73 protein-coding genes and 1 tRNA gene are annotated in these 84,791 nt (G+C 65.4%); 38 read left to right on the top strand and 36 right to left on the bottom strand.

Annotated elements, in window-relative coordinates; translation table 11 throughout:
* Positions 1-170: 170 nt before the first annotated feature.
* Entirely contained in the window at positions 171-1,634 is a 1,464-nt protein-coding gene (dacB, locus tag POF53_RS15105; RefSeq protein WP_498968331.1) for a D-alanyl-D-alanine carboxypeptidase/D-alanyl-D-alanine endopeptidase, read from the bottom strand.
* A gap of 186 nt (positions 1,635-1,820) precedes the next feature.
* Between dacB and POF53_RS15110 the strand changes: the two genes are divergently transcribed.
* A complete protein-coding gene (locus tag POF53_RS15110) occupies positions 1,821-2,165 on the top strand; it encodes a YggL family protein (RefSeq protein ID WP_050704800.1) in 345 nt (114 codons plus the stop codon).
* A 30-nt stretch (positions 2,166-2,195) separates the two neighbouring features.
* Here POF53_RS15110 and POF53_RS15115 read toward each other — a convergent pair whose 3' ends face one another.
* The 6 genes from POF53_RS15115 to POF53_RS15140 form a co-directional block, all read right to left on the bottom strand.
* Positions 2,196-5,825, bottom strand: a complete 3,630-nt coding sequence (locus POF53_RS15115) for a transporter substrate-binding domain-containing protein (RefSeq protein WP_498968333.1) — start codon at positions 5,823-5,825, stop codon at positions 2,196-2,198.
* A gap of 4 nt (positions 5,826-5,829) precedes the next feature.
* Positions 5,830-6,459 carry a response regulator gene (locus tag POF53_RS15120; RefSeq protein ID WP_498968335.1) on the bottom strand — a complete coding sequence of 210 codons (630 nt, stop codon included), beginning with the start codon at positions 6,457-6,459 and terminating at the stop codon, positions 5,830-5,832.
* Positions 6,460-7,242: 783 nt separating this feature from the next.
* Complete coding sequence (locus POF53_RS15125) at positions 7,243-8,574, bottom strand: deoxyguanosinetriphosphate triphosphohydrolase (protein ID WP_203647478.1); 1,332 nt, start codon at positions 8,572-8,574, stop codon at positions 7,243-7,245.
* A 78-nt stretch (positions 8,575-8,652) separates the two neighbouring features.
* Positions 8,653-8,982, bottom strand: coding sequence for a hypothetical protein (locus POF53_RS15130; protein ID WP_203647477.1), 330 nt, complete (start codon positions 8,980-8,982; stop codon positions 8,653-8,655).
* The gene (locus tag POF53_RS15135; RefSeq protein ID WP_203647476.1) at positions 8,979-9,353 is read right to left on the bottom strand and encodes a phage holin family protein; all 375 of its coding nucleotides are present in this window, start codon (positions 9,351-9,353) and stop codon (positions 8,979-8,981) included. Before POF53_RS15135 ends, POF53_RS15130 begins: the two co-directional genes overlap by 4 nt.
* A 9-nt stretch (positions 9,354-9,362) precedes the next feature.
* A complete protein-coding gene (locus POF53_RS15140; RefSeq protein WP_498968338.1) occupies positions 9,363-9,635 on the bottom strand; it encodes an ElaB/YgaM/YqjD family protein in 273 nt (90 codons plus the stop codon).
* Positions 9,636-9,999: 364 nt separating this feature from the next.
* Between POF53_RS15140 and POF53_RS15145 the strand changes: the two genes are divergently transcribed.
* The 4 genes from POF53_RS15145 (at position 10,000) to POF53_RS15160 (ending at position 12,808) form a co-directional block, all read left to right on the top strand.
* On the top strand, positions 10,000-11,187 hold the full coding sequence (locus tag POF53_RS15145; protein ID WP_498968389.1) for an ammonium transporter: 1,188 nt from the start codon (positions 10,000-10,002) through the stop codon (positions 11,185-11,187).
* Between the two features lie 72 nt (positions 11,188-11,259).
* Positions 11,260-11,496 (top strand): glutaredoxin family protein, encoded by a 237-nt coding sequence (locus POF53_RS15150; RefSeq protein ID WP_050704806.1) that lies wholly within the window; start codon positions 11,260-11,262, stop codon positions 11,494-11,496.
* Positions 11,497-11,564: 68 nt separating this feature from the next.
* The gene (locus tag POF53_RS15155; protein WP_203647475.1) at positions 11,565-11,873 is read left to right on the top strand and encodes a transcriptional regulator; all 309 of its coding nucleotides are present in this window, start codon (positions 11,565-11,567) and stop codon (positions 11,871-11,873) included.
* A gap of 20 nt (positions 11,874-11,893) precedes the next feature.
* Complete coding sequence (locus POF53_RS15160; RefSeq protein ID WP_498968340.1) at positions 11,894-12,808, top strand: pseudouridine synthase; 915 nt, start codon at positions 11,894-11,896, stop codon at positions 12,806-12,808.
* A gap of 224 nt (positions 12,809-13,032) precedes the next feature.
* On the opposite strand, the gene POF53_RS15165 is transcribed toward POF53_RS15160, so the two are convergent.
* The 3 genes from POF53_RS15165 to acnA all read right to left on the bottom strand — a co-directional run bounded on the left by POF53_RS15165 (position 13,033) and on the right by acnA (position 18,525).
* Complete coding sequence (locus tag POF53_RS15165) at positions 13,033-14,598, bottom strand: methyl-accepting chemotaxis protein (RefSeq protein ID WP_110738546.1); 1,566 nt, start codon at positions 14,596-14,598, stop codon at positions 13,033-13,035.
* Positions 14,599-14,798: 200 nt separating this feature from the next.
* Positions 14,799-15,575, bottom strand: coding sequence for a CPBP family intramembrane glutamic endopeptidase (locus POF53_RS15170; RefSeq protein ID WP_203647474.1), 777 nt, complete (start codon positions 15,573-15,575; stop codon positions 14,799-14,801).
* Positions 15,576-15,771: 196 nt separating this feature from the next.
* Positions 15,772-18,525 (bottom strand): aconitate hydratase AcnA, encoded by a 2,754-nt coding sequence (acnA, locus tag POF53_RS15175; protein WP_232856034.1) that lies wholly within the window; start codon positions 18,523-18,525, stop codon positions 15,772-15,774.
* Positions 18,526-18,744: 219 nt separating this feature from the next.
* Here acnA and rlmM point away from each other — a divergent pair, with 219 nt between their 5' ends.
* The 3 genes from rlmM to pdxB all read left to right on the top strand — a co-directional run bounded on the left by rlmM (position 18,745) and on the right by pdxB (position 21,452).
* Positions 18,745-19,809, top strand: a complete 1,065-nt coding sequence (gene rlmM / locus POF53_RS15180) for a 23S rRNA (cytidine(2498)-2'-O)-methyltransferase RlmM (RefSeq protein WP_232856035.1) — start codon at positions 18,745-18,747, stop codon at positions 19,807-19,809.
* Positions 19,810-20,019: 210 nt separating this feature from the next.
* Entirely contained in the window at positions 20,020-20,262 is a 243-nt protein-coding gene (tusA, locus tag POF53_RS15185) for a sulfurtransferase TusA (RefSeq protein ID WP_050704845.1), read from the top strand.
* Positions 20,263-20,309: 47 nt separating this feature from the next.
* Entirely contained in the window at positions 20,310-21,452 is a 1,143-nt protein-coding gene (pdxB, locus tag POF53_RS15190; protein WP_203647473.1) for a 4-phosphoerythronate dehydrogenase PdxB, read from the top strand.
* Positions 21,453-21,505: 53 nt separating this feature from the next.
* On the opposite strand, the gene POF53_RS15195 is transcribed toward pdxB, so the two are convergent.
* Positions 21,506-21,676, bottom strand: a complete 171-nt coding sequence (locus tag POF53_RS15195) for a PA1571 family protein (protein ID WP_203647472.1) — start codon at positions 21,674-21,676, stop codon at positions 21,506-21,508.
* Between the two features lie 248 nt (positions 21,677-21,924).
* Here POF53_RS15195 and POF53_RS15200 point away from each other — a divergent pair, with 248 nt between their 5' ends.
* From POF53_RS15200 to mqo, 3 genes are all read left to right on the top strand, one after another.
* Complete coding sequence (locus POF53_RS15200; protein WP_232856036.1) at positions 21,925-23,688, top strand: ABC transporter transmembrane domain-containing protein; 1,764 nt, start codon at positions 21,925-21,927, stop codon at positions 23,686-23,688.
* Positions 23,689-23,907: 219 nt separating this feature from the next.
* Positions 23,908-25,503 carry a methyl-accepting chemotaxis protein gene (locus POF53_RS15205; protein ID WP_498968345.1) on the top strand — a complete coding sequence of 532 codons (1,596 nt, stop codon included), beginning with the start codon at positions 23,908-23,910 and terminating at the stop codon, positions 25,501-25,503.
* A gap of 396 nt (positions 25,504-25,899) precedes the next feature.
* Positions 25,900-27,465 (top strand): malate dehydrogenase (quinone), encoded by a 1,566-nt coding sequence (mqo, locus tag POF53_RS15210; RefSeq protein ID WP_203647470.1) that lies wholly within the window; start codon positions 25,900-25,902, stop codon positions 27,463-27,465.
* A 236-nt stretch (positions 27,466-27,701) separates the two neighbouring features.
* On the opposite strand, the gene POF53_RS15215 is transcribed toward mqo, so the two are convergent.
* Positions 27,702-27,778, bottom strand: a tRNA-Pro gene (locus POF53_RS15215).
* Positions 27,779-27,859: 81 nt separating this feature from the next.
* Positions 27,860-28,081, bottom strand: coding sequence for a YgdI/YgdR family lipoprotein (locus tag POF53_RS15220; RefSeq protein WP_023632528.1), 222 nt, complete (start codon positions 28,079-28,081; stop codon positions 27,860-27,862).
* A gap of 170 nt (positions 28,082-28,251) precedes the next feature.
* Between POF53_RS15220 and moaB the strand changes: the two genes are divergently transcribed.
* On the top strand, positions 28,252-28,791 hold the full coding sequence (gene moaB, locus POF53_RS15225; RefSeq protein WP_046856412.1) for a molybdenum cofactor biosynthesis protein B: 540 nt from the start codon (positions 28,252-28,254) through the stop codon (positions 28,789-28,791).
* A 16-nt stretch (positions 28,792-28,807) separates the two neighbouring features.
* Positions 28,808-29,995, top strand: a complete 1,188-nt coding sequence (locus tag POF53_RS15230; protein WP_267967195.1) for a molybdopterin molybdotransferase MoeA — start codon at positions 28,808-28,810, stop codon at positions 29,993-29,995.
* On the opposite strand, the gene POF53_RS15235 is transcribed toward POF53_RS15230, so the two are convergent.
* Together POF53_RS15235 and POF53_RS15240 are read right to left on the bottom strand one after the other, a co-directional pair.
* On the bottom strand, positions 29,984-31,219 hold the full coding sequence (locus POF53_RS15235) for a glycosyltransferase family 4 protein (RefSeq protein ID WP_110738539.1): 1,236 nt from the start codon (positions 31,217-31,219) through the stop codon (positions 29,984-29,986). The two genes, POF53_RS15230 and POF53_RS15235, sit on opposite strands and share 12 nt — an antisense overlap.
* Before the next feature lie 63 nt (positions 31,220-31,282).
* Entirely contained in the window at positions 31,283-32,740 is a 1,458-nt protein-coding gene (locus POF53_RS15240; RefSeq protein ID WP_232856039.1) for a mannose-1-phosphate guanylyltransferase/mannose-6-phosphate isomerase, read from the bottom strand.
* Between the two features lie 266 nt (positions 32,741-33,006).
* On the opposite strand from POF53_RS15240, the gene yegS reads away from it, so the two are divergent.
* Positions 33,007-33,894 (top strand): lipid kinase YegS, encoded by an 888-nt coding sequence (gene yegS, locus POF53_RS15245; RefSeq protein ID WP_203647468.1) that lies wholly within the window; start codon positions 33,007-33,009, stop codon positions 33,892-33,894.
* Here yegS and POF53_RS15250 read toward each other — a convergent pair.
* The 3 genes from POF53_RS15250 to POF53_RS15260 all read right to left on the bottom strand — a co-directional run bounded on the left by POF53_RS15250 (position 33,878) and on the right by POF53_RS15260 (position 36,302).
* Positions 33,878-34,537 (bottom strand): response regulator, encoded by a 660-nt coding sequence (locus POF53_RS15250; RefSeq protein WP_203647467.1) that lies wholly within the window; start codon positions 34,535-34,537, stop codon positions 33,878-33,880. The genes yegS and POF53_RS15250 overlap by 17 nt on opposite strands.
* On the bottom strand, positions 34,527-35,423 hold the full coding sequence (locus tag POF53_RS15255) for a sensor histidine kinase (protein WP_110738535.1): 897 nt from the start codon (positions 35,421-35,423) through the stop codon (positions 34,527-34,529). Before POF53_RS15255 ends, POF53_RS15250 begins: the two co-directional genes overlap by 11 nt.
* Positions 35,424-35,801: 378 nt before the next feature.
* Entirely contained in the window at positions 35,802-36,302 is a 501-nt protein-coding gene (locus POF53_RS15260) for a histidine kinase (protein ID WP_110738562.1), read from the bottom strand.
* Positions 36,303-36,640: 338 nt separating this feature from the next.
* Here POF53_RS15260 and POF53_RS15265 point away from each other — a divergent pair, with 338 nt between their 5' ends.
* Positions 36,641-37,570 (top strand): chemotaxis protein CheV, encoded by a 930-nt coding sequence (locus POF53_RS15265; RefSeq protein WP_050704823.1) that lies wholly within the window; start codon positions 36,641-36,643, stop codon positions 37,568-37,570.
* Between the two features lie 40 nt (positions 37,571-37,610).
* A complete protein-coding gene (locus tag POF53_RS15270; RefSeq protein ID WP_232856040.1) occupies positions 37,611-38,414 on the top strand; it encodes an MOSC domain-containing protein in 804 nt (267 codons plus the stop codon).
* Between the two features lie 59 nt (positions 38,415-38,473).
* Here POF53_RS15270 and POF53_RS15275 read toward each other — a convergent pair whose 3' ends face one another.
* Positions 38,474-40,402, bottom strand: a complete 1,929-nt coding sequence (locus POF53_RS15275; protein WP_232856041.1) for a transglycosylase SLT domain-containing protein — start codon at positions 40,400-40,402, stop codon at positions 38,474-38,476.
* A gap of 207 nt (positions 40,403-40,609) precedes the next feature.
* On the opposite strand from POF53_RS15275, the gene POF53_RS15280 reads away from it, so the two are divergent.
* On the top strand, positions 40,610-42,541 hold the full coding sequence (locus POF53_RS15280) for an ATP-binding cassette domain-containing protein (protein ID WP_232856042.1): 1,932 nt from the start codon (positions 40,610-40,612) through the stop codon (positions 42,539-42,541).
* 82 nt (positions 42,542-42,623) lie between these two features.
* On the opposite strand, the gene POF53_RS15285 is transcribed toward POF53_RS15280, so the two are convergent.
* The gene (locus tag POF53_RS15285; protein WP_186733471.1) at positions 42,624-43,067 is read right to left on the bottom strand and encodes a universal stress protein; all 444 of its coding nucleotides are present in this window, start codon (positions 43,065-43,067) and stop codon (positions 42,624-42,626) included.
* 110 nt (positions 43,068-43,177) lie between these two features.
* Here POF53_RS15285 and POF53_RS15290 point away from each other — a divergent pair, with 110 nt between their 5' ends.
* From POF53_RS15290 to POF53_RS15320, 7 genes are all read left to right on the top strand, one after another.
* Positions 43,178-43,615: a hypothetical protein gene (locus tag POF53_RS15290; RefSeq protein ID WP_203647461.1), complete on the top strand. Its 438-nt coding sequence runs from the start codon at positions 43,178-43,180 to the stop codon at positions 43,613-43,615.
* Positions 43,616-44,088: 473 nt separating this feature from the next.
* The gene (fadB, locus tag POF53_RS15295) at positions 44,089-46,236 is read left to right on the top strand and encodes a fatty acid oxidation complex subunit alpha FadB (RefSeq protein ID WP_050704828.1); all 2,148 of its coding nucleotides are present in this window, start codon (positions 44,089-44,091) and stop codon (positions 46,234-46,236) included.
* Positions 46,237-46,267: 31 nt separating this feature from the next.
* Entirely contained in the window at positions 46,268-47,443 is a 1,176-nt protein-coding gene (gene fadA / locus POF53_RS15300; protein WP_232856043.1) for an acetyl-CoA C-acyltransferase FadA, read from the top strand.
* A gap of 78 nt (positions 47,444-47,521) precedes the next feature.
* Complete coding sequence (locus tag POF53_RS15305; RefSeq protein ID WP_050704830.1) at positions 47,522-47,773, top strand: DUF1653 domain-containing protein; 252 nt, start codon at positions 47,522-47,524, stop codon at positions 47,771-47,773.
* A 100-nt stretch (positions 47,774-47,873) separates the two neighbouring features.
* On the top strand, positions 47,874-50,483 hold the full coding sequence (topA, locus tag POF53_RS15310) for a type I DNA topoisomerase (RefSeq protein WP_254463442.1): 2,610 nt from the start codon (positions 47,874-47,876) through the stop codon (positions 50,481-50,483).
* 156 nt (positions 50,484-50,639) lie between these two features.
* Positions 50,640-51,161 (top strand): DUF6586 family protein, encoded by a 522-nt coding sequence (locus POF53_RS15315; RefSeq protein ID WP_498968353.1) that lies wholly within the window; start codon positions 50,640-50,642, stop codon positions 51,159-51,161.
* 51 nt (positions 51,162-51,212) lie between these two features.
* The gene (locus POF53_RS15320; protein ID WP_203647457.1) at positions 51,213-51,446 is read left to right on the top strand and encodes a hypothetical protein; all 234 of its coding nucleotides are present in this window, start codon (positions 51,213-51,215) and stop codon (positions 51,444-51,446) included.
* A 51-nt stretch (positions 51,447-51,497) separates the two neighbouring features.
* Here POF53_RS15320 and sulA read toward each other — a convergent pair whose 3' ends face one another.
* A complete protein-coding gene (sulA, locus tag POF53_RS15325) occupies positions 51,498-51,974 on the bottom strand; it encodes an SOS-induced cell division inhibitor SulA (RefSeq protein ID WP_203647456.1) in 477 nt (158 codons plus the stop codon).
* A gap of 13 nt (positions 51,975-51,987) precedes the next feature.
* Positions 51,988-52,596, bottom strand: a complete 609-nt coding sequence (gene lexA / locus POF53_RS15330; protein ID WP_234561506.1) for a transcriptional repressor LexA — start codon at positions 52,594-52,596, stop codon at positions 51,988-51,990.
* Positions 52,597-52,815: 219 nt separating this feature from the next.
* On the opposite strand from lexA, the gene POF53_RS15335 reads away from it, so the two are divergent.
* Positions 52,816-53,520 carry a TetR/AcrR family transcriptional regulator gene (locus tag POF53_RS15335; protein ID WP_203647455.1) on the top strand — a complete coding sequence of 235 codons (705 nt, stop codon included), beginning with the start codon at positions 52,816-52,818 and terminating at the stop codon, positions 53,518-53,520.
* A gap of 179 nt (positions 53,521-53,699) precedes the next feature.
* Complete coding sequence (nagZ, locus tag POF53_RS15340) at positions 53,700-54,710, top strand: beta-N-acetylhexosaminidase (protein WP_498968356.1); 1,011 nt, start codon at positions 53,700-53,702, stop codon at positions 54,708-54,710.
* Between the two features lie 120 nt (positions 54,711-54,830).
* Here the strand turns inward: nagZ and POF53_RS15345 are convergent, their stop codons facing one another.
* Genes POF53_RS15345 through mfd form a run of 3 tightly spaced genes read right to left on the bottom strand, consistent with a single transcriptional unit; the run spans position 54,831 to position 62,169 of the window.
* Positions 54,831-58,145, bottom strand: a complete 3,315-nt coding sequence (locus tag POF53_RS15345; protein WP_498968358.1) for a DEAD/DEAH box helicase — start codon at positions 58,143-58,145, stop codon at positions 54,831-54,833.
* 4 nt (positions 58,146-58,149) lie between these two features.
* Positions 58,150-58,710 (bottom strand): CsiV family protein, encoded by a 561-nt coding sequence (locus tag POF53_RS15350; RefSeq protein ID WP_203647454.1) that lies wholly within the window; start codon positions 58,708-58,710, stop codon positions 58,150-58,152.
* Between the two features lie 9 nt (positions 58,711-58,719).
* Positions 58,720-62,169: a transcription-repair coupling factor gene (gene mfd / locus POF53_RS15355; RefSeq protein ID WP_232856048.1), complete on the bottom strand. Its 3,450-nt coding sequence runs from the start codon at positions 62,167-62,169 to the stop codon at positions 58,720-58,722.
* A gap of 182 nt (positions 62,170-62,351) precedes the next feature.
* Here mfd and POF53_RS15360 point away from each other — a divergent pair, with 182 nt between their 5' ends.
* From POF53_RS15360 to sthA, 3 genes are all read left to right on the top strand, one after another.
* Positions 62,352-63,800 carry a glyceraldehyde-3-phosphate dehydrogenase gene (locus tag POF53_RS15360; protein WP_498968360.1) on the top strand — a complete coding sequence of 483 codons (1,449 nt, stop codon included), beginning with the start codon at positions 62,352-62,354 and terminating at the stop codon, positions 63,798-63,800.
* Positions 63,801-64,022: 222 nt separating this feature from the next.
* Positions 64,023-65,021: an FAD:protein FMN transferase gene (locus POF53_RS15365; protein ID WP_498968362.1), complete on the top strand. Its 999-nt coding sequence runs from the start codon at positions 64,023-64,025 to the stop codon at positions 65,019-65,021.
* 203 nt (positions 65,022-65,224) lie between these two features.
* A complete protein-coding gene (gene sthA, locus POF53_RS15370; protein WP_023631920.1) occupies positions 65,225-66,619 on the top strand; it encodes a Si-specific NAD(P)(+) transhydrogenase in 1,395 nt (464 codons plus the stop codon).
* Positions 66,620-66,667: 48 nt separating this feature from the next.
* Here sthA and POF53_RS15375 read toward each other — a convergent pair whose 3' ends face one another.
* Together POF53_RS15375 and POF53_RS15380 are read right to left on the bottom strand one after the other, a co-directional pair.
* Entirely contained in the window at positions 66,668-67,384 is a 717-nt protein-coding gene (locus POF53_RS15375; protein WP_203647451.1) for a glycerophosphodiester phosphodiesterase, read from the bottom strand.
* A 30-nt stretch (positions 67,385-67,414) separates the two neighbouring features.
* The gene (locus POF53_RS15380; RefSeq protein ID WP_203647450.1) at positions 67,415-67,999 is read right to left on the bottom strand and encodes a PilZ domain-containing protein; all 585 of its coding nucleotides are present in this window, start codon (positions 67,997-67,999) and stop codon (positions 67,415-67,417) included.
* A gap of 93 nt (positions 68,000-68,092) precedes the next feature.
* Here POF53_RS15380 and POF53_RS15385 point away from each other — a divergent pair, with 93 nt between their 5' ends.
* From POF53_RS15385 to POF53_RS15400, 4 genes are all read left to right on the top strand, one after another.
* A complete protein-coding gene (locus tag POF53_RS15385; protein ID WP_186733461.1) occupies positions 68,093-69,343 on the top strand; it encodes a lipoprotein-releasing ABC transporter permease subunit in 1,251 nt (416 codons plus the stop codon).
* A 7-nt stretch (positions 69,344-69,350) separates the two neighbouring features.
* Positions 69,351-70,034 carry a lipoprotein-releasing ABC transporter ATP-binding protein LolD gene (gene lolD / locus POF53_RS15390; protein WP_177330835.1) on the top strand — a complete coding sequence of 228 codons (684 nt, stop codon included), beginning with the start codon at positions 69,351-69,353 and terminating at the stop codon, positions 70,032-70,034.
* 61 nt (positions 70,035-70,095) lie between these two features.
* A complete protein-coding gene (locus tag POF53_RS15395; RefSeq protein WP_110738516.1) occupies positions 70,096-71,340 on the top strand; it encodes a lipoprotein-releasing ABC transporter permease subunit in 1,245 nt (414 codons plus the stop codon).
* 184 nt (positions 71,341-71,524) lie between these two features.
* Positions 71,525-71,980, top strand: coding sequence for an REP-associated tyrosine transposase (locus POF53_RS15400; protein ID WP_498968367.1), 456 nt, complete (start codon positions 71,525-71,527; stop codon positions 71,978-71,980).
* A gap of 132 nt (positions 71,981-72,112) precedes the next feature.
* Here the strand turns inward: POF53_RS15400 and POF53_RS15405 are convergent, their stop codons facing one another.
* Both POF53_RS15405 and POF53_RS15410 read right to left on the bottom strand, forming a co-directional pair.
* A complete protein-coding gene (locus POF53_RS15405) occupies positions 72,113-73,456 on the bottom strand; it encodes a heavy metal sensor histidine kinase (RefSeq protein ID WP_498968369.1) in 1,344 nt (447 codons plus the stop codon).
* A complete protein-coding gene (locus POF53_RS15410; protein WP_232856051.1) occupies positions 73,456-74,136 on the bottom strand; it encodes a heavy metal response regulator transcription factor in 681 nt (226 codons plus the stop codon). Before POF53_RS15410 ends, POF53_RS15405 begins: the two co-directional genes overlap by 1 nt.
* Positions 74,137-74,293: 157 nt before the next feature.
* Between POF53_RS15410 and POF53_RS15415 the strand changes: the two genes are divergently transcribed.
* Positions 74,294-74,809, top strand: coding sequence for a cupredoxin domain-containing protein (locus POF53_RS15415; RefSeq protein ID WP_498968371.1), 516 nt, complete (start codon positions 74,294-74,296; stop codon positions 74,807-74,809).
* A gap of 68 nt (positions 74,810-74,877) precedes the next feature.
* Entirely contained in the window at positions 74,878-75,708 is an 831-nt protein-coding gene (gene queF / locus POF53_RS15420) for an NADPH-dependent 7-cyano-7-deazaguanine reductase QueF (protein WP_498968373.1), read from the top strand.
* Between the two features lie 33 nt (positions 75,709-75,741).
* Here the strand turns inward: queF and POF53_RS15425 are convergent, their stop codons facing one another.
* Together POF53_RS15425 and pcrP are read right to left on the bottom strand one after the other, a co-directional pair.
* Entirely contained in the window at positions 75,742-76,005 is a 264-nt protein-coding gene (locus POF53_RS15425) for a DUF4404 family protein (protein ID WP_050704856.1), read from the bottom strand.
* Positions 76,006-76,128: 123 nt separating this feature from the next.
* Positions 76,129-76,680, bottom strand: a complete 552-nt coding sequence (gene pcrP, locus POF53_RS15430) for an HAD superfamily inactivated hydrolase PcrP (protein WP_498968375.1) — start codon at positions 76,678-76,680, stop codon at positions 76,129-76,131.
* A gap of 188 nt (positions 76,681-76,868) precedes the next feature.
* Here pcrP and POF53_RS15435 point away from each other — a divergent pair, with 188 nt between their 5' ends.
* Positions 76,869-77,576, top strand: coding sequence for an MlaA family lipoprotein (locus POF53_RS15435; protein ID WP_498968377.1), 708 nt, complete (start codon positions 76,869-76,871; stop codon positions 77,574-77,576).
* A 51-nt stretch (positions 77,577-77,627) separates the two neighbouring features.
* On the opposite strand, the gene POF53_RS15440 is transcribed toward POF53_RS15435, so the two are convergent.
* Entirely contained in the window at positions 77,628-77,927 is a 300-nt protein-coding gene (locus POF53_RS15440) for a PilZ domain-containing protein (protein WP_050704859.1), read from the bottom strand.
* Between the two features lie 269 nt (positions 77,928-78,196).
* Between POF53_RS15440 and rssB the strand changes: the two genes are divergently transcribed.
* Both rssB and rssC read left to right on the top strand, forming a co-directional pair.
* Complete coding sequence (rssB, locus tag POF53_RS15445; RefSeq protein WP_028692716.1) at positions 78,197-79,381, top strand: two-component system response regulator RssB; 1,185 nt, start codon at positions 78,197-78,199, stop codon at positions 79,379-79,381.
* A complete protein-coding gene (gene rssC, locus POF53_RS15450; RefSeq protein ID WP_023631332.1) occupies positions 79,378-79,860 on the top strand; it encodes an anti-sigma factor antagonist RssC in 483 nt (160 codons plus the stop codon). Before rssB ends, rssC begins: the two co-directional genes overlap by 4 nt.
* A 96-nt stretch (positions 79,861-79,956) precedes the next feature.
* Here rssC and POF53_RS15455 read toward each other — a convergent pair whose 3' ends face one another.
* The 4 genes from POF53_RS15455 to POF53_RS15470 form a co-directional block, all read right to left on the bottom strand.
* Positions 79,957-81,810 carry an alkaline phosphatase D family protein gene (locus tag POF53_RS15455; RefSeq protein ID WP_498968381.1) on the bottom strand — a complete coding sequence of 618 codons (1,854 nt, stop codon included), beginning with the start codon at positions 81,808-81,810 and terminating at the stop codon, positions 79,957-79,959.
* Between the two features lie 197 nt (positions 81,811-82,007).
* Positions 82,008-82,928, bottom strand: coding sequence for a transaldolase (gene tal / locus POF53_RS15460; protein WP_498968383.1), 921 nt, complete (start codon positions 82,926-82,928; stop codon positions 82,008-82,010).
* Positions 82,929-83,142: 214 nt separating this feature from the next.
* A complete protein-coding gene (dusA, locus tag POF53_RS15465) occupies positions 83,143-84,150 on the bottom strand; it encodes a tRNA dihydrouridine(20/20a) synthase DusA (RefSeq protein WP_498968385.1) in 1,008 nt (335 codons plus the stop codon).
* Positions 84,151-84,424: 274 nt separating this feature from the next.
* Positions 84,425-84,697, bottom strand: a complete 273-nt coding sequence (locus POF53_RS15470; RefSeq protein WP_498968387.1) for a DUF3077 domain-containing protein — start codon at positions 84,695-84,697, stop codon at positions 84,425-84,427.
* Positions 84,698-84,791 lie beyond the last annotated feature (94 nt).

Consider the following 84,791-nt stretch of genomic DNA (forward strand, 5'->3'; position numbering starts at 1 on the left):
TAGGGGCCGGATGAATGGAGCGAGCGGTTTTTGCCTACTTTTGCCCAAGAGCAAAAGTAGGTCGCCGTAAGGGCGAAAAGGTGACTATGCGTCACCATCGCCAATGAATGCGCTTACATCCATCAAAACCAACACCTTAAAGCCAAGCCCCAACCCCAACCCCACTCAAATCAAGGCATCACCCCAACAGTCCCATTCCCCACCTTGGGCTGGCGATAAAGATCCAGCAACACCTGGTCCAGCACCTGGGAAGCCCCCCAAGGCTTGGGATCATTGAGAATGGCCGCCACCGCCCAGGTGTGCCCGTTACTGTCCCGGCTGAACCCGGCAATCGCCCGCACGGTATTCAGGGTCCCGGTCTTGATGTGCCCTTCGCCCGTCATGGCCGTGCGCTTGAGCCGCTTGCGCATGGTGCCGTCCATCCCCACCAGCGGCATCGAGCTGATGAACTCCGCCGCGTAAGGGCTCTTCCAGGCCGCCTGCAACAGCGCCGCCATCTCGCGGGTGCTGACCCGCTCGGCGCGGGACAGCCCCGAGCCGTTCTCCATCACCAGGTGCGGCGAGGTGATGCCTTTCTTCGCCATCCACTGACGCACCACACGCTGGGCGGCACGGGCATCGTCGCCGTCGGCGTCGGTGCGGAACTGCGCGCCAAGGCTCAGGAACAGCTGCTGGGCCATGGTGTTGTTGCTGTACTTGTTGATGTCGCGGATCACTTCCACCAGGTCCGGCGAGAAGGCGCGGGCCAGCAGGCGGGCGCTCTTGGGCACGTTTTCGATGCGATCGCGACCCTGGATGCTGCCGCCCAGCTCGTTCCAGATCGCCCGCACGGCACCGGCCGCGTAGGTCGGGTGGTCCAGCAGCGACAGATAGGTCTGCGAGTTGCAGCCGTCGGCGAGCTGGCCACTGACCGTGACGCTGACACCGTCCGGCTGGACTACCGGGTTGTAGCGCACCTCGCCGGTGCACTGCTTGCCGGCCACGGCCTTGACCTGGTTGTCGATGCGGATGCTGGCGATCGGCGGCTCGACCGAGACGTTGACCTTGCCACCGTCGTTGCGGGCAACGAAGCGCAAAGCCTTGAGGTTGACCAGCAGCGAGTCCGGCTTGACCAGGAACGGCTTGTTCTCGTCGCCGCCGTCGTCATCGAACTGCGGCAAGTTGGGCTGCACGAAATGGCTACGGTCCAGGACCAGGTCGCCGGTCACGGTACGAACGCCATTGGCGCGCAGGTCGCGCATCAGCAGCCAGAGTTTCTCCATGTTCAGCTTGGGGTCGCCGCCACCCTTGAGGTACAGGTTGCCGTTAAGCACGCCGTTGCTCAGGGTGCCGTCGGTGTAGAACTCGGTTTTCCATTGGAAAGTGGGGCCCAGCAGTTCCAGCGCGGCGTAGGTGGTGACCAGCTTCATGGTCGAGGCCGGGTTGACCGACACATCGGCGTTGAACACGGTCGCCGTGCCCGGGCCGTCCAGCGGCAGCATGACCAGCGACAGGGCCGAATCCTGCAGCTTGTTGGTCTTGAGCGCCTGCTGCACCTTAGGTGGCAGGCTGGTGTTGACGGCGGCGGCCTGCACGGACAGCGACAGGGGCAGGAACAGGCCGGCGAGCAGCAGTGGGCGGAGCGTCTTGATCATAAATGGACAAACCCTGCAGGCGAGGGGAAAAGACAACGGGGCTGTAGGAAGTGATGGCCCCAGGACAAAATGTAGTGCGCATTATGCCCCAAGCAGCACGAGCATGGGCCTCATTCGACGGAAAAGCGCCGCTAGGCGCCGGAAACTGGTAAAGTGCCGCGCGTAATTAATTGAGAGGATTGTTTCATGGCTACCAACCGTTCCCGTCGCCTGCGCAAGAAACTGTGCGTGGACGAATTCCAGGAGCTGGGTTTCGAACTGAACCTGGGCTTCAAGGAAGACCTGTCCGATGAAGCCATCGATGCCTTCCTCGACGCCTTCCTGGCTGAAGCCATGGATGCCAACGGCCTGGACTACGTCGGTGGCGACGACTTCGGCCTGGTTTGCAAGGCCACCCGTGGTTCGGTCAACGAAGAACAGCGCGCCGCTGTCGAAGCCTGGCTCAAGGGCCGCAGCGAACTGACCAATATCGAAGTCAGCCCGCTGCTGGACGCCTGGTACCCGGAAAAACCGGTCAACCCGGCTTCCTGATGAATGGCGGCGGTACGCCTTGTACCGCCCTCATCCGACCTCGGCCAGGTGCTCCCGTTGCCTGGCCAGGGCTTTCTCCACGCGGCGCATGTGCCGCGCCAGCGCCTGACGGCGCCGTTTCAGTTCAGCCTGGGGCAAGTCCGTCACCTCCAGCGCCTCGCACGCCTCGATCAACGCCTGAGCATCCAGCATCCGTCCCGCGCTGAGGATCTTGTGTGCCTGTAATGCCAGCTCGCCGCCCTCGCGTTGCGGGTCGATGGCCATCAGCGCCTGCAGGTCCTGGCGCAGGCTCAGCAGCAGGGTGTCGAGGATGCGGTCGCGGTCGGCGAGGTTGTCGCCAACGATCGCCGACAGGCCATCGAGATCGAACCGCACGGCGGGCGTATGGTGCTCGTCTTCCTGGTAGGCAATCCGTGCAAGGGCCTTCAACCGCTGCCCCAGCACCTGCAGGCCGATGGGCTTGAGCAGGCAATCGTCCATGCCTGCATCCAGGCATTGCTGGCGCACCTCGGGCTGGGCGTTGGCGGTGTAGCCGAGGATGGTGCAGCGTGGCCGGTTGCGCAGTTGCTCCTCCATGCGCACGGTCCTGGCCAGTTCGAAGCCATTCATCAGCGGCATGTTGCAGTCGACGATGAGTATATCGAAGCAACCCTCGCGCCACTTGCGCAGCCCTTCGCGTCCATCTTCGGCGCTTTCCTGACCAAGGCCCAGGTAGTTCAGTTGCTGTGCCATCAGCAACAGGTTGGCTGGGTGGTCGTCGATCACCAGGATGCGCAGCTGCTGGTCCGGTTGCGGGATTTCCGTGGGTGATCGGGGCTGGGGCGTGACCGGATCGACGCATTGCAGCGGCATCACCAGACGGACCCGGGTACCGACGCCCTGCAGGCTCTGCAGGGTGAGCTCGCCGCCCATCATCGTGCACAGGTCGCGGCTGATGACCAGCCCTAACCCGGTGCCGGCCCTGGCGCCGTCGCTGTAGGGGTTGGCCTGCACGAAGGGGGAGAACAGGCGTTGCAGGTCTTGCTCGTGGATCCCGATACCGCTGTCGCGCACCTCCAGGTCGAGCGTCGGCATGGCAGATTCGCCATCGTTGCGCAACCTGGCGGTGATGCGCACTTGCCCCTGTTCGGTGAACTTGATCGCATTGCTCACCAGGTTCGACAGCACCTGCTTGAACCGTAGCGGATCGAGCATGGCGTGGCAGCGGGCCTCGGGAGCAATCACCACGTCCAGCACCAGGCCCTTGTGCCGGGCCAGGCCGTCGAATACGCGGCCGACCGACTCGACCAGGGCCGCAAGGTCGACTGCTTCGGGGACCAAGGACATCTGTCCGGACTCGATCCGGGCGATATCCAGGATGTCGCCGATCAGCCCCAGCAGGTCACTGGCCGAATGATGGGCGACCTCCAGCGCAGGGCGGTCCAGCTTGCCCTGGTCGGCGCGCTTGAGGGCCAGTTCCAGCATGCCGATGAGGGCGTTCATCGGCGTGCGGATCTCATGGCTGATGGTGGCCAGGAAGGTGCTCTTGGCCCGATTGGCGTCATCGGCCTGTTGCTTGGCCAGGCGCAGGTCCTGGACCAGATTGCGGCGCTCGCTGATATCGATCCAGCCACCGATGATGCCCTGCATCTCGCCCACCGAGTCGCGGTAGGGCAGGATCCAGTGATAGATCGTCAGCTCGCGGTCCCGCAGGCGCAGGGGGCGATCGAGGATCAAGGGTTTGCCCTGGGCCATCACCCGCTGGTAGTCGTCCTGGACCTGGCGGGTATAGTCGCAGTCGCTGAAGGGGGCCTCGTCCAGGCTCTTGCCCAGGACTTCCTCGAGACTGGCGCCGACGGCCTGCAGGTAGCTGTCGTTGCAGCTTTGCAGGCGTCCGTCACGGTCGCGAACATACATCGGATGAGGCGTGCCATTGAGCAGCGCACCCATGAATTCCAGTTGGTCGTTGAGCGCTCGTTCGGCCCGCTGACGCTGCTTGATCTGACGGCGCAGCCGGGCGTTCCACACCAGTGCGAGGACCAGCAGCACCGCAATGCCCCCCGCCACCTGAAGGATCAGCCGGCGGTAGCTGCGCCAGTAGGCGTCGTCACGCAGGCCATGGTCGCGCCAGCGGCTGTTGATCACCCCCAGTTCCTCCGGCGAAATGCTCAACAGAGCCTTGTCGAGGATCGCCGCCAGCTCGCTGGCCCCGGCGGCGGTCGCCATGGTGAAGGCTGCCGGTTCCGTGCCCACCGTGCTGCGGATCACCAGATTGTTGCTGGTGGCGAGCATGTGGTTGGCGTCGATCAGGGTGGCGATTGCCGCATCCACCGCGCCGCTGCCGAGCAGCACCATGGAGTAGTAGGTGCTTTCGGTGGCGACCTGGTGAATCCGTGGGTGACGTGCCGCGAGCAGGGCGGCCACGCTGCTGTCGCGTGGCACGGCGACGCGCTTGCCCTTGAGTTGCTTGAGGTTGCTGGGCTGGTCGTTGCCGGTGTGGCTGACCAGCACGTAGGCGCTTTCGAGGTAGGGCCGGCTGACCTGCAGCGGGCTGCCGCGACGGGCGTCGGTGGAGAGGCTGGCGATGATATCGGCGCGACCGGACTCGAGCTGGTCGACCATGTCGCCATCGCCGCTGGCGCGACGGATCTCGAAGCGCAGGCCGGTGCGCAGGCGGATGAGTTCTAGCAGGTCGGCGACGATGCCACGCAGGCGGTCATTGTTGTCGAAGAAGGTCAGGGGCGCGGCGGTGTCGTTGACCACCACGCGCATGATCGGATGTTCGCTCAGCCACTGTTCCTCGCGCGCCGACAACTGCAGCTTGCGATCGGTCAGCAGGCTACCGCTGCTGGCACTCCAGCGCTTGAAGATATCGTTGCGGGTGGTGTTGGGCTGGGCGTCGAGGGCGGCGTCCACCAGGGACTGGAGGGTGAGTGCGTCCTCGCGCATGGCGAAGCTGAAGCCCACGGCTTCGTGCTTGCCGAAATTGGCCATGCGCAGGTGCGGCAGGTGCCCCTGGCTGATCAGGTAGTGGGTGGAAATGGTATCGCCGATGAACACGTCGGCCTGCTCGAAGGCCACGGCATTCAGCGCCTGGGTGGACGATTCGAAGGTAAGCAGCTCGGCCTTGGGGTAGTTGGCGTGAATCTCCCCGGGCGGCAGGTAGTGATACAGCATGCTCAGGCGCATGCCCGTCAGGCCCGTGTCCAGCGCCCGGGTTTCATCCTCGCGGGTCACCAGCACCGGTTGGTCGATGGCGTAGGGCCGCGACAGCGCCAGGCCCTGGGTCACCGCTTCATAGCCGTTGGCGCTGCCCAGCAGGTCGATATGCCCGCTCTTGAGCGCCGCGACCGCCGCCGGCCGGCTGGGAAAGCGCTGCACCCGCACCGGCAGGCCCAGGGCGCTGCCGATCAGTCCGGCGTAGTCGGCCGTCAGCCCCTGGTACTCGCGCCCGCCCGTGGCGATGTCGAACGGCGGGTAGTCAGGGGCCGAGGTGCCCAGCACCAGTTCCCGGCGCTGCGCGAGCCAGTCGCGCTGGGCCGGTGTCAGGCTGGGCTGGACCGATGCCGGCGCTGAACGGCTGAGCAGGGTATAGGTTCGCCCCGTGTCGACGGTCACGCCGGCACCTTGCAGCGGCATGCCCAGGCACAGCAGCGATGTAACGATGCACCTCCACATCATGACCTCAGACCAGCGCGTTGCGTTTGGCGACGTCGATCAATTCCACCAAAGTGCTGGCGCGCAACTTGTGCATGAGACGTTTCTTGTAAGTGCTGACGGTCTTGTTGCTGAGAAACATGCCCTTGGCAATCTCCTTGTTGCTGCGCCCCTGGGCAAAAAGTTGCAGGACCATGAGTTCCCGATCATTGACCTGGCGGAACAGTTCCAGCTCCTGGTTGCTGCCCGTCGGCGGTGGATTGAGCGCCTGGCTGGGGAAATAGTTGTACCCGGACAGCACGGCCTTGATCGCGCTGAGCAGTTCGCTGAGGTCTTCCTGCTTGCACACGTACCCGGCCGCGCCGGAGTGCATGCAGCGCACGGCGAACAGTGCCGGCGATTGGGCTGTGAGCACCAGGACCTTCAGCGGGATGGCCATGGCCTGCAGGCGCGAGAGCATCTCCAGGCCGTCGAGCTTGGGAATGCTGATGTCGAGGATGACCAGGTCCGGCGGGGTCTCGCGGATCAACTGCATGGCGTCCACGCCGTTGTCCGATTCCCCGACCACCTTGTATCCCTGGTTTTCCAGCAACATCCGTATCGCCAAACGTATGACGGGATGGTCATCAACTATAAAGACTGAGTGCATATTCAACATTCCATGCGGCGCGTGAAGGCAGCCGGCACATTAGCTCAGTTGAATGTCGACGGGCAGGGAAGTGGCTGCCAAAACCGGGATATAGGAATTTACTTACAGTGTTGGCGAAACATTGCTACGAGTGATGTAGATATTGACAGGGATTTGTCAGGGTTTGATCGTTTTGGTGGGGTTGCGTAGTGAGCGTGTTTATTGGGAATCAATATTGCGTGGGAAATTTCATGCGTATTAAACGTCAGTCGTTTCAAGGACGTTTGGGCGCGAGGTTATTGATCGGGTGAGGGCCTCCAGGTGTCCGCCGCGATCCATGCAGCGCCTATGAGATCGAGCGCCGCCCGCGCGGCGCATCGCGGCACAAGGCTGCTCACACAGGCATAGCGCGTGGCTTGAGGGCCGCGCGGTCGCTGTGGGAGCGGCTTCAGCCGCGAACACCGGCGCAGCCGGTGCCAGGCACCGCGTCGTCTGCTTCGCGGGTAAACCCGCTCCCACAGGGATCGCGCCAGATTCTAGAAATTGAGCAAGACAGTTGCTCCCACATCTGTTTCGGGCCAATTATTCCTGTGAATGAGACGGCGCCCGCCTTGGTGCATGCCTCAAGTCCTGCGGGGCGGCATTGGTGTCCATGCTGAAATTGCGTCGGGCCAACAAGGCGGACCAGGTAATGGCACAGGATTGACTGGCCCGAAACAGATGTGGGAGCGGCCTTGCGTCGCGATGCGCCGCGCGGGCGGCGCTCGATCTCATAGGCGCCGAAAGCTTCGCGCCGAACACCCCGTCATCCCCTCACTTCGGACTGGACCGCCCGGTCATTTCCAGAGCCATTTCACTGGCGTAGCTGTCGGTCATCCCGGCGATGAAGTCGATCATGCGCAGGAAGGCGTCGTGCAGCGAACCATGCGGGTCGGGGGCGTTGTTGCCGATCAGGTCCAGCACCCGCCGGCTCTTGAACGACGGGGTACGCCCGCCATGCTGTTCCAGCGCCGCGCCACAGAAGGTATTGAGCAGGATCTCCAGGGTCGTGTAGGCGCCGATCTCGTGCAGGGTCTTGCGCTTGTCCTGGAAGATCTTCTTGCGCGCCATGTCCTTGGCCTGCAGTACGCAGCGTTGCGCCGGGCCATGCATGTGCTCGACCAGGTCACCCGCCAGGCTGCCGGCGAGCAGGGCCTGCTGCTGTTCGACGAAGGCCTGGGCGGCGGCATTGGTCAGGTGCTCGATGGCCTTGCCGCGCAGGATCGCCAGCTTGCGCCGACGTGATTCGCCGGGCCCTAGCAGGCGATAGGTTTCCGGCAGGTCATCGCCCACCAGGTCCAGCAGCAGCGCCTCGACCTCGGCGTATTGCAGCAGGTCCATCTCCAGCCCATCCTCGAGGTCGATCAGGGCGTAACAGATGTCGTCCGCGGCCTCCATCAGGTACACCAGGGGGTGACGGGCCCAGCGCTGGTGCTCCAGCTGCGGCAGGCCGAGCTTGCCGGCGATCTGCTCAAGCAGCCCCAGTTCGCTCTGGTAGCAGCCGAACTTGTGCTTCTTGTAGCCCAGGGCGTCGGCGTGGCGTGCCGCCCATGGGTACTTGAGGTAGGCGCCAAGGGTGGCATAGGTCAGGCGCATGCCGCCGTCGAACTGGTGGTATTCGAGCTGGGTGAGCACGCGAAAGCCCTGGGCATTGCCTTCGAAGTTGAGGAAATCGGTGCGTTGATCGTCGCTCATGTCGTCCAGCCAGCCGCGCCCGGCGGCCTGCTGGAACCAGTGACGGATGGCGTCCTCGCCGGAATGGCCGAACGGCGGGTTGCCGATGTCGTGGGCCAGGCAGGCCGATTGCACGATCATTCCCAGATCGCTGGGTTCGCACCAGTCCGGCAGTTGCTCGCGCAGGGTCTCGCCGACGCGCATGCCCAGCGAGCGGCCGACGCAGCTGACCTCCAGGGAGTGGGTCAGGCGGGTGTGGATATGGTCGTTGCTGGATACGGGGTGCACCTGGGTCTTGCGCCCCAGGCGGCGGAAGGCGCCGGAGAAGATGATGCGGTCGTGGTCCTTGTGGAACGGGCTGCGGCCGAGTTCCTCGGGGCTGTAGAGGGCCTTGCCCAGTCGTTCGCGGGTCAGCAGGGTGTGCCAGTCCAAGGCGTGATCTCCCATCGTAGAGTCGGGATAGCTTCCTGCGTCCGGCGCGCCCGCGCAAGCGTCGGACGCGCCTTGGCCTCAGGGGCGGCGGCTGTTGCCGAGGAACAGGCGGATCAGCGGTACCAGGCTGGTGCCCAGGCGCACCAGGCGCGCCAGGTTGCCGCTGCGCACGCCCTTGCCGGTGAGAAAACCCAGGGCGACGACGGCGCCGATACCCCACAGCGAGCCGTGCTTGACGCCCAGGCCCTCGCCGAACGAGCCGCCCATGCCGCGCAGGCGGCGGACCGGTTCGAGCAACTGGCCGGACTCGTGGCGGATTTCCTGGCGGTGCATTTCCATGCGCAGGCGCAGCAGCGCCTTGCGCAGCTCACGGGGGTTACGGGTGTTGGGCAGTTCGGGCAGGCTCATGGCAGCAGGCGCTCCCGATCCTTGGCCAACTCCTCGAGGGTGGCATTGAACGGCGAGGATTCATCGAACACCGCGGCTTTCAGGCGCAGGCCGCAGTACAGCGCGGCGAGTCCGTAGAACACGCACAGGCCGATGATCCCGGCCAGTCGGTAACTGTCCCACAGCAGCACCAGCACCAGGCCCGACAGCGCGGTCAGCAGCAGCAGGGCGAACACCAGGGCCAGACCTGCGAACAACAGCAGACTGAGGGTGCGGGCCTTCTGCTCCTGCAACTCGATGCCGAACAACTCGATATGGCTGTGCAGCAGGCCCAATATGGCCGCGCCCAGGCGCCGACCGGAGGCGCCCGTGCCGATGGCGTCGTTGTCCATGCCGGCTCCTCAGCGCTTGGCCAGCAGGCCGATCAGCAGGCCGACGCCGGCGGCGATGCCGATGGCCTGCCACGGGTTCTCCTGCACGTATTCCTCGGCGCTGCCAAGGGCCGCCTGGCCGCGAGCGCGCACCGAATCCTGGGTCAACTGCAGGGTCTCGCGGGCCTGCACCAGGCGTTCGTGGATCTGCTCGCGCAGTTCGTCGGCCTGGTCGCCGGCCAGGTTGGCGGTGTCGGCGAGCAGCTTCTCGGTATCGCGGACCAGAGCCTGGAAGTCAGCCATCAATATTTCCTGTGCAGTCTTTGCCGATTTGCTGGCCATGGATGGGCCTCTCCCTGTGGATGTGTGCTGGTTATTTCGAGTGATCGGTGGCGCGGAAGGTTCAGCGGGATGTGTTGGTACAGCGCTTGCTAAAAAGCGGTGCGTGTCCGCCGCGGCTTGCGCCGAAACCATGCGCCAGCGTTGCGGATACCGCTAAACCTTAACCCAATCCACGACAAACCCAAGAAAAAACCACGCAGGCGCCGCCCGGCTCACCGAAACGGGGCAGGGGCCTGGCACCGATCCGGTGCATGGATGCCGGTTCTTGAACTGTCCTGGTGCCTTTTTGCAGGTCTGCCACTTCATGGAAAACATGCACAGCGCGATGGACTCCCTGGTCCATGGCTCCAACACCTTGTTCATCCTCATGGGCGCGATCCTGGTCCTGGCCATGCACGCGGGGTTCGCCTTTCTCGAGGTCGGCACGGTGCGGCACAAGAACCAGGTCAACGCCCTGTCGAAGATCCTCAGTGACTTCGCCGTCTCGGCCCTGGTGTATTTTTTCATCGGCTACTGGATCGCTTATGGCGTGAGTTTCCTGCAACCGGCGGCGACGCTGGCCAGCGATCACGGCTATGCGCTGGTCAAGTGTTTCTTCCTGCTGACCTTCGCCGCGGCCATTCCGGCGATCATCTCCGGCGGTATCGCCGAGCGCGCGCGCTTTGCGCCGCAACTGTGCGCGACGGCGTTGATCGTGGCGTTCATCTACCCGTTCTTCGAAGGCGTGGTGTGGAATGGCAACTTTGGCCTGCAGGCCTGGTTGCAGGCGCGTTTCGGCGCGCCGTTCCATGATTTTGCCGGATCCGTGGTGGTACACGCCATGGGCGGCTGGCTGGCGCTGGCGGCGGTGTTGCTGCTCGGCGCGCGCCGTGGCCGCTACCGCGACGGACGCCTGGTGGCGTTCGCGCCGTCAAGCATTCCGTTCCTGGCGCTGGGCTCGTGGATCCTGATCATCGGCTGGTTCGGCTTCAACGTCATGAGCGCGCAGACCCTGCAGGGGGTGAGCGGGCTGGTGGCGATCAACTCGCTGATGGCCATGGTCGGCGGCACGCTGTCGGCCCTGCTGGCCGGGCGTAACGACCCGGGCTTTCTGCACAACGGCCCGTTGGCCGGCCTGGTGGCGGTGTGCGCGGGCTCCGACCTGATGCACCCGGTGGGCGCGCTGGTCACCGGGCTGGTGGCCGGTGGCCTGTTCGTCTGGTGCTTCACTGCCGCGCAGAACCGCTGGAAGATCGACGACGTGCTGGGGGTATGGCCCTTGCACGGCGTGTGTGGCATCTGGGGCGGCATTGCCTGCGGCGTGTTCGGCCAGGCGGCCCTGGGTGGCCTGGGCGGCGTCAGCCTGGTCAGCCAGCTGCTGGGGAGCCTGGCGGGTGTGCTGGTGGCGTTGGTCGGCGGTTTTGCCGTGTATGGCTTGATCAAGGCGCTGCATGGCCTGCGCCTGAGCCACGAGGAGGAGTTCCAGGGCGCGGACCTGGCCGTGCACCGGATCGGCGCCACCAGCCAGGATTGAGCCAGGTCAGGTGCGCGTTGGCGGGGACGGACCTAGAATGAGCATCCATTCATGCGAATTACGGATGTCTGCATGCTCCCTGAAACCCAGTTGTTCGGCACCGTGGGGTGCCACCTGTGTGAAGTGGCCGAGGCCGTGCTGATGCCGTTCGTCGAGCACGGCCTGCTGGTCGAGCTGGTCGATATCGCCGACAGCGAGGCGCTGTTCGAACGCTACGGGCTGAGCATCCCGGTGCTGCGCCGTTGCGATACCGGCGCCGAGCTGGGCTGGCCGTTCGATGCCGAGCAGGTGGTGGCCTTCCTCGGCTGAGTCGCGCATTGACGAGCGGGTGGCTCGCTCCGTATGCTGTATATAAATACAGTATCCGAGGTGAAGCCATGCTCAATGTCGAGCAACTCAAGTACAGCGTCAATCACATGGCTCCCGAGCGTGTGTGCGAGGCCGTGCTGGAATTGCGCCTCGACGGCATCGTCACCGACGAACGCACGCCGTTCGGCAAGGTGCATTTCAACACCTGCTTTGCCGAGATCGAGGCGCTGTTCCAGCGCGCCGGCTTTCACCGTCCGCTGGACGTGGTGGGCTATCAGGGCCTGAGCTACGCCCTCTACGATCCGGGGCGCTGGGACGCGGTGCAGGTGCTGCGCTGGCTCAAGGCGCGCTGCGAGCCGGCCAGCGAGGCTGGTTGAGGGGCAGGGGGTAGGAGATAATGTCCGCCCACGTAGAACCGAGCCCGATGATGACCACGCCTTTCGACCCCGCCCACCAGCAAGCCAGTACCGTATGCCTGCCTCCGGGGCCCTGGGCAAACGTGCTCGACTGCCTGTGCGATCACTTCAAGGGCATCGCGCGTGAGCAGTGGCTTGACCGCTTCGCCCGGGGCCGGGTGCTGAATGCCGACGGCCAGCCTATTGCGGCGGATACGCTCTATCGGCGGGGCATGCGCTTGCACTATTTCCGTGAAGTGCCCAACGAGAAGGTGATCCCGGTGCAGGAAGAAATCCTGCATGTCGACGAGCACCTGGTGGTGGCGGACAAGCCGCACTTCCTACCCGTCACGCCCACCGGCGAGTACGTCGAACAGACGCTGCTGCGCCGGCTCATCCGGCGCCTGGACAACCCGCACCTGGTGCCGCTGCACCGCATCGACCGGCACACCGCCGGGCTGGTGCTGTTTTCCGCCAACCCGCAAAGCCGTGGCGCCTATCAGCGCCTGTTCCCCGAGCGGCGCATCGACAAGCACTACCAGGCCATCGCAGCGGCCATGCCGCAGCATGACTACCCGCTGGTGCACCGCAGCCGTCTGGTGCATGGCGAGCCGTTCTTCCGCATGCATGAAGTGGAAGGGGCCGACAACAGCGAAACCCACGCCTGTGTGCTGGAGAAGAATGGCGAGCTGTGGCGCTATGGCCTGTCACCGGTCACCGGCAAGACCCATCAGTTGCGGGTGCATATGGCGGCGTTGGGCGCGGGGATCTGCAACGATCCTTTTTATCCGCAGCTGGTCAACGAACAGGATGATTACGCGCGGCCACTCAAGCTGCTGGCCCACAGCCTGCGCTTCGAGGATCCGTTGACGGGTGAGGTGCGTTATTTCGAAAGCCGCTTGGAGTTGGATTGGTAAAGGCCAGTCCCACATCTTCGCCCGGCGCTGTCTTGGGCAAATGTCTCAAGCTGGCGCGATTCCTGTGGGAGCGGGCTTGCCCGCGAACCGGCGCAGCCGGTGCCAGGCAGCGCGTCGCTTGCTTCGCAGGTAAACCCGCTCCCACAGGCATGGGGCATGGCTTGAGGACGGCACCGCCGCTGTAGGCGCCAGCACGGCTGGCGCCTACAGTCTGTCACCGCTGGTCAGCGGTTGAAGCGTTCCACCAGCGAGTACTGGGTACCTGCCGTGCTGGTCAGCTCTTCGCTGAGCAGCGCCGAGCGCTGGGCCTGGCCGGAGGTCTGGTCGGCCAGGTCGGCGATGGTGCTGATGTTGCGGCTGATCTCCTCGGCCACCGCGGACTGCTCCTCGGTGGCGGCGGCGATCTGGGTGGCCATGTCGGTGATATTGGCCACCGCCTCGCTGATACCCACCAGCGCCTGGTCGGCCTCCATCACCCGCTCGACGCCTTCCTGGGCCTGGCGATGACCGGTTTCCATGGTCTGCACCGCGTTGTTGGCGGTCTGTTGCAGCTTGGCGATCAGGGTGTGGATCTGCCCGGTGGATTCGGCGGTGCGCTGGGCCAACTGGCGAACCTCGTCGGCCACCACGGCAAAGCCGCGGCCCATCTCGCCGGCACGTGCCGCTTCGATGGCAGCGTTGAGCGCCAGCAGGTTGGTCTGGTCGGCAATGCCCTTGATCACATCGACCACGCCGCCGATCTCGTCGCTGTCCTTGGCCAGCTGGGTAACGGTCAGCCCGGTCTCGCCCACGGCGGCGGACAACCGCTCGATGGCGTCACGGGTCTCGCCGGCGATGTTGCGGCCCTGGCTGGTCAGGCGATTGGCTTCCTGGGTGGCGTCGGCGGTGCGCTGGACATGGTTGGCCACTTCCTGGGTGGTGGCGGCCATCTGGTTGACGGCGGCGGCGACCTGCTCGGTCTCCACCCGCTGGCGCTCCAGGCCCGAAGAGCTCTGGTGGGCCAAGGCGTCGGACTGGCGGGCCTGGTCGCTGAGCTGCTCGGCGCTGTCCTGCAGGCGGGTCAGGCAGGTCTTCATCCGTGCGTCCTGGCTGAGCATGGCCATTTCCAGGCGCGCCTGGACGCCGCGGCTGTCGGTGTACATCTGCGCGATCAGCGGGTCGGAGGTGGTCTGTTCGGCCAGGCGCAGCAGGCGCTTGAGGCCGCGCTGCTGCCAGCTCAGGCCGAGCAGGCCGAGCGGCACCGACAGGCCGGCGGCCAGGGCGAAGCCCCAGGAATGGCCGAGCCAGTTGCCGATCAGGAAGCCGATCTGGCTGACCAGGATGAACGGCAGCCAGTCCTGCAGCACCGGCAGCCACTTGTCGCGTTTCGGGATGGCCGAGCGGCCCTGGTTGATGCGCTGGTACAGCGCTTCGGCACGGCGGATCTGCTCGGCGGTGGGCTTGACCCGCACCGACTCGTAGCCGACCACCTGGTTGCTGTCGAAGATCGGCGTGACGTAGGCGTTGACCCAGTAATGGTCGCCCGACTTGCAGCGGTTCTTGACGATGCCCATCCACGGCAGGCCTTGCTTGAGGGTCTGCCACATGTGGGCGAACACGGCCGGTGGCACATCGGGGTGGCGCACCAGGTTGTGCGGCGCGCCCATCAGGTCCTCGCGGGAAAAACCGCTGATCTCGATGAAGGCATCGTTGCAGTAGGTGATCACGCCCTTGGCGTTGGTGGTGGAGATCAACCGCTGCTGGGCAGGGAAAGTCCGTTCTCTCTGGGTAATCGGCTGGTTGTTACGCATTGGCTGTTCAATCCGCAAGGCTTTCGACGGGTATCGGCAAGCCTCTGGTTTTATTGAATGAATATTTAACTGGCTTGATCTGGGGCAAGGTGCCATCAGTGCGGCTGAGCTAATGCAGCCCACCTGATCGCAGCCGTTGCCGCCAATATTGCAGTTTTCTTTATAAATGATGACGATCAGGTCTGATCATGACCGATTGTTCAATTCGGGGCCAGCATCGGGTAGCTGAAAGCGGCGAAGTGCGCCAGGTTGACGCAGGTGTGGCACAGCACCGCCGCCGCCAGCCCGCCATGGCGATAGGCCAGACCATACCCCACCCCGGCCAGGGTGGCCAGGTAGAACCATTGCCAGCCACCGGCCAGGTGGGCGAGGCCGAACAACAGCGCGGCCACCAGCAACGCCAGCCCTTCATGCCTGAACAGACGTTGCAGGCCGCCCTGGATATAGCCACGGAACAACAGTTCTTCGGTCAGGCTCACCAACAGCAGGTTGTTCAGCAGCCACAGCCAGGCCTGGTCGGGCCATTTCGGTGCCCAGGCGACCATGCCCAGTGCCCAGGCGCCGCCCAGGCAGGCGAGCAGGGTCAATGGCAGGGTCAGTGCCAGGCCGGGCAGCAGGCCGCGTGGGCGCAGCATCACCAGCCACGGGCAGGCCAGCAGCAACCACAGACCGATCAGAGGCTTGTCCAGGTTGAGGTACAGGGAGAAGGGCACGGCGCCGTCGCTGAGCACGGCCTTGTCGATCACTTTGGCGCTGTGGAAGCCGGGCAGCCAGTGCAGGGCCAGGGCGAGGGCGAGCAGGATGAACAGCAAGTGGCCGAGGCTTTGTTGCCAGCGTACCGGACGGCGGGCGAGCAGTGCGCTGCACAGCAGGGCGAGCAAGGCGGGCAGGGCGGCGAGGCCGAGGCTGCCGTAGGTCAGGGCGATTGCATAGCCGAGGGCGAGCAGGAGCAGGGCGATCCAGTGGGGAAGAGGCATGACATTTCCTTAGTGCCGGTGAATCCGAGGAGGGTAGGACTTACCCCATGGCCTTCAGGACACTTGGATGTTTACGCGCTTGGGCGGGTAATGCCGGGACCGCTTTGCGGTCCTTTCGCGGCACAAGGCCGCTCCTACAAGAGATCGCGTTCCCCTGTAGGAGCGGCCTTGTGCCGCGAAAGGGCTGCGAAGCCAACTATCGCCTGCTTTGCTCCGCGATCAATTGCCGCAGCACATAATGCAGGATCCCCCCTGACTTGAAGTACTCCACCTCATTGAGGGTATCGATCCGGCACAGCACTTCGATCTGCTCCTGGCGCCCGTCCTCGCGGGTGATGCGCACCTTCAGGCTCATGCCCGGGCGGATCTGCGCCCCGCCAAGGCCCAGCACATCGATGCGTTCCTTGCCGGTCAGCCCCAGGCGCTTGCGGTCGTCGCCGGCCTTGAACTGCAGCGGCAGCACGCCCATGCCCACCAGGTTTGAGCGGTGGATGCGCTCGAAACTCTCCGCCAGCACCGCCTTGACCCCCAGCAGGTTGGTGCCCTTGGCCGCCCAGTCGCGGCTGGAGCCGGTGCCGTATTCCTGCCCGGCGATCACCACCAGTGGCGTGCCGTCCTGCTGGTAGCGCATGGCGGCATCGTAGATCGACAGTTTTTCGCCCGTGGGTACGTACAGGGTGTTGCCGCCTTCCTCGCCACCGAGCATCTCGTTGCGGATGCGAATGTTGGCGAAGGTGCCGCGCATCATCACCTCATGGTTGCCGCGCCGTGAACCGTAGGAGTTGAAGTCCCGTGGTTCCACGCCCTTGCCGCGCAGGTAGCGGCCGGCCGGGCTGTCGGCCTTGATGTTGCCGGCCGGGGAGATATGGTCGGTGGTCACCGAGTCGCCGAGCAGGGCGAGGATGCGCGCGCCGTGGATATCGCCGATTTCCGGCAGTGGACCACCGATGTCGTCGAAGAACGGCGGGTGCTGGATATAGGTGGAGTCGTCCTGCCAGACATAGGTGGCCGCCTGGGGCACCTCGATGGCCTGCCACTGGGCGTCGCCGGCGAACACTTCGGCGTACTCCTTGTGGAACATGCCCGTGTCGACCTTGCGCACGGCCTCGGCGATTTCCTGCTGGCTTGGCCAGATATCGCGCAGGTACACGGGCTTGCCGTCCTTGCCGGTACCCAGGGCGTCCTTGGTCAGGTCCAGCCGCACGCTGCCGGCCAGGGCATAGGCCACTACCAGCGGCGGCGAGGCCAGCCAGTTGGTCTTGACCAGCGGGTGCACCCGGCCTTCGAAGTTGCGGTTGCCCGACAGCACCGAAGCGACGGTGAGGTCGGCGCTGCCGATGGCTTTCTCGATCGCCTCGTCCAGGGGGCCGGAGTTGCCGATGCAGGTGGTGCAGCCATAGCCAACCAGGTCGAAGCCAAGCTGGTCGAGGTAAGGTGTCAGGCCCGCGGCCTTGTAGTAGTCGGTGACCACCTTGGAACCTGGCGCCAGTGAGCTCTTGACCCAGGGTTTGCGGGTCAGGCCCTTCTCCACGGCTTTTTTCGCCACCAACCCGGCCGCCATCATCACGCTGGGGTTCGAGGTATTGGTGCAGGAGGTGATGGCGGCGATCACCACGGCGCCGTCGCGCAGGGTGTGAGTCTGGTTTTCGTGGGTGTAGTCGATCTCGCCGGCCTGGTCGGCATTGCCCACCGCCACACCGCCGCCTCCCTCGCTTTCCAGGCGGCCGACCTCCTTGGCCAGTGGTTTGGGCTGCAGCTCGATGAAGTGGTCGAAGGCCTGGGCGACCTGGCCCAGGGCGACCCGGTCCTGCGGGCGCTTGGGCCCGGCGAGGCTGGCTTCGACGTCGTTCATGTCCAGCGCCAGGGTATCGCTGAACAGCGGCTCCTGGCCCGGCAGGCGCCACAGGCCCTGGGCCTTGCTGTAGGCCTCGACCAGTTGCACGGCCTCCTCGGGGCGACCGGACAGGCGCAGGTAGTCCAGGGTTACCTGGTCCACCGGGAAGAAGCCGCAGGTGGCGCCGTACTCGGGAGCCATGTTGGCGATGGTGGCGCGGTCGGCCAGCGGCAGGTCGGCCAGGCCGTCACCATAGAACTCGACGAACTTGCCCACCACGCCCTTCTTGCGCAGCATCTGCGTCACCGTCAGCACCAGGTCGGTGGCGGTGATGCCCTCGCGCAGCTTGCCGGTGAGCTTGAAGCCGATCACCTCGGGGATCAGCATCGACACCGGCTGGCCGAGCATTGCCGCCTCGGCTTCGATGCCGCCCACGCCCCAGCCGAGCACGCCCAGGCCGTTGATCATGGTGGTGTGCGAGTCGGTGCCGACCAGGGTGTCGGGGAAGGCATAGGTGCGGCCGTCCGCTTCGCGGGTCCACACGGTGCGGCCCAGGTACTCGAGGTTGACCTGGTGGCAGATGCCGGTGCCCGGCGGTACCACGCGGAAGTTGTCGAAGGCGCTCTGGCCCCAGCGCAGGAAGGCGTAGCGCTCGCCGTTGCGTTGCATCTCGATGTCGACGTTCTGGGCGAAGGCATTGGGGCTGGCGTAGCGGTCGACCATTACCGAGTGGTCGATCACCAGGTCCACCGGCGACAACGGGTTGATCCGCTGCGGGTCGCCGCCGGCCTTGGCCATCGCAGCGCGCATGGCGGCCAGGTCGACCACCGCCGGTACGCCGGTGAAGTCCTGCATCAGCACCCGCGCCGGGCGGTACTGGATCTCGCGATCGGAGCGACGCTCCTGCAGCCACTGGGCCAGGGCGCGCAGGTCGTCGCCGGTGACGGTCTTGCCGTCTTCCCAGCGCAGCAGGTTTTCCAGCAGCACCTTCAGCGACATGGGCAGGCGTTGCAGGTCGCCGAGCTGGCGCGCGGCGTCGGGCAGGCTGAAATAGTGGTAGGCGCGGTCGGCCACCTGGAGGGTCTTGAGGGTTTTCAGGCTATCGAGCGAGGGCATTTACAACTCCTTGTGCTCCGGTGCCCGGCGACTGCGGGTCGCTCGCCGGTGTCACCGCTCTGGACCGGTCCGCACGGCACGGACCTGGCTGAACAGTCAGGTTAGACCGGTTTGTCCGCCCTGACCCTTTTCTGGACCGATGGGGCGTGTCGTCGGTTCCGATCTTCCTTTATCATTCGCCGCCCTGGCGCCGTCTGCGCCAGTGATGTGGAGTGAGAAATGAATACCCTGTTCATGCATTGCCGGCCCGGCTTCGAGGGCGAGGTCTGCGCCGAAATCAGCGAACACGCCGCCCACCTGGGCGTGGCCGGCTATGCCAAGGGCAAGCCGCAGAGTGCCTGTGCCGAGTTCGTCTGCAGCGAGGCGGACGGTGCCCAACGCATGATGCAGACGCTGCGCTTTTCGCAGCTGATCTTCCCGCGCCAGTGGGCCCGCGGCGCCTACGTCGAGCTGCCGGAGACCGACCGCATCAGCGTGCTGCTCGAGCACCTTGCCGCGCTGCCGGTGTGCGGCAGCCTTTGGCTGGAAGTGCTCGACAGCAACGACGGCAAGGAACTGTCGACCTTCTGCCGCAAGTTCGAAGTACCGCTGCGCAAGGCCCTGGAAAAGGCCGGACGGCTGGTGGACGACGCCCGGCGGCCGCGCCTGCTGCTGACCTTCATCAGTGGCCGGCGGGTGTTCCTGGGGCTGGCCGAGGCCGACAACTCGGCGCTGTGGCCGATGGGCATCCCGCGCCTGAAGTTCCCCCGCGAAGCCCCCAGCCGCTCGACCCTCAAGCTCGAGGAGGCGTGGCACCAGTTCATTCCCCGCGAGCAGTGGGACCAGCGCCTGAACGACGACATGACCGGCGTCGACCTGGGCGCCGCCCCCGGCGGCTGGACCTACCAGCTGGTCAAGCGCGGCATGCTGGTGACCGCCATCGACAACGGGCCGATGGCCGAAAGCCTGATGGACACTGGCCTGGTCACCCACCTGATGGCTGACGGCTTCACCTGGAAACCCCGCCAGACCGTGGACTGGATGGTCTGCGACATCGTCGAGAAGCCGGCGCGCACCGCCTCGCTGATCGAGACCTGGCTGGGCGAAGGACTGTGCCGCGAGGCAGTGGTCAACCTGAAGCTGCCGATGAAGCAGCGCCATGCCGAGGTGCGCAAGCTGCTCGAGCGCATCGAGGCCGGGTTCAAGGCGCGCAAGGTGAAGGTGTCGATCGCCTGCAAGCAGCTGTATCACGACCGCGAGGAAGTGACCTGCCACCTGCGCCGGTTGGACCTGAAACCGCGTTAAACGGGTTTGCCCGGCCACTGTAGGAGCGGCCTTGTGCCGCGAAAGGGCCGCAAAGCGGCCCCAGGATTTCAGCGTGAAAGCAGAAATTGCCGGGGCTGCTCTGCAGCCCTTTCGCGGCACAAGGCCGCTCCTACAGGGGGCTTCGGTTCTCAGCCCCTTGGAGCACCTCGACCGATGCGCCACAATGACGATCATTTTGCGGAGCCCTACATGACCGATTTCACCCACGACGCGATCCTCGACGCCACCGGCCTGAACTGCCCGGAGCCGGTGATGATGCTGCACAAGCACGTGCGCGAGCTGGCCGGCGGCGGCGTGCTCAAGGTGATCGCCACCGACCCGTCGACCCGTCGCGACATTCCCAAGTTCTGCATCTTCCTCGGCCACGAGTTGCTCGGCCAGCAGGAAGAGGCCGGCACCTACCTGTACTGGATCCGCAAGAAGGCCGACTGAGCCGGCTGCGATCGCGCTACACTGCGCTCCCCTGACAGGAGAGCACCATGCTGATAGTTGCCGACGAGAATATCCCGCTGCTCGATGCCTTCTTCGCCGGTTTCGGCGAGATCCGCCGCTACCCCGGCCGGGCCATCGACGCCGCCTGCGTCAAGGACGCCGACGTGCTGCTGGTGCGCTCGGTGACCCGCGTCGACCGGCAACTGCTCGAAGGCAGCCGGGTGCGCTTTGTCGGCACCTGCACCATCGGCACCGATCACCTCGACCTCGACTATTTCGCCCAGGCCGGTATCCACTGGAGCAGCGCGCCGGGCTGCAACGCCCGTGGCGTGGTGGACTACGTGCTGGGCAGCCTGCTGACCCTGGCCGAACTCGACGGCGTTGACCTGGCCAAGCGCGTCTATGGCGTGGTCGGCGCCGGCGAGGTCGGCGGGCGCCTGGTGCGGGTGCTGCATGGCCTGGGCTGGAAGGTGCTGGTGTGCGACCCGGTGCGCCAGGCCAGCGAGGGCGGCGACTTTGTCGACCTTCAGACGATCCTCGAGCAGTGCGACGTGATCAGCCTGCACACGCCGCTGCAACGCGGCGGCGATCACCCGACCTGGCACCTGCTCGACCAGCCGCGCCTGGCCCGCTTGCGTGCCGGCGCCTGGCTGATCAACGCCAGCCGCGGCCCGGTGGTGGACAACGCGGCCCTGCGCGAACTGCTGCTGGATCGCGAGGATCTGCACGCGGTGCTTGATGTGTGGGAGGGCGAGCCGCAGGTGGACCTGCAACTGGCCGACCTGTGCACCCTGGCCACGCCGCATATCGCCGGCTACAGCCTGGACGGCAAGCAGCGGGGCACGGCGCAGATCTACCAGGCCTTCTGCCGCTGGCGCGGGGAGCCCGAGCAGGTGCGCCTGGCCGACCTGTTGCCGGCGCCGGGTCTGGCGCAGATCGAGTTTGACCCGAGCGCGGATCCGGCGTGGGCATTGGCCACCCTGTGCCGGGCGGTCTACGACCCACGTCGCGACGATGCGGATTTTCGTCGCAGCCTGAGCGAAGAGCCGGCCGAACAGCGTGCAGCGTTCGACCTGCTGCGCAAGCACTACCCGGTAAGGCGCGAGATCGAGGGGCTGGCGGTACGTGTCCGTGGAGAGGCGCCGCAGCTGGTGCAACTGGTCAGCGCACTGGGGGCGGTGCTGGCCTGACGGCCAGCCAATAAAAACCCGGCGCAAGCGCCGGGTTGCACGCAATTCGGGGGTCAGGCCTTGCCGACTTTCTTGACCCGGCTGTCTTCCAGGTCCTTGCAGGCCTTCTGGATCATCTGCTCGGTGATCGGGACCTCGCGGCCCTGGGCATCGATGATCGAGCCGCAGACCTGAGGTTGCGGACGGTTCTGGTTCTTGGGCGTATCGGTGTGCTGCAAGCTCATATCCTGTCTCCTCTTTCAGGTTCAAGCTCAAGGTAGTGCTTCGCCGTGACTGGTCTGTGACAGTTTCTTCGGCGTCATGCCGGAACAGTCCAACAGAAAGCGCGACAAAGCTCCAGACACAGGTTAGAACGAATGAGCATAGTCACTGTTGTTCTGTTCGATCATGGGACGGCGACGGATTCCCAGGCGTTGCATGGGGCCGACGAGTGGTAGTCTTGGTCTAATCCGTGCAAAGAACGACTTTCGCCATGCCCGAGCCAATCTCTCCCCGCCAGCGCCGCGCCCTGCACCTGGGCTGGCATTTCGTGCGCCCCTATCGCCGCCAGGCGCTACTGGCCTTGCTGGCGCTGGTGGTCACCGCCGCCATCACCCTGTCCATGGGGCAGGGCATCCGCCTGTTGGTCGACCAGGGGTTCATGACCGGTTCGGCGCACCAGCTCAACCAGACCATCGGCCTGTTCCTGCTGCTGGTGGTGGCGCTGGCGGTGGGGACCTTTGCCCGTTTCTACCTGGTGTCGTGGATCGGCGAGCGCTGCGTGGCCGATATCCGCCGGGCGGTATTCGACCACCTGATCGGCCTGCACCCGGGATTTTTCGAGGACAACCGCAGCTCGGAAATCCAGTCGCGGCTGACCGCCGACACCACCTTGCTGCAGTCGGTGATCGGTTCGTCGCTGTCGATGTTCCTGCGCAACGCGCTGATGGTGCTGGGCGGGGTGATCCTGCTGTTCGTCACCAACCCCAAGCTGACCAGCATCGTGGTGCTGGCCTTGCCCCTGGTGCTGGCGCCGATCCTGCTGTTCGGGCGGCGCGTGCGCAGCCTGTCGCGGCAGAGCCAGGACCGGGTGGCCGACGTGGGCAGCTATGTCGCCGAGACCCTCGGTCAGATCAAGACGGTGCAGGCCTACAACCATCAAGGGCATGACCAGGCGCGCTTCGCCGAGACCGTGGAGGCGGCGTTCGGCGTGGCGCGCCGGCGCATCGCCCAGCGTGCCTGGCTGATCACCCTGGTGATCGTGCTGGTGCTCGGGGCGGTAGGGGTGATGCTCTGGGTCGGCGGCATGGACGTGATCGCCGGACGCATCTCCGGCGGCGAGCTGGCCGCCTTCGTGTTCTACAGCCTGATCGTCGGCAGCGCCTTCGGCACCCTGAGCGAGGTGATCGGCGAACTGCAGCGTGCCGCCGGTGCCGCCGAGCGCATCGCCGAGCTGCTGGCGGCGCAGACGGCTATCCTGGCGCCGGCACGACCGCAGGGGCTGGCGCAGGGCCGTGCCACGGGTGACATCCAGCTGTGCGACGTGCGCTTCGCCTACCCGTCACGCCCCACTGCCGCTGCCATCGATGGCCTGAGCCTGCACATCCGCCCGGGCGAGACCGTGGCCCTGGTCGGGCCGTCGGGGGCCGGCAAGTCGACCCTGTTCGACCTGCTGCTGCGCTTCTACGACCCGCAGGGCGGCGCGATTCTGCTCGACGGCCAACCGATCACCGGGCTGGAGCCGGCCGAGCTGCGTCGCCAGTTCGCCCTGGTGGCCCAGCAGCCGGCGCTGTTCCGTGGCACGGTCGAGGCCAACATCCGCTACGGTCGGCCCGAGGCCAGTCTGGCCGAGGTCGAGGCGGCGGCGCGCGGCGCCCATGCCCATGAGTTCATCGCCCAGTTGCCCCAGGGCTACCAGACGCTCCTGGGTGAAGGCGGCGTGGGTTTGTCCGGCGGCCAGCGCCAGCGCCTGGCGATCGCCCGGGCGTTGCTGGTGGATGCGCCGATCCTGCTGCTGGACGAGGCCACCAGCGCCCTGGACGCGCAGAGCGAGCACCTGATCCAGCAGGCGTTGCCGCAGTTGATGGCCGGGCGCACCACGCTGGTCATCGCCCACCGCCTGGCGACGGTGCAGCATGCCGACCGCATCGCGGTGATCGACAAAGGCCGACTGGCGGCAGTCGGCAGCCATCGACAATTGATCGAGCAAAGCCCACTCTACGCACGCCTGGCCGCGCTGCAATTCAACCCGGCCTGAGCGGCTTGGTTGTCGCTGTTTTGTAACAATTCTGTAGCAATTGCCTGAGACTATCTGCCTCGGCGGTTGCGCAGGTGCTCGCCCTGGCTGCCATCGCCCGATGGCGGCTTTTTTGGGGCCAGCGAACGAGGACAAGGATGCCTCCGTCGGCGGTGCCGTCGCGCGCCGTTTTCCCTCTTCCTTGTTCCGAGATCCGCAATCTTGCGTAAATCCCTCAGAGTGCAAATTCTCTCCCTGCTCGGTGGCAGCCTGGTGGCGATCCTGCTGATCGCCCTGGTGTGTTTCCAGTTCCTGTCGTCCAGCGTGCGCGGCTATGCCGAGCTGGTGGACGGGCCGTTGCGTGCCTCGCAACTGATCGACGAAGCCAACCTGCAGTTCAAGATCCAGGTGCAGGAGTGGAAGAACGTGCTGCTGCGCGGTCGCCAGCCGGCGGAGCTGGACAAGTACTGGCAGCAGTTCCAGAGCCGCGAGCAGCAGGTGCAGCAGTTGCTGGGGCAATTGATCGACAGCAGTGAGCCGGCGCTCAAGGCGCGCCTGGAGCAGCTCAAGGCCAGCCACCGGCAGCTGGGCTCGGCCTATGAGCAGGGACGCCAGGCGTTCCTGGCCGCCGGCGGCGACCCGGTGGCGGGCGACCTGGCGGTCAAGGGCGTGGACCGGGCCACCAGCGACCAGATGAGCGCGCTGGTGGAGCAGTTGCGCGCCGACGCCCACGGGCGTGCCGGCGCCATCAGCGCCAGCGCCGAGCGCACGGTGTGGCTGGGCGTGCTGGTGATGCTGGGCTCGGCCGTGCTGGTCGGGCTGTTCAGCCTGTGGCTGGTCAATCGCAGCCTGGTCGAGCCGATTCGCCAGCTGATCGACTATGTCGCCCAGCTCAGCCAGGGGCGTTTCGCCGCCCGCGTCGACAGCCGCCGCGAGGATGAACTGGGGCGCCTGGCGCTGGCCGCCAACACCCTGCGCGACTTCCTCGCTGACACCGTCGGCCGCCTCAAGGACAACGCCGAGGAGCTGGAAAGTGCCAGCGGCCGGCTGCGCAGCATCGCCGGCGACATGGCCCATGGCACCCACGACCAGTTCCAGCGCACCGACCAGGTCGCCACGGCCATGCACGAGATGTCGGCCACCGCCCAGGAAGTGGCGCGCCACGCCGCCGACGCCGCCCGCGCCGCGGACGAGGCCGACCACAGCGCCCAGGCCGGCGAGCAGGTCATGCAGCGGACCATCGATACCATTGCCGTGGTCAACCGCGAGATCGCCGGTACCGCGACGGTGATCCGTCACCTGGAACACGACAGCACGCGGATCGGCAAGGTGCTCGAAGTGATTCGCGGCATCGCCGAGCAGACCAACCTGCTGGCGCTCAACGCCGCCATCGAGGCCGCCCGTGCCGGCGAGGCCGGGCGTGGTTTTGCGGTGGTGGCCGACGAGGTGCGCAGCCTGGCCCAGCGCACCGCGGCGTCGATCGCCGAGATCCACCAGATCATCGAGGCGGTGCAATCGGGCGCGGTGGAGGCGGTCAAGGCCATCGAGAGCGGCCAGCAGCGCAGCGAGGAGGGCGCCGAGCAGGTGCAGCAGGCCGGGCAGATGCTGCAGCGCATCACCACGGCGGTTGAAGCGATCCGCGACATGAACCGGCAGATCGCCACCGCCGCAGAGGAACAGACCAGCGTCGCCGAGGACATCTCGCGCAACCTGGTCGAGATCACCCGCATCGCCACCGCCAACCAGGAGGCCGTGCAGCACACCGAGCAAGCCGGGCAGCGCCTGCATGGGTTGTCGGGCCAGTTGGGCGAAGTCACTTCCCGCCTCACTGCCTGACAAGCCTGCACGATCCCTGTGTAGGAGCGGCCTTGTGCCGCGAACGGGCCGCAAAGCGGCCCCGGCTATTTTCGCCATGGCGCTGATATCCTGGGGCTGCTGCGCAACCCTTTCGCGGCACGAGGCCGCTCCTACAGGCGTTCGGGGGAAAACCGCCATTCCTCAGGCAAAGTACCCATCCATTTGGCGGATTGCCGCCAACCCGCCCCTGCCAAGCCCACTGCGCCATTGGCCCAGGCCAACCTGGCACACTCCCTGCTTTACGGCGCTCCGGGCCACGGCCCGAGGCGATCGTGCCCCGATTTCGCAAGACTCCTGCTGACCAGAACAACAACATCCGGGCGTGCACGCCGGGGGCAACGACTGCCAGTCCTTCACTTCAATTGGATTGAGCTAATGAAAAAAATCCTGCTGACGCTCCTGTGCCTGAGCGTCATCGGCTGCTCCAAGCCCGCGGAGCCACAGAAGTCCGTCGATGTCCTGCTGATCGGCGGCGGCATCATGAGTGCGAGCCTGGGGACCTACCTCACCGAGCTGGAACCGAACTGGAAGGTCGACGTCTACGAGCGCATGGACCAGGTCGCCGAGGAAAGTTCCAACGCCTGGAACAACGCCGGCACCGGCCACTCGGCGTTCTGCGAGCTGAACTACACCAGCGTCGGCAAGGACGGCAGCATCGACATCAGCAAGGCGGTCAACGTCAACGAGCAGTTCGAGGTGTCCAAGCAGTTCTGGGCCTACCAGGTCGAGCAGGGCGTGCTGAGCAACCCGCGTTCGTTCATCAACAATGTGCCGCACATGAGCTTCGTCTGGGGTGACGACAACGTCGCCTTCCTGCACAAGCGCGTCGAGGCCCTGCAACACAGCTCGCTGTTCCGTGGCATGGAGATCACCGAGGACCACGAGCAGATCCGCAAGTGGGTGCCGCTGGTAATGGAAGGCCGTGATCCCGGGCAGAAAGTGGCCGCGACCCGCATGGCCATCGGCACCGACGTGAACTTCGGCGAGATCACCCGCCAGCTGTTCGCCTCCATGACCCGCAATCCCAATGTGCAGCTGCACCTGAGCCATGAAGTGCGCGACATCGTGCGCAACGACGATGGCAGCTGGAATGTGGTAGTGGCCGACCTGGCCAACGGCGGCAAGGCGTCTTCGGTCAAGGCCAGGTTCGTCTTCATCGGTGCCGGTGGCGGCGCGCTAAAGCTGCTGCAGAAGTCCGGTATTGCGGAAGCTGAAGGCTATGCAGGCTTCCCGGTCGGTGGCCAGTTCCTGATGACCGACAACGCTGACCTGGTTGCCCGCCACAAGGCCAAGCTGTACGGCAAGGCCTCGGTCGGCGCGCCGCCGATGTCGGTGCCGCACCTGGACACCCGGGTGATCGATGGCAAGGAAGTGCTGCTGTTCGGTCCGTTCGCGACCTTCTCCACCAAGTACCTCAAGCACGGCTCGCTGCTGGACATGTTCAGCTCGCTGACCACCCACAACATCAGCCCGATGATGCATGCCGGCATCGACAACATTGACCTGAGCACCTACCTGATGGGTCAGCTGATGCTCAGTTTCGATGACCGCATGGCGGCCCTGCGCGAGTACTTCCCCAACGCCAAGAACGAAGACTGGAAACTGCTCCAGGCCGGCCAGCGCGTGCAGGTGATCAAGAAGGATCCCGAGCACGGTGGCGTGCTGCAGTTCGGTACCGAAGTGGTGGCCGCCGAGGACGGCAGCATTGCCGCGCTGCTAGGCGCTTCGCCCGGCGCCTCGACCGCCGCGCCGATCATGCTGAGCGTGCTGGAGAAGACCTTCAAGGATCGGATCAAGAGTGCCGAGTGGCAAGCCAAGCTCAAGGAGATCGTGCCGACCTACGGCCAGAAGCTGAACAACGACCTCGAGCTGACCAACAAGACCCGTGAGTGGAGCAGTGCGCGCCTGCAACTGCTGTACGTGCCGGTGTTGCCGGAGTAACCGTGTGAGCTGAGCGTGGGAGCGGCGCCAGCCTGTAGGAGCGGCCTTGCGCCGCGAAAGGGCCGCAAAGCGGCCCTGGCGATCTTTGCAACAACGCTGAAATCCCGGGGCTGCTGTGCAGCCCTTTCGCGGCACAAGGCCGCTCCTACAGGGCCCAGTGTTGCCTGATGCAGGGCGCCACCTGGCCTTTTCGCAGGCAACAAAAAACCCGCTCGAAGCGGGTTTTTTGCGGGATATGGTCGGAGAGACAGGATTCGAACCTGCGGCCTTCTCGTCCCGAACGAGACGCGCTACCTGGCTGCGCTACACTCCGATGTCCAAAATGCTACTGCATCGCTTTTTTCAACGCAACCCCTTGTTGCAAAAAGGAGTTGCGCTAAAAAGCGGGACTGGATCACAGCTCCTTGACGGTGCGGATCTGGTCCTTGTTGATGCGCGTGCGCTTGCCGTCGAGCTGCTCGAATTCGTAGAAACCGGAATCGTCGTCATAGGATGGGGTGTCCACCGCCTGGATCTCGCGGCCGTCGTTCAGGGTGATGACGGTTGGCGAGGCGCAGCCGGCGAGGGCGCCCAGGCCCAGGGCAAGCAGGAAGGCGGGAAGGGTCCGTTGGATCATCGTGTTTCTCCAGTGCGATGGTGCTAGATGTCATTAAGACGCAGGGCGTCCACGCAAGTTCCTTGCACAGTGCAGCATAGCGCCATCGCGGCGGCATTGACCAAGAACAACGCCGCGGGCGGCCTGTGATATAACAGCGCACATTCCCAGTTACCCTGCGACGGACTCCCATGAAAGCCAAGGCAGATACCCCTTTCGTTGCGCTGAACATCGCCGTGCTGACGGTCAGCGACACCCGCACCTTTGACACCGACACCTCCGGCCAGCTGTTCGTCGATCGCCTGAGCGCCGCCGGCCACCGCTTGGCCGAGCGGGTGCTGCTCAAGGACGACCTGTACAAGATCCGCGCCCAGGTCGCGACCTGGATCGCCGACGACCAGGTGCAGGTGGTGCTGATCACCGGCGGCACCGGTTTCACCGGCCGCGACAGTACCCCGGAAGCCGTGGCGTGCCTGCTGGACAAGCAGGTCGAGGGCTTCGGCGAGCTGTTCCGGCAGATCTCGGTGGCCGATATCGGCACCTCCACCGTGCAGTCCCGCGCCCTGGCCGGGCTTGCCAACGGCACCCTGGTCTGCTGCCTGCCGGGCTCGACCAACGCCGTGCGCACCGGTTGGGACGGCATCCTTGCCGAGCAGCTGGACGCCCGTCATCGGCCGTGCAATTTCGTGCCGCACCTGAAGCAGGCGGCGGCCTGTGACAGCCGTGGCTGAGGTGGCCCGGCCCTTGATGCCGGTGGAAGAGGCCCTGGAGCGCCTGCTGGCGCTGGCCGACACGGCGCCCATCGCCGAGACCGAACAGGTACCGCTGGCCGAGGCCGAAGGGCGGGTCCTGGCCCATGAGCTGGTGGCTGGCCTCGACCTGCCGCCGTGGCCCAACAGCGCCATGGACGGCTACGCGCTGCGCCTGGCCGACTGTCAGGGCGAACCGCTGCGGGTGACCCAGCGCATCTTCGCCGGGCATGCACCACAGCCCCTGGAACCTGGCACCTGCGCACGGATCTTCACCGGCGCGCCGCTGCCGGAAGGTGCCGATTGCGTCGAGATGCAGGAAAACACCGAGGTGCTCGAGGATGGTCGGGTGCGTTTCCTCGAACCGCTGGCGCTGGCGCAGAACGTTCGCCCCAAGGGCCAGGAAACCCGTGTCGGCGAACAGGTGATGAGCGCCGGCACGCGGCTGGGCCCGATCCAGCTCGGGCTGGCCGCGACCCTGGGTTTCGGCACGCTCGAAGTGCGGCGTCGGCCCCGGGTGGCGGTGCTGTCGACCGGCGACGAACTGGTCGAGCCGGGCCTGGCCCTGGGCCCCGGGCAGATCTACAACAGCAACCGACGCCTGCTGGTCAGCTGGCTGCAACGCCTGGGCTGCACGGTGGTCGACGCCGGCATCCTCCCGGACGATCTCGAGCGCACCCGCCAGTGCCTGGGCGGGCTGGGCGATGTCGACCTGATCCTGTCCACCGGAGGCGTGTCGGTGGGCGAGGCCGATTTCCTCGGCCTGGCCCTGCGAGAGGCGGGCGAGCTGGCGCTGTGGAAGCTGGCGATCAAGCCGGGCAAGCCGCTGACCTTCGGCCATTACCAGGGGGTGCCGGTGATCGGCCTGCCGGGCAATCCGGCCTCGACCCTGGTCACCTTCGGCCTGCTGACCCGGCCCTACCTGCTGCGTCGAATGGGCGTGGCCCATGTCGCGCCGCTGCGCTTCAGCGTGCCGGCGGGTTTCGACTGGCCCAAGGCCGGAACGCGCCGCGAGTACCTGCGGGCACGCATCGAGGACGGTCGCGTGCGCATCTACAAGAACCAGAGCTCCGGCGTGCTGCGCAGCGCGGCATGGGCCGATGGCGTGGTGGAAGTGCTCGAAGGCACGACGCCGCAACAGGGCGATGCGGTGACGTTCATTCCGTTCAGCGAGCTACTTGGCTAGCACGCCGCCGGCGGCTGCGGCGCCGGCCGGCGCCAGCTGGGTCAGGCGCATGTGCACGTTCTCCAGCTGCTGGGCGGCGACGCTCCAGTCATGACGCTGGCGGGCGAACTGGCGCCCGGCCTCGCTGAGCTGGCACATGCGCCATGGTTGGTTGAGCAACTGGGTGACCAGCAGCGCCAGCTGGCCGCTGTCGTCGCTGCCCAGGTAGTGCTCGCCGTTGTTCATGGCCAGGCCCGAGGCGCCCTTGCTGGTGGTGATCACCGGCAACCCGGCGGCCATGGCTTCGAGGATCTTCACCTTGGAGCCGCCGGCGTGGCGCAGCGGCGCGAAGAACAGTGCCGAGCGCCGTTGCAGCTCGCGCAGATCGGGGCGATAGCCCACCCACTCGATACGCGGGTCGTTCCAGTGCAGCTTCCAGCTGGCCGGCAGGGCGTGGCCGGCAATGGCCAGGCGCACCGCCGGATTGCTCATCCACACCTGAGGCAGGATCTCTTCCAGCGCCCATTCGATGGCCTCCAGGTTGGCGCCGTACTCGAAATTGCCGACGAACAGCAGACGCTGGCTGTGCGGCGTGGGGCGAACCTCCTGGTAGTGGTCGCAGTCCACGCCATTGACCACCACGTTCACTGGGCGCCCGCTGATCTGGCCGATAAGCTCGGCATCATGGGCGCTGACCGCCACCACCTCGGTGGGCTGGCGCAGCACTCGCTGCTCCCAGCGCCGGTAGCGCCAGCGGTCGAAGGCGTTCAGCGGCCGTAGCCACAGGGGCAAGCGGTCGTGGCAGGCGGCGCCCATCACCGATTCCAGGTAGTGCTCGCTGAGCATGTAGGGCAGGCCACGGGCCTGCAAGGCCTTCTCGAACGGCTGGAAACTGTAGCTGTGCTCGATCTGGATCACGTCCCAGGGTTCGTCCAGCAACTGCTCGAAGCGGTGCCTCAGGCAGGGCGCCAGGCCATTGATGATGGCCCGCATGGGGTAGTCGATGATGGGCGAGGCCAGCAGGTTCAGCGGGCTGTGCAGCGCGCGCCGGGGCAGCACCACCAGGCGCTCCACCAGCGGCTCCAGGGCCTCGCGCGCCGCGTCGCTCAAGGGTACCTTGGACTGCACCAGCAAGGTGATCCGGTGGCCATGCTGCGCCAGGGCGCGCAGCAGGTGGTATTGCCGGGTCTTGCTGCCGCTGGTGGTGGGCCAGGGCAGGTAGGGCAGGGTCCAGAGTATGCGCATGAGCCCGAATCCTCGCGGTTGGCCGGGTGTCGGCCCTGGATGGCAAAACGCGCCCTCTGGCAGTCAAGCAGGTGCTGCTGCTGCCGGGGCGCGTCCATAGATATCAGTAAAGCGTACGATGTCGTCTTCGCCCAGGTATTCGCCGCTCTGCACCTCGATCATCACCAGGTCGATGACGCCGGGGTTGGTCAGGCGGTGGCTGCGTCCGGGCTTGATGAAGGTCGACTCGTTGGTGTCGAGCAGAAACTCCTCTTCACCGTTGGTCACGCAGGCCATGCCGCTGACCACGATCCAGTGCTCGCTGCGGTGATGGTGCATCTGCAGCGACAGCGATTCGCCGGGGCGGACCATGATGCGCTTGATCTTGAACCGTGGCCCTTCCTCGAGCACGGTGTACAGGCCCCAGGGGCGGGTCACGGTGCGGTGCAGGCGGTAGGCGTCGTGGCCCTGGCGCTTGAGTTGCTGGGCGATCACCTTGACCTCCTGGCTGCGCGCGGCATCGGCGATCAGCAGGGCGTCGGGGGTGTCGATGACGATCAGGTTGTCCAGGCCCACCGCGCCCACCAGCCGACGCGGCGAGTCGATGTAGCAGTTGCTCACGTCATGCAGCACGGTTTCGCCGTTGCAATGATTGCCCTGGCTGTCGGCCGGGCGCAGCTCGCGCACCGCTTCCCAACTGCCGATATCACTCCAGCCGATGGCGCAGGGCACCACGGCCACCTGGGTGGAGGGCTCCATGAGTGCGTAGTCGATGGAGATGTCGGGGGCCTGCGCGAAACTGTCGGCGTCGAGTTCCACCTGCTGGCCGCACGTCCCCTCCTTGAACAGGCTCTGCGCCAGGCAGTGGGTCACGGTGTGCAGCACCTCGGGGGCATGGGCCTGCAGCTCCTGCAGCACGGTGCCCGCGCGCAGGCAGAACATGCCGGCGTTCCACAGGTGCCGGCCTCCGTCCAGGTAGGCCTGGGCGGTGTCGGCGTCGGGCTTTTCGACGAAGCGGGCCACCCGATAGCCGTCGTTACCCAGTACCTCTCCTTGTTCGATGTAGCCGAAGCCGGTTTCGGCGCGGGTCGGCAGCAGGCCGAAGGTGGTCAGCCAACCTTTTCCGGCCAGGGCCATGGCCCGCTGGACGGCCGCCTCGAAGGCGCCCTGGTCCTGGATCAGGTGGTCGGCGGGCAGCACCAGCAGCAGGCTGTCCTCGCCATGCAGGCGGGCGCAGTGCAGCGCCGCGGCGGCGATCGCGGGGGCGGTGTTGCGGCCGAAAGGTTCGAGGATGAAGTCGAGGGCGATACGCTGGGTACTGACCTGGCGATACTCGTCCTGGGTACGGAACACCACTTCGCGGTTGGTCACCGTGAGCACCCGTTCGACGCCGGGCAGGCTGCTGGCGCGGCTGAAGGTCTTCTGCAGCAGGCTCATGCCATCGGGCAGGCGCATGAAGGGCTTGGGCATGGCCTCGCGGGAGACCGGCCACAATCGGGTACCGGCGCCGCCAGCGATGATGCAGGGAATCAGAACGCTCATAGTCACAGCCTCGAATCAGGGCGCCGGGGGCAGCGCAATGCAAGGAAATCACGACCTGTCAGGCGTCTGGCGGCACAAAGTCAATAAAATGACTTTTCGAGTCGGCTTCGTCCGTGATGGCCAAATATTTGTCAGATGATGCACCTGTGGCGGCCGGCTTTCAATGGTATTTGTGTGAGGCGGCGGTTTTTCGGCGTCGCCGGGAGCAATCTGCTCGTCGCAGTGGTCGAGATTGCGGTAGGGCATTTCTATTCGGGGAGAACGGCATGAGCGAGCGCAAGGCACTGTTGATCCTGCATGGCAAACAGGCCGGCAACGACGAGGTGCGAGCCGCGGTGGGCCAGCTGCGCGAGCGGGGCTGGACCCTGGACGTGCGGCTGACCTGGGAGGGCGGCGACGCCCAGCGCCTGGTCGGCGAGGCCCTGGCCGCAGGCTATGGCCAGGTGGTGGCCGGTGGTGGTGACGGCACCTTGCGTGACGTGGCCGAAGCGATGGGTCTGGCCGCGACCCAGGTCAGCCTGGCCCTGTTGCCGCTGGGCACCGCCAACGACTTCGCCAGGGCGGCCGGCGTGCCCCTCGAGCCGCAGGCGGCTCTTGACCTGCTGGAGGTGCCGGCGCGGCCGATCGACCTGGGGCGGGTGGGTGACCAGTTGTTCCTGAACATGGCCACCGGCGGCTTCGGCAGTCAGGTCACGGCCAACACCTCGGAAGACCTGAAGAAAGTGCTCGGCGCGGCGGCCTACCTGTTCACCGGCCTGTCACGCTTCAGCGAACTGCAGGCCGCCTCGGTGGAACTGCAGGGCCCCGGTTTCCAGTGGCAGGGCGAGTTGCTGGCGCTGGGCATCGGCAACGGCCGCCAGGCCGGCGGCGGGCACGTGCTGTGCCCGGAGGCGACGGTGGACGACGGCCTGTTGGACATCGGCATCCTGCCTGCGCCACAGGAGATGGCCGGCGCCCTGCGCGACCTGTTGGCCGGCGACGGGCTGTTCGTCCGTGCGCGGTTGCCATGGGTGGAAATCAAGGGCGCCCAGGGGCTGGACATGAACCTCGACGGCGAGCCGCTGCAGGCCGCCAGCCTGCGCTTCGAGGCCATGCCACGAGCGTTGCGCGTGCACCTGCCGACGGACTCGCCGCTGCTCAGTCGTCCAGGCTGATGATCTTCTCGCGCACGGCGAACAGCACCAGCCCTGCCACGTCGTAGATCTGCAGGCGCTTCATGATCTGCGAGCGGTGGGTCTCCACGGTCTTGATCGACAGGCCCAGGCCGGCGGCGATCTCCCGGGTCGACTTGCCGCGCACGATCAGGCGCAGGATCTCCAGCTGACGCCCCGTCAGGTTATGACCTTCGCTGCTCGGCTGGCGGCCGTTCTGCGCGCGTAGCAGGGCCTGGTTGATGACGGTGTGGGCGATGGCCGGGCTGAGGTAGCGTTCGTCGTTGCGCAGCGCGGTGAGCGCCTGTTCCAGCTCGGTGGCCGTGGTGTCCTTGAGCAGGTAGCCGTGGGCGCCGCTTTCCAGGGCGCGCATGATCATTTCCGGGTCGGTGTGCATCGACAGGATCAGGACCTTGCAGGTGCAACCGTTTGCGCGCAATTGCGTGAGCGCGTCGAGACCGCTGGTCGAACGCATGGAAATGTCCAGCAGGACGATGTCCGGCGCCAGGCGCAGGACGTGGTCCAGAAGCTGGCTGCCGTCGTCGGCCTCGCCGATCACGGTGTAACCGGGGATGTCCGATACCAGTGCCCTGACGCCTGCGCGAATCAGGGAGTGGTCGTCCACCAGCAGTAATCTACAGGTCATCGGGGGCAGGGGTCCTGGCGCGTTCTTGGCTGCGGGGTGGCCATGGAAAGAGGGCTTCGATCTGGGTGCCTTGGCCGGGCTGGCTGGTGATGGTCAGGCTGCCTCGCAGGGCGGTCACCCGCTCCTGCATGCCGGCCATGCCGCGCTGGCCGTAATCCGCGGGGGACTGGGCCGGCACGAAGCCGCCGCCGTCGTCGTGGATTGACAGGGCAAGGCCGGCCGAGGTGCGTTGCAGGCGAACCACCAGGTTGCGGGCACCGGCATGGCGCAACATGTTGGTGACCGCCTCCTGGGTGATGCGGAAGGCGGCCATGGCCACCTCTTCGCTGATGCCGCCCAGGCGCTGCTTGCATTCCAGGCTCCAGTGCACCTCGGTGTTTTCCAGGGTGCGCAGCAGATGCGCGCGCAGGCTCGCCTCCAGGCCCAGGCTGGCCAGCTGGCGCGGGTTGAGAATGGTGGAAACGTCGCGCACGTTGCTCAGGGTCAGGTCCAGGGTGCTGCGCAGGGTGCTGCAGTGCTCCTGCAGCTCGGCCGGTACCCGGCGTTGCAGCCAGTCGACCTGCAGCTTGGCGGCGGTCAGCAGCTGGCCGATATCGTCGTGCAGCTCGCGGCTCAGGCGCTGGCGCTCGCTCTCCTGCACCTTGAGCATGCGCGTGGCCAGTTCCGCCGGGCGCAGGCTGATCGAACGCGCCCAGTGGCGCAGGTGCCAGCCGACGCCGAGCATAGCAAGCAGTTGCAGCAGCAGCAGGCTGGCCGACAGGGGCTGGGTGCTCAGGTATACCACCAGGTTCGCCGCCAGCGATGCAACGCACAGCAGTGCTGTCGTCCAGCGCAGCAGGGCAACGCTGGAACGGCAACGCTGGAGAAACTTCAAGCGTGGGAGCATAGATAGGGAAGCCACTGAATTATAGCGGTTAGGGGCATTGCACACGTCTGACCAGGGGTTTTACCGCCCCGCTTGCAATCAAGTGCGGAATGCGGATCCAATCGCCCGATAACCTGGGCGCGCATGTTCGAGTGGGCGCATATTATCACTTTGATTGAATTTGGTCGCGGGGGGATAACTGCTTGAAACCTCGTATTTTCCGGGCTGTGGCGGGCCTGGCGGTCGAGGGCTTGGCTAGCAGAGTGCCATTATTAAATGATGTTTCCAGTGCGCGCAGGGCAACTAATAATCCCGCTTCGCAAAAACATTTGGAAAAACTTGTCCAACTTTGCAAGTTTCATCCTGAGCCGACCTTAGTTGTGACTCAGTTGGCTGCATTTAATGTTGCCGGTCGGGCGAGTCGATGCCGGTGCTTGCCGTATGAGGGTGGGCGCAGTACACCCCTGTCTGCTGGCAGTCCGCGCACAGCTGCGTGGACGGCTGGCCCAGGGAGGTGGCCAGTTCGCCCAGCAGCAGCCGTTGTTCGTCGGTGTCCATGCCTAGCTGGCCGGTCTGCGGGTCCAGCAGCTCCAGTTGCCAGTCGAGCAGGGTCAGGCAGGCGTCCAGTGCGGGCAGGCTGCTGCCGTGCAGGTGCTGCTGGGCACAGGTGGGCGCGAGCAGCTTTTGCAAGGCGAACGCATAGTGGGCGACCTCGAGCAGGCCGAGCGCGTCGGCACGGCGGGCCAGGGTATCAAGTGCCGTGGTGAGACTGTGGCAGGCGTCCGGGTCGTTGGCGATCAGTTCCAGGTGCTGCAGGCATTCCTGGGATCGGGCCAGCAGGACCTGTGCGTCCTGCAGAAAGGCCGCCACGGCGGCGTTGTGCAGTGGTGTGCTATCCATCATGGCGCCCCGTGGTCAGGGATTGGCCGTACCAAGATGATCGCTCGCAAAAGCCTGACTCCGTTCATGCAGTGAGAATGGCGTCACATTAATGGCTAATGGATATTGCGAACATCAGGTTGCACCCGATTGCTACTAGGGGATTCCCTGATGAGGATTCAGGTGGGTCGTTCGTTGCGAGCGACGGACGCGGCGGGATGTGGCAGCAGTAAAGCATGATGGTAAAGTGATATCAATCACCCGGCGCGGCTTTTTCCATCAGGGGTCAAGCTGCGCGCGCATCCGCCGATACAGGGGGATGCATCCACTTTTCCCGACTCAAGCCTGGGGGCTTTCCAATGGCTGGCATTCTCGACACGGTAGACCAACGCACGCAACTGGTGGGTGAGAACCGCCTGGAAATCCTCATGTTCCGCCTGGCCGGCCGACAGTTGTTCGCCATCAACGTGTTCAAGGTCCAGGAGGTGCTGCAACTGCCCAAGCTGACCCTCATGCCACAGCGCCACTCCTTCGTCTGCGGCGTGGTCAACCTGCGTGGCCAGACGCTGCCGGTGATCGACCTGTCCCAGGCGATCGGCATGCGCCCGCTGCAGCCTGGGCCGGACAGCACCATCATCGTCACCGAGTACAACCGCTCGGTGCAGGCATTCCTGGTGGGCGGCGTTGATCGTATCGTCAACATGAACTGGGAAGCCATCATGCCGCCACCGGCCAGCGCCGGTCGCCAGCACTACCTCACGGCGATCACCAAGGTCGACGAGAAGCTGGTTGAGGTCATCGACGTGGAGAAGGTGCTGGCCGAGATCGTGCCGTACAGCGCCAAGGTGTCCCGCGACAAGCTGGAAGATCCGGTGCTGGCCCGTGCGCGTGGCCGCGAAGTGCTGCTGGTGGACGACTCCAGCGTGGCCCTGGCGCAGTTGCGCGACACCCTGTCGCAACTGGGGGTGAAGCTGCACGTGGCCAGTGACGGCCTCAAGGCCCTGCGCCTGCTCAAGGGCTGGGCCGACGCCGGGGAGAATGTCTGCGAGAAGCTGCTGATGATCTTCACCGATGCCGAAATGCCCGAGATGGATGGTTACCGGCTGACCACCGAGATTCGCAACGACCCGCGCCTGCGCGGCCTCTACGTGGTGCTGCACACCTCGCTGTCGGGCAGCTTCAACGAATCGATGGTCAAGAAGGTCGGCTGCGACAACTTCCTGTCCAAGTTCCAGCCCGACCGCCTGGTGGATGTGGTGCGTCAGCGTCTGAACATGGATCACGCCTAGGTGTAAGCTTGGTTTTTCCATGGAAACCAGGTGAGCAGGGATGTTTCTGAGTGCGTTGTATCGATACCCGGTGAAATCGGGGCGGGCCCAGGGCCTGCAAGCGTCCGCGGTCGGCAATCTGGGCCTGGACGGTGACCGCCGCTGGTTGGTGGTGGAGGAGGAGAATGGCCGCTTCCTGACCCAGCGGGCCTGGCCCCGGCTGGGGCAGGTTGGCGCCGATTATGGCGAGCAGGGCCAACTGCTGCTCCAGGCGCCGGGGCGGGCACCCTTGGAGGTGCCCGTGCCGCCTGCCGACGACGCCCTGCGCGGCGTCACCATCTGGCGCGATACCTTGCGCGTGCCCGATGCCGGCGATGCCGCCGCGGCCTGGCTCAGCGAGCTGCTGGGCAAGCCAGTAAGGCTGGTGTACTGCCCCGAGCAGCGGGCCCGCTACCTGCCCAGCGGCTACGGCCTGAACAGTGACCGGGCAGCCTTTCCCGATGGTTTTCCATTGCTACTGATCGGTCAGGCCTCGCTGGATGAGCTGAGCCGTCGGGTCGGGCGCCCCATGGAGATGCTGCGTTTTCGCCCGAACCTGGTGGTCGAGGGGGCCGAAGCCTTTGCCGAGGACCGCTGGAAGCGTATCCGTATCGGCGACATGACCTTTCGCGTGCTCAAGCCGAGCGTGCGCTGCATCCTCACCACCCTCGATCCCGCCACGGGCGAGCGCAGCCCGGACCGTGAGCCGTTGACCACGCTCAAGACGTTCCGTGAGAAGGAAGGGGATGTGCTGTTTGGCCAGAACCTGGCGGTGGATGGCGAGGGGGAGCTTAAGGTGGGGATGGACGTCGAGGTCCTCGAATAGAGCCATCGCGGGGCATGCCCGCTCCCACGTTGCGTGGGCGCGGGCTGATGGCGTCCCGATCACATATCGTCGAAATACCGCTCATGCCAATCCACCAGCGGCTGCGGTGAATTGAGCTTCTGCCCGTAGATGACCGAATACGACAGCACGTTCTGCACGTACTGGCGCGTCTCGTCGAACGGAATCGACTCGACCCACACATCGAAGCTCAGGTGCTTGGCGCCCTTGAGCCACTGGCGCACGCGCCCGGGGCCGGCGTTGTAGGCGGCCGAGGCCAGCACGCGGTTGCCGTTGAACTGGCCGTGCACCTGGCTCAGGTAGGCGGCGCCGAGCTGGATGTTCTTGTCCGGGTTGAATACCTGGGCCGGCGAGGCCAGCGGGATACTGAACTTGCGTGCGGTCTCCTTGGCCGTGCCCGGCATCAGCTGCATCAGGCCGCTGGCGCCGACGCTGGAGCGGGCGTCCTCCATGAAGGCGCTTTCCTGGCGGGTAATGGCGAATACCCAGCTCGAATGCAGGCCGCGGACCTTGGCTTCGCGCACCAGGGTGTCGCGGTGGGCCATGGGGAAGCGGATGTCCAGGTCGTCCCAGTACTGGGCCTGGCTGATGGTGCGGATGGCCGGGAAGTACCAGCGCATGTCATAGGCCAGGCGGGCCTGGGCGACCATCTCGTCACGGTTGAAGTGACGGCTGACGTGGTACCACTCGCGGCGTCCCTCGACGATCTGGCCGCGGGCATGGAACTCCAGGGCGCGACGCACGCCCGGGGTATTGCGGACCTTGTTGATCACCGCCTGGCTGAGCGCCAGCGGCTTGTTGTTCAACTGGTAGGGCGTCTGCGCCCGGTCGGCGGCGAGGAAACCATAGAAGTCGCGCTCGCGGGCGACGGTCTTGTACAGCAGCGGGACCTGCGGGTTGTTCGGCTGGGCCAGCTCCAGGCTGCGCGCCTGCCAGTACTTCCAGCGGTTGCTGCTGGCCAGGTCCTGGGGCAGGCGTTTGGTCAGCTCGTAGGCGTCCTCCCAGCGGCCCAGGCGCAGCAGCAGGCGCAGGCGCCATTCGCTGACGGTGTTGTCGCGCAGCTCGGGGTCGTAGCGGGTCATCAGGTCGAGGGCGCGCGGGTCGTAGCGCCGGGCCAGGGTCAGGCCGATCTCGCGGGCGATGGCGACTTTCTCGTCACGGGAGAAGTGCATGCGCTGGGCGTAGTCGTCGAGCAGCGCCATGGCCTGCTCGGGGTCCTGGCGGGCCAGACGGCGCAAGCCGAGGCTGACCACGTCGGACATGGCCTCGTTGACCGGGGTGAAGCGCGACGGCTGGTTGAGCAGCTCGGGCTTCTGCGCCACGTCGATCAGCAGCTTGCCCTGGGGGCCGAGGGTGGTGAGGGTCTTGACCAGGCTGCTGGCCAGGCCGTAGTTGCGTGCCTGGGCCGCCAGCTTGGCGCGCTGCCAGCGCTTGGCCTCGGTCAGCTGGCCTTCGGCCGCCCACATGGAAAACAGGGTATCGCAGGCGGTGGGCTGCGACTTGCCGACGTTCCACAGCTTGTCGGCGGTGGCGAAGCCTTCGGCGCGCAGGCCATGGGAGAGCTGGTACTGGCCGTTGAGGCAGTCCAGTTCGGTGAAATTGAGCTTGGGGTCGTAGTAGCGGGTGAAGGTGTTCCACTCGCCGCGCTCGGCCAGCCAGCGCAACCAGCGCAGTTTCATCCAGTTGGCCTGGGGCAGGTCGCCGTGGGCCTTGAGGAAGCCCTCGATCTCCTCGTTGCTGGCGCTCTTCAGGCGGGCGGTCAGCTCGTCGTAGGTGAGGTAGGGCGTGAGCGGATAGTCGCGCAGCGCCTGCGCGTAACGCAGGTAAGGGCCCTTGTCGCCCTTGGCCAGGGCGCGCTTGGCCTCGTCGTAGTACTGACGCTGCTGGGAAATGTCGATGGCCTGTGCGGCGCTCGCGGCGGTGGCGGTGAGCAGCAGGCAGGAAGCAATTTGTAACAGGCGGCTGCGCATGATACGTCCGGGCAGTAGAACCATGGAAAGTGACGGCGGAGCCAGCACTGTTGGGTATTACTGCCTAGCTTAGCCGTTTGCCGGTGGCCGGTGAAAGCACTGTGCTTGTATCGAGTTGTTATCCGACGCCCTGCTGCCGGCGATGGGCTTTTGATGCCGTGAAGGGTCAAGTCAGGTAGAATGCGCGCCCGGTTTTTGGAGATGATCATGACCCTGCTCAAATTCAGCGATGTGTCCCTCGCCTTCGGCGCCATGCCGCTGTTGGACAAAGTGTCCTGGCAGATCGCCCGTGGCGAGCGGGTGTGCATCATCGGCCGCAACGGCACGGGCAAGTCGAGCATGCTGCGCCTGGTCAAGGGCGAGCAGAAGCCCGACGACGGTGATATCTGGCGCGCGCCAGGGCTGAAGATCGGCGAACTGCCACAGGAACTGCCGGTGGCCGACGAGCGCAGCGTCTTTGACGTGGTGGCCGCGGGCCTGGATGGCGTGGGCGAGCTGCTGGCCGAGTACCACCACCTGAGCCAGAACATCCACGGCGACGAGGACCTGGAAAAGCTCATGCACGTCCAGCACGAGTTGGAGGCCCGCGACGGCTGGCGCCTGCAACAAGTGGTGGAAAGCACCCTGAGCCGCCTGCAACTGCCGGCCGACAAGACCCTGGCCGAGCTCTCCGGCGGCTGGCGCCGTCGCGTGTTGCTGGCCCAGGCGCTGGTGTCCGAGCCCGACCTGCTGCTGCTCGACGAGCCGACCAACCACCTGGATATCGGTGCCATCGCCTGGCTGGAAGATGCCCTGAACGGCTTCAACGGCGCGGTGCTGTTCATCACCCACGACCGTTCCTTCCTGCAGAACCTGGCCACGCGCATCCTTGAACTGGACCGTGGCGGGCTGATCGACTGGAACGGCGACTACGCCAGCTTCCTGGTGCACAAGGAGGCCGAGCTTGCCGCCGAGGCCACCGCCAATGCGCTGTTCGACAAGCGCCTGGCCCAGGAAGAAGTGTGGATCCGCCAGGGCATCAAGGCCCGGCGTACCCGCAACGAAGGCCGTGTGCGTGCGTTGAAGGCATTGCGCGTGGAGCGCGGCGAGCGCCGTGAGCGCCAGGGCAAGGCGAACATCCTTATCGAGGTGGCGGACAAGTCCGGCAAGCAGGTGATGGTGCTGGAGGACGTCAGCTTCGCCCACAAGGATGGTCCGAAACTGGTCAAGGACTTCTCCATGGTCCTGCAGCGCGAAGACCGCATCGGCCTGCTCGGCGCCAACGGTACCGGCAAGACCACCCTGCTCAAGCTGATGCTGGGTGACCTGGAGCCGACCAGTGGCAAGGTCGAGCGCGGCACCAAGCTGGAAGTGGCCTACTTCGACCAGATGCGCCATCAGCTGGACCTGGAAAAGACCGTCATCGACAACCTGGCCGAAGGCCGCGATTTCATCGAGATCGATGGCCAGAACCGCCATGTCCTGAGCTACCTCGGCGACTTCCTGTTCAGCCCGCAGCGTGCGCGCACGCCGGTCAAGGCGTTGTCCGGTGGCGAGCGTGCGCGCCTGCTGCTGGCCAAGCTGTTCAGCAAGCCGGCCAACCTGCTGGTGCTGGACGAACCGACCAACGACCTCGACGTCGAGACCCTGGAGCTGCTCGAGGAAGTGCTGTCCAACTACAAGGGCACGGTGCTGATGGTCAGCCACGACCGGGCCTTCCTCGACAACGTGGTGACCAGCACCCTGGTGTTCGAGGGTGAGGGGCGTGTGCGCGAGTACGTGGGCGGCTACGAGGACTGGATCCGCCAGGGTGGATCGCCGAAGCTGCTGGGCGTGACCGAGAGCAAGAGTGGCAAGTCCGAACTCAACAGTGCGGTGGTGGCCAAGCCGGTGGAAGAGCAGGCGCCTGCGGCCGTCGCCGCGCCCGCTGCCGATGCCAGCAAGAAGAAGCTCAGCTACAAGCTGCAGCGCGAGCTGGAGGCGTTGCCAGGGCAGATCGATGCGCTGGAGCGGCAGATTGCCGAGGTGCAGGAAGAGGTCGGCGCCTCGAACTTCTACCAGCGTCCGATCGATGAAACCTCTGCGGTGCTGGCCAAGCTGGAGAAGCTGCAGGGCGAGCTGGACGTGCTGGTGGAGCGCTGGGCCGAGCTGGAAGGCTGAAATGCATCGCGGGCCAAGCCCGCTCCCACGCAGCCCTGTCTGACGGGCTTTGTGGGAGCGGGCTTGCCCCGCGATTACTGGCTTACTCGGCCTTCTTCTGCAAGCGCACCGCCAGTACATCGCACGGCGCGCCGTGCAGCACGTCATTGGCTGTGGAGCCCAGCAGCAGCGCCAGGCCATGGCGGCCATGGCTGCCGACCACGATCAGGTCGCAGGCTTGTTTCTTGGCAAGTTCATGGATTTCCTGGCGCGGTTGGCCATAGACCAGATGCGAGTCACCTCGCTGGATGTCCGGGTACTTGTTGAACAGGCGCTCCATGCGCTCCTTGGCCTGGTCGAACTGTTGCTGCTGCAACTGCGACAGGTCCATCGGCACGTCGCCGCCGAAGGCCATGGCCATGGGTTCGACGATATGCACCAGGGACACCTTGGCGCCACTGGCCAGGGCGATGGTCTTGGCCCGCTTGATCACCGGGTCGCATTCTTCGGTCAGGTCGACGGCGACCAGAAGATGTTCATAGGACATGTGCAGTACTCCTGACAATCGCGATAGTAGAAGTATGGTCGCTTTCGGGCCGGGCGTTCGTGAATCCTGGATAACCCGCTCATTTGCAACGCTTTATAAGGTCTACAGATATGACGGTATGGCTGGTGGTGTCAATCCTTGCGCTGATGCTCAGCCCGCTGGCCTGGCTGCGCCAGTCGCGCAAGCAGGGTGAGCAGATGAGCCTGCGCCTTGAAGGCCGGCGCATGGGCCTGGCCATGCAGCTGGCGCCGCAGCAGTGGCCGCACTGGCTGGAAAAGGAGCCGCCCAGCCCTTGTCCGCAATACCACCGGGCGCGGCGCAAGGGCCGCGAAGACTGCTGGTGCTACTGGCAGATCACCCCTGGCGTGTGGTGGAACCAGTGGCGCGAGCCCTGCGAGGACCCGCGCCTGGCCGAGGTCTTTGCCCGCCTGCCGGAAACCGTCTACAAGGTCGAGGCCGACCGGCGCATGATCGCCCTGTACTGGAGCGAGCGGGGCGATAAATCTGTTTTGCAGGATATTGCCCAGGCCCTCGATACCCTCGCCTGAACCTGGCCAACGCAAAACGGCGCGCAGGAGCAACCATGCTCTTGCGCGCCGTTTTGCGTTCTGCAGCGCAGAAAAAGGCCAGGCAGGCCGGAAACACTTTCATGCAGCCCCAGTGTAGCCATCGTTGGCGGATGCGTTTAGAAAAAACGCCGTCCGCGGTCGGTGATGGTCTATCGCTGACATGAATGGTCGGCGATCACTGTCATCAGTTTTCGTACCCGGCGGGTAGAAGATGACTGGAAAGTCGCGTTTTCACGGTGTTCGCGAGCATTTGACAACGCCGTTCATTTCGGAGAATGTGTGCACACCCAAGTCAAACGGGCGTATGAATTGAGCGTTTGTATGTCAGACGGCTCTTACAGAATCCCGATTAGCGCGTCGACGGGTGTGCCTGGGGCGAGGGACCGGTAGACCGGCTCTTGCACCAGCGTTCGACGTGTACTGTTCAGCTTCCATATCGTGGAGATCAGTTGATGATTTACGAAGGTAAAGCCATCACGGTTAAGGCTCTTGAAAGCGGCATCGTCGAACTGAAGTTCGACCTCAAGGGTGAGTCCGTCAACAAGTTCAACCGTCTCACTCTGAACGAGCTGCGTCAGGCCGTGGACGTGATCAAGGGCGATGCCTCGATCAAGGGCGTGATCGTCAGCAGTGGCAAGGACGTGTTCATCGTCGGCGCCGACATCACCGAATTCGTCGACAACTTCAAGCTGCCCGAGGCCGAACTGGTCGCCGGCAACCTGGAAGCCAACCGCATTTTCAATGACTTCGAAGACCTGCAGGTGCCGACCGTTGTCGCCATCAACGGCATCGCCCTGGGTGGCGGCCTGGAGATGTGCCTGGCCGCCGACTACCGGGTCATGTCCAGCAGCGCCAAGATCGGCCTGCCGGAAGTCAAGCTGGGCATCTACCCAGGCTTCGGCGGCACCGTGCGCCTGCCGCGCCTGATCGGCTCGGACAACGCCATCGAATGGATCGCCTCGGGCAAGGAAAACCGTGCCGAGGACGCCCTGAAGGTCGGCGCCGTCGACGCCGTGGTCGCCCCCGAGCTGTTGCAGGCCGGTGCCCTGGACCTGATCAAGCGCGCCATCAGCGGCGAGCTGGACCACAAGGCCAAGCGCCAGCCCAAGCTGGAAAAGCTCAAGCTCAATGCCATCGAACAGATGATGGCGTTCGAGACCGCCAAGGGCTTCGTCGCCGGCCAGGCCGGCCCGAACTACCCAGCGCCGGTCGAGGCCATCAAGACCATCCAGAAGGCTGCCAACTTCGGCCGTGACAAGGCCCTGGAAGTCGAAGCCGCAGGCTTCGCCAAGCTGGCCAAGACCTCGGTCGCCGAGAGCCTGATCGGCCTGTTCCTGAACGACCAGGAGCTCAAGCGCAAGGCCAAGGCCCACGACGAGATCGCCCACGACGTGAAGCAGGCCGCCGTGCTCGGCGCCGGCATCATGGGTGGCGGCATCGCCTACCAGTCGGCGGTCAAGGGCACGCCGATCCTGATGAAGGACATCCGCGAGGAAGCCATCCAGCTGGGCCTGAACGAGGCCTCCAAGCTGCTCGGCAAGCGCGTCGAGAAGGGTCGCCTGACCCCGGCGAAGATGGCCGAGGCACTGAATGCCATTCGCCCGACCCTGTCCTACGGCGATTTCGCCAACGTCGACATCGTCGTCGAGGCCGTGGTCGAGAACCCGAAGGTCAAGCAAGCGGTACTGGCTGAAGTGGAAGGCCAGGTGAAGGAAGATGCCATCCTGGCCTCCAACACCTCGACCATCTCCATCAACTTGCTGGCCAAGGCACTCAAGCGTCCGGAAAACTTCGTCGGCATGCACTTCTTCAATCCGGTGCACATGATGCCGCTGGTCGAAGTCATCCGCGGCGAGAAGTCCAGTGAAGTGGCTGTCGCCACCACCGTGGCCTACGCCAAGAAGATGGGCAAGAACCCGATCGTGGTCAACGACTGCCCGGGCTTCCTGGTCAACCGCGTGCTGTTCCCGTACTTCGGCGGCTTCGCCAAGCTGGTCAGCGCCGGCGTCGACTTCGTGCGCATCGACAAGGTCATGGAAAAGTTCGGCTGGCCAATGGGCCCGGCCTACCTGATGGACGTGGTCGGCATCGACACCGGCCACCACGGCCGCGACGTGATGGCCGAAGGCTTCCCGGACCGCATGAAGGACGACCGTCGCTCCGCCGTCGACGCCCTCTACGAGGCCAACCGCCTGGGCCAGAAGAACGGCAAGGGCTTCTATGCCTACGAGACCGACAAGCGCGGCAAGCCGAAGAAGGTCGCCGACGCCAGCGTGCTCGACGTGCTCAAGCCGGTCATCTTCGAACAGCGTGAAGTCAGCGACGAGGACATCATCAACTGGATGATGGTGCCACTGTGCCTGGAGACCGTGCGTTGCCTGGAAGACGGCATCGTCGAGACTGCCGCCGAAGCCGACATGGGCCTGGTCTACGGCATCGGTTTCCCTCCCTTCCGTGGTGGCGCGCTGCGCTACATCGATTCGATCGGGGTCGCCGAGTTCGTCGCACTGGCCGACAAGTACGCCGACCTGGGGCCGCTGTACCACCCCACTGCGAAGCTGCGCGAAATGGCCAAGAACGGCCAGCGCTTCTTCAACTGAGCGCCCAACGAGCTAGAGCGAGAATATTGATATGAGCCTGAATCCAAGAGACGTGGTGATTGTCGACTTCGGTCGCACGCCGATGGGCCGTTCCAAGGGTGGCATGCACCGCAACACCCGTGCCGAGGACATGTCCGCGCACCTGATCAGCAAGCTGCTGGAGCGCAACGACAAGGTCGATCCGAAGGAAGTCGAGGACGTGATCTGGGGCTGCGTCAACCAGACCCTGGAGCAGGGCTGGAACATCGCCCGCATGGCCTCGCTGATGACCCAGATCCCGCACACCTCCGCCGCCCAGACCGTCAGCCGCCTGTGCGGTTCGTCCATGAGCGCGCTGCACACCGCCGCCCAGGCGATCATGACCGGCAACGGTGATGTGTTCGTCATCGGCGGTGTCGAGCACATGGGCCACGTCAGCATGATGCACGGTGTCGACCCGAACCCGCATATGTCGCTTCATGCGGCAAAAGCCTCGGGCATGATGGGCCTGACTGCCGAGATGCTGGGCAAGATGCACGGGATCACCCGTGAGCAGCAGGATGCCTTCGGCATGCGCTCGCATCAGCTCGCCCACAAGGCGACGCTCGAAGGCAAGTTCAAGGACGAAATCATCCCGATGCAGGGCTATGACGAAAACGGCTTCCTCAAAGTCTTCGACTACGATGAAACCATTCGCCCGGACACTACGCTGGAAAGCCTGGCGGCCCTCAAGCCAGCTTTCAATCCGAAAGGTGGTACGGTAACGGCGGGCACTTCGTCGCAGATCACCGATGGCGCATCGTGCATGATCGTCATGTCCGGGCAGCGTGCCATGGACCTGGGGATCCAGCCATTGGCGGTGATTCGCTCCATGGCGGTTGCTGGCGTAGACCCTGCAATCATGGGCTACGGCCCGGTCCCGTCGACGCAGAAAGCCCTCAAGCGCGCTGGTCTGACCATCGCCGACATCGACTTCTTCGAGCTCAACGAAGCTTTCGCCGCACAGGCCCTGCCGGTGCTGAAAGATCTGAAAGTGCTCGACAAGATGAATGAGAAGGTTAACCTGCACGGCGGCGCCATCGCCCTGGGCCACCCGTTCGGTTGCTCGGGGGCGCGGATTTCCGGCACCCTGCTCAACGTCATGAAGCAGAATGGCGGTACCCTGGGCGTCGCCACCATGTGTGTCGGCCTGGGCCAAGGCATCACCACTGTCTTCGAACGCGTCTGATCGCGTTGCGGGACAGCAGCCGGGGCCATGTGCCCCGGCTTTTGTTTTTTACAGGATTTGTTCAAGAGGGCGAGTGACATGCAGATACAACCTGGTGTGTACCGGCATTACAAAGGCCCTGAATACCGCGTGTTCAGCGCGGCGCGCCATTCCGAGAGCGAAGAGTGGATGGTCTTCTACCAGTGCCTGTATGGTGACTACAGCTTCTGGGTCAGGCCACTTTCGATGTTCCAGGAGTCCGTCGAGGTTGACGGCGAGCAGGTGCCACGCTTTGCTTTGGTCAAGGCCGAAGAGGGGCTGGGCGAGCGGCTTGGCAAGGCGCACGAGTGATCGACCACGCTTGACCTCACTCTTTTGCCACTATATATAGCGGTGCCGCGTCCGGCACCTGACGCGTTTTTCATCTTCAGATTCAGGAATACTCCGATCCATGGGCAAATCGCTGGTCATTGTGGAATCCCCGGCCAAGGCCAAGACCATCAACAAGTACCTGGGCAGCCAGTACGTGGTGAAGTCGAGTATCGGCCACATCCGTGACCTTCCCACCAGCGGTTCCGCCAGTGCGAGCAAGGAACCGGCGGCCAAGCGCGGCAAGGCCGCGGCCGAGGCTCCGGCCTTGTCGCCGAAGGAAAAGGCACGCCGCACCCTGGTCGCGCGCATGGGCGTCGACCCGGAAGCAGGCTGGAAGGCCAAGTACGAGATCCTTCCCGGCAAGGAGAAGGTGATCGAGGAGCTGCGCCGCCTGGCCAAGGATGCCGACACCATCTATCTCGCAACCGACTTGGATCGCGAGGGGGAAGCCATTGCCTGGCACCTGCGCGAAGCCATCGGTGGTGACGACAGCCGCTACAAGCGCGTGGTGTTCAACGAGATCACCAAAAAGGCTATCCAGGAAGCCTTCTCCCAGCCGGGCGAGCTCGATATCGACCGGGTCAACGCCCAGCAGGCGCGGCGCTTCCTCGACCGCGTGGTCGGCTACATGGTCTCGCCGCTGTTGTGGGCCAAGATCGCCCGTGGCCTGTCCGCCGGCCGCGTGCAGTCGGTGGCGGTGAAGCTGGTGGTCGAGCGTGAGCGCGAGATCCGCGCGTTCAACCCGGAAGAGTACTGGGAAGTCCACGCCGACCTGGGCACCGCCAAGAACGCCAAGGTGCGTTTCGAGGTGGCCCGCGAGAAGGGCGAGGCCTTCAAGCCGCTCAACGAAGCCCAGGCCATGGCCGCGCTGGAGAAGCTCAAGGCCTCCAGCTACAGCGTGAGCAAGCGCGAGGACCGGCCGACCAGCAGCAAGCCTTCGGCCCCGTTCATCACTTCCACCCTGCAGCAGGCCGCCAGCAACCGCCTGGGCTTCGGGGTGAAGAAGACCATGATGATGGCCCAGCGTCTGTACGAAGCCGGCTACATCACCTACATGCGTACCGACTCGACCAACCTGTCGACCGACGCCGTCGAGATGGCGCGCAGCTACATCGAGAAAGAATTCGGCAAGCAGTACCTGCCCGCCGCGCCGATCGTCTATGGCAGCAAGGAAGGCGCCCAGGAGGCGCACGAGGCGATTCGCCCGTCGGACGTGACAACCCATCCGACCAAGCTCAGCGGCATGGAGCGTGACGCCGAGCGCCTGTACGAGCTGATCTGGCGCCAGTTCCTGGCCTGCCAGATGCCGCCGGCGCAATACCTGTCCACCAGCGTCACCGTGGTGGCCGGCGAGTTCGAGCTGCGTGCCAAGGGCCGCATCCTCAAGTTCGACGGTTACACCCGTGTCCTGCCGCAGCAGAGCAAGCCGGGCGAGGACGACGTGCTGCCGGAAATGGCCCAGGGTGAGGCGCTCAAGCTGATCCAGCTCGACCCCAGCCAGCACTTCACCAAGCCGCCGGCGCGCTTCACCGAAGCCAGCCTGGTCAAGGAAATGGAAAAGCGCGGCATCGGCCGTCCGTCGACCTACGCGGCGATTATCTCGACCATCCAGGATCGCGGTTATGTAACGCTGCACAACCGCCGGTTCTACTCCGAGAAGATGGGCGACATCGTCACCGAGCGCCTGTCCGAGAGCTTCGCCAACCTGATGGACTACGGCTTCACCGCCGGCATGGAAGAAAACCTCGACGACGTGGCCCAGGGCGAGCGTGACTGGAAGAACGTCCTCGACGAGTTCTATGGCGATTTCAGCAAGAAGCTGCAGACGGCCGAGTCCAGCGAGCACGGCATGCGCGCCAACCAGCCGACCCTGACCAACATCGCCTGCAAGGAATGCGGCCGGCCGATGATGATCCGTACCGCCTCCACCGGCGTGTTCCTCGGCTGCTCGGGTTACAGCCTGCCGCCGAAAGAGCGCTGCAAGGCCACGGTCAACCTGGTGCCGGGCGACGAGATCGCCGCCGACGACGAGGGCGAATCCGAGTCGCTGGTGCTGCGCGGCAAGCACCGCTGCCCGATCTGCTCGACGGCGATGGACGCCTACCTGCTCGACGAGAAGCGCAAGCTGCACATCTGTGGCAACAACCCGGACTGCGCCGGCTACGAGATCGAGGAAGGCAGCTACCGCATCAAGGGCTACGAAGGCCCGAGCCTGGAGTGCGACAAGTGCGGCAGCGAGATGCAGCTCAAGACTGGCCGTTTCGGCAAGTTCTTCGGTTGCACCAACGCCGCCTGCAAGAACACCCGCAAGCTGCTCAAGAGCGGCGAGGCGGCGCCGCCGAAGATGGACAAGGTGGACATGCCGGAGCTCAAGTGCGAGAAGGTCGACGACACCTACGTGCTGCGCGACGGTGCCTCGGGCCTGTTCCTGGCTGCCAGCCAGTTCCCGAAAAACCGCGAAACCCGCGCGCCGCTGGTGCTGGAGATCGTCCCGCACAAGCACGAGATCGATCCGAAGTACCACTTCCTCTGCGAAGCGCCGCAGAAGGACCCGGACGGTCGCCCGACGGTGATTCGCTACAGCCGCAAGACCAAGGAGCAGTACGTGCAATCCGAAGTCGACGGCAAGCCGACCGGCTGGAAGGCGTTCTACGACGGCAAGGCGTGGAAGGTCGAAGACAAGCGCTGATCTGAGTCTCAGGCTCATCGCGGGGCAAGCCCGCTCCCACGAAACTGTTGCGTGTTCGTGGGAGCGGGCTTGCCCCGCGATCGTTTGTGCTTGCGGTAAAGTCGGCCAATCCCGGAAACTGGGGTATCGCCTTGCAGCCTTCAGGAGTCAGTCGAAATGGCCCAGGAACTCTACACCCGCACCAACCAGAAGCTGTTCTTCGCCGGCCTTGCCCTGGAATCCATGGCCAAGGCCGCCGACAGCCAGGCCATGAACGCCCAGGGCTTGCTTCAGTCCGAGCGCGAATCGGCGCTGTTCCACCTGTATGGCGCGCTGCTGGGGCTGTGTCACGAGATCGCCGGCTTCTACCGTCTGCCCCAGGCCTCGACGTCACGGGCCGAACTGCTGTTCAGTGACGAGGTGCTGCAGAGCGTGGCGATCCCGGAAATGGCCGAGCTACTTGAGCTGGCTCGCCAGCCGGAAACCTGGCTGGCGCGCCTGCTGGCCGCTTATGCCGATTTGTTCCGACCGCCGGTCGCGAAGAAAACCGTGAAGGGCGACGTCACCCAGCCGCTGATCCAGGCCGTCAATCTGGACGAGCCCGAGCCGGCCGAGCTATCCCGGGAGGAGCTTGAAGCCTGGCGACAGAACCTGAAAAGCCTGGTGAGACGATTCCGCGAAGCGCTGAGTGAGTGCTGACCGCCGCCATGGCTGGTACACTGATGGCCTTTCGTGAAAAGCAGGCCCTTTATGTCAACGTCCTTTCTAGAAATTGTCGAGTTGCCTGATGGCCGGATCGAGCTGCGCCGTGCCGAGGATGAAGGCTCCCTGGTGACCTTGGATTTCTCCGAGGATGCCAAGGCATTCCTGCAAGGACAGCATGTGGAAGTGGCCAAGGCCATGCTCAGTGTCGGCGTGCAGATGGCCGGCCGCCTCGTCGAGGGTGAGCTTGAGCGTGAAGAAGGGCCGCGCGTCCTTCACTGAGGCAGGTTACAGGCTCAGGGTTTCAAGTGTTTGACAGGCAAAGCCTGAACATCAGCCGAGGCGGATGTTCAGGCTTTGTGCGTTTCCGCTGGCGGCGGCGCGCTGAAGCTGTTGCCGGGCGCTGCCGTTGAGGGTGCCCAGCCAGCTGACCACGGTATGGCTGTGGCCCAGGCGCAAGGCTTCGCAGGCCAGTTGCAGGGCAGTCTGTTTGCCACCAGGTTGCAGCAGCAGGATGCGTTCACGGTTCAGGCCGGCATCGCGCAGCCAGGCCTGGGTGAGGCTGCCCGGCGGGGCGATGAGCGTCAGCCAGCGGCTGTCGTCTTCTTCGCTGAGTTCGCGCAGGATCGGCGCCAGCAGGCTCTGGCAATGCCCGGGCGCGCCGCGCAGGGCCAGTTCGCTGAACAGCTCTGGCTGGCTGCTCTTGCGCGCCACCGGGGCGGGCTTGAGGCCTGGCAGCACCGGTTGGGCGAGAAAGGCCTCGAACAGCGGCAGCTGGGCTTGCTGGGGTGCATGGGTGAACGGCTGCATGACGCCTCCTGGTTCAGCGGCGCAGGACGCCGACGCTCAAGCCCTCGATCACCAGTTCCTGTTCCTTCAGGTCAACTTCGATGGGGGCGAATTCGGGGTTTTCGGCGAGCAGCCAGACCTTGCTGCCTTCGCGCTTGAAGCGCTTGACGGTCACTTCGTCGCCGATGCGGGCCACCACCACCTGGCCATTGCGGGCTTCGCGGGTGGTGTGCACGGCCAGCAGGTCGCCGTCGAAGATGCCGATGTCCTTCATGCTCATGCCGTGCACGCGCAGCAGATAGTCGGCACGGGGATGGAAGAAGGCCGGGTTGATGTTGCAGGATTCCTCGATGTGCTGCTCGGCGAGGATCGGCGCGCCGGCGGCGACCCGGCCGATGATGGGCAGGCCGCTGTCCTCGTGCTTTGGCTCAAGGCCGGGAATGCGGATGCCGCGGGAAGCGCCAGGAGTCATCTCGATGGCGCCCTTGCGGGCCAGGGCCTTCAGGTGTTCCTCGGCGGCGTTGGGCGACTTGAAGCCCAGCTCCTGGGCGATCTCGGCGCGGGTCGGCGGAAAGCCGTTGTCTTCGAGGCAGCGCTTGATGAAGGCCAGAATCTCGGCTTGGCGTGGCGTCAGTTTCAGCATGGGCGAGGGCTCTGTCTTTTTATACAGTGACTGGAATTATATACAGTGGCTCGCGGCCTGCAACCCACCCGGACCAAGAAAGATCGAAACGCCGACGCATCTTGTCGCTTGCAGCCTGACTCTTGGCGCTTTTAAATGGCGACCGACCGGTCACCCAGCCTTGACATCGGCAGGCCTGAAACGTATGTTTCAAACAACTGTTTGTCAGGCGGAGTAGTCATGGCCCAATCGGAAACCGTTGAACGCATCCTCGATGCGGCGGAGCAGCTGTTCGCGGAGCGTGGGTTCGCGGAAACCTCATTGCGGCTGATCACCAGCAAGGCCGGGGTCAACCTGGCGGCGGTGAACTACCATTTCGGTTCGAAGAAGGCCCTGATCCAGGCGGTGTTCTCGCGCTTCCTGGGGCCGTTCTGCGCAAGCCTGGAGCGCGAGCTGGAGCGCCGCCAGGCGCGTCCCGAGCAGAAGGCCTCGCTCGAGGAACTGCTGGAGATGCTGGTGGAGCAGGCCCTGGCCGTGCAGCCGCGCAGCAACAACGACCTGTCGATCTTCATGCGCCTGCTGGGCCTGGCTTTCAGCCAGAGCCAGGGGCACCTGCGGCGTTATCTGGAAGACATGTACGGCAAGGTGTTCCGCCGCTACATGCTGCTGGTCAACGAGGCCGCGCCACGCATCCCGCCGCTGGAGCTGTTCTGGCGCGTGCACTTCATGCTCGGCGCCGCGGCGTTCAGCATGTCGGGGATCAAGGCCCTGCGGGCCATCGCCGAGACCGATTTCGGCATCAACACCTCGATCGAGCAGGTCATGCGCCTGATGGTGCCGTTCCTGGCCGCCGGCATGCGCGCCGACAGCGGCGTCACCGACGAGGCCATGGCCACGGCGCAGCTGCGTCCGCGCAGCAAGTCCGCCACCCCCGCCAAGGCCTGAGTACTGGGCGGGGCAGGGCGCTTGCGCTAAGCTAGCGCGCATGCCTGACCTTGTCTCCCGCCGCATTTTCCGCCAGCACGGCCGCTTCGCCACTGAACCATCGGGCACTTCGTTGTCCGATGTTTGCGTGCGCCTGCGCCACGGCCAAGCGCCCCTGGACCTCCCATGAAGGATTCCCTATGACTGCCAGCCTGCAAGGCTCCCTGATGGTGGATATCGCCGGTAAATGGCTGACCGCCGAAGACCGCCATCTGCTGCGCCAGCCCGAAGTGGCCGGCCTGATCATCTTCGCCCGCAACATCGACAGCCCGCGCCAGGTGCGCGAGCTGTGCGCGTCGATCCGTGCCATCCGCCCCGAGCTGATCCTCGCCGTGGACCAGGAAGGCGGGCGGGTCCAGCGCCTGCGCCAGGGCTTCGTGCGCCTGCCGGCCATGCGTGCGATCGCCGACAACACCAATGCCGAGTACCTGGCCGAGCAGTGCGGCTGGCTGATGGCCACCGAGGTGCTGGCGGTGGGCCTGGACCTGAGCTTCGCCCCGGTGCTGGACCTCGATCACCAGCGCAGCGCCGTGGTCGGCAGCCGCGCCTTTGAAGGCAATCCGCAGCGTGCCACCGAGCTGGCCGGTGCGTTCATCCGCGGCATGAACGCCGCGGGCATGGCCGCCTGCGGCAAGCATTTCCCCGGCCACGGCTGGGCCGAAGCCGACTCCCATGTGGCGATCCCGGTCGACGAACGCAGCCTCGAGCAGCTGCGCGCTGCCGACCTGGTGCCGTTCAGCCAGCTGGGTGGCCAGTTGGCGGCGGTGATGCCGGCCCATGTGATCTATCCGCAGGTCGACAACCAGCCGGCCGGCTTCTCCCGGCGCTGGCTGCAGGACATCCTGCGCGGCGAGCTGGGCTTCGACGGGGTGATCTTCAGCGACGACCTGTCCATGGCCGGCGCCCATGTGGTGGGCGATGCCGCCAGTCGTATCGAGGCGGCCCTGAGCGCCGGCTGCGACATGGGCCTGGTGTGCAACGACCGGGCGGCCGCGGAGCTGGCGTTGAGCGCGGCGCAGCGGATGAAGGTCAAGCCGTCGCCACGGATCGCGCGGATGCGCGGGCAGGGTTTTGCGCGTACCGATTACCGTCAGCAGCCGCGTTGGCTGGAGGCGTTGGGGGCGTTGAAGGAAGCCCAGCTGGTCGACTGACCGCGTTGGCTTCTTCGCGGGTAAACCCGCTCCCACAGGTTCGGCGTCACCCTCAAGGAATACGCCGATCCTGTGGGAGCGGGTTTACCCGCGAAGAGGCCAGCACGGGAAAAGCCTGGCTTAACGCCCGCGCTTACCCGGCAACGGTGCGAACAGCGCCTCGATCTCGTCATCGCCCAGCCGCCATTGCCCGGCCTGCCCGCCATCGAGCAGCCCGGCCGCCAGCGCCGCCTTCTCCTGCTGCAACTGCTGGATCTTCTCCTCCACCGTCCCCCGGGTGATCAGCTTGAACACGAACACCGGCTTGTCCTGGCCGATGCGGTAGGCGCGGTCGGTGGCCTGGTTCTCGCTGGCCGGGTTCCACCACGGGTCGTAGTGGATCACCGTGTCGGCGGCGGTCAGGTTCAGCCCGGTGCCACCGGCCTTGAGGCTGATCAGGAACACCTCGCTGTCGCCGTTCTGGAACTGCTGCACCGGCGCGCGGCGGTCGCGGGTGTCGCCGGTCAGCAGGCTGTAGCGGATGCCGCGCTTTTCCAGCTCGAACTCGATCAGTGCCAGCATCGAGGTGAACTGCGAGAACAGCAGCACCTTGCGCCCCTCGCTGAGCAGCTCCTCGAGCATCTCCAGCAGGCTGCCCAGCTTGCCCTTGTCGGCGAACGTGCCCTTGGCCTCGGTGCCCTTGACCAGGCGCAGGTCGCAGCATACCTGGCGCAGCTTGAGCAGGGCATCGAGGATGACGATCTGGCTGCGGGCGGCGCCGTTGCGGGCGATTTCGTCGCGGACCTTCTTGTCCATCGCCACCCGCACCGCCTCGTAGGTGTCGCGCTGGGCGTCGCTGAGCTCGACCCAGTGGATCATCTCGGTCTTGGCCGGCAGCTCGGTGGCCACCTGCTCCTTGGTGCGGCGCAGCAGGAACGGGCGGATACGGCTGGCCAGGTGGCCCATGCGCTCGGCGTCGCCGTGGCGCTCGATCGGGGTGCGGTAGTCCTGGGTGAAGCGCTTGCTCTCGCCCAGCCAGCCGGGCATCAGGAAGTGGAAGATCGACCACAGTTCGCCGAGGTTGTTCTCCATCGGCGTGCCGGTCAGGCACAGCCGCTGGTTGGCCTGCAGCTCGCGCACGGCCTGGGCGGCCTTGCTGGTGCTGCTCTTGATGTTCTGCGCCTCGTCCAGCACCAGCAGATGCCAGGGCTGGACCTTGAGGTGTTCCAGATCGCGAGGGACGAGGGCGTAGGTGGTCAGCACCAGGTCGTAGTCGGCCAGCTTGGCGAAGTGCTTGTTGCGGCTGGGGCCGTGCAGGGCCAGGACGCGCAGGTCGGGGGCGAAGCGCCGGGCCTCGTCGAGCCAGTTGGGCACCAGGCTGGTGGGCATCACCGCCAGCGCCGTGTGGGCCAGGCGCCCGGCTTCTTTCTCCAGCAGCAGGTGGGCCAGGGTCTGCAGGGTCTTGCCCAGGCCCATGTCGTCACCGAGGATGCCGCCGGTGCCCATTTCGCGCAGGGCCTGCAGCCAGTTCAGGCCTTGCTGCTGGTAGGGGCGCAGGGTGGCGTTCAGGCCCTTGGGCGGCACCACCTGCAGGTCGCGGGCGTCGCGCAGGCGCCGGCCCAGGTCGCGCACATGACTCCCTCCCTCCCACTGCAACGGCAGGTGGTCGATGTCGTTCAGGCGCGCGGCGTCGGCGCGCTCCAGGCGCAGGCTCGGGCCGCTGGCGTCGTTGTGCAGGTACAGCTCGCCCAGGGTGCCCATGACCGCCTTGATCCGCCCGTAGGGCAGGGCGACCCGCAGCGCCGGGCTGTCGTGGCGGGCGCGGTTGAGGTCGATCAGCAGGTGTTCGTCGTCACTGCGCCGTGCCAGTTCGCTGGGGCGCAGCAGCTCGGGGCTGGCGCGCAGCAGTTGCAGGACGATGGGCAGCAGGCTGTGGCGCTGGCCATCGACGACGATGCCCAGCTCCAGGTCGAACCACTCATGGCCCGGCGCTTCGTCGATGGTGGCGTACCAGTCGTCGACCTCGTGCAGGTTGAAGGCGAAGTCGCGGTGCACATCGATGGCCCAGCCGGCCTCGCGCAGGCGCGGCAGGCCCTCGCGGGCGAAGCGCAGCCAGGCTTCGTCGTCGGGCAGCTGGTACATCTCGCCAGCGCTGTCGGGCAGGGCCTTGCTTTGGCGGGTGGCGGGCTTGAAACCATGCTCGCGCAATACCTTGCGCAGGGCCTGCTCGGCCTGGGGCTGGCGACGGATGCGCTGGCTGGTGCTGCCCACCAGGCGGCTCAGCGGCTTGTCGTCACCGCCACTGGCGCGCAGGCCGTCGTAGTCGAATGCCAGCGCGGCGCGGTGCTGCATCTGCCTTTGCATGCGCCCGGTCTTGGGTGTGTAGGCGCTGAACTCGAGGCTGCCGAGGGTCAGGTGCGGGGTCGGCGCGATGTCGTCGAGCTGCTCCTGCTGCACGGTGGTGGGCGTCGGCAGGTGATGGTTGAGGGCGTTGAGCTTGTGGCTGAGGGGCACGATGAGGTGTTCCGGTACATCGGGAGCAAGGGACAGCTGCAGGGCAGTGTGCGGATCCAGGTCGTGGGAAACGCTGCCGACCTCATGGGTGTCGAGGTCGAAGTAGTACAGCGGCACCAGCGGCAGCACGCAATTGAGCGGTTCCTCGCCGTTGTACCACATGCCCCTGTAGTCGCCGTTGCCCAGGCGTACCCAGCGGAAGTCCGCCTGACGAGGCGCGCCCTGGGTCAGCAGGGGCAGGTCTTCGATGAACATCAGGCGCCCGGTGTCCAGCGCCCGCTGCAGCAACTCGCCGCCCTCGAGCCCCTTGAGCGCATAGCCGCGCTCGTGGCCGTAGGGCGCGGTCTGCGCCGAGAGCTGGCGAAGGATGCGCAGGTCCTCTTCCTTGACGAACTTCGGGGGCTCGTAGAGCAGTTCGTACAGCGACTGGATGCGGCTGTAGCGAATGCCGTGCTCTTCGCGGGTGCCCTTGCGCACACGCAATGCGCAACTGCTGTGGTCGTCGTTGAGCGCCAGCTGGTAGCAGACCATGCGGCCCCGTTTGTCTTCGGCGTCGCCCTGTCGGGATGTGGGCGGCTCCAGCCCCTGCAGCCAGTGCTGCAGGTGATGGGGCAACTGGTCGCCGTTGGCCGCGCCGTGTCCGTGGCTGTTGGCCAGGGTATAGAGCGCTGCGGCGCAGTGCTTGCAGTTGGTGCCCACCGGACAGGAGCAGTCGCCGCGCACATGGCATTGCCCGGAGGGGCCGGCAGTGATGATGATCCGCTGGCGGTAGATGTTGCCGCCGCTGCCGTGGCAGGTGGACTCGATGCGCGAGTCGCCGTGGGACTGGATCTGCACCAGGCCCTGTTCGGCGTAGCGTTCGCCACGTTGCAGGGTGGCCGCGGAAAAATCGCGCTTCCAGCTCGGATTCTCGGCTGCCAGCTTCTGCACATCGGCGTTCACGGTTTCACTGCTCCATCATTTCCGGATCCGGCAGCGGGATCTTGCGCATGCCGGCCGGCGAGACCTTGAGCAGCAGCGCCAGGTGCCCGCCATCGAGGAAGGTCAGCTGGCCGGCCTTCATGTTGCTGTTGCTCTGCTTGAACTGCTCGCTGCGCAGCACACTGCCGTTGGCGTCGAGCTGGTTGACCCAGAGGCTGGCGTCGACGGCGATGAAGCGGCCTTCCTTGATGGTCAGGTTGCCTTCGATGGGGAAGTGGCCGAACTGCTCGTCACCGGCGCTCACGGCGACGGCATCGCCGTCCTGCTGCCAGGCCCTGTGCAGAAGCACGGTGTAGTCGGCGGTGGCCTGCAGGCGGGTGACTTCGTCACCCAGGCCGGTCGGGCGCTCGGCGCCTTTTTCCAGGCGTGGCGCGCCGGCGCTCCAGTCTTCCGGGGCGAATGGGCTGGTGATCGCCGGCACGGCGTTCTGCCGCACCAGGATCATTTCCACCTGGTAGGGTCCTGCGGCGAAGGCAGCCGGCGCGAGCAGGGCCAGCAGCAGGGTCAGGCAACGGATGGCACGCATGAAGCTTCCTTATGGATTCTGTGGAGTGAGGCGCTCGAACAGCGCTTCCAGGGTGTTGAAACGTTCTTCGGGGCGTTCCATCGGCACCAGGAAGCGGAACTGGGTCGCGCCTTCGAACTTGTAGCGTTTGGGCTGGCCCTGGATCAGCTTGATCAGGGTCAGCGGGTCGACCGGTGTCTCGGCCTCGAACTCGAGCTTGCCGCCGTTGGGGCCGGCGTCGACTTTCTTGATGCCGAGCTTTTCCGCCTGCAGCTTGAGCAGGGTCAGGCGCATCAGGTTCTTGGTCGGCTCCGGCAGCAGGCCGAAGCGGTCGATCATTTCCACCTGCAGGTCCTTGAGGCCCTCTTCGTCGGCCGCCGAGGCGATGCGCTTGTAGAGGATCAGGCGCGCATGCACGTCGGGCAGGTAGTCCTCGGGGATCAGCGCCGGCAGGCGCAGGTTGATCTCCGGGCCGCCGCCGAGCGGCTGCTCGAGGTTCGGCTGGGCGCCCTTGCGGATGGCCTTGACCGCGCGCTCGAGCATTTCCATGTACAGGGTGAAGCCGACCGCCTGGATCTGCCCGCTCTGGCCTTCGCCGAGCAGCTCGCCGGCACCACGGATCTCCAGGTCGTTGGTGGCCAGGACAAAGCCGGCGCCCAGGTCCTGGGTGTTGGCGATGGCCTCCAGGCGCTTTTCGGCATCGGCGCTGATCTGCTGGCGCGGTGGCGTCAGCAGGTAGGCGTAGGCCTGGTGGTGGCTACGGCCGACCCGGCCGCGCAGCTGGTGCAGCTGGGCCAGGCCGAACTTGTCGGCGCGCTCGATGACGATGGTGTTGGCGCTGGGCACGTCGATGCCGGTCTCGATGATGGTCGAGGCGATCAGCACGTTGAAGCGCTTGTGGTAGAAGTCGCTCATCACCTGTTCGAGTTCGCGCTCGCGCATCTGCCCGTGGCCGATGCCGATGCGCGCCTCGGGCACCAGTTCGGCCAGTTCCGCAGCGCACTTCTCGATGGTCTTGACGTCGTTGTGCAGGTAGTACACCTGGCCGCCGCGCAGCAGTTCGCGCAGCAGCGCTTCCTTGATCGTGCTCTTGTTCTGCTCCATGACGAAGGTGCGCACCGACAGGCGCCTGGCCGGCGGGGTGGCGATGATCGACAGGTCGCGCATGCCCGACACCGCCATGTTCAGCGTCCGTGGAATGGGCGTTGCGGTCAGGGTGAGGATGTCCACCTCGCTGCGCAGGGCCTTGAGCTGCTCTTTCTGGCGCACGCCGAAGCGGTGTTCCTCGTCGATGATGGCCAGGCCCAGGTCCTTGAAGCGCACATCGTCCTGCAACAGCTTGTGGGTGCCGATGAGGATGTCGATCTTGCCCTCGGCCAGGTCCGCCGCGGCGCTGGCGACTTCCTTGGCCGACTTGAAGCGGCTCATCACCTCGACCTTCACCGGCCAGTCGGCGAAGCGGTCGCGGAAGCTGTTGTAGTGCTGCTGGGCGAGCAGGGTGGTGGGTACCAGCAATGCGACCTGGCGTCCGCCGTGCACGGCGATGAAGGCGGCGCGCATGGCCACCTCGGTCTTGCCGAAGCCGACGTCGCCACAGACCAGGCGATCCATGGGCTGGCCGGCGAGCATGTCGGCGCGTACCGCCTCGATGGCGGCCTGCTGGTCGGGGGTTTCCTCGAACGGGAAGCCGGCGCTGAAGGTGGCGTAGTCGGCGGCCGGGTCGGCGAAGGCGTAGCCTTTGCGCGCGGCGCGGCGGGCGTAGATGTCGAGCAATTCGGCGGCGACGTCGCGCACCTGTTCGGCAGCCTTGCGCTTGGCTTTCTGCCAGGCTTCGGAGCCCAGCCGGTGCAGCGGCGCCAGGGCGTCGTCGCTGCCGGTGTAGCGGGCGATCAGGTGCAGGTTGGCCACCGGCACGTAGAGCTTGGCGCCCTCGGCGTATTCGAGGGTGAGGAACTCGGCGGCCTGGCCGTCGATTTCCAGGGTTGCCAGGCCCAGGTAGCGGCCCACGCCGTGGTCGATGTGCACCACCGGGGCGCCTTCGCGCAGCTCGGTGAGGTTCTTGATCACCGCGTCGTTGGCCGCCTCGCCGCGTTTCTCGCGGCGCCGGCGCTGCATCACGCGCTGGCCGAACAGCGGGCTTTCGGCGACCAGGGCCAGGCTGGGGTCGTCCAGCAGCAGGCCGTCGTCCAGCGGCGCGATGGTGATCGCCAGGCGTTCGCCGCCGCTGACGAAGTCGGCCCAGCCGTCGACGGTGTGGGGGCGCAGCTTCAGGCGTTCGAGCAGCTCCAGCAGCACTTCGCGCCGGCCCGCCGATTCCGCCGTGAACAGCACGCGGCCGGGGAACTGGTCGAGGAAGTTCGACAGCTCCGCCAGCGGCTGGTTGGCCTTGGCCTCGATCGCCAGGTTGGGCAGGGCGCGGGCCGGGAAGCGCTCGCGGCCAACGCCGGGCTCGACGTCGTCGGCACCGATCACCACCCGTGGCCATTGCTTGAGGCGGGCGAAGCAGTCCTCCACCGGCATGAACAGCTCCGCCGGCGGCAGCAGTGGCCGGCTGAGGTCGCCGCGGCGCTCTTCATAGCGCCCGCGCACGTCGTTCCAGAAGTGCTCGGCGGCCTGCTCCACGCCCGGCAGGGAGAACACCTGGGTGTCGGCCGGCAGGTAGTCGAACAGGGTGGCGGTCTCTTCGAAGAACAGCGGCAGGTAGTACTCGATACCGGCGGGAATGATGCCGCTGGTGAGGTCCTGGAAGATCGCGCTGCGGCGGAAGTCCACGTCGAAGCGTTCGCGGAAGCGCGCCTTGAAGCGCGTAACCTCGTCCTTCTGCATGGGGAACTCGCGCGCCGGCAACAGGCGGATCGAGTCGACCTTGTCGATCGAGCGCTGCGACTCCGGGTCGAAGGTGCGCAGGGTCTCGATCTCGTCGTCGAACAGGTCGATGCGGTACGGCTGCTTGCTGCCCATGGGGAACAGGTCGATCAGCGCGCCGCGCACGGCGAACTCGCCATGCTCGTAGACCGTGTCGACGCAGCGGTAGCCGCTGGCCTCCAGGCGCGTGCGCATCTGCTCGACGTCGATCTTCTGGCCGACGTCCAGCACCAGGCTGCTGCCCAGCAGGAAGCGCGTGGGGGCCAGGCGGTGCAGGGCAGTGGTGATCGGCACGACGAGGATGCCGTGGTCCAGCTCCGGCAGCCGGTAGAGGCTGGCGATGCGCTGGGAGATGATGTCCTGGTGCGGCGAGAACAGGTCGTAGGGCAGGGTTTCCCAATCAGGGAACGGCAGCACCGGCAGCGCCGGCGCGAAGAAGCGCAGCTCCTGCTCGAGGCGGTCGGCCGCCTGGCTGTCGGCGGTCAGCAGCAAGGTGAAGCGACCGGCGGTACTGGCCGCCTCGGCGATGGCCAGGCTCAAGGCGGCGCCGGGCAGGTTGCCCCAGGTTTGTTTGCCGGCCGTGGCCGACATTTGCGGTAGGCGCAGAACTGACACGGGAGATCGGACTCCAAGCGTTGCGGCAAAGAGGTCGATTGTACCGGTGACGGGGCTCGCTGTCAGGCTCGCGAGGGCATGACGACGGGGTCTGGCGTCGGCGACAGGCGCTCATTGCCCGATACGCCGAGGGGCGTCATAATGTAGCCCCTTTTTTGTTCCCCTACATGTGGAAGGTTACCGTGACTCAGAAGCCCGACCAGTGTCTTGGTGAGTGGATCGATCGTGAAGCCCTGGCTGAAGCGATGATCCCGCTTATCGGTCAGCTCTACCGCAACAACAACGTGGTGAGCTCGATCTATGGCCGCAGCCTGATCAACCGTTCGGTTATCTCGATCCTCAAAGCCCACCGCTTTGCCCGTCACCGTCAGACCGACGAGACCGAGCTGTCCGTCCACGAGACGTTCCCCCTGCTCAAGGCCATGAGCGAGCTGAAGCTGGGCGCCGCCTCGGTGGACCTGGGCAAGCTGGCCAACAAGTTCAAGGTCGAAGGCAACGGCCGCAGCGCCGAGCAGTTCGTCCGTGACGAACTGGCCGACGTCGTGGGTCAGCAGAACGCTTCCGCACGCAAGGGCACCGACGTCGTCCTGTACGGTTTCGGCCGTATCGGCCGCCTGCTGGCGCGCATCCTCATCGAGAAGACCGGTGGCGGCGACGGCCTGCGCCTGCGCGCCATCGTCGTGCGCAAGGGCGCCGAGAACGACCTGGTCAAGCGCGCCAGCCTGCTGCGCCGCGACTCGGTGCACGGTCCGTTCGACGGCACCATCGTCATCGATGAAGCCAACAACACCATCACCGCCAATGGCAACCTGATCCAGGTGATCTACGCCAAGAGCCCGAGCGAAGTCGACTACACCCAGTACGGCATCCACGATGCGCTGATCGTCGACAACACCGGCGTATGGCGTGACGCCGACGGCCTCGGCCAGCACCTGGCCTGCCCGGGCGCCGCCCGCGTGATCCTCACCGCACCTGGCAAGGGCGCGCTGAAGAACATCGTGCACGGCATCAACCACGGCGACATCAGCGCCGACGACAAGATCATCTCGGCGGCGTCCTGCACCACCAACGCCATCGTGCCGGTGCTCAAGGCCATCAACGACCAGTACGGCATCGTCAACGGCCACGTCGAAACCGTTCACTCGTTCACCAACGACCAGAACCTGATCGACAACTTCCACAAGGGCAGCCGTCGTGGCCGCGCCGCGCCGCTGAACATGGTCATCACCGAGACCGGTGCCGCCACCGCCGCCGCCAAGGCACTGCCAGTGCTCAAGGGCAAGCTGACCGGCAACGCCATTCGTGTGCCGACGCCGAACGTGTCGATGGCCATTCTCAACCTGAACCTCGAGAAGGCCACCAACCGCGAAGAGCTGAACGAGTACCTGCGCCAGACCGCCATGCACTCGGAGCTGCACAAGCAGATCGACTACGTCAGCTCCCAGGAAGTGGTATCGACCGACTTCGTTGGTTCGCGCCACGCCGGTGTGGTCGACGCCGAGGCGACCATCTGCAACGACAACCGCGTTGTCCTGTACGTGTGGTACGACAACGAGTTCGGTTACAGCTGCCAGGTGGTACGCGTGATGGAAGACATGGCCGGTGTGAACCCGCCAGCGTTTCCACGCTGATCCGCTTGTAATGCGTTGAGAAAACGGGAACCTTCGGGTTCCCGTTTTTTTTGCTCCCCGCATCAGCGCGGTCTCTTTGTAGGAGCGGCCTTGTGCCGCGAAAGGGCTGCGTAGCAGCCCCGGCAATTGTGGCAGTGACGCTGAAAACCTGGGGCCGCCTTGCGGCCCTTTCGCGGCACAAGGCCGCTCCTGCAAAGAGACCGCTCAACCGAGAGATCCATATTGCGCACAGTTCTTCTGTTCTGCCTGTTGTTGCTGTCAGCCTGCAATCAAGACCCCACCCTCGAGCGCTTCGGCGGCCCGACCATGGGCAGCAGCTACAGCATCCAGTACGTGCGCCAACCCGACGGCCCGGCGCCCGAGCAGGTCCAGGCCGAGGTCGAGGCCATCCTCCAGGCCATCGACGCCCGCTACTCCACCTACCGCGGCGACTCCACCGTCAGCCGTTTCAACCAGCTTGCGGCCAACCAGTGCCTGCCCATCGACGCCGACCTGTTCGAGCTGGCCAGCTTCGGCCAGCACTTGGCCGAGCAGAGCCAAGGCGCCTTCGATCTCACCGTCGAGCCGCTGCTCGACCTCTGGGGCTTCGGCCCCCAGGCCCGCGAGATGCAGGTGCCCGACCCGCAGACGCTGGCCCGAGCGCGTGAGCGCGTGGGCTACCGGCACCTGCGCATCGAGGGTGACGCCCTGTGCAAGGACGCTCCCATCGAGCTGGATTTCAACAGTATCGCCGCCGGCCACGCCGTCGACCTGATCGCCAAGCGCCTGCGCGCCATGGGCATCGAGGCGTTTCTCGCCGAAGCCACTGGCGAGCTCAAGGCCGTGGGCCGCAAACCCGATGGCAGTGCCTGGCGGGTGGCCCTGGAGCTGCCGCGCGAGGACCGCCAGATCGCCCGCCAGGTCATCGGCGTGGAGGACATGGCCGTGTCGACCTCGGGTGACTATCGGCATTATTTCGAGGACAATGGCCGGCGCTATTCGCACACCTTCGATGCCCGTCTCGGGCGCCCGGTCGAGCACGACCTGGCGGCGGTGACGGTGCTCGACGCCTCGGCGCTGCAGGCCGACGGCTACTCGACCCTGCTGCTGATCCTCGGGCCGCAGCAAGGCTGGGATTTCGCCATCGCCCACGGCATCGCCGCGGTGCTGGTGACCAGAGTCGAGGGTGGTTTCGTCTCCCGTTCCACGCCGGCCTTCGAGCGGGTGGTGAAAGGCGAGTGAAAGGCAAGCCACGGATGATCAATGCCAGGGAAACGGTGAAACGACATGTAGTGCAGGCAATAATGGCCTACGACGCGACCAAGGGTTAATGTGCGCGGCGTTCACGCTTGATTAGACTGCACCCGAATTTTCTCATGGCGCCCCGGCGACATGATCGCGCCCCGCGGCCATCCGGCCGGCGGGCCAGTTCTGAAGGAGTACGCATGGCTGTCTACAACTACGACGTAGTGGTGCTGGGTTCCGGCCCGGCCGGAGAAGGCGCGGCAATGAACGCCGCCAAAGCAGGGCGCAAGGTGGCCATGGTCGACAGCCGTCGCCAGGTCGGCGGCAACTGCACCCACCTGGGCACCATCCCGTCCAAGGCGCTGCGTCACTCCGTGCGGCAGATCATGCAGTTCAACACCAACCCGATGTTCCGTGCCATCGGCGAGCCGCGCTGGTTCTCCTTCCCCGACGTGCTCAAGAGCGCCGAGAAGGTCATCAGCAAGCAGGTCGCCTCGCGCACCGGCTACTACGCGCGCAACCGCGTCGATGTGTTCGTCGGCACCGGCAGCTTCGCCGACGAGCAGACCGTCGAAGTGGTCTGCCCCAACGGCGTGGTCGAGAAGCTCAACGCCAAGCACATCATCATCGCCACCGGCTCGCGCCCGTACCGTCCGGCCGACATCGACTTCCACCACCCGCGCGTCTACGACAGCGACACCATCCTCAGCCTGAGCCACACCCCGCGCAAGCTGATCGTCTACGGCGCCGGGGTGATCGGTTGCGAATACGCCTCGATCTTCAGCGGCCTGGGCGTGCTGGTCGAACTGGTCGACAACCGTGGCCAGCTGCTGAGCTTCCTTGACTCGGAAATCTCCCAGGCGCTGAGCTACCACTTCAGCAACAACAACATCACCGTGCGCCACAACGAGGAATACGACCGCGTCGAAGGCCTGGACAACGGGGTGATCCTGCACCTGAAGTCGGGCAAGAAGATCAAGGCCGACGCATTGCTGTGGTGCAACGGCCGTACCGGCAACACCGACAAGCTGGGCCTGGAGAACATCGGCATCAAGGTCAACAGCCGTGGCCAGATCGAGGTCGACGAGACCTACCGCACCAGCGTGCCGAACATCTACGGCGCCGGTGACGTGATCGGCTGGCCGAGCCTGGCCAGCGCCGCCCACGACCAGGGCCGCTCGGCCGCCGGCAGCATCGTCGACAACGGCAGCTGGCGCTTCGTCAACGACGTGCCGACCGGCATCTACACCATTCCGGAGATCAGCTCGATCGGCAAGAACGAGCAGGAACTGACCCAGGCCAAGGTGCCCTACGAAGTGGGCAAGGCCTTCTTCAAGAGCATGGCCCGCGCACAGATCGCCGGCGAGCCGCAAGGCATGCTGAAGATCCTGTTCCACCGCGAGACCCTGGAAGTCCTCGGCGTGCACTGCTTCGGCTACCAGGCCTCGGAGATCGTCCACATCGGCCAGGCGGTGATGAACCAGCCGGGCGAGCAGAACAACCTGAAGTACTTCGTCAACACCACCTTCAACTACCCGACCATGGCCGAGGCCTATCGGGTAGCTGCCTATGATGGTCTGAACCGGCTTTTTTGAGCGGCTCCGACCGGTGGCCTGAGCCGGTCGGGGAGACCGATTTCAGCCCTACCCGAGGGTGGTCCTGGCCAAACCGGGAAAGTCTGTAATCAGGCTGTCCACGCCAAAGTCGGCGAGCCGGCGCATCAGCGCCGGTTCGTTGACCGTCCATACCGACACGTGCAGACCCTGGCGCTGCGCCTTGATCAGGCGCTCTGGGGTGCACAGCGTCCAGTTCAGCGCCAGCATCTCGCAGTCGTAGTTCTGCGCGACCTTCAGCGGGTCGAGCCAGGCGTACTCGGCAACCAGTCCGCGCTTGATGTCGGGCACCAGTTCCAGGGCGGCGCCCAGCACTTCTCGTGAGCTCGAGGTGATGGTCACCTTGTCCAGCAGGCCATGCTGCTGGGCCAGTTCGCGGATTGCCAGCACGGTGCTGGCGGCGCGGGTGCGCGAGGCGCTCTTGACCTCCAGCTGCCAGTGCTCGAAGGCGCATTTTTCGAACAGCTCTTCAAGGCGCGGGATAGGGCAGGGCTGCACATGGCCCGGGCCGCCCTTGCGCGCGTCGTAGGTCACCAGGTCTGCCGCCGTGTGTTCGACCACCTTGCCGCGTCGACCGGTGGTGCGCTTGAGGGTCGGGTCGTGGATCACCATCAGCTCGTTGTCGGCCGACAGGTGCAGGTCGAGTTCGCAGCGGTCCACGCCATGGGACAGGCACTGGCGAAAGCTCTGCAGGGTATTCTCGGGCGCTTCGCCCTTGGCGCCGCGGTGGCCATAGATCAAGGTCACGTTCGTTCCTTCAAATCAGAGAAAAGGGCTTCAGGAAGCGGGGTCGTTCTGTTCCAGCGCCTGGCGGCGTTGCTGTTGCTGGCGCTGCAGGATATAGCGGGCCAGCAGCTGGCGCTGGGCGTCGGTCATGTCGATGAACTCGGTGCCTACCTCGTAGTCGCCATCCGGGCGCGGGTCGCAGTGGGTGACCCGGCCGCGCAGCAGCAGGCCATGGGCGCGGGGCATCAGCACCATCTTTACCTTGACCCGGGTGCCCGGAGCGATCTTCTGCGCCTGGGCGAACTCGATGCCGCCTTCGGAGATGATCACCGGTTGCGGCTGGCCGATCTCGCCGATCAGGCTCTGGGCAACCACCGCGCTGAGCAGGTCGAGGCGTTTGTTCTGGGCGCGCAGGAAGGCGGCCAGGGTACGGTCCTTCTCGCTCAACTGGCGCAGCAGGTGCTGTGATTCGAAGTCCGAAAGGTGCAGCTCGCTGAGCAGGTTGAACAGCTCTGAATCATCCTGCAACAGTTCTGTCTCAAGGGCTTCGGCCGCGCTGAGGGGGTTGATTTGAAGTGCGATCCGATCTTCGATGCGGTAGTATTCGCGGCGATCTTCTTCGTCTAATGTCGTCATGGCGAACCCAAGGTTACGGCGGTGGTCCGAGTGTAAAGCCGCCGCAGGCGCCTCGCCACAAGGACGTTCCCTTTCATCCGAACAAGCCCCGACATGTTCAGACCTCTATTCGTATTCATTGGTACGCGCTACACCCGTGCCAAGCGCCGCAATCACTTTGTCTCGTTCATTTCGCTCACCTCGATGATCGGCCTCGCCCTGGGCGTGGTGGTGATGATCGTGGTGCTCTCGGTGATGAACGGGTTCGACCACGAGATGCGTACCCGTGTGCTGGGGATGATCCCCCACGCCACGCTGGAGACCGGCCAGCCGATCGACGACTGGCAGGCCCTCGCTTCTAAAGTAAAGCAGAATCCGCAGGTGCTGGCGGTCGCGCCGTTCACCCAGATGCAGGGCCTGCTGACCCATGAAGGCAAGGTGCAGAAGGTGCTGCTCAACGGCATCGACCCGGCCCGCGAGCGCGAGGTGTCGATCATCGACAAGTTCGTCCTCGACGGCAGCCTCGACAAGCTGGCGCCGGGCGAGTGGGGCATCATGATCGGCGACAAGGCCGCGCAGAAGCTGGGCGTGGGCATCGGCGACAAGCTGACCTTCGTCGCCCCCGAGGTCAGCGTCACCCCGGCGGGGATGTTCCCGCGCATGAAGCGCTTCACCGTGGTCGGCACCTTCCATGTCGGCGCCGGCGAGATCGACGGCTACCTGGGCCTGACCAACATAGCCGACCTGTCGCGCCTGCACCGCTGGAAGGCCGACCAGGTCCAGGGCGTGCGCCTGAAGTTCGACGACCTGTTCCAGGCCCCGCGGGCCGCCTGGGCCATCGCCCAGCAGCTGGGCGAGCAGGAGTTCTATCCGCGTGACTGGACCCGCACCCACGGCAACCTGTACCAGGCGATCCGCATGGAGAAATCCATGATCGGCCTGCTGCTGTTGCTGATCGTCGCAGTGGCGGCGTTCAACATCATTTCCACCTTGGTGATGGTGGTCAACGACAAGCGCGGCGACATCGCCATCCTGCGCACCCTGGGCGCCACGCCCGGGCAGATCATGGCCATCTTCATGGTCCAGGGCACGGTGATCGGCGTGGTTGGCACGCTGATCGGCGCGGTGCTGGGCATCCTCGGCGCGCTCAACGTGAGCGCGGCCATCGCCGGCATCGAGACCCTGATCGGGCACAAGTTCCTCAATGCCGACGTGTACTTCATCGATTACCTGCCATCGCAGATCCAGGCCCAGGACGTGTACATGGTCTGTGGCGCGGCGCTGGTCCTGAGTTTCTTCGCCACCCTGTATCCGGCCTGGCGCGCCTCGCGCACCCAGCCGGCAGAGGCGCTACGTTATGAGTGAGTCGCGCATGAGTGATAAAGCCGTGTTGAGCTGCCGCAACCTGGGCAAGAGCTACGAGGAAGGCCCGGAGTCGGTTCAGGTCCTGTCGGGGTTGAACCTCGAGCTGCACCCGGGCGAGCGGGTGGCCATCGTCGGCAGCTCGGGCTCGGGCAAGAGTACCTTGCTCAACCTGCTCGGCGGCCTCGACACGCCGACCCAGGGCAGCGTCTGGCTGGCCGGCGAGGAGCTGTCGGCGCTGGGCGAGCGGGCCCGTGGCCTGCTGCGCAACCGCGCCCTGGGCTTCGTCTACCAGTTCCACCACCTGCTGGCGGAGTTCACCGCCCTGGAAAACGCCTGCATGCCGCTGCTGATCGGCAAGACGCCGATCGCCGAGGCCCGCGAGCGCGCCGAGGCGCTGCTCAAGCGCGTCGGCCTGGGGCACCGGTTGAATCACAAGCCGGCCGAGCTGTCCGGCGGTGAGCGCCAGCGCGTGGCGATCGCCCGCGCCCTGGTCAACCGCCCGGGCCTGGTGATGCTCGACGAGCCCACCGGCAACCTCGACCACCACACGGCCATGGGTATCCAGGAACTGATGCGAGAGCTGTCCACGCATTCGCAGACCGCCTTCCTGGTGGTGACCCACGACCTCAACCTGGCGCGCCAGATGGACCGCGTGCTGAGCCTGGAAGACGGGCGCCTGGTGGCGATCTGAATCGCCTGCGCGGGGCGCCCCCAGGCGTCCCGGTTCACACTTAGATTGGGTATCCCTGTTCATGTTCAGACCCTTGTCCTTGTTCATCGGTGCTCGCTACACCCGTGCCAAGCGTCGCAACCACTTCATCTCGTTCATTTCCATGACCTCAATGATCGGGCTGTCGCTTGGCGTGCTGGCGATGATCACGGTGCTGTCGGTGATGAACGGCTTCCAGCGCGAGATGAGCTCGCGCGTGCTCGGCCTGGTGCCCCATGCCGCGATCCTTGGCGCGCAACCGCTGGATGACTGGCGCAAGGTCGCCAGCGCCGCAGAAGGCAATCCGGCGGTGATGGCCGCGGCGCCGATCACCGAAATGGAAGGCATGCTCTCGTACAAGGGGGCGATGCAGCCGATCCAGGTCGCCGGCATCGACCCGGCCGAAGAGGGCAAGGTCTCCATCGTCACCCAGCATATTGTCCAGGGCAGCCTGCAGGCGCTGGTGCCCGGTGAGTACGGCGTGGTGATCGGTGAATTGACCGCCCGGCGTTTTCGCCTGAACACCGGCGACAAGCTGACCCTGATCGTTCCGGAAATCAGCAAGGAGCCAGGCGGCATCACCCCGCGCATGCAGCGCCTGACTGTGGTCGGCATCTTCAAGGTCGGCGCCGAGCTGGATGGCTCCCAGGCCTATATCCATGTCGCCGACGCCGGCGAGATGCAGCGCTGGGCGCCGGGCCAGGTGCAGGGCGTGCGCCTGAAACTGCACGACCTGTACGCCGCGCCGCAGGTGTCCAAGGCCATCGCTGCGGGCTTGGGCGACGGCTACCGCGCCGACGACTGGTCGCACACCCAGGGCAGCCTGTTCAGCGCCATGAAGATGGAAAAGACCATGATCGGCCTGCTGCTGATGATGATCATCGCCGTGGCCGCGTTCAACATCATCGCCACCCTGGTGATGGTGGTGAACGACAAGGGCGCGGATATCGCCATCCTGCGCACCATCGGCGCGACGCCGGCGCAGATCATGGGCACGTTCATGGTCCAGGGCAGTCTGATCGGCATCGTCGGCACGCTGATCGGCGGCGTGCTCGGGGTGATCCTGGCGCTGAATGTCAGTGCGGTGGTCGGCTGGGTCGAGCGGGTCAGCGGGCAGCACATCTTCACCTCCGACATCTACTTCATCAGCAGCCTGCCGTCGGAATTGCAGTGGGGCGACGTGGCGATCATCTGCGTGGCCGGGCTGGTGATGAGCTTCCTGGCGACCATCTACCCTGCGTACCGCGCCTCGCAGATCGAGCCGGCGATGGCGTTGCGTTACGAGTAAGCGCTATCGCGGGGCAAGCCCGCTCCCACGCCGGTCTTTGATGCCTGCAAGTATGAGGTCTGGCGTGGGAGCGGGCTTGCCCCGCGATGCTCGTACACGAACCATGAAACATCCGGTACCGCTTCCCTTCGCTGTCGATTGCATTGGCCATCTACCTTGAGAATTTTACTTCAAGGAGATCGACATGGGTCGTCCCGCTTCCCACCGCCTGCGCCACGGCAGGTGTTCCGAGCCTAGCCGGGTCTACTTGCTGACCAGCACGACCAGGGACCGCTTTCCATTTTTTGAAGATTTCCAGGCTGCTCGTTGCTTGCCTTTCCATTTCAATCAGGCTGAGCAGGAGGGGTCTTTGTGCAGCCTCGCATGGGTGGTCATGCCTGATCACTTTCACTGGCTGATCAAGTTGGGAGATGACACGCTCGCTACGATTATGCGGCGATTCAAGTCGCGCAGCCGATGTTCGCTGTTCAAGCTTGGAAAACTGAAAGGACCATTATGGCAGCCGGGCTATCACGACAGGGCGCTGAGGCGGGAGGAAGATCTTCGCGAATTTGCCAGGTATGTGGTGGCTAATCCCTTGAGGGCAGGTTTGGTCAGGCGGCTTGGGGATTATCCTCATTGGGATGCTATCTGGATATAGTCCATCGCGGGGCAAGCCCGCTCCCACGCCAGACCTCCTGTTTCCAGGCATCATAATCTGGCTCCCACGGCAGACCTCATATTTCCAGCCATCATAATATGGCGTGGGAGCGGGCTTGCCCCGCGATGAGGCCTACTCAGGCAACTCGATCACGAACCGCGTCCACCCATTTTCACACTCCGCCCGAATCTTCCCACCGTGCGCCTGCACGATCGAGCGGGTGATGGCCAGCCCCAGTCCCGCATGCTCGCTGCTGCCCTCCTGGCGCGCCGGGTCTGCCCGATAGAAACGGTCGAACAGCCGCTCCAGCAGTTGCGGGGCGATCGCCGGCCCACTGTTGGCCACCTCGATGCGCAACCCCGGCGCAAGGCTCACACGGATCTCGCCACCCGCCGGGGTAAAGCGCAGGGCGTTGTCCAGCAGGTTCGACAAGGCCCGGCGCAGCATGTGCCGGTCGCCTTCGACATGCGCCTGACCCTCGCGTGACAGCCTGACCTCGGCTTCCTCGGCCAGCGGCGCGTAATACTCCAGCAGCGCATCGATCTCGGTCGCCAGGTCCAGCGCCTGGCTATTGGGCATCAGCAGGCCGTGGTCGGCCTTGGCCAGGTAGAGCATGTCGTTGACCAGCTGGGCCATCCACTGCAGTTCCTCGAGATTGCCATGCAGGGCCTCGCGGTAGTCCTCGAGGCTGCGCGGGCGGGTGAGGGTGACCTGGGTATGGGTCAGCAGGTTGGACAGTGGTGTGCGCAATTCGTGGGCGATATCGGCGGAGAACGCCGACAGGCGCTGGAAGGCGTCGTCCAGGCGCTGCAGCATGGCGTTGACCGTGCCGGCCAGCTCGGCCAGCTCCTCGGGCATTTCGGCGACCGGCAGGCGGGTGGTCAGCGAGCGCGCGTTGACGCCGGCGGCGACCTTGCCCATCCGCCGCAGCGGCTTCAGGCCACGGCGCACGGCCCAGGCACCCAGCAGCGCGGTGACCAGCGCGCTGAGGCCGACCGTGAGCCAGATCAGGCGCTGCATGCCTTGCAGGAAGTGCTGGTGATGGGTGATGTCGAGGAACAGGGTCAGCTGCGGCGAGGCGGGCCGGGTTTCGTCCAGCGGCAGGCTCAGCCCGCGGTAGTCGATGCCCTGGGTATGCAGGGTGGCCAGGCCGGGCTGATTCGGGGCGTCCGGCAGGTCGCTGCGGCTGGCGAACCAGGTGGTGCCGTCGACCGCGCGCACGCGCAAGGCCAGGTCGGATTGATGGCTCAACTCGTTGAGCAGCCCCGGCAGGCGCGTGGCCAGTTGCTCGGAACTGGTGACGCCGTCAAGCAGGCTGCGCATCAGCGACAGACGGCCGCTGAGCAGCTGCTGGTCGAGCTCGACGAAGTGCTGCTCGCTGGCGCGGCTGAACAGCAGGCCGGCGCCCAGCGAAACACTGGCGGTGCAGGCGGCGAACAGCAGCGCCAGGCGGCTGCCGAGGGACAGGCGGCGCATCAGTCCTGGCGCTCCTCGAGCACGTAGCCCATGCCGCGCACGGTATGGATCAGCTTGGTGGTGTGAAGGTCATCGATCTTCAGGCGCAGGCGGCGGATGGCCACCTCGATGACATTGGTGTCGCTGTCGAAGTTCATGTCCCACACCTGCGAGGCGATCAGCGACTTGGGCAGCACCTCACCCTGGCGGCGCAGCAGCAGTTCGAGCAGGGCGAATTCCTTGGCGGTCAGGTCGACGCGCTGGCCGGCCCGCTCGGCGCGGCGGCGGATCAGGTCAAGGCGCAGGTCGGCCAGGCTCAGGCAGGTGTCCTGGCTGGCGCTGGCGCCTCGGCGCAGCAGGCTGCGCACCCGGGCCAGCAGCTCGGAGAAGGCGAACGGCTTGACCAGATAGTCGTCGGCACCCAGCTCCAGGCCGTGGACACGGTCCTCGACGGCATCGCGGGCGGTGAGGAACAGCACCGGCGTGTCCAGCCCGGCCTGGCGCACGGCCTGGAGGATCTGCCAGCCATTGCGCCCCGGCAGCATCACATCGAGGATCAGCAGGTCGTGGTCACCGGTCAGGGCCAGGTGCTGGCCGGTGTCGCCGTCGTTGGCCAGCTCAGTGGCGAAGCCGGCTTCGCTCAGGCCCTGGCTCAGGTACTGGCCGGTCTTGGCCTGGTCTTCGACGATCAGCAGTTTCATGTGTTTACCAACGGTTAGGGCCAACGTGATGCCGAAATGATACGTGACGATCCGGCGGCCTGCCCAAGCTGACAAAGTTGTAATCTTCCCGTCAGCCAGCTGCCAGCCAGCCTTTTCGAGAATGGCCTCATTCTCCCAGAACGACCCGGAGTCACCCATGAAACACCTGTTCATCGCCGCCGCCCTCGCACTGGTCAGCCTGCCGAGCTTCGCCGACAGCGGCAAACCCTTCGCCTTCGGCGAGCCGGCCGAGGCGGCCAAGGCCACCCGCACCGTCGAGGTGGTGCTCAAGGACATCGCCTTCGAACCCAAGAACATCAAGGTCAAGGCCGGCGAGACCGTGCGCTTCGTGCTGGTCAACGAAGGCAAGCTGCCCCACGAGTTCAACCTGGGCGACAAGGCCATGCACGCCGAGCACCAGAAGGAAATGATCGCCATGCAAGGCAAGATGTTCACCGCCGGCATGAACCACGAAGGCATGGACCATGGCCAGATGGATCACAGCCAGATGGGCGCTGGTCACGGTCATGCGGGCGGCAACACCGTGCTGCTGCAGCCCGGCCAGCGCGCCGAGCTGACCTGGACCTTCCGCAAGTCGGCGCCCATCGAGTTCGCCTGCAACGTGCCGGGCCACTATCAGGCAGGCATGGTCGGCCCGCTGACCATCGAGTGACAACGGCTCCAAGGCGGGGTGCAAAACCGGTAGACTAGGGGCAATTTCGAACCTTCAGGTCAGTTTCCATGCATCCCGCCGCCGAACACTCCCCGCTGGGCAAGTCCAGCGAATACATCGCCACCTACACCCCCTCGCTGCTGTTCCCGATTCCCCGCCTGGCCAAATGGGCCGAGCTGGGCGTGAGCGGCGATGCGCTGCCGTGGCAGGGCGTGGACTTCTGGAACTGCTTCGAGCTGTCCTGGCTGCTGCCCTCGGGCAAGCCGGTGGTGGCCATCGGTGAGTTCGCCATCCCGTGCGATTCGCCGAACATCATCGAGTCCAAGTCGTTCAAGCTGTACCTCAACTCGCTGAACCAGACGGTGTTCGAGTCGCTGGAGGCGTTGCAGGCGTGCCTGGTGCAGGACCTGTCCGCCGCAGCCGGCAAGCCGGTCGCGGTCAAGGTCAGCACCCTGGCCGAGGTCGAGGGGCAGGGCGTGACCGCGCTACCGGGCCTGTGCATCGATGCGCTGGATGTGAACATCAGCAACTACGAGCAGCCGCAACCGGAGCTGCTGCGTTGCGCGTCGGAGCGCGTGGTGGAAGAGACGGTGCACAGCCACCTGCTCAAATCCAACTGCCCGGTCACCGGCCAGCCGGACTGGGGTAGCGTGGTGGTGGAGTACAAGGGCCAGGCGCTGGATCATGCCAGCCTGCTGACCTACCTGATCAGCTTCCGCCAGCATGCCGACTTCCACGAACAATGCGTGGAGCGGATCTACCTGGACCTGAAGAACCTGCTCAAGCCTGAGCACCTGACGGTGTATGCGCGGTATGTGCGTCGTGGCGGGCTGGATATCAACCCGTACCGCAGCACCGGGGCGATCAGCCCGCAGAATCTGCGGTTGGTGCGTCAGTAATATAGTGGGGCCGCGTTTGCGGCCCCATTCGGTTCAGATCCCCATGCTGTGCAGGTGATTGGCAATATTGCGCAGGATGGCGGTGAGGTCCGGGTGATCGGCTTCGAAGCGTTCGACGGCGGTATTGACCCCGTCGACCAGGTTGTTGTCCTTGGTCGCTTCTTCGAGTTTGATCTGGGCTTCGATCTGCTGCATCAGTTCATGCAGGTGGTCGCGCTCTTCCAGCGAGAGCGGTGGATTGCGGTCCAGTTGCTCGCGCAGGCTATCGAGTTGCTCTTGCAGTTCGCGGGCAGGCATTGTTCGTTCTCCATCAATGACTTGGCAAGCCATGGACCTCGGCGACACGGTAAAGGTTCTGGCCTGCCTTCTAGCGTAATCCACCTGCCGCTGCTTTGCATGACCCGTATCAACGTGGATGTATCAGGGTTTCTCGCCCTTGTGCCGGCGCTGGGCGATGTCCTCAAGGCAGGTGTCGAGGGATTCCAGGTGATCGATCACCGAGTGCACGCCCAGGCCGAACAGCGCCAGGGTCGCCTTGCCACGGGTGCGCTCCTGTTCCTGCCGGGTCATGGCCTGCCATTGGCTGGAGCCCAGCTCGCAGGCCGCCAGACCCACCGTCCACAGGCCGGCGTTGAGTCCGGCCTGCAGCAGCCGCGGCTCGCCGCTGACCAGCACGCAGCCTTCCAGGCGCTGGCTGTCGAGGCTCATCAGCGCCTGCCAGCAGGCGTTGGGCGCCGGCCACTTGCAGCCATTGACCAGATGGCCCGGCAGCCAGTCGGGCAGCACGCTGCTCAGGCGCTTGCCCTGGGTGGAGGTGAGCTCGTCGAGCCAGATGCAGGGCACCGCCTGCGAGCGCAGGCGGTGAAGGGAATCGAGGGCGCCGGGGGCGGGCAGGGGGCCGTCGTCGGTTGCCTGGATCAGGCAGCCGCGCAGTCCGAACAGCACGGCGGTGAAGGCGGGTGCGTCTTGCATGGCAACGTCCCTAAATACCCCGCAAGCTACCCGGCGATTGTGACCAAGGGATGACGACTACAGTTGTTCACGAAATCTTGACAGAGATATGTAAAACTACCGTTCAGCCAGCAAGCCAGTATACTTGCGCCCTATCGAGCAGCGCGCCAAAGGCCGTTGCCGCCGTGAAATCCGATGGAGAAACATCTATGCGTAGGATCGGTGCCGGAGTGATCGAGCGAGTCACCCAGGCCTGTGTCTGCGCCAGCTTGCTGCTGGCGCCCGTGGCAGCCACCCAGGCGGCCACCGAGGAGGATCCGTGGGAGTCGGTCAACCGACCGATCTTCAGGTTCAACGATGTCCTCGACACCTATGCCCTCAAGCCGCTGGCCCAGGGTTACCAGTATGTCACCCCGCAGTTCCTCGAGGATGGCATCCACAACGTCTTCCGCAACCTGGGTGACGTCACCAACCTGGCCAACAACGTGCTGCAGCTCAAGCCTCGAGCGGCGGGCATCGACACGGCGCGGCTGATCGTCAACACCACCTTCGGCCTGGGCGGCTTCTTCGATGTCGGTACCAAGATGGGCCTGCAGCGCAGCGACGAGGACTTCGGCCAGACCCTCGGCTACTGGGGCGTGCCCAGCGGGCCGTACGTGGTCATCCCGTTCCTTGGCCCGAGCACCGTGCGTGACGGCCTGGCCAAGTACCCGGACACCTACACCGAACCCTACCGCTACATCGACCATGTGCCGACCCGCAACTCGCTCATGGCAGTGGACGTGATCGACACCCGCGCCAGCCTGCTGTCGGCGGAGAAGCTGATCCAGGGCGACAAGTACATCTTCCTGCGCAACGCCTACCTGCAGAACCGCGAGTTCAAGGTCAAGGACGGCCAGGTCGAAGACGACTTCTGATCGATCGGCTCACGCAAAAGGCGACCTTCGGGTCGCCTTTTTCGTAACAGTTCAATGCATGGCCAGGATGCGCAGGCCGAACTTCTGCGCGCCGCCGGGCTGGTCGGCGATCCACACCACCTCGGTGCTGGCATGCAGGCCGGCGAGGGCGGCATGGTCGGAGTCGATGCGCACCTCGAGCTGGTCGCCCACCTTGAACCGCTGCGGTGCCTGGACCTGCATGCCACTGCTGGAGAGGTCGATGCACACGGCGCTGATCACCTGGCCGGCGTGCAGCAGGCTGACCTCGGTTTCAATGCGCATGCGTATGAAATCGCGTTTTTCGCTGTAATCCACGGGAGGCTGGGACATGCTTGCATCCTTTCGTCAGGTTGCGCCGATGTGCTTTCTTATAACGCCGGGTGATTTGCCCTGTAAAGTGCGCGGAAGTCTTCCTTGCCATGCTTGAAACGCCAGGCGGATGGGAGTACCGTCAGCGCCTTACAGGGCACCTCGCTATTTGCCGGACCAGTCTTCTTGTCCTACAACTCAAATAGAGAGTGGCTAGAGAGCATTCCAGTAGCCGTCTGTCGGTCCTTCACAGCCGCTACGCCAACCCAAATCTGGCGCCGTTCGCCCACATGCAGAAACCCAGTGCAACGCTGCTGATCATCGATGACGACGAGGTGGTCCGTGCCAGTCTCGCCGCCTATCTGGAAGACAGCGGCTTCAGCGTCCTCCAGGCCGGCAACGGCCAGCAGGGCCTCCAGGTCTTCGAAGCACACCAGCCCGACCTCGTGATCTGCGATCTGCGCATGCCGCAGATGGGCGGCCTCGAACTGATCCGCCGGATCAGCGAGCGCGCGCCGCAGTTGCCGGTGATCGTGGTGTCCGGTGCCGGCGTCATGAGCGACGCGGTCGAAGCCCTGCGTCTGGGCGCGGCGGACTACCTGATCAAGCCCCTGGAAGACCTGGCCGTGCTCGAGCACTCGGTGCGCCGCGCGCTCGATCGCTCGCGCCTGGTGCTGGAGAACCAGCGCTACCGGGAGAAGCTCGAAGCGGCCAACCGCGAGCTGGAGGCCAGCCTGCACCTGCTGCAGGAGGACCAGACCGCCGGTCGCCAGGTGCAGATGAACATGCTCCCGGAAAACCCCTGGGTGGCCGGCGAGTTCGCCTTTGAGCACCAGATCATCCCGTCGCTGTACCTGTCGGGCGATTTCGCCGACTACTTCCGTGTGGATGACCGGCGCATCGCCTTCTACCTGGCGGACGTCTCCGGCCACGGTGCCTCGTCGGCATTCGTCACGGTGCTGCTCAAGTTCATGACCACGCGCCTGCTGTTCGAATTCAAGCGTGGCGGCAAGATGCGCGAGTTCAAGCCTTCACAGGTGCTCAGCCACATCAACCGCGGGCTGATCAACTGCAAGCTGGGCAAGCATGTGACCATGGTCGGTGGCGTCATCGACGAGGACACCGGCCTGCTCACCTACAGCGTCGGCGGCCACTTGCCGCTGCCGGTGCTGTACACCCCGGGCCAGGCCCGCTACCTGGAAGGCCGCGGCCTGCCGGTGGGGTTGTTCGACGAGGCCAGTTACCAGGACCAGGTGCTGGAGCTGCCACCGCAGTTCAGCCTCACCCTGATGTCCGATGGCATTCTGGACCTTTTGCCCGGGGACACACTCAAAGATAAGGAAGCGGCCTTGCCGGAAATCGTCAAGGCGGCGGGTGGTAGCCTGGAGGGGCTGCGCCAACGATTCGAATTGGCTACGCTTGGGGAGATGCCGGATGATATCGCCCTATTGGTGTTGAGCAGGAACCTTGAATGAGTACTGGTAGAATCCAGTTCGCCGAACAAAGCGGGACCTTCGTTCTGAAATTTGTCGGTGAAGTGCGCCTGACCCTGTGTTCGGCGCTGGATGCGACGATCGAGAAGATCTTCACCGCGCTGAACTTCTCGGCCATCGTCATCGACCTGACCGAAACCGAGAGCATCGACAGCACCACCCTCGGCCTGCTGGCCAAGCTGTCGATCCTGTCCCGGCAGAAAGTCGGCCTGCTGCCGACCGTGGTCACCACCAACCCGGACATTTCCCGCCTGCTGCAGTCCATGGGCTTCGACCAGGTGTTCAACATCGTCGACCGCCCGGTGCCGTGCCCGGAGTGCCTGACCGACCTGCCGTCCCAGGACCAGGACGAGAGCGTGGTGCGTTCCAAGGTGCTGGAGGCGCACAAGATCCTCATGGGCTTGAACGACTCCAACCGTGAAGCGTTCCATGACCTGGTGAGCGCGCTCGAGCGGTCCTGATCCTGAGCTGGACCTGCCGACGCCATCGCGGGGCAAGCCCGCTCCCACAGGAAACAATGGTGTTCATTGTAGGAGCGGGCTTGCCCCGCGATGGCGTCAGTCCTGGAGGAACGCCGTAGCCGGCGAACCATCCGCATTCAACTGATAAACCCGCTCCGGCCGCCCCTGGCCATCGAAGAACACCTGCCCCAACCCCGCGCTGTTCCACAGTCGCTCCCCGGCCTTGCTCCGGCTGGGCGTACGCGGCACCACCTCCATTTCCCGGCGCTTGGTAAACCAGTTGAGCGGCGAGCGTGGCGAATACAGCCAGCGGTTGAGCCGGTCGAGCACATCCAGCAGACGCCGGGGAAACTCGTTCTTGATCCCGCTGCTGGTCACCTGCCACAGGTGCGGGCTGCGCTGGCGGTGGCGGATCAGCACTTCGTAGACGAACGAGTAGTGCACGTCGCCCGACAGCACCACGTAGTGCCCCGGCGTGCGCGAATGGCGGAAGATGTTGAGGATCACCTGCGCCGCGCCGCGATGGGCCATCCAGTTCTCCGCATCCACCAGCAGCGGGTAGCCCAGGGCGCTGAACACCCGCTGCACGGTCTCGATCAGCTTGACCCCGAAGATCGGCGCCGGCGAGACGATGATCGCCGAAGGATGGTCGAGCAGCGCCTGCTGCAGTTCGCTCAGCGCCTCCCAATCGAGCAGGCCGGAAGGCTTGCCCAGGCTGCTTTCGCTGCGCCAGCGGCGGGTGCGGGTGTCCAGCACCAGCAGCGGTGGATCGCTGGGCAGCGCGTACTGCCAGCCCTGGAAGCGCAGCAGCTCGCCGATCAGCTCGTCCCGGGCCTCGTTCAGTTGCCGGCATTGCCCGACCAGCGCCGCGCAACCGTCCGGGTCGTTGCCCCAGCCCTGGCACAGCAGGTAGCCGAGCAGGGCGTTGCCGATGATGCGCCGCGAGAAAGGGTGGCCGTAGGCGGTCTGTTCCCATTGCGCCGACAGGTTCCAGTCGTCGGTGATGTCGTGGTCGTCGAAGATCATCAGGCAGGGCAGGTGGGCCATCACCCGCGCCACCTGGCCGAGGCCGTCGCGAAAAGCCTCGATCAGCGGCAGTTCGCGCTGATAACGGGCCTGGCGCTGCTCGGTCAGGCCCTCTGGCATGTCCATCCGCACCAGGGCCCACGGCAGCGGCGACCAGACCAGCAGGTACATGGCCATGACCTCGGCGAAGGTCACCAGGTGGTTGTCGGCGTTGCTGGACGAGAAGATCGGCTTGCGCTTGCCGCCGAAGAAGCGTTCGCGCAGGGTCTCGTTGCCTTCCTGGGCCGGTAGCAGGTCGGCGCGGTGGTAGTAGCAGGCCGGGTGGCGATAGAGTTCGGCGCCGCTGTCGACCAGGGCGCCGTCGAGGGCTTCGTCGAACAGGCCCAGGCGCTCGATCAGCGCGTGGATGGCACGCAGCATGGGGCCGGCGACATCGTCGGCATAGACCTGGTCGCCGCTCATCAGCAGCACGGCGGGGCGTTCTTCAGGGCGCGGATCGGCGGCAAGCAGGCGGTCGGCGCACAGCAGGCCGTCGGCGGCCGGGTGATGGGGCTTGCGGCAGGAGCCGTGGAGCAGCTGGTCAAGACGGTCGCGCTGCACGAAGCTGGGGCGGCTGGCGCCGGGGTAGAGCAGGTGCGGGGCCCAGTCGGCGATGCCCTGGCCGTTGGCCAGGCGCAGGTCGTAGTCGAGCGCCACGTTGCTGGGCAGCGGGTGGTCGAAGTGGATGTCCAGCAGGTGGATGAAGGCGTGCGTACCGACCGCGATCACCTCGCAGCGCGTGGTGACGCCGATGCCGGCCTGGTCGAGGAGGAATTCGGGTTGCAGCGGTTGCGAGCCGACCAGCCAGATGGCCAGGCGTTGCGGTTCCAGGCGGCGGAGGATGGGGCCGGCGAGGACGAGGGGGAGCGAAGCGGTGGCGGGCATGGATGGCTCAGGTTCGTGTGATGCTGATGGCCCTATCGCGGGGCAAGCCCGCTCCCACAGGGAATGGGGGATGCGGTGTTTTCATTGTGGGAGCGGGCTTGCCCCGCGATGGCGTCATCGGCCACCCCAACGAAAACGGGCGGGAAATGCTCTGCATTAACCGCCCGTCGATCAAGCCGAAGATGTATCAGGCTTTGTCAGCCAGCCATCAGCGCTTCCAGCTTTTCCTGGTCGCGGGCGAACTGGCGGATGCCTTCGGCCAGCTTCTCGGTGGCCATGGCGTCTTCGTTCATGGCCCAGCGGAACTGGCTTTCGTTCAACTGTTGCTTGGCTTCGCCGGCACTGCCCGGCTTGAGCAGGCGTGGCAGCTCGCCCTGGTCGTCCGACAGTTGCTGCAGCAGCTCGGGGCTGATGGTCAGGCGGTCGCAGCCGGCCAGTTGCTCGATCTGGCCGATGTTGCGGAAGCTCGCGCCCATGACCACGGTGTTGTAGCCGTTGGTCTTGTAGTAGTCGTAGATGCGGGTGACCGACTGCACGCCCGGATCCTCGGCGCCGACGTATTCCTTGCCGGTGCTTTTCTTGTACCAGTCGTAGATGCGCCCCACGAACGGCGAGATCAGGAACACCCCGGCATCGGCACAGGCCTGGGCCTGGGCGAAGGAGAACAGCAGGGTGAGGTTGGTCTGGATGCCTTCCTTCTCCAGCTTCTCGGCGGCGCGGATACCTTCCCAGGTGGAGGCCAGCTTGATCAGCACGCGGTCTTTCGGCACACCGGCCGCTTCGTACAGCTCGATCAGCTGACGGGCCTTTTTCAGCAGTGCCGGCTCGTCGAACGACAGTCGCGCGTCCACCTCGGTGGAGATGCGCCCCGGAATGACCTTGAGAATGCCCGAGCCCACCGACACGGCGAACTTGTCGCAGGCCAGGTCGACATTGCCCTTGGCATCGGCCTTGACCTGCTTGAGCAGGTCGGCGTAACCCGGGATGGCGGCGGCCTTGAGCAGCAGCGAAGGGTTGGTGGTGGCGTCGACCGGCTTGAGGCGGGTGATGGCGTCCAGGTCGCCGGTGTCGGCGACCACGGTGGTGAACTGCTTGAGTTGTTCCAGCTTGGAGGTCATGGGCGTGCTCTGTCCTGTGCAATGGCTCGACATTACCCGAGCCCCGACAGCCACTCAAGGCCCGTCGCAGGCGTATCGGGAAACCCTTAGAAGCAGCGCGCTCCCCTGTGTAGGAGCGGGCTTGTCCCGCGAAGGGCTGCAAAGCAGCCCCGGCCAACGCCAGGGCCGCGGTAAAAGGCTAACCCTTCGAGTGCCAACCCCGCCCCAGGTTCCCTCAACGCCCCTGCAACAGCTCGGCAGCCTGGTCCAGCACCTTCAGCGGCTCGCTGGCCTTGTGAATGTCCGCCGACAGCAACTGCCGGAAGCGCCGCGCCCCCGGGAAGCCCTGGCCCAGCCCGAGGATATGCCGGGTGATGTGATGCATCGCGCCGCCGCTTTGCATATGTGCGACGATATACGGACGCAGTTTTTCCATCGCCTCGGCCCGGCTGACCACCGGTGCCGCGCTGCCGAACAGCTGCTGGTCGACCTCGGCCAGCAGGTACGGGTTGTGGTACGCCTCGCGACCCAGCATCACCCCGTCGAAGGTCTGCAGGTGGGTGCGGCATTCGTCGAGGGTCTTGATACCACCGTTGAGCACCAGCTCCAGGTCCGGGAAGTCGGCCTTCAGCTGCGCCGCCACGTCGTAGCGCAGCGGTGGGATCTCGCGGTTCTCCTTGGGCGACAGGCCTTCGAGGATGGCGATGCGCGCATGCACGGTGAAGCTGCGGCACCCGGCGTCGCGCACCTGGCCGACGAAGTCGCACAGCTCGGCGTAGCTGTCGCGGCCGTTGATGCCGATGCGGTGCTTGACCGTGACCGGAATGTCGACCGCGTCCTGCATGGCCTTGACGCAATCGGCCACCAGCGCCGGATGGCCCATCAGGCAGGCGCCGATCATGTTGTTCTGCACCCGGTCGCTGGGGCAGCCGACGTTGAGGTTGACCTCGTCATAGCCGGCGTCCTCGGCCAGGCGCGCGCAGGCGGCCAGGTCCGCCGGCACGCTGCCGCCCAGTTGCAGGGCCAGCGGGTGCTCGGATTGGTCATGGCGCAGGAAACGCTGGGCGTCGTTGTGCAGCAGGGCGCCGGTGGTGACCATTTCGGTGTAGAGCAGGGCGTGCTGGGAGAGCAGGCGCAGGAAGAACCTACAGTGTCTATCTGTCCAGTCCATCATGGGCGCTACGGAGAAGCGGCGAGATGGCTCGGGGCGCGGGGTGGCGGGTGTGGCGGCTTGAGAATGCATAAGTCTGGGACACGAACTCAGCGAAGCCAGGCGGCGGGGTGCGCTGGCTGGCGATGGAAAGAGTGAATGGCTGCCAGTTTACCAAGCATGGCGGGATTCGTCCGGATTGATCGGCGATCAGCCTCTGCGGCTTTCCCATCTTTCGCGACACAAGGCCGTTCGTACAGGTGACCGCGCCCCTGTAGGAGCGGCCTTGTGCCGCGAAAGGGTCGCAAAGCGACCCCGGCAGTTCCAAGCCGAACACCAATGCTCAACACCTTGAAAGGGCTGACCTTCAGTGGCTCATCCCCAACTCCGCATCATCCATCAGCGCCTTGGCCAATGCGCTCAGGTAATACGCCGCCCAGAGCATCTGCGGCTTCTCCTCCATGATCCCGCTGATGGTCAGGTCGCGCACGCAGCCCATCAGTTCCGAGGCCTGATCCCGCGCATGCTGGCAAGGGATCCCGGGTTCGATGCAAAACAACGGGTCGGTCTGGCCTTCGCCCTGGTAGAACTTGGTCTTGCCCACGGTGGTGTGGGGTGTGGTGGTGTCTGTGGTCATCATTGAATCTCCCTGAAGTGTTCCGCTGCCTGGTCTGTCGCTATCGCGGGGGGGGGGGGCGCGCCCCCCCCCCCCCCCCCGCCCGGGGGGGGGGGGG

Source organism: Mitsuaria sp. RG (assembly GCF_028369275.1).
GTDB lineage: Bacteria > Pseudomonadota > Gammaproteobacteria > Pseudomonadales > Pseudomonadaceae > Aquipseudomonas > Aquipseudomonas peradeniyensis.

Coding starts and splice junctions, on each gene's coding strand:
- dacB (WP_498968331.1), bottom strand. CDS start 1,634: ATGATCAAGACGCTCCGCCCACTGCTGCTCGCCGGCCTGTTCCTGCCC.
- POF53_RS15110 (WP_050704800.1), top strand. CDS start 1,821: ATGGCTACCAACCGTTCCCGTCGCCTGCGCAAGAAACTGTGCGTGGAC.
- POF53_RS15115 (WP_498968333.1), bottom strand. CDS start 5,825: ATGATGTGGAGGTGCATCGTTACATCGCTGCTGTGCCTGGGCATGCCG.
- POF53_RS15120 (WP_498968335.1), bottom strand. CDS start 6,459: ATGTTGAATATGCACTCAGTCTTTATAGTTGATGACCATCCCGTCATA.
- POF53_RS15130 (WP_203647477.1), bottom strand. CDS start 8,982: ATGAGCCTGCCCGAACTGCCCAACACCCGTAACCCCCGTGAGCTGCGC.
- POF53_RS15135 (WP_203647476.1), bottom strand. CDS start 9,353: ATGGACAACGACGCCATCGGCACGGGCGCCTCCGGTCGGCGCCTGGGC.
- POF53_RS15140 (WP_498968338.1), bottom strand. CDS start 9,635: ATGGCTGACTTCCAGGCTCTGGTCCGCGATACCGAGAAGCTGCTCGCC.
- POF53_RS15145 (WP_498968389.1), top strand. CDS start 10,000: ATGGACTCCCTGGTCCATGGCTCCAACACCTTGTTCATCCTCATGGGC.
- POF53_RS15150 (WP_050704806.1), top strand. CDS start 11,260: ATGCTCCCTGAAACCCAGTTGTTCGGCACCGTGGGGTGCCACCTGTGT.
- POF53_RS15155 (WP_203647475.1), top strand. CDS start 11,565: ATGCTCAATGTCGAGCAACTCAAGTACAGCGTCAATCACATGGCTCCC.
- POF53_RS15160 (WP_498968340.1), top strand. CDS start 11,894: ATGTCCGCCCACGTAGAACCGAGCCCGATGATGACCACGCCTTTCGAC.
- POF53_RS15165 (WP_110738546.1), bottom strand. CDS start 14,598: ATGCGTAACAACCAGCCGATTACCCAGAGAGAACGGACTTTCCCTGCC.
- POF53_RS15170 (WP_203647474.1), bottom strand. CDS start 15,575: ATGCCTCTTCCCCACTGGATCGCCCTGCTCCTGCTCGCCCTCGGCTAT.
- acnA (WP_232856034.1), bottom strand. CDS start 18,525: ATGCCCTCGCTCGATAGCCTGAAAACCCTCAAGACCCTCCAGGTGGCC.
- rlmM (WP_232856035.1), top strand. CDS start 18,745: ATGAATACCCTGTTCATGCATTGCCGGCCCGGCTTCGAGGGCGAGGTC.
- tusA (WP_050704845.1), top strand. CDS start 20,020: ATGACCGATTTCACCCACGACGCGATCCTCGACGCCACCGGCCTGAAC.
- pdxB (WP_203647473.1), top strand. CDS start 20,310: ATGCTGATAGTTGCCGACGAGAATATCCCGCTGCTCGATGCCTTCTTC.
- POF53_RS15195 (WP_203647472.1), bottom strand. CDS start 21,676: ATGAGCTTGCAGCACACCGATACGCCCAAGAACCAGAACCGTCCGCAA.
- POF53_RS15200 (WP_232856036.1), top strand. CDS start 21,925: ATGCCCGAGCCAATCTCTCCCCGCCAGCGCCGCGCCCTGCACCTGGGC.
- mqo (WP_203647470.1), top strand. CDS start 25,900: ATGAAAAAAATCCTGCTGACGCTCCTGTGCCTGAGCGTCATCGGCTGC.
- POF53_RS15220 (WP_023632528.1), bottom strand. CDS start 28,081: ATGATCCAACGGACCCTTCCCGCCTTCCTGCTTGCCCTGGGCCTGGGC.
- moaB (WP_046856412.1), top strand. CDS start 28,252: ATGAAAGCCAAGGCAGATACCCCTTTCGTTGCGCTGAACATCGCCGTG.
- POF53_RS15230 (WP_267967195.1), top strand. CDS start 28,808: ATGCCGGTGGAAGAGGCCCTGGAGCGCCTGCTGGCGCTGGCCGACACG.
- POF53_RS15235 (WP_110738539.1), bottom strand. CDS start 31,219: ATGCGCATACTCTGGACCCTGCCCTACCTGCCCTGGCCCACCACCAGC.
- POF53_RS15240 (WP_232856039.1), bottom strand. CDS start 32,740: ATGAGCGTTCTGATTCCCTGCATCATCGCTGGCGGCGCCGGTACCCGA.
- yegS (WP_203647468.1), top strand. CDS start 33,007: ATGAGCGAGCGCAAGGCACTGTTGATCCTGCATGGCAAACAGGCCGGC.
- POF53_RS15250 (WP_203647467.1), bottom strand. CDS start 34,537: ATGACCTGTAGATTACTGCTGGTGGACGACCACTCCCTGATTCGCGCA.
- POF53_RS15255 (WP_110738535.1), bottom strand. CDS start 35,423: ATGCTCCCACGCTTGAAGTTTCTCCAGCGTTGCCGTTCCAGCGTTGCC.
- POF53_RS15260 (WP_110738562.1), bottom strand. CDS start 36,302: ATGGATAGCACACCACTGCACAACGCCGCCGTGGCGGCCTTTCTGCAG.
- POF53_RS15265 (WP_050704823.1), top strand. CDS start 36,641: ATGGCTGGCATTCTCGACACGGTAGACCAACGCACGCAACTGGTGGGT.
- POF53_RS15270 (WP_232856040.1), top strand. CDS start 37,611: ATGTTTCTGAGTGCGTTGTATCGATACCCGGTGAAATCGGGGCGGGCC.
- POF53_RS15275 (WP_232856041.1), bottom strand. CDS start 40,402: ATGCGCAGCCGCCTGTTACAAATTGCTTCCTGCCTGCTGCTCACCGCC.
- POF53_RS15280 (WP_232856042.1), top strand. CDS start 40,610: ATGACCCTGCTCAAATTCAGCGATGTGTCCCTCGCCTTCGGCGCCATG.
- POF53_RS15285 (WP_186733471.1), bottom strand. CDS start 43,067: ATGTCCTATGAACATCTTCTGGTCGCCGTCGACCTGACCGAAGAATGC.
- POF53_RS15290 (WP_203647461.1), top strand. CDS start 43,178: ATGACGGTATGGCTGGTGGTGTCAATCCTTGCGCTGATGCTCAGCCCG.
- fadB (WP_050704828.1), top strand. CDS start 44,089: ATGATTTACGAAGGTAAAGCCATCACGGTTAAGGCTCTTGAAAGCGGC.
- fadA (WP_232856043.1), top strand. CDS start 46,268: ATGAGCCTGAATCCAAGAGACGTGGTGATTGTCGACTTCGGTCGCACG.
- POF53_RS15305 (WP_050704830.1), top strand. CDS start 47,522: ATGCAGATACAACCTGGTGTGTACCGGCATTACAAAGGCCCTGAATAC.
- topA (WP_254463442.1), top strand. CDS start 47,874: ATGGGCAAATCGCTGGTCATTGTGGAATCCCCGGCCAAGGCCAAGACC.
- POF53_RS15315 (WP_498968353.1), top strand. CDS start 50,640: ATGGCCCAGGAACTCTACACCCGCACCAACCAGAAGCTGTTCTTCGCC.
- POF53_RS15320 (WP_203647457.1), top strand. CDS start 51,213: ATGTCAACGTCCTTTCTAGAAATTGTCGAGTTGCCTGATGGCCGGATC.
- sulA (WP_203647456.1), bottom strand. CDS start 51,974: ATGCAGCCGTTCACCCATGCACCCCAGCAAGCCCAGCTGCCGCTGTTC.
- lexA (WP_234561506.1), bottom strand. CDS start 52,596: ATGCTGAAACTGACGCCACGCCAAGCCGAGATTCTGGCCTTCATCAAG.
- POF53_RS15335 (WP_203647455.1), top strand. CDS start 52,816: ATGGCCCAATCGGAAACCGTTGAACGCATCCTCGATGCGGCGGAGCAG.
- nagZ (WP_498968356.1), top strand. CDS start 53,700: ATGACTGCCAGCCTGCAAGGCTCCCTGATGGTGGATATCGCCGGTAAA.
- POF53_RS15350 (WP_203647454.1), bottom strand. CDS start 58,710: ATGCGTGCCATCCGTTGCCTGACCCTGCTGCTGGCCCTGCTCGCGCCG.
- sthA (WP_023631920.1), top strand. CDS start 65,225: ATGGCTGTCTACAACTACGACGTAGTGGTGCTGGGTTCCGGCCCGGCC.
- POF53_RS15380 (WP_203647450.1), bottom strand. CDS start 67,999: ATGACGACATTAGACGAAGAAGATCGCCGCGAATACTACCGCATCGAA.
- POF53_RS15385 (WP_186733461.1), top strand. CDS start 68,093: ATGTTCAGACCTCTATTCGTATTCATTGGTACGCGCTACACCCGTGCC.
- lolD (WP_177330835.1), top strand. CDS start 69,351: ATGAGTGATAAAGCCGTGTTGAGCTGCCGCAACCTGGGCAAGAGCTAC.
- POF53_RS15395 (WP_110738516.1), top strand. CDS start 70,096: ATGTTCAGACCCTTGTCCTTGTTCATCGGTGCTCGCTACACCCGTGCC.
- POF53_RS15400 (WP_498968367.1), top strand. CDS start 71,525: ATGGGTCGTCCCGCTTCCCACCGCCTGCGCCACGGCAGGTGTTCCGAG.
- POF53_RS15405 (WP_498968369.1), bottom strand. CDS start 73,456: ATGCGCCGCCTGTCCCTCGGCAGCCGCCTGGCGCTGCTGTTCGCCGCC.
- POF53_RS15410 (WP_232856051.1), bottom strand. CDS start 74,136: ATGAAACTGCTGATCGTCGAAGACCAGGCCAAGACCGGCCAGTACCTG.
- POF53_RS15415 (WP_498968371.1), top strand. CDS start 74,294: ATGAAACACCTGTTCATCGCCGCCGCCCTCGCACTGGTCAGCCTGCCG.
- queF (WP_498968373.1), top strand. CDS start 74,878: ATGCATCCCGCCGCCGAACACTCCCCGCTGGGCAAGTCCAGCGAATAC.
- POF53_RS15425 (WP_050704856.1), bottom strand. CDS start 76,005: ATGCCTGCCCGCGAACTGCAAGAGCAACTCGATAGCCTGCGCGAGCAA.
- pcrP (WP_498968375.1), bottom strand. CDS start 76,680: ATGCAAGACGCACCCGCCTTCACCGCCGTGCTGTTCGGACTGCGCGGC.
- POF53_RS15435 (WP_498968377.1), top strand. CDS start 76,869: ATGCGTAGGATCGGTGCCGGAGTGATCGAGCGAGTCACCCAGGCCTGT.
- POF53_RS15440 (WP_050704859.1), bottom strand. CDS start 77,927: ATGTCCCAGCCTCCCGTGGATTACAGCGAAAAACGCGATTTCATACGC.
- rssB (WP_028692716.1), top strand. CDS start 78,197: ATGCAGAAACCCAGTGCAACGCTGCTGATCATCGATGACGACGAGGTG.
- rssC (WP_023631332.1), top strand. CDS start 79,378: ATGAGTACTGGTAGAATCCAGTTCGCCGAACAAAGCGGGACCTTCGTT.
- POF53_RS15455 (WP_498968381.1), bottom strand. CDS start 81,810: ATGCCCGCCACCGCTTCGCTCCCCCTCGTCCTCGCCGGCCCCATCCTC.
- tal (WP_498968383.1), bottom strand. CDS start 82,928: ATGACCTCCAAGCTGGAACAACTCAAGCAGTTCACCACCGTGGTCGCC.
- dusA (WP_498968385.1), bottom strand. CDS start 84,150: ATGCATTCTCAAGCCGCCACACCCGCCACCCCGCGCCCCGAGCCATCT.
- POF53_RS15470 (WP_498968387.1), bottom strand. CDS start 84,697: ATGATGACCACAGACACCACCACACCCCACACCACCGTGGGCAAGACC.